The sequence below is a fragment of the Mycobacterium sp. 1465703.0 genome (genome assembly GCF_001672975.1).
GTDB lineage: Bacteria > Actinomycetota > Actinomycetes > Mycobacteriales > Mycobacteriaceae > Mycobacterium.
Map to the genome: position 1 here is coordinate 57,672 of NZ_LZKU01000238.1, position 111,843 is coordinate 169,514.

General features: G+C 66.6%; 121 protein-coding genes and 2 pseudogenes (1 of these 123 cut by a window edge). 87 read left to right on the top strand and 36 right to left on the bottom strand.

Translation table 11 applies throughout. From position 1 onward, the window contains the following. Nucleotides 1-40 precede the first annotated feature (40 nt). The 5 genes from tuf (at nucleotide 41) to A5625_RS22485 (ending at nucleotide 5,141) form a co-directional block, all read left to right on the top strand. Nucleotides 41-1,231: an elongation factor Tu gene (gene tuf / locus A5625_RS22465; protein ID WP_044483827.1), complete on the top strand. Its 1,191-nt coding sequence runs from the start codon at nucleotides 41-43 to the stop codon at nucleotides 1,229-1,231. A 135-nt stretch (nucleotides 1,232-1,366) separates the two neighbouring features. Further along, nucleotides 1,367-2,152: a PE family protein gene (locus A5625_RS22470; protein ID WP_232003785.1), complete on the top strand. Its 786-nt coding sequence runs from the start codon at nucleotides 1,367-1,369 to the stop codon at nucleotides 2,150-2,152. 10 nt (nucleotides 2,153-2,162) lie between these two features. After that, entirely contained in the window at nucleotides 2,163-3,011 is an 849-nt protein-coding gene (locus tag A5625_RS22475) for an SHOCT domain-containing protein (protein ID WP_066999233.1), read from the top strand. 89 nt (nucleotides 3,012-3,100) lie between these two features. Further along, nucleotides 3,101-3,928 (top strand): mycofactocin-coupled SDR family oxidoreductase, encoded by an 828-nt coding sequence (locus A5625_RS22480; protein WP_066999236.1) that lies wholly within the window; start codon nucleotides 3,101-3,103, stop codon nucleotides 3,926-3,928. A gap of 25 nt (nucleotides 3,929-3,953) precedes the next feature. Beyond that, complete coding sequence (locus tag A5625_RS22485; protein ID WP_066999239.1) at nucleotides 3,954-5,141, top strand: NAD(P)/FAD-dependent oxidoreductase; 1,188 nt, start codon at nucleotides 3,954-3,956, stop codon at nucleotides 5,139-5,141. A gap of 22 nt (nucleotides 5,142-5,163) precedes the next feature. Here A5625_RS22485 and A5625_RS22490 read toward each other — a convergent pair whose 3' ends face one another. Continuing rightward, on the bottom strand, nucleotides 5,164-5,991 hold the full coding sequence (locus tag A5625_RS22490; RefSeq protein WP_066999242.1) for an inositol monophosphatase family protein: 828 nt from the start codon (nucleotides 5,989-5,991) through the stop codon (nucleotides 5,164-5,166). Between the two features lie 491 nt (nucleotides 5,992-6,482). Here A5625_RS22490 and A5625_RS22495 point away from each other — a divergent pair, with 491 nt between their 5' ends. Further along, complete coding sequence (locus A5625_RS22495; RefSeq protein ID WP_082984510.1) at nucleotides 6,483-7,343, top strand: aldo/keto reductase; 861 nt, start codon at nucleotides 6,483-6,485, stop codon at nucleotides 7,341-7,343. 61 nt (nucleotides 7,344-7,404) lie between these two features. On the opposite strand, the gene A5625_RS22500 is transcribed toward A5625_RS22495, so the two are convergent. Together A5625_RS22500 and mftR are read right to left on the bottom strand one after the other, a co-directional pair. Then, on the bottom strand, nucleotides 7,405-8,451 hold the full coding sequence (locus A5625_RS22500) for a DUF2332 domain-containing protein (RefSeq protein WP_066999245.1): 1,047 nt from the start codon (nucleotides 8,449-8,451) through the stop codon (nucleotides 7,405-7,407). Then, on the bottom strand, nucleotides 8,448-9,044 hold the full coding sequence (mftR, locus tag A5625_RS22505) for a mycofactocin system transcriptional regulator (protein WP_197516192.1): 597 nt from the start codon (nucleotides 9,042-9,044) through the stop codon (nucleotides 8,448-8,450). The genes A5625_RS22500 and mftR overlap by 4 nt, the downstream gene beginning before the upstream one ends. Nucleotides 9,045-9,143: 99 nt before the next feature. On the opposite strand from mftR, the gene mftA reads away from it, so the two are divergent. The 8 genes from mftA to A5625_RS29290 all read left to right on the top strand — a co-directional run bounded on the left by mftA (nucleotide 9,144) and on the right by A5625_RS29290 (nucleotide 16,252). After that, nucleotides 9,144-9,233, top strand: a complete 90-nt coding sequence (mftA, locus tag A5625_RS22510; protein WP_066999247.1) for a mycofactocin precursor MftA — start codon at nucleotides 9,144-9,146, stop codon at nucleotides 9,231-9,233. Next, the gene (gene mftB, locus A5625_RS22515) at nucleotides 9,218-9,544 is read left to right on the top strand and encodes a mycofactocin biosynthesis chaperone MftB (protein WP_197516188.1); all 327 of its coding nucleotides are present in this window, start codon (nucleotides 9,218-9,220) and stop codon (nucleotides 9,542-9,544) included. Before mftA ends, mftB begins: the two co-directional genes overlap by 16 nt. Next, nucleotides 9,541-10,752: a mycofactocin radical SAM maturase gene (mftC, locus tag A5625_RS22520; RefSeq protein ID WP_066999253.1), complete on the top strand. Its 1,212-nt coding sequence runs from the start codon at nucleotides 9,541-9,543 to the stop codon at nucleotides 10,750-10,752. The genes mftB and mftC overlap by 4 nt, the downstream gene beginning before the upstream one ends. A 2-nt stretch (nucleotides 10,753-10,754) precedes the next feature. After that, nucleotides 10,755-11,942, top strand: coding sequence for a pre-mycofactocin synthase MftD (mftD, locus tag A5625_RS22525; RefSeq protein WP_066999256.1), 1,188 nt, complete (start codon nucleotides 10,755-10,757; stop codon nucleotides 11,940-11,942). A 163-nt stretch (nucleotides 11,943-12,105) separates the two neighbouring features. Then, on the top strand, nucleotides 12,106-12,837 hold the full coding sequence (gene mftE / locus A5625_RS22530) for a mycofactocin biosynthesis peptidyl-dipeptidase MftE (RefSeq protein WP_066999259.1): 732 nt from the start codon (nucleotides 12,106-12,108) through the stop codon (nucleotides 12,835-12,837). Then, nucleotides 12,834-14,246 (top strand): mycofactocin biosynthesis glycosyltransferase MftF, encoded by a 1,413-nt coding sequence (gene mftF, locus A5625_RS22535; RefSeq protein ID WP_066999262.1) that lies wholly within the window; start codon nucleotides 12,834-12,836, stop codon nucleotides 14,244-14,246. Before mftE ends, mftF begins: the two co-directional genes overlap by 4 nt. A gap of 8 nt (nucleotides 14,247-14,254) precedes the next feature. After that, entirely contained in the window at nucleotides 14,255-15,694 is a 1,440-nt protein-coding gene (mftG, locus tag A5625_RS22540) for a mycofactocin system GMC family oxidoreductase MftG (RefSeq protein WP_066999265.1), read from the top strand. 162 nt (nucleotides 15,695-15,856) lie between these two features. Next, nucleotides 15,857-16,252 carry a hypothetical protein gene (locus A5625_RS29290; RefSeq protein ID WP_156748464.1) on the top strand — a complete coding sequence of 132 codons (396 nt, stop codon included), beginning with the start codon at nucleotides 15,857-15,859 and terminating at the stop codon, nucleotides 16,250-16,252. An 82-nt stretch (nucleotides 16,253-16,334) separates the two neighbouring features. Here the strand turns inward: A5625_RS29290 and A5625_RS22550 are convergent, their stop codons facing one another. Beyond that, the gene (locus tag A5625_RS22550; RefSeq protein ID WP_066999271.1) at nucleotides 16,335-17,969 is read right to left on the bottom strand and encodes an MFS transporter; all 1,635 of its coding nucleotides are present in this window, start codon (nucleotides 17,967-17,969) and stop codon (nucleotides 16,335-16,337) included. A gap of 144 nt (nucleotides 17,970-18,113) precedes the next feature. On the opposite strand from A5625_RS22550, the gene A5625_RS22555 reads away from it, so the two are divergent. The 13 genes from A5625_RS22555 to A5625_RS22615 all read left to right on the top strand — a co-directional run bounded on the left by A5625_RS22555 (nucleotide 18,114) and on the right by A5625_RS22615 (nucleotide 27,090). Continuing rightward, the gene (locus A5625_RS22555) at nucleotides 18,114-18,713 is read left to right on the top strand and encodes a TetR/AcrR family transcriptional regulator (protein WP_197516193.1); all 600 of its coding nucleotides are present in this window, start codon (nucleotides 18,114-18,116) and stop codon (nucleotides 18,711-18,713) included. Between the two features lie 428 nt (nucleotides 18,714-19,141). Next, entirely contained in the window at nucleotides 19,142-19,447 is a 306-nt protein-coding gene (rpsJ, locus tag A5625_RS22560) for a 30S ribosomal protein S10 (RefSeq protein ID WP_003873519.1), read from the top strand. Nucleotides 19,448-19,460: 13 nt separating this feature from the next. Then, nucleotides 19,461-20,114 carry a 50S ribosomal protein L3 gene (rplC, locus tag A5625_RS22565; protein WP_066999277.1) on the top strand — a complete coding sequence of 218 codons (654 nt, stop codon included), beginning with the start codon at nucleotides 19,461-19,463 and terminating at the stop codon, nucleotides 20,112-20,114. Continuing rightward, entirely contained in the window at nucleotides 20,114-20,782 is a 669-nt protein-coding gene (gene rplD / locus A5625_RS22570) for a 50S ribosomal protein L4 (protein WP_066999280.1), read from the top strand. The genes rplC and rplD overlap by 1 nt, the downstream gene beginning before the upstream one ends. After that, complete coding sequence (gene rplW / locus A5625_RS22575) at nucleotides 20,783-21,085, top strand: 50S ribosomal protein L23 (RefSeq protein ID WP_066999283.1); 303 nt, start codon at nucleotides 20,783-20,785, stop codon at nucleotides 21,083-21,085. A gap of 27 nt (nucleotides 21,086-21,112) precedes the next feature. Beyond that, nucleotides 21,113-21,955: a 50S ribosomal protein L2 gene (rplB, locus tag A5625_RS22580; RefSeq protein ID WP_066999286.1), complete on the top strand. Its 843-nt coding sequence runs from the start codon at nucleotides 21,113-21,115 to the stop codon at nucleotides 21,953-21,955. Between the two features lie 17 nt (nucleotides 21,956-21,972). Then, a complete protein-coding gene (gene rpsS / locus A5625_RS22585; RefSeq protein WP_007773585.1) occupies nucleotides 21,973-22,254 on the top strand; it encodes a 30S ribosomal protein S19 in 282 nt (93 codons plus the stop codon). After that, complete coding sequence (gene rplV, locus A5625_RS22590) at nucleotides 22,251-22,805, top strand: 50S ribosomal protein L22 (protein ID WP_066999289.1); 555 nt, start codon at nucleotides 22,251-22,253, stop codon at nucleotides 22,803-22,805. Before rpsS ends, rplV begins: the two co-directional genes overlap by 4 nt. After that, on the top strand, nucleotides 22,805-23,635 hold the full coding sequence (gene rpsC / locus A5625_RS22595) for a 30S ribosomal protein S3 (protein WP_066999292.1): 831 nt from the start codon (nucleotides 22,805-22,807) through the stop codon (nucleotides 23,633-23,635). Before rplV ends, rpsC begins: the two co-directional genes overlap by 1 nt. A gap of 3 nt (nucleotides 23,636-23,638) precedes the next feature. Next, complete coding sequence (gene rplP, locus A5625_RS22600) at nucleotides 23,639-24,055, top strand: 50S ribosomal protein L16 (protein WP_007773582.1); 417 nt, start codon at nucleotides 23,639-23,641, stop codon at nucleotides 24,053-24,055. Then, a complete protein-coding gene (gene rpmC, locus A5625_RS22605; protein WP_066999296.1) occupies nucleotides 24,055-24,288 on the top strand; it encodes a 50S ribosomal protein L29 in 234 nt (77 codons plus the stop codon). Before rplP ends, rpmC begins: the two co-directional genes overlap by 1 nt. Further along, a complete protein-coding gene (rpsQ, locus tag A5625_RS22610; RefSeq protein ID WP_066999299.1) occupies nucleotides 24,288-24,635 on the top strand; it encodes a 30S ribosomal protein S17 in 348 nt (115 codons plus the stop codon). The genes rpmC and rpsQ overlap by 1 nt, the downstream gene beginning before the upstream one ends. An 88-nt stretch (nucleotides 24,636-24,723) precedes the next feature. Continuing rightward, a complete protein-coding gene (locus tag A5625_RS22615) occupies nucleotides 24,724-27,090 on the top strand; it encodes an arylsulfatase (RefSeq protein WP_066999302.1) in 2,367 nt (788 codons plus the stop codon). A 3-nt stretch (nucleotides 27,091-27,093) separates the two neighbouring features. On the opposite strand, the gene pstS is transcribed toward A5625_RS22615, so the two are convergent. Further along, entirely contained in the window at nucleotides 27,094-28,221 is a 1,128-nt protein-coding gene (gene pstS, locus A5625_RS22620) for a phosphate ABC transporter substrate-binding protein PstS (RefSeq protein WP_066999305.1), read from the bottom strand. A 258-nt stretch (nucleotides 28,222-28,479) separates the two neighbouring features. Between pstS and A5625_RS22625 the strand changes: the two genes are divergently transcribed. From A5625_RS22625 to A5625_RS22635, 3 genes are all read left to right on the top strand, one after another. Then, entirely contained in the window at nucleotides 28,480-29,424 is a 945-nt protein-coding gene (locus A5625_RS22625) for a DUF4436 domain-containing protein (protein WP_082984512.1), read from the top strand. A 25-nt stretch (nucleotides 29,425-29,449) separates the two neighbouring features. Next, nucleotides 29,450-30,340, top strand: coding sequence for a formylglycine-generating enzyme family protein (locus A5625_RS22630; protein ID WP_066999307.1), 891 nt, complete (start codon nucleotides 29,450-29,452; stop codon nucleotides 30,338-30,340). 253 nt (nucleotides 30,341-30,593) lie between these two features. Then, on the top strand, nucleotides 30,594-31,541 hold the full coding sequence (locus A5625_RS22635; protein WP_066999310.1) for a DUF4436 domain-containing protein: 948 nt from the start codon (nucleotides 30,594-30,596) through the stop codon (nucleotides 31,539-31,541). A gap of 8 nt (nucleotides 31,542-31,549) precedes the next feature. Here the strand turns inward: A5625_RS22635 and A5625_RS22640 are convergent, their stop codons facing one another. Then, nucleotides 31,550-31,906 (bottom strand): helix-turn-helix domain-containing protein, encoded by a 357-nt coding sequence (locus A5625_RS22640; protein WP_066999313.1) that lies wholly within the window; start codon nucleotides 31,904-31,906, stop codon nucleotides 31,550-31,552. Between the two features lie 105 nt (nucleotides 31,907-32,011). Here A5625_RS22640 and A5625_RS22645 point away from each other — a divergent pair, with 105 nt between their 5' ends. The 11 genes from A5625_RS22645 (at nucleotide 32,012) to rplO (ending at nucleotide 36,952) form a co-directional block, all read left to right on the top strand. After that, nucleotides 32,012-32,380: a DoxX family protein gene (locus tag A5625_RS22645; protein ID WP_066999316.1), complete on the top strand. Its 369-nt coding sequence runs from the start codon at nucleotides 32,012-32,014 to the stop codon at nucleotides 32,378-32,380. A gap of 291 nt (nucleotides 32,381-32,671) precedes the next feature. Further along, on the top strand, nucleotides 32,672-33,040 hold the full coding sequence (gene rplN, locus A5625_RS22650; protein WP_003403649.1) for a 50S ribosomal protein L14: 369 nt from the start codon (nucleotides 32,672-32,674) through the stop codon (nucleotides 33,038-33,040). Then, the gene (rplX, locus tag A5625_RS22655; protein ID WP_066999320.1) at nucleotides 33,041-33,358 is read left to right on the top strand and encodes a 50S ribosomal protein L24; all 318 of its coding nucleotides are present in this window, start codon (nucleotides 33,041-33,043) and stop codon (nucleotides 33,356-33,358) included. Then, nucleotides 33,358-33,921, top strand: coding sequence for a 50S ribosomal protein L5 (gene rplE / locus A5625_RS22660; protein ID WP_066999324.1), 564 nt, complete (start codon nucleotides 33,358-33,360; stop codon nucleotides 33,919-33,921). The genes rplX and rplE overlap by 1 nt, the downstream gene beginning before the upstream one ends. 4 nt (nucleotides 33,922-33,925) lie before the next feature. Then, nucleotides 33,926-34,111 (top strand): type Z 30S ribosomal protein S14, encoded by a 186-nt coding sequence (locus tag A5625_RS22665; RefSeq protein ID WP_066999327.1) that lies wholly within the window; start codon nucleotides 33,926-33,928, stop codon nucleotides 34,109-34,111. Between the two features lie 84 nt (nucleotides 34,112-34,195). After that, nucleotides 34,196-34,594 (top strand): 30S ribosomal protein S8, encoded by a 399-nt coding sequence (rpsH, locus tag A5625_RS22670; RefSeq protein ID WP_008260619.1) that lies wholly within the window; start codon nucleotides 34,196-34,198, stop codon nucleotides 34,592-34,594. A gap of 11 nt (nucleotides 34,595-34,605) precedes the next feature. Further along, on the top strand, nucleotides 34,606-35,145 hold the full coding sequence (gene rplF, locus A5625_RS22675; RefSeq protein ID WP_066999330.1) for a 50S ribosomal protein L6: 540 nt from the start codon (nucleotides 34,606-34,608) through the stop codon (nucleotides 35,143-35,145). 41 nt (nucleotides 35,146-35,186) lie between these two features. Continuing rightward, nucleotides 35,187-35,555, top strand: a complete 369-nt coding sequence (rplR, locus tag A5625_RS22680; protein ID WP_082984521.1) for a 50S ribosomal protein L18 — start codon at nucleotides 35,187-35,189, stop codon at nucleotides 35,553-35,555. Between the two features lie 37 nt (nucleotides 35,556-35,592). Then, on the top strand, nucleotides 35,593-36,276 hold the full coding sequence (gene rpsE / locus A5625_RS22685; RefSeq protein WP_066999338.1) for a 30S ribosomal protein S5: 684 nt from the start codon (nucleotides 35,593-35,595) through the stop codon (nucleotides 36,274-36,276). Next, complete coding sequence (gene rpmD, locus A5625_RS22690; protein ID WP_066999341.1) at nucleotides 36,273-36,491, top strand: 50S ribosomal protein L30; 219 nt, start codon at nucleotides 36,273-36,275, stop codon at nucleotides 36,489-36,491. Before rpsE ends, rpmD begins: the two co-directional genes overlap by 4 nt. Continuing rightward, nucleotides 36,488-36,952, top strand: a complete 465-nt coding sequence (rplO, locus tag A5625_RS22695) for a 50S ribosomal protein L15 (protein ID WP_066999344.1) — start codon at nucleotides 36,488-36,490, stop codon at nucleotides 36,950-36,952. Before rpmD ends, rplO begins: the two co-directional genes overlap by 4 nt. On the opposite strand, the gene A5625_RS22700 is transcribed toward rplO, so the two are convergent. Further along, nucleotides 36,933-37,859 carry an LLM class flavin-dependent oxidoreductase gene (locus A5625_RS22700; RefSeq protein WP_066999349.1) on the bottom strand — a complete coding sequence of 309 codons (927 nt, stop codon included), beginning with the start codon at nucleotides 37,857-37,859 and terminating at the stop codon, nucleotides 36,933-36,935. The two genes, rplO and A5625_RS22700, sit on opposite strands and share 20 nt — an antisense overlap. Before the next feature lie 38 nt (nucleotides 37,860-37,897). Here A5625_RS22700 and sppA point away from each other — a divergent pair, with 38 nt between their 5' ends. Further along, nucleotides 37,898-39,670 (top strand): signal peptide peptidase SppA, encoded by a 1,773-nt coding sequence (sppA, locus tag A5625_RS22705; protein WP_066999352.1) that lies wholly within the window; start codon nucleotides 37,898-37,900, stop codon nucleotides 39,668-39,670. Between the two features lie 52 nt (nucleotides 39,671-39,722). Here sppA and A5625_RS22710 read toward each other — a convergent pair whose 3' ends face one another. From A5625_RS22710 to A5625_RS22720, 3 genes are read right to left on the bottom strand one after another with little or no spacing between them, the layout of a single operon-like run. Then, a complete protein-coding gene (locus A5625_RS22710) occupies nucleotides 39,723-40,637 on the bottom strand; it encodes a class I SAM-dependent methyltransferase (protein ID WP_066999355.1) in 915 nt (304 codons plus the stop codon). 23 nt (nucleotides 40,638-40,660) lie between these two features. Beyond that, nucleotides 40,661-41,569: a class I SAM-dependent methyltransferase gene (locus tag A5625_RS22715; protein WP_066999358.1), complete on the bottom strand. Its 909-nt coding sequence runs from the start codon at nucleotides 41,567-41,569 to the stop codon at nucleotides 40,661-40,663. Further along, nucleotides 41,562-42,506, bottom strand: a complete 945-nt coding sequence (locus tag A5625_RS22720) for a class I SAM-dependent methyltransferase (RefSeq protein WP_066999558.1) — start codon at nucleotides 42,504-42,506, stop codon at nucleotides 41,562-41,564. Before A5625_RS22720 ends, A5625_RS22715 begins: the two co-directional genes overlap by 8 nt. Nucleotides 42,507-42,615: 109 nt before the next feature. On the opposite strand from A5625_RS22720, the gene A5625_RS22725 reads away from it, so the two are divergent. Continuing rightward, nucleotides 42,616-43,380 carry an SDR family oxidoreductase gene (locus A5625_RS22725; RefSeq protein ID WP_066999561.1) on the top strand — a complete coding sequence of 255 codons (765 nt, stop codon included), beginning with the start codon at nucleotides 42,616-42,618 and terminating at the stop codon, nucleotides 43,378-43,380. Then, entirely contained in the window at nucleotides 43,377-44,609 is a 1,233-nt protein-coding gene (locus A5625_RS22730) for a zinc-binding dehydrogenase (protein ID WP_066999362.1), read from the top strand. Before A5625_RS22725 ends, A5625_RS22730 begins: the two co-directional genes overlap by 4 nt. Here the strand turns inward: A5625_RS22730 and A5625_RS22735 are convergent. Genes A5625_RS22735 through A5625_RS22745 form a run of 3 tightly spaced genes read right to left on the bottom strand, consistent with a single transcriptional unit; the run spans nucleotide 44,606 to nucleotide 47,307 of the window. Further along, a complete protein-coding gene (locus tag A5625_RS22735) occupies nucleotides 44,606-45,640 on the bottom strand; it encodes a dihydrodipicolinate reductase (RefSeq protein WP_066999365.1) in 1,035 nt (344 codons plus the stop codon). The two genes, A5625_RS22730 and A5625_RS22735, sit on opposite strands and share 4 nt — an antisense overlap. 36 nt (nucleotides 45,641-45,676) lie before the next feature. Further along, entirely contained in the window at nucleotides 45,677-46,330 is a 654-nt protein-coding gene (locus tag A5625_RS22740; protein ID WP_066999368.1) for an L-fuculose-phosphate aldolase, read from the bottom strand. Then, nucleotides 46,327-47,307: an NAD(P)-dependent oxidoreductase gene (locus A5625_RS22745; protein ID WP_066999371.1), complete on the bottom strand. Its 981-nt coding sequence runs from the start codon at nucleotides 47,305-47,307 to the stop codon at nucleotides 46,327-46,329. The genes A5625_RS22740 and A5625_RS22745 overlap by 4 nt, the downstream gene beginning before the upstream one ends. 30 nt (nucleotides 47,308-47,337) lie before the next feature. Here A5625_RS22745 and A5625_RS22750 point away from each other — a divergent pair, with 30 nt between their 5' ends. Both A5625_RS22750 and A5625_RS22755 read left to right on the top strand, forming a co-directional pair. Continuing rightward, complete coding sequence (locus tag A5625_RS22750) at nucleotides 47,338-48,699, top strand: FGGY-family carbohydrate kinase (protein ID WP_066999564.1); 1,362 nt, start codon at nucleotides 47,338-47,340, stop codon at nucleotides 48,697-48,699. 9 nt (nucleotides 48,700-48,708) lie between these two features. Continuing rightward, entirely contained in the window at nucleotides 48,709-49,374 is a 666-nt protein-coding gene (locus A5625_RS22755; RefSeq protein WP_066999373.1) for a GNAT family N-acetyltransferase, read from the top strand. 3 nt (nucleotides 49,375-49,377) lie between these two features. Here A5625_RS22755 and A5625_RS22760 read toward each other — a convergent pair whose 3' ends face one another. The 3 genes from A5625_RS22760 to A5625_RS22770 form a co-directional block, all read right to left on the bottom strand. Beyond that, complete coding sequence (locus A5625_RS22760; protein ID WP_066999376.1) at nucleotides 49,378-50,307, bottom strand: class I SAM-dependent methyltransferase; 930 nt, start codon at nucleotides 50,305-50,307, stop codon at nucleotides 49,378-49,380. Beyond that, entirely contained in the window at nucleotides 50,307-51,236 is a 930-nt protein-coding gene (locus A5625_RS22765) for a class I SAM-dependent methyltransferase (protein WP_066999380.1), read from the bottom strand. Before A5625_RS22765 ends, A5625_RS22760 begins: the two co-directional genes overlap by 1 nt. A 64-nt stretch (nucleotides 51,237-51,300) precedes the next feature. Next, nucleotides 51,301-52,215: a class I SAM-dependent methyltransferase gene (locus A5625_RS22770; RefSeq protein WP_066999383.1), complete on the bottom strand. Its 915-nt coding sequence runs from the start codon at nucleotides 52,213-52,215 to the stop codon at nucleotides 51,301-51,303. A gap of 303 nt (nucleotides 52,216-52,518) precedes the next feature. Here A5625_RS22770 and secY point away from each other — a divergent pair, with 303 nt between their 5' ends. Genes secY through A5625_RS22810 form a run of 8 tightly spaced genes read left to right on the top strand, consistent with a single transcriptional unit; the run spans nucleotide 52,519 to nucleotide 58,976 of the window. Then, nucleotides 52,519-53,844: a preprotein translocase subunit SecY gene (gene secY, locus A5625_RS22775; RefSeq protein ID WP_066999386.1), complete on the top strand. Its 1,326-nt coding sequence runs from the start codon at nucleotides 52,519-52,521 to the stop codon at nucleotides 53,842-53,844. After that, nucleotides 53,841-54,386: an adenylate kinase gene (locus A5625_RS22780; RefSeq protein ID WP_066999388.1), complete on the top strand. Its 546-nt coding sequence runs from the start codon at nucleotides 53,841-53,843 to the stop codon at nucleotides 54,384-54,386. Before secY ends, A5625_RS22780 begins: the two co-directional genes overlap by 4 nt. 2 nt (nucleotides 54,387-54,388) lie before the next feature. After that, on the top strand, nucleotides 54,389-55,192 hold the full coding sequence (gene map, locus A5625_RS22785; RefSeq protein WP_066999391.1) for a type I methionyl aminopeptidase: 804 nt from the start codon (nucleotides 54,389-54,391) through the stop codon (nucleotides 55,190-55,192). Nucleotides 55,193-55,236: 44 nt separating this feature from the next. Beyond that, nucleotides 55,237-55,782 (top strand): sigma-70 family RNA polymerase sigma factor, encoded by a 546-nt coding sequence (locus A5625_RS22790; protein WP_082984513.1) that lies wholly within the window; start codon nucleotides 55,237-55,239, stop codon nucleotides 55,780-55,782. A 29-nt stretch (nucleotides 55,783-55,811) separates the two neighbouring features. Continuing rightward, nucleotides 55,812-56,531 (top strand): anti-sigma factor, encoded by a 720-nt coding sequence (locus A5625_RS22795; RefSeq protein WP_082984514.1) that lies wholly within the window; start codon nucleotides 55,812-55,814, stop codon nucleotides 56,529-56,531. Between the two features lie 14 nt (nucleotides 56,532-56,545). Next, the gene (locus tag A5625_RS22800) at nucleotides 56,546-57,763 is read left to right on the top strand and encodes an NAD(P)/FAD-dependent oxidoreductase (protein ID WP_066999394.1); all 1,218 of its coding nucleotides are present in this window, start codon (nucleotides 56,546-56,548) and stop codon (nucleotides 57,761-57,763) included. 23 nt (nucleotides 57,764-57,786) lie between these two features. Continuing rightward, nucleotides 57,787-58,353: a DUF4389 domain-containing protein gene (locus A5625_RS22805; protein ID WP_066999574.1), complete on the top strand. Its 567-nt coding sequence runs from the start codon at nucleotides 57,787-57,789 to the stop codon at nucleotides 58,351-58,353. After that, nucleotides 58,350-58,976, top strand: coding sequence for a class I SAM-dependent methyltransferase (locus tag A5625_RS22810; RefSeq protein ID WP_066999397.1), 627 nt, complete (start codon nucleotides 58,350-58,352; stop codon nucleotides 58,974-58,976). The genes A5625_RS22805 and A5625_RS22810 overlap by 4 nt, the downstream gene beginning before the upstream one ends. On the opposite strand, the gene A5625_RS22815 is transcribed toward A5625_RS22810, so the two are convergent. Together A5625_RS22815 and A5625_RS22820 are read right to left on the bottom strand one after the other, a co-directional pair. After that, on the bottom strand, nucleotides 58,963-61,467 hold the full coding sequence (locus A5625_RS22815; protein ID WP_066999400.1) for an FtsX-like permease family protein: 2,505 nt from the start codon (nucleotides 61,465-61,467) through the stop codon (nucleotides 58,963-58,965). The two genes, A5625_RS22810 and A5625_RS22815, sit on opposite strands and share 14 nt — an antisense overlap. Next, nucleotides 61,464-62,159 carry an ABC transporter ATP-binding protein gene (locus A5625_RS22820; RefSeq protein ID WP_066999402.1) on the bottom strand — a complete coding sequence of 232 codons (696 nt, stop codon included), beginning with the start codon at nucleotides 62,157-62,159 and terminating at the stop codon, nucleotides 61,464-61,466. Before A5625_RS22820 ends, A5625_RS22815 begins: the two co-directional genes overlap by 4 nt. Before the next feature lie 126 nt (nucleotides 62,160-62,285). Here A5625_RS22820 and A5625_RS22825 point away from each other — a divergent pair, with 126 nt between their 5' ends. The 5 genes from A5625_RS22825 to A5625_RS22845 are packed head-to-tail and all read left to right on the top strand — an operon-like array spanning nucleotide 62,286 to nucleotide 67,256. Then, entirely contained in the window at nucleotides 62,286-64,025 is a 1,740-nt protein-coding gene (locus tag A5625_RS22825; RefSeq protein WP_082984515.1) for a thiamine pyrophosphate-binding protein, read from the top strand. Then, a complete protein-coding gene (locus A5625_RS22830) occupies nucleotides 64,006-64,653 on the top strand; it encodes a hypothetical protein (protein WP_066999408.1) in 648 nt (215 codons plus the stop codon). The genes A5625_RS22825 and A5625_RS22830 overlap by 20 nt, the downstream gene beginning before the upstream one ends. 7 nt (nucleotides 64,654-64,660) lie before the next feature. Next, the gene (locus A5625_RS22835; RefSeq protein WP_066999411.1) at nucleotides 64,661-65,680 is read left to right on the top strand and encodes a 3-oxoacyl-ACP synthase III family protein; all 1,020 of its coding nucleotides are present in this window, start codon (nucleotides 64,661-64,663) and stop codon (nucleotides 65,678-65,680) included. Further along, a complete protein-coding gene (locus tag A5625_RS22840) occupies nucleotides 65,680-66,732 on the top strand; it encodes a histidinol-phosphate transaminase (RefSeq protein ID WP_066999577.1) in 1,053 nt (350 codons plus the stop codon). Before A5625_RS22835 ends, A5625_RS22840 begins: the two co-directional genes overlap by 1 nt. A gap of 17 nt (nucleotides 66,733-66,749) precedes the next feature. After that, nucleotides 66,750-67,256, top strand: a complete 507-nt coding sequence (locus tag A5625_RS22845; protein WP_066999414.1) for a MarR family winged helix-turn-helix transcriptional regulator — start codon at nucleotides 66,750-66,752, stop codon at nucleotides 67,254-67,256. Nucleotides 67,257-67,269: 13 nt separating this feature from the next. Here A5625_RS22845 and mmsB read toward each other — a convergent pair whose 3' ends face one another. The 3 genes from mmsB to A5625_RS22860 are packed head-to-tail and all read right to left on the bottom strand — an operon-like array spanning nucleotide 67,270 to nucleotide 70,868. Then, nucleotides 67,270-68,154: a 3-hydroxyisobutyrate dehydrogenase gene (gene mmsB / locus A5625_RS22850; protein ID WP_066999418.1), complete on the bottom strand. Its 885-nt coding sequence runs from the start codon at nucleotides 68,152-68,154 to the stop codon at nucleotides 67,270-67,272. A 13-nt stretch (nucleotides 68,155-68,167) separates the two neighbouring features. Next, nucleotides 68,168-69,334, bottom strand: coding sequence for an isobutyryl-CoA dehydrogenase (locus A5625_RS22855; protein WP_066999421.1), 1,167 nt, complete (start codon nucleotides 69,332-69,334; stop codon nucleotides 68,168-68,170). Between the two features lie 13 nt (nucleotides 69,335-69,347). Beyond that, nucleotides 69,348-70,868 (bottom strand): CoA-acylating methylmalonate-semialdehyde dehydrogenase, encoded by a 1,521-nt coding sequence (locus tag A5625_RS22860; RefSeq protein WP_066999424.1) that lies wholly within the window; start codon nucleotides 70,866-70,868, stop codon nucleotides 69,348-69,350. Nucleotides 70,869-70,971: 103 nt separating this feature from the next. Between A5625_RS22860 and A5625_RS22865 the strand changes: the two are divergent. The 6 genes and pseudogenes from A5625_RS22865 to A5625_RS22890 form a co-directional block, all read left to right on the top strand. Beyond that, nucleotides 70,972-71,115, top strand: a pseudogene (locus A5625_RS22865) (NAD(P)-binding protein); the annotation flags it as partial. Between the two features lie 111 nt (nucleotides 71,116-71,226). Next, entirely contained in the window at nucleotides 71,227-71,787 is a 561-nt protein-coding gene (locus A5625_RS22870; RefSeq protein WP_066999429.1) for an RNA polymerase sigma factor, read from the top strand. Then, nucleotides 71,784-72,491, top strand: a complete 708-nt coding sequence (locus tag A5625_RS22875) for a Rieske (2Fe-2S) protein (protein ID WP_066999432.1) — start codon at nucleotides 71,784-71,786, stop codon at nucleotides 72,489-72,491. The genes A5625_RS22870 and A5625_RS22875 overlap by 4 nt, the downstream gene beginning before the upstream one ends. Nucleotides 72,492-72,533: 42 nt before the next feature. Continuing rightward, a complete protein-coding gene (locus A5625_RS22880; protein WP_066999579.1) occupies nucleotides 72,534-72,914 on the top strand; it encodes a cupredoxin family copper-binding protein in 381 nt (126 codons plus the stop codon). Beyond that, the gene (locus tag A5625_RS22885; protein WP_066999435.1) at nucleotides 72,911-73,840 is read left to right on the top strand and encodes a metallophosphoesterase; all 930 of its coding nucleotides are present in this window, start codon (nucleotides 72,911-72,913) and stop codon (nucleotides 73,838-73,840) included. Before A5625_RS22880 ends, A5625_RS22885 begins: the two co-directional genes overlap by 4 nt. Then, entirely contained in the window at nucleotides 73,837-74,247 is a 411-nt protein-coding gene (locus A5625_RS22890) for a hypothetical protein (RefSeq protein WP_066999438.1), read from the top strand. The genes A5625_RS22885 and A5625_RS22890 overlap by 4 nt, the downstream gene beginning before the upstream one ends. A gap of 27 nt (nucleotides 74,248-74,274) precedes the next feature. Here the strand turns inward: A5625_RS22890 and A5625_RS22895 are convergent, their stop codons facing one another. From A5625_RS22895 to A5625_RS22930, 8 genes are all read right to left on the bottom strand, one after another. Further along, on the bottom strand, nucleotides 74,275-75,402 hold the full coding sequence (locus tag A5625_RS22895; protein WP_066999441.1) for an acyltransferase: 1,128 nt from the start codon (nucleotides 75,400-75,402) through the stop codon (nucleotides 74,275-74,277). Between the two features lie 140 nt (nucleotides 75,403-75,542). Next, complete coding sequence (locus A5625_RS22900) at nucleotides 75,543-76,667, bottom strand: acyltransferase (protein WP_066999443.1); 1,125 nt, start codon at nucleotides 76,665-76,667, stop codon at nucleotides 75,543-75,545. A gap of 252 nt (nucleotides 76,668-76,919) precedes the next feature. Next, on the bottom strand, nucleotides 76,920-77,525 hold the full coding sequence (gene rfbC / locus A5625_RS22905) for a dTDP-4-dehydrorhamnose 3,5-epimerase (RefSeq protein WP_066999583.1): 606 nt from the start codon (nucleotides 77,523-77,525) through the stop codon (nucleotides 76,920-76,922). A 1-nt stretch (nucleotide 77,526) separates the two neighbouring features. Further along, on the bottom strand, nucleotides 77,527-78,522 hold the full coding sequence (gene rfbB / locus A5625_RS22910) for a dTDP-glucose 4,6-dehydratase (RefSeq protein WP_066999446.1): 996 nt from the start codon (nucleotides 78,520-78,522) through the stop codon (nucleotides 77,527-77,529). Between the two features lie 26 nt (nucleotides 78,523-78,548). Next, nucleotides 78,549-79,415 (bottom strand): LLM class F420-dependent oxidoreductase, encoded by an 867-nt coding sequence (locus A5625_RS22915; protein WP_066999449.1) that lies wholly within the window; start codon nucleotides 79,413-79,415, stop codon nucleotides 78,549-78,551. 18 nt (nucleotides 79,416-79,433) lie between these two features. After that, on the bottom strand, nucleotides 79,434-80,282 hold the full coding sequence (locus A5625_RS22920) for an LLM class F420-dependent oxidoreductase (RefSeq protein ID WP_066999452.1): 849 nt from the start codon (nucleotides 80,280-80,282) through the stop codon (nucleotides 79,434-79,436). Between the two features lie 28 nt (nucleotides 80,283-80,310). Continuing rightward, complete coding sequence (locus A5625_RS22925) at nucleotides 80,311-81,855, bottom strand: ATP-binding protein (protein WP_082984516.1); 1,545 nt, start codon at nucleotides 81,853-81,855, stop codon at nucleotides 80,311-80,313. A 7-nt stretch (nucleotides 81,856-81,862) separates the two neighbouring features. After that, nucleotides 81,863-83,563 carry an FAD-dependent oxidoreductase gene (locus tag A5625_RS22930; protein WP_197516190.1) on the bottom strand — a complete coding sequence of 567 codons (1,701 nt, stop codon included), beginning with the start codon at nucleotides 83,561-83,563 and terminating at the stop codon, nucleotides 81,863-81,865. A gap of 253 nt (nucleotides 83,564-83,816) precedes the next feature. Between A5625_RS22930 and infA the strand changes: the two genes are divergently transcribed. The 8 genes from infA to truA all read left to right on the top strand — a co-directional run bounded on the left by infA (nucleotide 83,817) and on the right by truA (nucleotide 88,539). After that, a complete protein-coding gene (infA, locus tag A5625_RS22935) occupies nucleotides 83,817-84,038 on the top strand; it encodes a translation initiation factor IF-1 (protein WP_003418601.1) in 222 nt (73 codons plus the stop codon). 51 nt (nucleotides 84,039-84,089) lie between these two features. Beyond that, on the top strand, nucleotides 84,090-84,203 hold the full coding sequence (gene rpmJ, locus A5625_RS28650; RefSeq protein WP_003879483.1) for a 50S ribosomal protein L36: 114 nt from the start codon (nucleotides 84,090-84,092) through the stop codon (nucleotides 84,201-84,203). Nucleotides 84,204-84,381: 178 nt separating this feature from the next. Further along, a complete protein-coding gene (rpsM, locus tag A5625_RS22940; protein WP_066999458.1) occupies nucleotides 84,382-84,756 on the top strand; it encodes a 30S ribosomal protein S13 in 375 nt (124 codons plus the stop codon). 6 nt (nucleotides 84,757-84,762) lie between these two features. Continuing rightward, nucleotides 84,763-85,179 (top strand): 30S ribosomal protein S11, encoded by a 417-nt coding sequence (gene rpsK, locus A5625_RS22945; protein WP_066999461.1) that lies wholly within the window; start codon nucleotides 84,763-84,765, stop codon nucleotides 85,177-85,179. A 15-nt stretch (nucleotides 85,180-85,194) separates the two neighbouring features. Further along, nucleotides 85,195-85,800 carry a 30S ribosomal protein S4 gene (gene rpsD / locus A5625_RS22950; RefSeq protein WP_066999464.1) on the top strand — a complete coding sequence of 202 codons (606 nt, stop codon included), beginning with the start codon at nucleotides 85,195-85,197 and terminating at the stop codon, nucleotides 85,798-85,800. 76 nt (nucleotides 85,801-85,876) lie between these two features. Then, on the top strand, nucleotides 85,877-86,920 hold the full coding sequence (locus tag A5625_RS22955; RefSeq protein ID WP_066999467.1) for a DNA-directed RNA polymerase subunit alpha: 1,044 nt from the start codon (nucleotides 85,877-85,879) through the stop codon (nucleotides 86,918-86,920). Between the two features lie 118 nt (nucleotides 86,921-87,038). Then, entirely contained in the window at nucleotides 87,039-87,701 is a 663-nt protein-coding gene (gene rplQ, locus A5625_RS22960) for a 50S ribosomal protein L17 (RefSeq protein ID WP_066999470.1), read from the top strand. Further along, nucleotides 87,688-88,539 carry a tRNA pseudouridine(38-40) synthase TruA gene (gene truA, locus A5625_RS22965; RefSeq protein ID WP_082984517.1) on the top strand — a complete coding sequence of 284 codons (852 nt, stop codon included), beginning with the start codon at nucleotides 87,688-87,690 and terminating at the stop codon, nucleotides 88,537-88,539. The genes rplQ and truA overlap by 14 nt, the downstream gene beginning before the upstream one ends. Here truA and A5625_RS22970 read toward each other — a convergent pair. Both A5625_RS22970 and A5625_RS22975 read right to left on the bottom strand, forming a co-directional pair. Continuing rightward, nucleotides 88,536-89,171 (bottom strand): cutinase family protein, encoded by a 636-nt coding sequence (locus A5625_RS22970; protein WP_066999476.1) that lies wholly within the window; start codon nucleotides 89,169-89,171, stop codon nucleotides 88,536-88,538. The genes truA and A5625_RS22970 overlap by 4 nt on opposite strands. A 42-nt stretch (nucleotides 89,172-89,213) precedes the next feature. Beyond that, nucleotides 89,214-90,113, bottom strand: a complete 900-nt coding sequence (locus A5625_RS22975) for a cutinase family protein (protein WP_082984518.1) — start codon at nucleotides 90,111-90,113, stop codon at nucleotides 89,214-89,216. A gap of 162 nt (nucleotides 90,114-90,275) precedes the next feature. Here A5625_RS22975 and eccB point away from each other — a divergent pair, with 162 nt between their 5' ends. Next, entirely contained in the window at nucleotides 90,276-91,661 is a 1,386-nt protein-coding gene (gene eccB, locus A5625_RS22980; protein ID WP_066999479.1) for a type VII secretion protein EccB, read from the top strand. Here the strand turns inward: eccB and mycP are convergent. Both mycP and eccD read right to left on the bottom strand, forming a co-directional pair. Further along, nucleotides 91,626-92,939, bottom strand: a complete 1,314-nt coding sequence (gene mycP / locus A5625_RS22985) for a type VII secretion-associated serine protease mycosin (protein WP_066999483.1) — start codon at nucleotides 92,937-92,939, stop codon at nucleotides 91,626-91,628. The two genes, eccB and mycP, sit on opposite strands and share 36 nt — an antisense overlap. Continuing rightward, nucleotides 92,936-94,318: a type VII secretion integral membrane protein EccD gene (gene eccD / locus A5625_RS22990; RefSeq protein ID WP_066999486.1), complete on the bottom strand. Its 1,383-nt coding sequence runs from the start codon at nucleotides 94,316-94,318 to the stop codon at nucleotides 92,936-92,938. Before eccD ends, mycP begins: the two co-directional genes overlap by 4 nt. A gap of 124 nt (nucleotides 94,319-94,442) precedes the next feature. Here eccD and eccCb point away from each other — a divergent pair, with 124 nt between their 5' ends. The 9 genes and pseudogenes from eccCb to A5625_RS23035 all read left to right on the top strand — a co-directional run bounded on the left by eccCb (nucleotide 94,443) and on the right by A5625_RS23035 (nucleotide 104,561). Continuing rightward, nucleotides 94,443-98,144: a type VII secretion protein EccCb gene (eccCb, locus tag A5625_RS22995; RefSeq protein ID WP_066999488.1), complete on the top strand. Its 3,702-nt coding sequence runs from the start codon at nucleotides 94,443-94,445 to the stop codon at nucleotides 98,142-98,144. Then, nucleotides 98,141-99,393: pseudogene (locus A5625_RS23000) on the top strand (type VII secretion-associated protein). Before eccCb ends, A5625_RS23000 begins: the two are co-directional and overlap by 4 nt. Nucleotides 99,394-99,439: 46 nt before the next feature. Further along, nucleotides 99,440-99,757 carry a WXG100 family type VII secretion target gene (locus A5625_RS23005; RefSeq protein WP_066999491.1) on the top strand — a complete coding sequence of 106 codons (318 nt, stop codon included), beginning with the start codon at nucleotides 99,440-99,442 and terminating at the stop codon, nucleotides 99,755-99,757. Between the two features lie 9 nt (nucleotides 99,758-99,766). Next, the gene (locus tag A5625_RS23010; protein ID WP_156748468.1) at nucleotides 99,767-100,069 is read left to right on the top strand and encodes a WXG100 family type VII secretion target; all 303 of its coding nucleotides are present in this window, start codon (nucleotides 99,767-99,769) and stop codon (nucleotides 100,067-100,069) included. A gap of 246 nt (nucleotides 100,070-100,315) precedes the next feature. Beyond that, a complete protein-coding gene (rplM, locus tag A5625_RS23015) occupies nucleotides 100,316-100,759 on the top strand; it encodes a 50S ribosomal protein L13 (protein ID WP_065031263.1) in 444 nt (147 codons plus the stop codon). Between the two features lie 71 nt (nucleotides 100,760-100,830). Continuing rightward, a complete protein-coding gene (gene rpsI, locus A5625_RS23020) occupies nucleotides 100,831-101,280 on the top strand; it encodes a 30S ribosomal protein S9 (protein ID WP_197516196.1) in 450 nt (149 codons plus the stop codon). Between the two features lie 149 nt (nucleotides 101,281-101,429). Continuing rightward, on the top strand, nucleotides 101,430-102,767 hold the full coding sequence (gene glmM, locus A5625_RS23025; RefSeq protein ID WP_066999502.1) for a phosphoglucosamine mutase: 1,338 nt from the start codon (nucleotides 101,430-101,432) through the stop codon (nucleotides 102,765-102,767). Between the two features lie 42 nt (nucleotides 102,768-102,809). Beyond that, a complete protein-coding gene (locus A5625_RS23030; RefSeq protein ID WP_066999505.1) occupies nucleotides 102,810-103,139 on the top strand; it encodes a hypothetical protein in 330 nt (109 codons plus the stop codon). A 3-nt stretch (nucleotides 103,140-103,142) separates the two neighbouring features. After that, on the top strand, nucleotides 103,143-104,561 hold the full coding sequence (locus A5625_RS23035; RefSeq protein ID WP_066999508.1) for a hypothetical protein: 1,419 nt from the start codon (nucleotides 103,143-103,145) through the stop codon (nucleotides 104,559-104,561). A gap of 7 nt (nucleotides 104,562-104,568) precedes the next feature. On the opposite strand, the gene A5625_RS23040 is transcribed toward A5625_RS23035, so the two are convergent. The 3 genes from A5625_RS23040 to A5625_RS23050 form a co-directional block, all read right to left on the bottom strand. Then, nucleotides 104,569-104,919, bottom strand: coding sequence for an ester cyclase (locus A5625_RS23040; RefSeq protein WP_066999511.1), 351 nt, complete (start codon nucleotides 104,917-104,919; stop codon nucleotides 104,569-104,571). Between the two features lie 31 nt (nucleotides 104,920-104,950). Further along, entirely contained in the window at nucleotides 104,951-105,790 is an 840-nt protein-coding gene (locus A5625_RS23045; protein WP_066999514.1) for a dienelactone hydrolase family protein, read from the bottom strand. A gap of 71 nt (nucleotides 105,791-105,861) precedes the next feature. Then, nucleotides 105,862-106,059, bottom strand: coding sequence for an Rv1535 family protein (locus A5625_RS23050; RefSeq protein ID WP_066999515.1), 198 nt, complete (start codon nucleotides 106,057-106,059; stop codon nucleotides 105,862-105,864). A 506-nt stretch (nucleotides 106,060-106,565) separates the two neighbouring features. Here A5625_RS23050 and glmS point away from each other — a divergent pair. The 4 genes from glmS to A5625_RS23070 all read left to right on the top strand — a co-directional run. After that, nucleotides 106,566-108,440 (top strand): glutamine--fructose-6-phosphate transaminase (isomerizing), encoded by a 1,875-nt coding sequence (gene glmS / locus A5625_RS23055; protein ID WP_066999519.1) that lies wholly within the window; start codon nucleotides 106,566-106,568, stop codon nucleotides 108,438-108,440. Between the two features lie 119 nt (nucleotides 108,441-108,559). Further along, entirely contained in the window at nucleotides 108,560-109,468 is a 909-nt protein-coding gene (locus A5625_RS23060; RefSeq protein WP_066999521.1) for a DUF4436 domain-containing protein, read from the top strand. Between the two features lie 105 nt (nucleotides 109,469-109,573). Next, nucleotides 109,574-110,248, top strand: a complete 675-nt coding sequence (locus A5625_RS23065; protein ID WP_066999592.1) for a rhomboid-like protein — start codon at nucleotides 109,574-109,576, stop codon at nucleotides 110,246-110,248. A gap of 3 nt (nucleotides 110,249-110,251) precedes the next feature. Beyond that, nucleotides 110,252-111,843, top strand: the 5' portion of a protein-coding gene (locus tag A5625_RS23070; RefSeq protein WP_066999524.1) for a S9 family peptidase. The gene runs 265 nt beyond the window's last position; 1,592 of the gene's 1,857 nt are visible here — the first part of the coding sequence; its start codon is at nucleotides 110,252-110,254; the stop codon falls past the right edge of the window.

Below are 111,843 nucleotides of genomic sequence, written 5' to 3' on the forward strand. Positions count from 1 at the left end.
CTGCTTTAACAAGCACCAACTAGTCCAGGAGGACACAGAAGTGGCGAAGGCGAAGTTCGAGCGGACGAAGCCGCACGTCAACATCGGGACCATTGGTCACGTTGACCACGGCAAGACCACGCTGACCGCGGCTATCACCAAGGTTCTGCACGACAAGTACCCCAACCTGAACGAGTCGCGCGCATTCGACCAGATCGACAACGCGCCCGAGGAGCGTCAGCGCGGTATCACCATCAACATCTCCCACGTGGAGTACCAGACCGAGAAGCGTCACTACGCCCACGTCGACGCCCCGGGTCACGCCGACTACATCAAGAACATGATCACCGGTGCGGCCCAGATGGACGGCGCGATTCTGGTGGTCGCGGCCACGGACGGACCGATGCCGCAGACCCGTGAGCACGTGCTGCTGGCCCGTCAGGTCGGTGTGCCCTACATCCTGGTCGCCCTGAACAAGGCCGACATGGTCGACGACGAGGAGCTGCTCGAGCTGGTCGAGATGGAGGTCCGCGAACTGCTGGCCGCCCAGGAGTTCGACGAGGACGCCCCTGTCGTGCGGGTCTCGGCGCTCAAGGCGCTCGAGGGCGACGCCAAGTGGGTCGAGTCCGTCGAGCAGCTGATGGAGGCCGTCGACGAGTCGATCCCGGACCCGGTCCGCGAGACGGAGAAGCCGTTCCTGATGCCTGTCGAGGACGTCTTCACCATCACCGGTCGTGGCACGGTGGTCACCGGTCGTGTCGAGCGCGGCATCATCAACGTCAACGAGGAAGTCGAGATCGTCGGGATCAAGCCGACCAGCACCAAGACCACGGTCACCGGTGTGGAGATGTTCCGCAAGCTGCTCGACCAGGGGCAGGCCGGCGACAACGTCGGGCTGTTGCTGCGCGGTATCAAGCGTGAGGACGTCGAGCGCGGTCAGGTCGTGACCAAGCCCGGCACCACCACGCCGCACACCGAGTTCGAGGGCCAGGTCTACATCCTGTCCAAGGACGAGGGCGGTCGGCACACGCCGTTCTTCAACAACTACCGCCCGCAGTTCTACTTCCGCACCACCGACGTGACCGGTGTGGTGACGTTGCCGGAGGGCACCGAGATGGTGATGCCCGGTGACAACACCAACATCTCGGTGAAGCTGATCCAGCCCGTCGCCATGGACGACGGTCTGCGGTTCGCGATCCGTGAGGGTGGCCGCACCGTCGGCGCCGGCCGGGTCGTCAAGATCATCAAGTAGTTCGAACCACCGCAAAGCCCGGATCGCCGAATCGGCGATCCGGGCTTTGTGCTTGGTGCAGCATCGGCCCGGACCGATGCGCCGAGAAATCATGCGCCAGCAACGCCGCCTGGATTAGGATCTGCTCACAGTTCGGTGACCGTAGCGTCTCGGGAGGTGCCGGTGTCGTACGTTCAAGCGACGCCCGAATTCGTCGCTGCTGCCGCAGGTGATCTGGCCACGATCGGGTCGACGATCAGCTCCGCCAACACCGCCGCACTGGGACCGACATCGGGCGTGCTGGCTCCCGGCGCCGACGAGGTGTCGGCGAGCATCGCGGCGCTTTTCGATGCGCACTCCCAGGTCTATCAGGCACTCAGCGCGCAGGCGGCCGCGTTCCACAGCCAATTCGTGCAGTTGATGAACGGCGGGGCGGCGCAGTACGCCTTCGCCGAGGCCGCCAACACCACGCCCCTGCAGACCGCCGCCGGCCCGGCGTCGGTGGCCGCACAGGTGCCGGCGGTGGCCGCCGGCGCCGCGGGTACACCGGCCGCGCCGGCAGGGCCCCTGGCTGCGGCGGTGGCGCCGGCCGCGGCCGCCGCTACGCCCGCACCGGTGGGCACTCAGGTCGCGGCGGCGCCGGCCGGATCGGCGACGCTGGCCTCGGCCACGATGCCGGCCGGCGCGGCACGGGTGGTAACGCCGGCCTACGCTCCGGCGGGTTCGCCGGCCACCACCGTGCAACCGGCGGCATCGGCACCAACCCCGGCCGCCACTTCCGCCGCGGCCGTGCAGACCGAAGTGCCGCCACAGACCTCAGCGACCCCGGCGATGCCGGTGTCCGCGCGCACCGCGCCGCCGCCGGCGGCTCCGGCACACCAGGCGCAACCGGCGGGCCCGTCGGTGCGGCGGGTGCCGATCGTGCCGCCCGACCCCCGGTAGGAGGGGCCAATTGTTAGCGCGATACCTGAAGGCACAGTTGGTGGTTTTGCTGTGCGGCGGATTGGTCGGACCGATCTTCTTGGTCGTGTACTTCACTCTCGGGCTCGGCAGCCTGCTGCAGTGGATGTTCTATGTCGGCCTGCTCGTCACCGTGGCCGACGTGTTGGTCGCCCTCGCATTGGCGAACTACAGCGCCAAGTCCTCGGCCAAGGTGGCCGCCCTGGAGCAGAGCGGGGTGTTGGCGCTCGCCCAGATCACCGGCATCACCGAGACGGGGACGTGGGTCAACAACCAACAGGTCGTCAAGGTGCACTTGCACATCGCCGGTCCCGGGTTCTTGCCGTTCGACAGCGAAGACCGAGTGATAGCCAGCGTCACCCGGCTCGGCAACCTCAACGCCCGCAAGGTAGTGGTCCTGGTCAACCCCACCACCAGCGAGTACCGAATCGACTGGGAGCGTAGCGCTTTGGTCAACGGCCTGGTGCCCGCGCAGTTCACCGTGGCCGAAGACAACCGGACCTACGACTTGAGCGGGCAGGCCGGCCCGTTGATGGAGATCCTGCAGATCCTCAAGGCCAACAACGTGGCGCTCAATCAGATGGTGGACATCCGGTCGAATCCGGTGCTGCGCGCCCAGATTCAGGCGGTGGTGCGCCGGGCGGTCGAACAGCAGGCGGCCCCGGCCGCCCAACCGGCTGCGGCACCCGCCGGGGCGTCCGGGACGGCGGCAGCGGTCGTCACGCCGCCCGAACCGTCGATCGCCGCGCGGCTGCAAGAGCTGAAGGACCTGCACGCCAGTGGCGCGCTGACCGACGCCGAATACACCAGCCGGCGCGCCGCGATCATCTCCGAAATCTAGGGGTTGTCCGGCCAACGCCGGGTAAATTAGAACACGTTTCAGTTCCACTGCTAGCCTGGCTTGGTCTATCGGCGTCGAAGGGATAACACGTGGCTGGACAGGCCGGATCACTGCAGGGACGGGTGGCGTTCATCACCGGGGCCGCCCGTGGGCAGGGCCGCTCGCACGCGGTGCGGCTGGCCCGCGAGGGCGCCGACATCGTCGCGCTGGACATCTGCGCACCGGCTTCTGCCAGCGTGACCTACCCGCCGGCCAGCCGGGAGGATCTCGACGAGACCGCCCGGCTGGTGGAATGCGAGGGGCGCAAGATTCTGGCCCGCGAAGTCGACGTCCGCGACGACTCGGCGCTGCGGGACCTGGTGGCCGATACAGTCGAGCAGTTCGGCCGGCTCGACGTCGTGGTGGCCAACGCCGGAGTGCTGAGCTGGGGCCGGCTATGGGAGCTCACCGATGAGCAGTGGGATACGGTCATCGGCGTCAACCTGACCGGTACCTGGCGTACCTTGCGCGCCACCGTACCGGCGATGATCGAGGCAGGAAACGGCGGTTCCATCATCGTCGTCAGTTCGTCGGCGGGCATCAAGGCCACACCGGGCAACGGCCACTATTCGGCCAGCAAGCACGGCCTCACCGCGCTCACCAACACGCTCGCCATCGAACTCGGCGAATTCGGCATCCGGGTCAACTCCATCCACCCGTACTCGGTGGACACCCCGATGATCGAGCCCGAGGCGATGATGGAGATTTTCGCCAGGCATCCCAGCTTCGTGCACAGCTTCCCGCCAATGCCGGTGCAGCCCAATGGCTTTATGGCCGCCGACGAAGTAGCCGACGTGGTGGCCTGGCTGGCCGGCGACGGATCGGGCACCGTCACCGGCACGCAGATCCCCGTGGATAAGGGTGCCCTAAAGTACTGACCGGCCATCGTGCTAAGAACACCACGTGAGTAGTGACGCAACCGCCAGCAACGGAATCGTGATCGTCGGCGGCGGATTGGCCGCCGCCCGCACCGCCGAGCAGCTACGCCGCTCGGAGTATTCCGGACCCATCACGATCGTCAGCGACGAGGTGCACCTGCCCTATGACCGCCCGCCGCTGTCCAAAGAGGTGCTGCGCAAAGAGGTCGACGACACCGCACTGAAACCACGTGAGTGGTACGACGAGAACGACATCACGCTGCGGCTGGGGTCGGCCGCGCGGAGCCTGGACACCGCGGCACAGACCGTGACCCTCGACGACGGGACGACGCTCGGCTACGACGAACTCGTCATCGCCACCGGCCTGGTGCCCCGGCGCATCCCGGCGATCCCCGATCTGGAGGGCATTCGCGTACTGCGGTCGGTCGACGAAAGCATGGCGCTGCGCGAGCATGCGTCCTCGGCCCAGCGCGCCGTCGTCATCGGCGCCGGCTTCATCGGCTGCGAGGTGGCGGCCAGCCTACGCAGCCTGGGCGTGGACGTGGTGCTGGTGGAGCCGCAGCCGACCCCGCTGGCCGCGGTGCTCGGTCAGCAGATCGGCGAGCTGGTGGCCCGGTTGCACCGGGCCGAAGGTGTCGACGTTCGTCTCGGCGTCGGCGTGTCAGAGGTGCGCGGTGACACACAGGTCGAGGCGGTGGTGCTGAGCGACGGCACCGAACTGCCCGCCGACATCGTGGTCGTCGGCATCGGGTCGCGCCCGGCCACCGAATGGCTCGAGGGCAGCGGAGTCCAGGTCGACAACGGCGTCATCTGCGATGAGGCCGGACGCACCAGCGCGCCGAACGTGTGGGCGCTCGGTGACGTCGCGTCCTGGCGCGATGCGACGGGACATCAAGGGCGCGTGGAACATTGGAGCAACGTCGCCGATCAGGCCCGCGTCGTCGTGCCCGCGTTGCTGGGCCGGGAGGTGCCGTCGGTGGTGGTGGTGCCGTACTTCTGGAGCGACCAGTACGACGTCAAGATCCAGTGCCTCGGTGAGCCGGAGGCCGACGACGTCGTGCATGTCGTCGAAGACGACGGCCGCAAGTTCCTGGCCTACTACGAGCGGGACGGGGCCCTGGTCGGCGTGGTCGGCGGCGGGATGCCCGGCAAGGTGATGAAGGTCCGCGCCAAGATCGCCGCGGCGGTGCCGATCGCCGAAATACTGGGCTGAGGCGTCTTTTTCGGCCCGGCACTCAGGCGTTGGCGGCCGCGTACCGATCGCCGGAGAACTCGATGTTGCGGATCACCGTGGCGAGCTGATCGGCGATACCGGGCGCGGTGACGATCGTCGACGCGGATTTATAAGTGTGCGGGTTGCCCTGCGCGTCGGTGAGCTGCGCTCCTGCTTCGCGGGCGATGAGTGTCCCCGCGGCGGTGTCCCACGGCTTGTTGGACATCATCACGCAGGCGTCCAGGGCGCCTTCGGCTACGAACGCGAGGTCAAGGGTTGCTGCTCCGATCATCCGGATCCGCTCGACGCGGGGCACCAACTCGGTGGTGATCGCCAGCCGGTGCGCATTGAGGCTGCCGGCGTCGTGGCCGACGGCGTAGTCGCCGAGCGACACGATGGCACCGCTGAGGCTGTCGGTGGCGCTGGCGGCGATCCGCTGCCCGTTCATGAACGCGCCTTTGCCTTCGATGGCGTGGTAGGTCTTGGCGAGCAGGGGAGCGTGGGTGACGGCCACCACCGTGCGCCCTGCGTGCAGCAGAGCCAGTGATACCGCACACAGCGGAAGGCCGTGTACGAAGTTGGATGTCCCGTCGATGGGATCGAGTACCCACAGCCAGTCGGAAGTCTCGATGTCGGGCTGGTGCTCGGACTCTTCGGCCAGCAGCGCGATGTCGTGGGTGCTCTGAGCGAGATAGTCGGCGATGTCGCGCTGAATCGACAGATCAACGTCGGTTACCGTGTCGCGGTCACCCTTGTGCTGCACCGAGCTCGGTTGCGATTTCTTGAGCGTGGTGGCACCGATCTGCGTTGCTTGCCAAGCGATTTCGAAAAGCTCTTGTATTGTCCTCATTGGGCCTGTTTGCCTCGCTTCCGGTGTTAGCGTGCGTTCGGCGCTTTTCGAGCATAAGGGATCAGCGATTTCACGTCGCGCGCACCCCGGCGCAACGAAAACACTTAGACAATCAAGTCTTTCGTGCCAACCACCCGAGGCCCTGTAGTTTCCATTCGAATTGCCCTGGTACCACAGGCCATTTCGATCGTGATACACCTCACTCAAACACAGATGTAGCCGGGGTCACACAATTGCCAGTGTTCCCAGCGCCAAACGCATTGTGCTGGAAAAGCGTAGCGGTGAAGTGCGGTGAATTTTGCTGCCCCGACATCGATCGCCGCGTTCTGTGCAGCGCGTGCCGGGCTCCGTTACTGTCTGCAACGAACGGTGTTGGGGGACCTCATACAACGCAGTGGGTTGGCTGCACTGCCCGGCTCGACGGCCGCCGCTGAATCACCGTTCTTATCCAGAAATCCCAGTAATCCAAATTGCAGGTAGGTGATTGGCAAGTGACAGTGATTGATGAGAAGTACAGCTCGGCCAGCGCGATTCCGACCGTCGCTCTCAACGACGAGGCGAAGATGCCTGTACTTGGCCTGGGGGTAGCCAAGTTGTCCGATGAGGAGACGGAAAGCTCGGTACTCGCGGCGCTGGAGGCCGGCTGCCGCCTCATCGACACCGCTGCCTCTTACGGAAACGAAGAAGCCGTCGGGCGCGCGATCGCCGCCTCGGGCATCGCCCGTGAGGAATTGTTCGTCGCCACCAAACTGGGCACCTCGAAGCAGGGCTTCCACACCGCCCAAGAGTCGTGCAAGCAGAGCCTGGACCGCCTCGGGCTGGATTACCTCGACCTCTACCTGATCCACTGGCCGGCGCCGAAGCTGGGCAAGTACGCGGAGAGCTTCGAGGGCATGAAGGTGGTCCGCGATGAAGGGCACGTCCGCTCGATCGGCGTCTGCAACTTCACCGAGGAACTGCTGGCGAACGTCATCGAGGAAACATCCGAAGTGCCCGCCGTGAACCAGGTTGAGCTGCACCCGCGCCTCAACCAGGCCGAGCTACGCCAGGCGCACGCCCAGCACGATGTGACGACACAGTCCTACAGCCCACTGGGCGTCGGCCGGCTGATCGAGGAACCGGTTGTCACGTCGATCGCCGCCGAATACGGTCGCACACCGGCGCAGGTGCTGGTCCGGTGGAACCTGCAGTTGGACAACGTCGTCGTCTCGCGCTCGTCCAAGCCCGAGCGCGTCGCGCAGAACCTGGACGTGTTCGACTTCACCCTCGACCCCGAGCACATGGAGGCCATCGAAGGATTGCATGACGGCACCCGGGTGCTGCACGATCCGATGACCTTCATGGGGACCTAGTAAGTGCAACCTGAGCGTGGCCGAATTGCCGGAATTAGTCCGGCAATTCGGCTGCGTCACGCTATTGCCAGTCGACCGGCGGCCCGTGCGGATGGCATTCGCCGAGAGTCTGCAGGTCGCCGCCGGGCCAGCTGCGCGCCCGCACCAGGAACTTGATCGGTGCGCCCGGCCCGTCGCGTGCGGGCTCCATCGTCAGGTGGGCGAACGGTGAGCTGGCGTCGGCTCGCCTGGCCAGCGCGTCCAGCTGAGCGCGCACCGCGCTGCGTTCGTCGGCGGACAAATACTGCCAGGTGATCGAGTGCCACAGCACGGTCAGCGCGCCGCCGGCCAGGGTCAGGCCGGCGACCGCGTCGGCCGCCGACCGCCGCTCGAGTGTGGCCGGCACCCGCCGGGCAACCTCGATGGCGCCCCGCAGCCGCGCCAGCCGGGCCTCCTGGTCGGGCCAGACGTAACTCAGCACAGTCGTTTCCCCCTCGCTGCCGCCGACGTCGATGGGTGCGATGTCATAGCCCTGACGCGCCGCGATCCGCAGTTCGCGCCGGGGCGGCACCGCGCCACGCCACGCGTCGTCGATGGTCACCGGTGAGTCGGCCGCTCCCCACTCGCCGCCGGCGAAGCGGTAGCGATAGTGATCGGCCCGCAGGTTCAGTCCCGCGCTCGATCCGATCTCGAAAAGCCTTATCGGCAAGCCGAACTCGTGATTGATGTGCAGCAACCCGCCGATCAGCGCGGCCGATCGGCCGACCTCGTTGGTCTGCGGCGGATGACTCAGCGACGCGCGCAGCGCGTCAACGTGAGCGGCCGCGGTGTCCAGAATTTCCGGCCAGGCGGATCCGGCATCCCACACGCCCCCGGTGCTGGGGTAGAAGCGGCGCAGCCGTGCCGCCCGGCCGTCGAGCACCAACCGGTGCAGCCCGCCCAGCAACCGCAGCGGCACCGCGTCGCGTGAGGGGGTGTCTTCGCGCCCGGACAGCACCCTCGCAAAGACCCCGCCGGCCTCGACGTCGCCGGCGACCAACTCGAACAGCTCGCCATACATCGGCGAACCCGACGCGGCACAGAACCTGCCCTGCGACCGCAGCGTGTGCAGCAGGTGCTCGGCCGTCACCCGTCCAGCCTGTTCAGTCCGGCGCCGACCGCGTCGAAGGCATTGCCCAGGGCAACCGGCAACGGGACCGATTCATCGCTCAGCCAGTGTTCGTAGGCCGACAATGCCACCCCGAGCATCGTCCAGGCGACGGTCTGGGGCAGCAGATCGGCCGTCTTGCAGTCCAGGCGGCGTGCCACGAATCCGGCGATTACCTCGCGCCAGCCGGCATACATCGTCATCGAATAGGCTTGCAGCTCAGCGGTTTGCAGAATCACCCGCATGCGCTGGCGATGCCGGGCCGTTTCCGACTCGTCAAAGGTGTTGAACGCCAACAGTGCAGCGCGCAGCGCATCGCCCAGGCGCACATCCGGCTCGACGTTGTCCAGCAGATCGCGCAGGTGCGCAAGATGATTGTCGAAGTCGCCCCAGGGGATGGCGTTCTTTGACGCGTAGTACCGAAACAGGGTCCGGCGCGAGATGCCGGCGGCCTGGGCGACATCGTCGACGCTGACCTCGGCGAAACCACGGGCGCTGAACATGTCGATGGCGACGTCAGTGATGTGGTGCGGGGTGGTCGACCGGCGCCTACCCACCCGCGACTGCGGCATCATCTGACCCCGCCCTTCCATTTCGGCACTCGATGCCATATTCTGGCGGCGAGTGTGACTCAGATCCCATCGTTGTCAAGACCAGACGAAAGGCAAGGCCCCGTGGACCACGAGATCGAAACCGACCCCCAACTCGTCACCGAGACCCTGGTCGAAGAGGTGTCCATCGACGGCATGTGCGGGGTCTACTGACCGTGCCTGCCCCCGCGCGGGATCGGGCGGCGACCTCGTTCGATCCCGACCGCGGCTGGCGACTGCACCCGCAGGTGGCGGTTCGGCCGGAACCGTTCGGCGCGCTGCTCTACCACTTCGGCACCCGCAAGCTGTCGTTCCTGAAGAACCGCACCATCCTCACCGTCGTGCAGTCGCTGGCCGACCATCCCGACATCCGCTCCGCGTGCCGCGCGGCGGGCGTGGATGACGCCGGGCAGCCGCCGTATCTGCATGCGCTGGGTGTGCTCGTCGATTCCAACATGCTGGTACCCCGGGAGGACAACCAATGACCGCACCGTCGCAGGCGCCCGTGCCGCGGCTGATCGAGCAGTTCGAGCACGGGCTCGATGCACCCATCTGCCTCACCTGGGAGCTGACGTACGCCTGCAACCTGGCCTGTGTGCACTGCCTGTCATCGTCGGGCAAGCGGGATCCGCGCGAACTGTCCACTCGTCAATGCATGGACATCATCGATGAGCTGGAACGCATGCAGGTGTTCTACGTCAACATCGGCGGCGGGGAACCCACTGTGCGCCCGGACTTTTGGGAATTGGTCGACTACGCCACCGAACACCACGTCGGGGTGAAGTTCTCCACCAACGGCGTGCGCATCACCCCCGAGGTCGCCGCGCGACTGGCGGCCAGCGACTACGTCGATGTCCAGATCTCGCTGGACGGCGCCACCGCCGAGGTCAACGATGCCGTGCGCGGGCCCGGGTCGTTCGACATGGCGGTACGGGCGCTGGAAAATCTGGCCAACGCCGGGTTCTCCGACGCCAAGATCTCCGTGGTCGTCACCCGGCACAACGTCGACCAACTCGACGAATTCGCCGCGCTGGCAAGCCGTTACGGCGCCACCCTGCGGATCACCCGGCTGCGCCCGTCCGGACGCGGCGCCGACGTCTGGGAAGAGCTGCACCCAACCGCCGATCAACAGGTCCAGCTCTACGACTGGTTGGTCGCCAAGGGCGATCGGGTGCTCACCGGCGACTCCTTCTTCCACCTGGCCCCGCTCGGCCAGTCCGGTGCCCTGGCCGGCCTCAACATGTGCGGCGCGGGCCGCGTGGTGTGCCTGATCGACCCGGTCGGCGACGTTTACGCCTGCCCATTCGCCATCCACGATCGCTTCCTAGCCGGAAACGTGGTGTCCGACAATGGTTTTGACAACGTCTGGAAGAACGCGCCGCTGTTCCGCGAGCTGCGTGAGCCCCAGTCGGCGGGTGCCTGCGGCAGCTGCGGGCACTACGACAGCTGCCGGGGCGGATGCATGGCCGCGAAATTCTTCACCGGGCTGCCGCTGGACGGGCCGGACCCCGAATGCGTTCAGGGCCACAGTGCGACCGCCCTGGCGCACGACCGTGAGACGCCGCGCCCGCGAGCCGATCATTCCCGCGGCAAGCGCCTGCGCCAGCCGGTGCCACTGACGCTGTCGCTGCGACCGCCGACGGTCACGCCGGCGGCGCCGCCGGCCCGCATGTGTAACGAAAGCCCGGTGTGACAATGGCCGACGCATGGTTTGAAACCGTTGCCATCGCGCAACAACGCGCGAAGCGCCGGTTGCCGAAATCCGTTTACTCGGCACTGATTGCGGCGAGCGAAAAGGGAATCACCGTCTCCGACAACGTCGAAGCATTCGGTGAACTCGGTTTCGCTCCCCATGTCGTCGGTGCGCCGGAAAAGCGTGATTTATCGACGACCGTTATGGGACAAGACATTTCCATGCCGGTAGTGATTTCGCCAACCGGTGTCCAGGCAGTCGATCCAGACGGCGAGGTCGCGGTCGCCCGCGCCGCGGCGGCCCGGGGAACCGCGATGGGCCTGTCCTCTTTCGCCAGCAAGCCGATCGAGGACGTCATCGCCGTCAACCCCAAGGTGTTCTTCCAGGTGTACTGGCTGGGCGGCCGCGACGCGATCGCCGAGCGGGTCGAGCGGGCCCGTCAGGCCGGCGCGGTCGGTCTGATTGTCACCACCGACTGGTCGTTCTCGCACGGGCGGGACTGGGGCAGCCCCAAGATCCCCGAGGAGATGAACCTGCGGACCATCCTGCGGTTGTCCCCGGAGGCGGTCTTCAAGCCCCGCTGGCTGTGGAAGTTCGGCAAGACCATGCGGCCACCGGAGCTCAGGGTGCCCAATCAGGGCCGCCGCGGCGAGCCCGGGCCGCCGTTCTTCGCGGCCTACGGGGAGTGGATGGGCACGCCGCCGCCGACCTGGGAGGACATCGCCTGGCTGCGCGAACTGTGGGGCGGGCCGTTCATGCTCAAGGGCGTGATGCGCGTCGATGACGCGAAAAGGGCAGTGGATGCCGGGGTTTCGGCGATTTCGGTGTCGAACCACGGCGGCAACAATCTGGACGGCACGCCGGCTTCGATTCGCGCGCTGCCCGCGGTGGCAGCCGCCGTCGGCGATCAGATCGAGGTGCTACTCGACGGTGGCATCCGCCGCGGCAGCGACGTCGTGAAGGCCGTGGCGCTGGGAGCGCGCGCGGTGATGATCGGCCGGGCCTACCTGTGGGGGCTGGCAGCGGCCGGGCAGCCGGGCGTGGAGAACGTCCTCGACATCTTGCGCGGCGGCATCGACTCGGCACTGATGGGTCTGGGGCTGTCCTCGGTGCACGATCTCGGGCCGGGCGACATACTGGTGCCGCCGGGTTTCGTCCGGGCGCTGGGCGTGCCCTCAGCCGGTGCATAGCAAAAGCCGGACTATTCGGGGCGGATTTATCTGAATAAAGTGACGCCCGCGCAAATCGTGATACGGGCGGGGTAACCGTGACGGACGAGCCCATAATGAGAACGCCCAGTGAACGACCTAGAAAAAAAGTTTTTTTCAAGCTTCAACAATTGGTGCACGCCAGGTGAATTCGGCCTACCATCACCGAGTGCCCGTACTCGGCGAATTAGGAACCGCGACGTCGAGCCAGCTATCGAGCAAGACCGCGTCGGTAATGGTTCCGCTGGGATCGACCGAACAACACGGTCCGCACCTGCCGCTGGATACCGACACCCGGATCGCGACGGCGGTCGCCGGCCGCGTGTTGACGCGTCTCGGGCCCGAGTGGCTGGTGGCGCCGGCCATCGCCTACGGCGCCAGCGGCGAGCACCAGAGCTTCGCCGGAACGATCTCGCTGGGCACCGAGGCGTTGACGCTGCTGCTGGTCGAGTACGGCAGGTCAGCGGCCGGATGGGCGCAGCGCATCGTCTTCGTCAACGGCCACGGCGGCAATGTCGCGGCATTGACCGGCGCGGTGGCCCGGCTGCGCGCCGAGGGCCGCGACGTCGGCTGGTGCCCCTGCCTGACCGCCGGTGGTGACGCCCACGCCGGCCATACCGAAACATCGGTGTTGCTACATATCTCGCCGGGCGACGTCCGCACCGATCGGTGGGTGGCCGGGAATCGCGCGCCGCTGCCCGAGTTGCTCGGGTCGATGCGCCGTGGCGGAGTCGCGGCGGTCAGCCCGGTCGGCGTACTGGGCGACCCGACCACCGCCACCGCGGCCGAGGGCGAGCGGATCTTCACCGAGATGGTCGACGGCTGTGTCCGCCGCGTCCTGCGGTGGCGGCCCGCACCCGACGGGATGCTGACATGAACGCGCCCCGGCTGCCGAATGGGTTCGCCGTTCAGGTCGATCGCCGCGTGCGGGTGCTCGGCGATGGCTCGGCGTTGCTCGGCGGTTCGCCGACCCGACTGTTGAAGTTGGCTCCCGCCGCACAGGACATGCTCTCCGATGGCCGCCTCAAGGTGCGCGACGACATCAGTGCTCAACTCGCCCGCACCCTGCTGGACGCCACGGTGGCGCATCCGCGGCCGGCGGGTGGCCCGTCGCACCACGACGTCACGGTGGTAATTCCAGTGCGGGACAACCTTTGTGGCGTGCGACGCTTGGTCAGTTCACTGCGTGGACTACGTGTCGTCGTGGTGGACGACGGCTCGTTCCCCCCGATCGAGCCGGACGACTTCGTCGGCGCGCACTGCGACATCGAGGTGTTGCGCCACCACCGCAGCCGGGGACCGGCGGCGGCCCGCAACACCGGGCTGCGGGTTTGCCGGACGGACTTCGTCGCGTTCCTGGACTCCGACGTGGCGCCCCGCCGGGGCTGGCTGGAAGCCCTGCTCGGGCACTTCTGCGACCCCACCGTCGGGCTGGTCGCGCCCCGCATCGTCGGCCTGTCGCACAACGAGAACGTGGTGGCGCGCTATGAGGCGGTGCACTCCTCGCTCGACCTCGGTGAGCGCGAAGCGCCGGTGCTGCCACACAGCACGGTGTCCTACGTGCCCAGCGCGGCGATCATCTGCCGATGCTCGGCGATCCGGGATGTCGGCGGGTTCGACGAGACCCTGCAGTCCGGCGAGGACGTCGACCTGTGCTGGCGGCTGATCGAGGCGGGCGCCCGGCTGCGCTACGAGCCGATCGCGCTGGTCGCCCACGATCACCGCACCGAGTTGCGGGATTGGCTTGCGCGGAAAGCGTTTTACGGCGGCTCGGCGGCTCCGCTGTCGGTACGCCACCCCGACAAGACGGCACCGGTGGTGATTTCCGGCTGGGCGCTGATGACGTGGATTCTGATGGCATTCGGGTCCACCGTGTCTCGGCTGGTGTCCATCGTCATCGCCGTCCTGACCGGTCGACGGATCGCGCGGGCGATACGCAGCGCCGAGACGTCGATGAGCGATGTCGCGCTGATTGCGGGCCGCGGCCTGTGGTCGGCGGCGCTGCAGCTGGCGTCGGCGCTGTGTCGGCACTACTGGCCGCTGGCGTTGGTTGCCGCGACCATGTCGCGTCATTTCAGACGGGTGGTGTTGGTCGCGGCGGTCATGGACGGCGTGGTCGACTGGCTACGCCGCCGCGACGCCATCGGTGACGACGTCGAACCGATCGGGCTGCCGACCTACCTGTTGCTCAAGCGCGTCGACGACCTGGCGTATGGGCTCGGCTTGTGGTGGGGTGTGCTACGGGAGCGCAACGTGCGCGCCCTGAAGCCCCAGATCCGGAGTTAAACACCACCTTGACCGCAGCCGCCTCGCACAGCGATGTGCTGATCGTCGGCGCTGGCAGTGCTGGATCGGTTGTTGCGGAACGGCTTTCTGCCGACCCGCAGTGCACGGTGACCATTCTGGAGGCGGGACCGGCGCTCGACGATCCGGGACTGCTCGCCCAAACCGCCAACGGCCTGCAATTGCCGATAGGCGTGGGCAGTCCACTGGTCCGGCGTTATCAGACCCATCTCACGGATCAGCCCGCCCGCCAGCATCCCATCGTGCGGGGGGCGACGGTCGGCGGATCGGGCGCGATCAACGGCGGCTACTTCTGTCGCGGGCTGCCGCGCGATTTTGACCGCATCGCCGTACCGGGCTGGGCATGGTCCGACGTGCTGGACAGCTACCGTGATATCGAGACCGACCTGGACTTCGGCGGTCCGGCGCACGGCGACACCGGTCCCATCCTGGTGCGCCGGACTCACGAAATGACCGGAACCACTGAACGTTTCATCGGTGCCGCGGCACGTGCCGGATTCGGCTGGATCGACGATCTCAATGACGGCGCGCCAGAACAGGTTTCGGGAATCGGTGCCGTCCCACTCAACATCGTCGACGGGGTGCGGCACGGCTCCGGTGCGGGGTTTCTGATCCCGGCGCTGCACCGGCCGAACTTGACTTTGCAGGCGCGCACCCAGGCCACCGGGTTGCGCTTCTCCGGCACCGCCGCGGCGGGTGTCGACGCGATCGGCCCGGACGGTCTGACGACGTTTACCGCCGATCGAATCGTGTTGTGCTCCGGCGCGATTGAAACAGCGCACCTGCTCATGCTGTCAGGCATCGGCGAGGAGGAGATGCTGGCCGCCGCCGGCGTGCCGGTGGTGGTGCCACTGCCGGTGGGGGCGTCGTTCAGCGATCATGCCGAATGGGTGCTGCCCACCAACTGGACGGTGGCGCCCGGACGGCCGGTGCTCGAGGTGGTGCTCAGCACCGCCGACGATCTCGAGATCAGGCCGTATACGGGCGGATTCGTGGCGATGACCGGTGACGGCACCGCCGGGCACGCCGACTGGCCACACATCGGGGTGGCGCTGATGAAACCACGCGCACGCGGGCGCATGACGCTGGTCTCGGCCGACCCCGATGTGGCGCCCCGAATTGAGCACCGCTACGACAGCGAGCCCGACGACGTCGCGGCGCTGCGCCGGGGCAGTGAGTTGGCCCGCGAATTGGCCGGTGGCACAACCGATGCCACTGCAGCCGTGTGGTCCACGTCGCAACATCTTTGCGGCACAGCACCGATGGGGGTCGATGGCGACTCCCGAGCCGTCGTGGACCCGCGGTGCCGGGTCCACGGCATCGACAACCTGTGGGTGATCGACGGCTCGATTCTGCCCGCGATCACCGGCCGCGGTCCGCACGCCACCATCGTGATGATCGGTCACCGGGCCGCGCAGTTCGTTCGGTGAACGCGGACAGTGGGCGGGCCGCCACGCGGTACCCGAAAGCATCGGCCCCCGCAGCGGCCCGCCCGAAGAGACGGCGAACATCATGCGGTCCACGTAGACGGCCACGACAAGTGGCTGGGCGCGCGCAGCTGTGCGTCGCGCGAACAATGCGTCGCAATATTCGTGGGCGGCACGATCGCCATCTCATTCTTCGATAGCCCGTGCTTGTCTTCTCTGAGTTACCTCCTTTCGTCGCTCCGCGAAAGACATTGGCAATACGGAGGTGACCGCTGCCGGGCCCATACCAAGGAGACCGGCCATCGGCTGCCGGTGGCACGCGGGCGCGTCGAGTACCGGGCGCGCGCCGCAGTGGTGCAGACCAGGGTGGTCGTGCGGCGCGGGCCTGGCCGCGCCGCGGGCAACTCGCAGTCGGGGTATCGAACCGGCATGCTCGGTCGCCGCAGGCGCATCCATTCGGCCTCCACGATCGCCGCCGCCTCACTGATCGCCGCGCATGCCGGCTCGACCACGCTCGTAACGCCCATCAACACCACATCCACCTCGCGCGTACAGAGATGACTTGTATCTGTCGATATACATCCCTGATACCAGAATCGGCGGGCGGTTGCAAGACATTCGCGACGACGTCAAGCAAGTTGAATCAGCTGTCGGACAACAGCATTGGTTTTGATCGAAGTGGCGGATCAGAGCGACGTGACAGCATCCGCCGTACCGGGCCCAGCTGGCGGCCGGCGCGGCCGGGCGCCCACACTCCGATCGCCACCGCGGCGACGGCAACGATGGCGGCCATCGTGATGGTGGAAGCGTGCAGGGCCGCCAGGAAGGCGGATTTACTGATGTCGGCCAACTGCCGCCCCTGCGGGCCGAGCCGCCCGGCGATCTCGACCGCCTTGGCCAGTGAGTCGGTGGCCTGGTCGCGCACCGGAGCGGGAAAGCCGGCCAGCCTGGGCGCAAGCTCGTGGGAGTAGCGGCCGGCCAGGATCGAACCGGCGACAGCAATACCCAGCGCACCGCCCATTTCGCGCGACGTGTCGTTGACCGCCGAGGCGACACCCTGCTTTTCGTCAGGTACCGCACCCATGATCGCCGAAGTCGTAGGCGCGGTGCAGATTCCGATTCCGGTGGCCAGAATCAGGGTGGGCCAGGCGAATTCGAGGTACGACGAGTGCAGATTCAACCAGTACATGCACCCGAATCCGATGGCCATCAGCGACGTGCCGACGAACAACACCAGCCGCAGACCCAGCTTCGGCACATACCAGAACGACAGCGCCGAGAAGATGCCCAACGGCACCATGAACGGTCCGAAGGCGGTCGCCGTCGCCAGCGGTGAGTAGCCCATGATCTGCTGCACGTATTGCATGCCGATGTAGAAGAAACCGAAGGTGGCGCCGAACAGGATGACGATCGCGGCCACTCCGGTGGCGAAATTCGGGTCGGCGAACAACCGGACGTCCAGCAGGGGTTGCCTTCCCCGCAGTGCCAGGCGCAATTCGAGGACGCCGAACACCGCCGCGATGACGGTGCCGACCACCAGACCACCCCACACCAGCGGGTCACTCCATCCGCGCCCGGGTGCTTCCAGGATCGCGGCCACGGCGATGGCGACGGCCGCACCGATCAGCACCGCGCCCAGTGCATCGACCCGGGGGGCGCCCGCGTCCCGAGACGATGCGACGGTGCAGGCCAGCGTGAAAATCAGTAGCCCGGCGATACCCAATGACCAGAAGATCGCATGCCAGTCCCAAAACCGAAGCAGCAGGCCAGAACCCAACATGCCCAGCACGCCCCCGGAACCGGCCGTACCGGCCCAGATGCCAACGGCCTTGGTACGGTCGTTTTTTGGATAGGCCACCGTCAGCAGTGACAGCGTGGCGGGCATGACGAACGCGGCGCCAACGCCGGCTACCGCCCGGCCCGCGATGAGCTGAGACGGATTGTGCAACAGCGCGGGGGCCATCGAACCGATCGAAAAGACCAGCAACCCGGTTAACAGCGCACCGCGCCGGCCGTAGCGGTCACCGATCGCGCCGGCCGGTAACAGCAGACAGGCCAGGGCCACGGTGTAGCCGTCGACGATCCAGTTCAGTTGGGATGCGGTGGCCGAGGTGGCTACCGCCAGGTCGCCGAGGGCGGTGTTCAGCGCGGTCATGGACGCCACGACCAGGGCTACGCCCATGCACGCAACAGCAAGTGTCCAGTTTCGTGCCCGGAAGCTATCCCCGATGGCGATACCGTCAGTACGCTGGTCAGGCCGGACGAGGGTTTCGACCATGCGATGCGCCTCCTCGAGCGTTGCGGAGTTTCGAGACCAATAGTCTTGTAGGTAGACCAATGGTCTCGTGCTCAAACAGGGAGGTGGATCACAATCAGCACCCAGACTTCCGATCCGCGCCCCGCGAGGTCTCGCGCGAGGCTGCTGGAAGCAGCCGTAACGTTGCTGCGCTCCGGAGGGCCCAGCGCGGTGACGGTCGACGCGGTCACCCGCACCGCCAACGTCGCCAGAGCAACCCTGTATCGCCATTTCCCGAGCGGAAACGATCTCCTGGCGGCGGCTTTCAACAGCCTGATACCGGTGTCCCCGACCCCGCCGGCCGAGGGTTCGCTGCGCGACCGCCTGGTCGCGGTGGTGCTGGCCCAGGCCGAAGCCGTGGCCCAGGCCCCCACCATGATGACCGCGATGTCCTGGCTCGCGCTGGGACGCGACCTGGAAGGCCTGCCCGAGCCCCGGCACAGCCACAATGCCGACAGCGCGGCGATCACCACCCTGCGCGAGCGCATCGCCCAGCAATACGCCGAGCCCTTCGACGCAATATTCGACAGCCCGGAGGCCGCCGAGCTGGGGGAGGTGGACCGGTCCCGGGCGATCGCCCTGCTCATCGGCCCCCTGGTGCTGGGCCGCCTGTCCACCCTGCCCGATTTCGACTACCACCAGTGCGCGCTGGCGGCCGTCGACGGCTTCCTCCATGTGCAGTCCGGCCGGGCTGGCGCGGCGGGTATCGAGTCGACAGGAGCCTGAGGCTCCGGCGCTCGCTCCCTCGATAGCTCTGACCAGCGTATTTACTTCCCGGTGCTACCGTCCCTCAGACGGATGCGGTGGTTGCGGCCCGAGATCCGGGCTGAATTTTGCTCGGGCCACGATCTGAGGCATACTGTTCAGGTTGCCTTGAGCCGGGTTTGCGCCTGGTCGGGCATACGACCAGCGTCCAAACGGGCGCGTCCGGTCCCATCCTTTGAGAGCGACGAATTTCGATCGCGGATGAGGCTGCGTGAGGGTGACACGCCCGACCGCGGGGGCCGGTGGACCACGACAGGTAAACAGCGGCGCAATATCCGGCGCAACGCTCGATCGGCCAAAAGTTGGCCGGCCCGATCGGCGCGCCGGTGGCACTGAGGACTATGTGAGCCCGGATACCGGGCCCCAACAGGAGTGAGGGTAGGAGAAGCGTGGCGGGACAGAAGATCCGCATCAGGCTTAAGGCCTACGACCATGAGGCTATTGACGCGTCGGCGCGCAAGATCGTCGAGACCGTCGTCCGCACGGGTGCCAGTGTTGTAGGTCCGGTGCCGCTGCCGACTGAGAAGAACGTGTATTGCGTCATCCGCTCGCCGCACAAGTACAAGGACTCGCGGGAGCACTTCGAGATGCGTACGCACAAGCGGCTGATCGACATCCTCGACCCGACGCCGAAGACCGTCGACGCGCTGATGCGCATCGACCTTCCGGCCAGTGTCGACGTCAACATCCAGTAGGAGATCCAGACTCATGGCAAGAAAAGGCATTCTGGGTACCAAGCTGGGCATGACGCAGGTGTTCGACGAGAACAACAGGATCGTGCCGGTGACGGTCGTCAAGGCCGGCCCGAACGTGGTGACCCGGATCCGTACCCCCGAGCGCGACGGCTACAGCGCCGTGCAGTTGGCCTACGGCGAGATCAGTCCCCGCAAGGTCAACAAGCCGGTGACCGGTCAGTACACCGCCGCGGGCGTGAACCCGCGCCGGTTCCTGGCCGAGTTGCGGCTGGAGAACCCCGAGGCGGCCGCCGAATACGAAGTCGGACAGGAGCTGACGGCGGAGATCTTCGCCGATGGTGGCTACGTCGACGTCACCGGCACCTCCAAGGGCAAGGGCTTCGCCGGCACCATGAAGCGCCACGGCTTCCGCGGTCAGGGCGCCAGTCACGGTGCCCAGGCGGTGCACCGTCGCCCGGGTTCCATCGGCGGCTGCGCCACCCCCGCTCGGGTGTTCAAGGGCACCCGGATGGCGGGCCGGATGGGTAGCGATCGGGTGACCGTCCAGAACCTGTTGGTGCACAAGGTCGATACCGAGAACGGCGTGCTGCTGATCAAGGGTGCGGTCCCCGGCCGCACCGGTGGGCTCGTGGTGGTCCGCAGCGCGGTCAAACGAGGTGAGAAGTGATGGCAGAAGGCTCCAAGACGCTCAAGATTGACGTCAAGACGCCGGGCGGCAACGTCGAGGGCTCGATCGAGCTGCCGGCCGAATTGTTCGATGCTCCGGCCAATATCGCGCTGATGCACCAGGTCGTCACCGCGCAGCGGGCGGCGGCGCGTCAGGGCACGGCCTCGACCAAGACCCGAGGCGACGTCAGCGGCGGTGGCCGTAAGCCCTACCGGCAGAAGGGAACCGGCCGGGCCCGTCAGGGTTCGACGCGCGCCCCGCAGTTCACCGGCGGTGGCGTCGTGCACGGCCCCAAGCCCCGCGACTACAGCCAGCGCACACCCAAGAAGATGATCGCCGCCGCGTTGCGCGGCGCATTGTCGGACCGGGCGCGCAACGGCCGCATCCACGCGATCACCGAGCTGGTGTCGGGTCAGACGCCGTCCACCAAGAACGCCAAGGCGTTCCTGGGCACGCTGACCGACCGCAAGCAGGTGTTGGTGGTGATCGGCCGCAGCGACGAGGCCGGCGCCAAGAGCGTGCGCAACCTTCCCGGTGTGCACCTCCTCACGCCCGACCAGCTCAACACCTACGACGTGCTGCGCTCCGACGACGTGGTGTTCAGCGTGGAGGCGCTCAACGCCTACATCGGAGCCAATACGGCTAGCACCGAGGAGGTAACGGCGTAGATGGCGACCATCACTGACCCCCGCGACATCATTCTGGGACCGGTCATCTCGGAGAAGTCCTATTCGCTGCTCGACGACAACGTGTACACGTTTGTGGTGCACCCCGATTCGAACAAGACGCAGATCAAGATCGCTATCGAGAAGATCTTCTCCGTCAAGGTCGCATCGGTGAACACCGCGAACCGGCCGGGTAAGCGCAAGCGCACCAGGACCGGCTTCGGCAAGCGCAAGAGCACCAAGCGGGCCATCGTCACGCTGGCGCCGGGTAGCAAGCCGATCGATCTGTTCGGGGCACCGGCGTAGTCGCCGCGAGAGGAAACCTGATTAGACATGGCAATTCGTAAGTACAAGCCGACCAGCCCGGGCCGTCGCGGCTCGAGCGTGTCCGATTTCTCCGAGGTCACTCGTTCGACCCCGGAGAAGTCGCTGGTGCGCCCGCTGCACGGCCGCGGTGGGCGAAACGCCCACGGCCGCATCACCACCCGCCACAAGGGTGGTGGCCACAAGCGCGCCTACCGGGTGATCGACTTCCGTCGCAACGACAAAGACGGCGTGAACGCCAAGGTCGCGCACATCGAGTACGACCCCAACCGGACCGCCAACATCGCGTTGCTGCATTTCCTGGACGGCGAGAAGCGCTACATCATTGCGCCGCAGGGACTCTCGCAGGGCGACGTGGTGGAATGCGGACCCAACGCGGACATCAAGCCCGGCAACAACCTGCCGTTGCGCAACATCCCGGCCGGTACCGTGATTCACGCCGTGGAGTTGCGGCCGGGCGGTGGCGCCAAGCTGGCGCGCTCGGCCGGGTCGAGCATCCAGTTGCTCGGTAAAGAGGGCACGTACGCGTCGCTGCGTATGCCCAGCGGTGAGATCCGCCGCGTCGACGTGCGCTGCCGCGCCACGGTCGGCGAGGTCGGCAACGCCGAGCAAGCGAACATCAACTGGGGTAAGGCCGGCCGGATGCGGTGGAAGGGCAAGCGCCCTTCGGTCCGTGGTGTGGTGATGAACCCGGTGGACCACCCGCACGGTGGTGGTGAGGGTAAGACCTCCGGTGGTCGCCACCCGGTGAGCCCGTGGGGCAAGCCCGAGGGCCGCACCCGTCACCCGAATAAAGCCAGTAACAAGCTCATTGTCCGACGCCGGCGCACCGGCAAGAAGCACGGTCGCTAGGAAGTCAGGAGTAGCACATGCCACGCAGCCTGAAGAAGGGCCCGTTCGTCGATGGCCACCTGCTCAAGAAGGTGGACACGCAGAACGAGAAGAACACCAAACAGGTGATCAAGACATGGTCGCGGCGTTCGACGATCATTCCTGACTTCATCGGCCACACCTTTGCCGTCCACGACGGACGCAAGCACGTCCCGGTGTTCGTCACCGAGGCGATGGTCGGCCACAAGCTTGGTGAATTCGCGCCTACCCGCACCTTCAAGGGACACATCAAGGACGACCGGAAGGCCAAACGGCGATGACCACAACTGAATTCCCATCGGCGGTGGCCAAAGCACGGTTCGTGCGGGTGTCGCCGAGAAAGGCGCGCCGGGTGATCGACCTGGTGCGCGGCCGCTCGGTGGCCGACGCACTGGACATCTTGCGCTGGGCGCCGCAGGCCGCCAGTGAGCCGGTGGCCAAGGTGATCGCCAGTGCCGCGGCCAACGCGCAGAACAACAATGGGCTCGACCCGGCGACCCTGGTGGTCGCCACCGTCTACGCCGACGAGGGTCCGACGGCCAAGCGCATCCGTCCGCGCGCCCAGGGCCGCGCGTTCCGGATCCGCAAGCGCACCAGCCACATCACCGTTGTGGTGGAGAGCAGGCCGAGCAAGGACCAGGGGTCGGCGAAGTCGACCCGGGCCCGTCGCGCCGAGGCCAGCAAGGCCGCCGCGAAGGCGCCCGCCAAGAAAGCACCGGCCAACAAGGCACCCGCCAAGAAGGCCGCAGCCAAGGCGCCCGCGAAGAAGGCCGCAACGAAAGCCGAAGCCAAGACGTCTGAGACCTCTGACGCGAAGGGAGGCTCAGACTAGTGGGCCAGAAGATCAATCCGCACGGCTTCCGGCTGGGGATCACCACCGACTGGAAGTCACGTTGGTATGCCGACAAGCAGTATTCGGACTACGTGAAGGAAGACGTCGCGATCCGGCGGCTGCTCTCCACCGGCCTGGAGCGGGCCGGGATCGCCGACGTGGAGATCGAGCGCACCCGCGACCGCGTCCGGGTGGATATCCACACCGCGCGTCCCGGCATCGTCATCGGCCGTCGTGGTACCGAGGCCGACCGGATCCGCGCCGACCTGGAGAAGCTGACCGGCAAGCAGGTGCAGCTCAACATCCTCGAGGTGAGAAACCCGGAGTCGCAAGCACAATTGGTGGCCCAGGGCGTCGCCGAGCAGCTGAGCAACCGCGTGGCGTTCCGCCGTGCGATGCGTAAGGCCATCCAGTCGGCGATGCGTCAGCCCAACGTCAAGGGCATCCGGGTGCAGTGCTCGGGCCGTCTCGGCGGCGCCGAGATGAGCCGCTCGGAGTTCTACCGCGAGGGCCGGGTGCCGCTGCACACGCTGCGCGCCGACATCGACTACGGCCTCTACGAGGCCAAGACCACCTTCGGCCGGATCGGCGTGAAGGTGTGGATCTACAAGGGTGACGTCGTCGGTGGGAAGCGCGAATTGGCCGCTGCTGCTCCGGCGGGTGCCGAGCGTTCGCGCCGCGAGCGTCCGTCGGGTACCCGTCCGCGCCGCAGTGGCGCGTCGGGCACCACGGCCACCAGCACCGAAGCCGGCCGCGCGGCCGCAAGTGCCGAGGAAGGCGCCGCGGCCCCGGCCGCACCCGCTGCAGAACCACAAAGCACGGAGAGCTGAATCATGTTGATTCCCCGCAGAGTTAAACACCGTAAGCAACACCACCCCCGCCAGCGCGGTATCGCCAGTGGCGGCACGGCGGTGAACTTCGGCGACTACGGCATCCAGGCGTTGGAGCACGCCTATGTCACCAACCGGCAGATCGAGTCCGCTCGTATCGCCATCAATCGGCACATCAAGCGTGGCGGCAAGGTGTGGATCAACGTCTTCCCCGACCGCCCGCTGACCAAGAAGCCCGCCGAAACCCGAATGGGTTCGGGTAAGGGTTCGCCGGAGTGGTGGGTCGTCAACGTCAAGCCCGGCCGGGTGCTGTTCGAGCTCAGCTACCCCAACGAGCAGACCGCCCGGGCCGCGCTGACCCGCGCGATCCACAAGTTGCCGATCAAGGCCCGCATCGTGACTCGAGAGGATCAGTTCTGATGGCAGTGGGAACTTCGCCTGGCGAACTGCGTGAGCTCACCGAAGAGGAGCTGACCGAGCGTTTGCGCGAATCCAAGGAAGAGCTGTTCAATCTGCGTTTCCAGATGGCGACCGGGCAGCTGACCAACAACCGCCGGCTCCGCACGGTGCGTCAGGAGATCGCGCGGGTCTACACCGTGCTCCGCGAACGAGAACTGGGCTTGGCTTCCGGGCCCGACGGTAAGGAATCGTGATGGCAGAAGCCAAGAAGGCCGCACCCAAGAAGGCCGCCGCAACCGAGGCCGCGTCGAAAGACAAGGGCCCCAAGAATACTCCGGCCACCCCGAAGGTGCGCGGACGGCGCAAGATGCGCATCGGTTATGTGGTCAGTGACAAGATGCAGAAGACCATCGTGGTCGAGCTGGAAGACCGCGTGCGTCACCCGCTGTACGGCAAGATCATCCGGACCACCACCAAGGTGAAGGCGCACGACGAGAACAGCGTCGCCGGTATCGGCGACCGCGTCTCGCTGATGGAGACGCGCCCGACGTCGGCGACCAAACGTTGGCGCCTCGTCGAAATTCTGGAAAAGGCCAAGTAAGCCCCCGTAGTACCCACACCACAACGCCCGGTACCGGGTGTAGTCTTCACGCACGTTCGGCAAGTCCGCTACGAGAGTGAGGCTGACGATGGTGGCTGGGTCGGAGTCCGGGCAATTCAAGGGCAAAATCGAGCTCGACATCCGGGACTCCGAACCGGATTGGGGGCCCTACGCCGCGCCGACGGCGCCCCAGAACGCACCAAACGTCTTGTACCTGGTGTGGGATGACACCGGCATCGCAACCTGGGACTGCTTCGGCGGTTTGGTGGACATGCCCGCCATGTCGCGCATCGCCGAACGCGGCATCCGGCTCACCCAGTTCCACACCACCGCGCTGTGTTCGCCGACCCGGGCCTCATTGCTCACCGGGCGCAACGCAACGACCGTGGGAATGGCCATGATCGAGGAGTTCACCGAGGGTTTCCCCAACTCCAACGGTCGCATCCCGTTCGACACCGCGTTGCTCTCCGAAGCTCTCGCCGAACAGGGATACAACACCTACTGCGTGGGCAAGTGGCACCTGACGCCGCTCGAGGAATCGAACCTGGCCTCGACGAAGCGGCACTGGCCGACCTCACGCGGCTTCGAGCGGTTCTACGGATTCCTGGGCGGGGAGACCGACCAGTGGTATCCGGACCTGGTGTACGACAACCACCCGGTGAATCCGCCCGGTACCCCGGAAGACGGCTATCACCTGTCGAAGGACCTCGCCGACAAGACAATCGAATTCATTCGCGATGCCAAAGTGATTGCGCCCGAAAAGCCTTGGTTCTCCTACGTGTGTCCCGGCGCCGGACACGCGCCGCACCACGTCTTCAAAGAATGGGCCGACAAGTACGCCGGCCGCTTCGACATGGGCTACGAGCGCTACCGCGAGATCGTGCTGGAGCGGCAGAAGTCGCTGGGGGTCGTGCCGCCCGACACCGAATTGTCGCCGGTGAACCCGTATCTCGACGTGCAGGGGCCCGGCGGTGAACCGTGGCCGCTGCAGGACACCGTGCGGCCCTGGGATTCACTCAACGACGAAGAGAAGAAGCTGTTTTCCCGGATGGCCGAAGTGTTCGCCGGTTTCCTGAGCTACACCGACGCCCAGATCGGCCGAATCCTGGACTATCTCGAGGAATCGGGTCAGCTGGACAACACCATCATCGTGGTGATCTCCGACAACGGCGCCAGCGGCGAGGGCGGGCCGAACGGATCGGTCAACGAGGGAAAGTTCTTCAACGGTTACATCGACACCGTCGAAGAAAGCATGAAGCTGTTCGAACACCTCGGCGGCCCGGAGACCTACAACCATTACCCGATCGGTTGGGCGATGGCGTTCAACACGCCCTACAAGCTCTACAAGCGGTACGCCTCCCATGAGGGCGGCATCGCCGACACAGCAATTATCTCGTGGCCCAACGGGATTGCCGCACACGGTGGGGTGCGGGACAACTACGTCAATGTCTGCGACATCACCCCGACCATCTACGAACTGCTGGGCATGACACCGCCGGACACCGTGAAGGGCATCGCCCAGAAGCCGTTGGACGGCGTGAGTTTTAAAGCAGCTCTTGAGGATTCGGGCGCCGACACCGGCAAGGAGACCCAGTTCTACACCATGCTGGGTACCCGCGGGATCTGGCATCGGGGCTGGTTCGCCAACACCGTACACGCGGCGACCCCGGCCGGCTGGTCGCATTTCGACGCCGACCGCTGGGAACTGTTCCACATCGAGGCCGACCGCAGCCAGTGCCACGACCTGGCCGCCGAAAACCCGGACAAGCTCGAAGAACTCAAGGCGTTGTGGTTCTCGGAGGCGGCCAAATACAACGGGCTGCCGCTATCGGATTTGAACATCATGGAAACCCTGACGCGCGCCCGGCCGTACCTGGTCAGCGACCGGGCCGGTTACATCTACTATCCCGACTGCGCGGACGTCGGTATCGGCGCCGCTGCCGAAATCCGCGGCCGGTCGTTCTCGATACTGGCCGACGTGACCCTCGATACCACCGGGGCCGAGGGGGTGCTGTTCAAGCAGGGCGGCGCGCACGGCGGGCATGTGCTGTTCATCCAGGACGGCCGACTGCACTACGTGTACAACTTCCTCGGTGAGCGCCAGCAGGAGGTCTCCTCCTCGGAAGCCGTGCCGTTGGGCAGACATCTTCTCGGCGCCGGCTATGCACGCACCCGGACGGTCGAGAACAGCCACACGCCGCTTGGCGACGTCACACTGTTCATCGACGACAAGGTGGTCGGCACGCTGGGCGCGGTGACCACACATCCCGGCACCTTCGGACTGGCGGGTGCCGGTATCACGGTTGGGCGCAACGGCGGATCGCGAGTGTCGACCCGCTACAAGGCGCCGTTCACGTTCACCGGCGGCACCATCGCCCAGGTCACCGTCGACCTGTCCGGGCGGCCCTACGTGGACGTGGAAACCGAGATCGCGCTTGCCTTTTCGCGCGACTGAACCTCATTCGGGTTTAGGCGCGTCCACCGAGCTGATCGCGTCTACGGCGGCCGACACCCGGGCCTGGAAGTCGGCCGACAACGGGATGTAGCCGCTTTTGGCCAGTTCGATCTGGCCGGGACCGATGGCCGCCTGCAGAAAAGCCTTGACCGCCTTGGCCACATCGTATGTGGGGTACTTGGAGCAGACGATCTCGTAGGTTGCCAATACGATCGGGTAGACGTCGGGTTGGGCGGGGTTGTAGAACGACGACAGGTCGAGCACCAGATCGTTTCCGCCGCCGGTGATCTTGGCGCCCTTGATGGTCTTGCCGACCGTGTCGGTGCCGATCCGCACCGGGCGCAACGACCTACGGCTTGCCGGCGTCTTGATCTCGGCGGCGAACAGGCCTTGCTGCAGCGCGAACGACAATTCGTTGTAGCTGATCGCTCCCTCAGTACTCTTCACGGCGGCCGCGGTGCCGGTGTTGCCGACGGCGCCGGTACCGACATTGCCGTTGAACGTCTTGCCCGCACCCTTGCCCCAGACCCCGCCGGACGCGGACTGCAGGTATTCCTGAAAGTTGTCGGTGGTGCCTGAACCGTCGCTGCGGTAGATGACGTGAATGTCTTCAGCGGGCATGGACGCGTTGAGCGAGGTCAGGGCCGGGTCGTCCCAGCGCGTGATGGTGCCGTTGAAGATTTTGGCCAACGTAGGTGCGTCGAGCACCAACGAATCGACGGTGGCGAGGTTGTAGGTGATGGCCAGCGGGCCGAACACCACCGGCAGGTTCCAGGCGTCGGCGCCGCCGCATCGCTTCTGGGCGGCGGCGTATTGGTCACCCGACAGCGCTGTGTCGGAACCGGCGAAATCGGTTTTGCCGGCCAAGAAGTCGGCGATGCCGTTGCCGGACCCGTTGGCGGTGTAGTTCAGCGTCTGCCCGGAGCAGGCCTGGCGATAGGCATCGACGAAACGGGTCATGGCGTTGGCTTGCGCGGTCGAACCGCTGGCCGTCAGGGCCTGTTTGCCGCCGCAGTCCACTTTGGCCCCGGCGGTATACGGCAGGCTGGCGGGGGAGGAACTGCATGCCGACAGGGCCATGCCTACTGCGGCCAGAACGCTGGTCGCCAGTGCCGATCGATTGCGCTTCACTTCCCGACATTTACCGGTACCGCATGAATAGGCAAACCAACTCCGGATGAACGGGTGGGCCAATCGATGGCACCTCGAAGGTTTGCCCGACCGATGGAGGCGAGGCACCGGCCGGCCTTCGCTGGACAAACGATCAGTGCACGGCTGAGGGGCGAAAATCTCCTGAAAATGGCGAAATTTCAAAGTCGCCTCGCGGCGCCCGCGAGTTCGCTAGCATCCGTCGTCATGTGTCTGAATCCCGCACGGAGGTGTTGACCGATGACCCATCAAGCGCCACCCACACCACCGCCTCTGGCGCCGTCGGAGCAACCACCTACAACACCTCCGGCCGTGGCCGCGGCCCAACCGCGCAGGCGGCGAGCGGCCGTCGCCGTGGTCGCGGTGGCGGGTTTTATCGTCGTCTACGTCTTGTCGCTGCTCGGCGTGCATCTGCTCGCCAAAACGGCGGGACCACTGAAGCCGCCGGACCTCAACGCGACCAACGACACGGTGGTGCTGGTCCGCCTGGAAAAGGTCGACACCGTCGCCAACCGCCTCACGGTGAAGGTGCTGGTGATCCCCGAGGAGTCGATGTTCGACAAACGGCTCGAGGTGCTCAAGACCGACACCGCGGTGCGCATGGATCCCCCAAACGACCTTGGGGACTTGCAGTACCCGGCCGGAAAGTCGCCGGTGCAGGTCGCAACCACCATCGAGGCGCACGGTGATCCCAACAACTGGCCGTTCGACTCCTATCGCACGGATGCCCTTTCCGCCGACGTCCTTGTCGGACAGGGCGATGCGCGCCGCTACATCCCCGCCCGGGTGGAGGTGACCGGCGGCTTGGACGGCTGGGACGCCAGCGTCCAGCGCGTCGGCGAAGCCAGCCAGGACTCGGACCGCGCCGACAACGTCATCATCACGTTGCACCGGGCCAAGGGGCCGCTGATCTTCGACCTGGGAATTTGCCTGGTCCTGTTCGCGCTGCCTGCATTGGCCTTTGCCGTGGCCATCCAAATCGCTTTGGGGAGACGGAAATTCGTCCCGCCATTCGTGACGTGGTTCGCCGCCATGCTGTTCGCCGTCATTCCCATTCGCAACTTCTTGCCGGGGGCTCCCCCGCCGGGCGCGTGGATCGACCAAGCCCTGGTGCTCTGGGTGTTGATCGCGCTGGTCGCGGCGATGGGCCTATACATGCTCACCTGGTATCGGCAATCCGATTAGGGCGCGGACCGGCTAGCCTGACAAGGTGCTCAGCGAGCTGGTCGATCTTCCGGGTGGGTCATTCCGCATGGGCTCGACCAGCTTCTACCCCGAAGAAGCGCCGATCCACACCGTGACGGTGAGTCCCATTGCGGTGGAACGGCACCCGGTGACCAATGCGCAGTTCGCCGAGTTCGTCAGCGCGACCGGATACCTGACGGTGGCCGAACAGCCCATCGACCCGGCGCTGTATCCGGGGGCGGATCCGAACGATTTGTGCCCGGGCGCAATGGTTTTCCGGCCCACACCGGGGCCGGTCGACCTGCGCGACTGGCGACAGTGGTGGCAGTGGGTGCCCGGGGCGAGCTGGCGCCATCCGTTCGGGCCCGACAGCGACGTCGCCGATCGCGGTGATCATCCGGTGGTGCAGGTGGCGTATCCGGACGCAGCGGCCTATGCGCGGTGGGCCGGGCGACGGCTGCCGACCGAAGCTGAGTGGGAGTACGCGGCGCGAGCCGGGTCCACCACGACGTACGCGTGGGGTGAACAGGCCACTCCCGATGGCCGGCTGATGGCGAACACCTGGCAGGGCAGCTTCCCGTACCGCAATGACGGAGCGCTCGGCTGGGTGGGGACGTCACCGGTGGGCACGTTCGCTCCCAACGCATTTGGTCTGGTCGACATGATCGGCAACGTCTGGGAGTGGACGGCGACCGAGTTCTCCGCGCACCACCGGCTCGACCTGCCGCCCAAGTCCTGCTGCACTCCATTGGGGCCCGCCGATCCGTCCGTCAACCAGACCTTGAAGGGTGGCAGTTACCTCTGCGCGCCGGAGTACTGCCACCGCTACCGCCCGGCGGCCCGGTCACCGCAATCGCAGGACTCCGCGACGACGCACATCGGATTTCGCTGCGTGGCGGACTCCTCATCGAGCTAGCAAACCGGTAGCGCTGCATCGCCCGGTCTGTTGCGGGGTGTTTTCGGCCGGTGAAGTTAACGGCGGATGGCCAACAGGTGTCCGGACCTTCTTACGTTTCTGGACATGGGATTTCGCCGCGCAGGGGGCCCGGCAATTCGCTAGCATCTGACGACGTGTCACCCCGCTTGAGCCGGATTTCGTCGGCGGCGCCGATTCGGTGCCAGCAAGCTCCGCGGCGGCCCGGGTCCGTTATTGCTCGCGGCGGCGGCCAATGACCACCGAGGCCCCCACGCCGGCGCCGGTGACGGACCGGCCCCCTCCGGCGCCACCCGCAACGAAGAAGCGGGAGCCGCCGCGGATCGCGGTCGGTGTGAGCATTCTCGCGGCCGTCATCATCGCCTACGTCCTCTCACTTTTCGGCGTGCATTTTCTGCAGCGGTCGGAGGGGCCACTGCCGCCGCTGGACCTCAGCCAGGGCGGAGGTGACGCGACGATCGTGCAACTCCGCCTGGAGGAACTGAAGCCGGTCGCCAACCGCCTGTCCGTCGAGGTGCTCGCCTATCCCGGAGTTGCGCAGTACGACAACCGTTTTGATGTGCTCGCCAACGATGTCGCGGTGCGGCTATATCCCACAAGCGATCTGGGGGATCTGCAGTACCCGAAGGGCAAGGCGCCGGCACAACTCAGCACCACCATCGAGGCGCACGGCGATCCCGGCAACTGGCCGTTCGACTCCTACCAGACCGAACCGATCGCGGCCGACGCGTTCGTGGGCACCGGTGACAATCGCAAGAAGGTGCCCGCCCGCGTCGAAGTGACCGGCGCACTGGACGGCTGGCAGGTCAGCGTCAACCGGGTTCATGACCCGAGTGCACTGCCCACCTCCCGCGCGAGCGACACCGGCAATGTGGTCATTACGCTCAAGCGGGCCAAGGGTCCGCTCATCTTCGACCTCGGAATCTGCCTGGTTTTGATCAGCCTGCCCACTCTGGCCCTGCTGGTCGCCATCCCGATGGCGCTGGGCAGACGCAAGTTCCTGCCGCCGTTCGCCACCTGGTACGCCGCGAACCTGTTCGCGATCGTCCCGTTGCGCAACATCCTGCCCGGCGCGCCCCCGCCCGGTTCGTGGATCGATCAGGCGATCGTGCAGTGGGTGCTCATCGCGCTGGTGACGGCCATGAGCTTGTACATCGTCGCGTGGATCCGGCAGGGCGACTGACGCCGAGGTCAGCGTGACCTGCGGTTGGCATTGATCTCGTCGCGGTGTGCCATCGCCCACTCGGCGAGGGAGATCACCAGCGGTAGCAGTGTCCGGCCGAGTTCGGTCAATTCGTACTCCACTCGCGGTGGCACTTCGGCGTAGGCCGTGCGGTCGACCATACCGTCCTCGACGAGGTGCTTGAGCGTCAGGGTGAGCATCCGCTGCGAAATGCCCTCCACGGTTTCCGCCAACCCGCCGAACCGCATCGGCCCGCCACGCAGCGCGCCGATCACCAACAGACTCCACTTGTCGCCGATGCGATCGAGCACCTCCCGAACCGCACCGCCCTCGGGGATCCGCGTCGTCTTTGTGATGTGCGTCATATCGAAGACTTCTTCCTGGATGCATACATCGATGTGCCTTTTGTCGCCGCCCCAGCGCTGACACACGATGTGGCTACGCACAAATAGTAAGGATTGGGGAATACCGTGAACATCGCACTGTGGACGTCGCAGGGCCTCCTCGCCTTCGTCTATCTCGCCGCGGGCGGGCTCAAGGTCCTTCGGCCGCGCGAGCAGCTCGTGGCCACCGGCCGACTCGACTGGATGAAGGACAACTCGGACGCGGCCGTGAAAGCCGTCGGCGCGGTGGAGATCCTCGGCGCGCTCGGCGTGATCCTGCCCGAGGCGACCGGCATCGCCCGCATCCTGACCCCGATCGCTGCGGTCGGCCTGGTCATCGTGCAGATCGGCGCACTGCGCGTGCACCTGACCCGCAACGAGCGGCAACCCCTGCCGGTCAATGTGATCCTCTTGCTGCTCGCGGCCTTTGTCGCGATTGGGCGATTCGTGAGCTGATCGCCGTGGCCACCGAGCCGGACGCAGCCGCCCGCTTGGGGCGTTCTCAACCGCTGCCGAGTAGCAGTCCAGGCGGGCCGGCGTCGGGGTCCAACCAGAATTTGGCTCTGAGCTGGTCGTCCCCTAGACTCTAGGGGTTGCCTTGGGCAGACCTCGGCCGGTGCGAATCGGCCCCGCGTGCCCTTCGGTGACAAAGACCGCGCACGTCAGGTTTTTGGTGGGCCATGCCCGCCGAATGCTCACCCAGGTGGGTTCTCCTGCCGTGCACACGCAACCAGGTCAGGAGATCGAGTGATTCAGCAGGAATCGCGACTGAAGGTCGCCGACAACACCGGCGCCAAGGAGATCTTGTGCATCCGTGTGCTCGGCGGTTCGTCGCGACGCTACGCCGGCATCGGTGATGTCATCGTCGCCACCGTCAAGGACGCCATTCCCGGCGGCAACGTCAAGCGTGGGGATGTCGTCAAGGCCGTCGTGGTGCGCACGGTCAAGGAGCGCAGGCGTCCCGACGGCAGCTACATCAAGTTCGACGAGAACGCCGCGGTGATCATCAAGCCCGACAACGACCCGCGCGGGACGCGCATCTTCGGGCCGGTCGGCCGCGAACTGCGCGAGAAGCGGTTCATGAAGATCATCTCGCTTGCCCCGGAGGTTTTGTAAATGAAGGTCCGCAAAGGCGACACCGTCCTGGTCATCGCCGGCAAGGACAAGGGCGCCAAAGGCAAAGTGCTGCAGGCTTACCCGGAACGCGACCGAGTGCTGGTCGAGGGCGTCAACCGGATCAAGAAGCACACCGCGATTTCGACCAACCAGCGCGGAGCCCAGTCGGGTGGCATCGTCACCCAGGAAGCACCCATCCACGTCTCCAACGTGATGGTCGTCGATTCGGACGGTAAGCCCGCCCGCGTCGGTTACCGGGTCGACGAGGAGACCGGCAAGCGGGTTCGTATCTCCAAGCGCAACGGCAAGGACATCTGATGAGTACTGCAGAAAAAGTTCAGCCGCGCCTGAAAGAGCGCTACCGCAGCGAGATTCGCGATTCGCTGCAGCAGCAGTTCGGCTACGCCAACGTCATGCAGATCCCGACGGTGACCAAGGTCGTGGTCAACATGGGTGTCGGCGACGCGGCGCGGGACGCGAAGTTGATCAACGGCGCCGTAAGCGACCTGGCGCTGATCACCGGGCAACGCCCCGAAATCCGCCGCGCACGCAAATCCATCGCGCAGTTCAAGCTGCGTGAGGGCATGCCGATCGGTGCCCGGGTCACGCTGCGCGGAGACCGGATGTGGGAGTTCCTGGACCGTCTCACCTCGATCGCGCTGCCCCGTATCCGCGACTTCCGCGGGCTCTCGCCCAAGCAGTTCGACGGTGTCGGCAACTACACCTTCGGGCTGGCTGAGCAGTCGGTGTTCCACGAGATCGACGTGGACAAGATCGACCGGGTCCGCGGCATGGACATCAACGTCGTCACCTCGGCGACGACTGACGACGAAGGACGAGCGCTGTTGCGGGCCCTCGGCTTTCCGTTCAAGGAGAACTGAGTAGATGGCAAAGAAGGCACTGGTCAACAAGGCCGCACGCAAGCCGAAGTTCTCGGTGCGCGGCTACACCCGTTGCAACAAGTGCGGCCGCCCGCGCGCGGTCTACCGCAAATTCGGCCTGTGCCGGATCTGCTTGCGCGAGATGGCGCACGCGGGCGAGCTGCCCGGCGTGCAGAAGAGCAGCTGGTAACAGCCCAAACCCCAAGACCAACCCAGAAAAGGTGCGCGACAGGCCCGGACCGGGAACCATCGCGAGGAAGGTACCAACGCTGTCATGACGATGACGGACCCGATCGCAGACTTCTTGACACGTCTGCGCAACGCCAATTCGGCGTATCACGACGAGGTGACGTTGCCGCACTCCAAGTTGAAGGCAAACATCGCCCAGATCCTCAAGAGCGAGGGCTACATCAGCGACTACCGGACCGAGGATGCCCGGGTCGGCAAGTCGCTGATCGTTCAGCTCAAGTACGGGCCGAGCCGGGAGCGCAGCATCGCCGGTCTGCGCCGCGTGTCGAAGCCCGGTTTGCGGGTGTACGCGAAATCCACCAATCTGCCGCGCGTGCTCGGCGGCCTGGGCGTGGCGATCATCTCCACGTCCTCCGGCCTGCTGACCGATCGCCAGGCAGCCCGACAGGGCGTGGGCGGCGAAGTCCTCGCGTACGTGTGGTGAGGGGGTAAAAGATGTCGCGTATTGGTAAGCAGCCGGTTCCGGTTCCGTCCGGAGTCGACGTAACGATTGACGGTCAGAAGGTTTCGGTGAAGGGGCCCAAGGGCGTCCTGGATCTGACGGTGGCCGAGCCGATCACCGTATCGCGCAACGACGACGGCGCAATCGTGGTCACCCGTCCCAACGACGAGCGGCGCAACCGCTCGCTGCACGGACTGTCGCGCACCCTGGTGTCCAACCTGGTCACCGGTGTGACGCAGGGGTACACCACCAAGATGGAGATCTTCGGCGTCGGTTATCGCGTGCAGCTCAAGGGCTCCAACCTCGAGTTCGCGCTGGGCTACAGCCACCCCGTGGTGATCGAGGCTCCGGACGGTATCACCTTCGCCGTCCAGTCGCCGACGAAGTTTTCCATCACCGGGATCGACAAGCAGAAGGTCGGCCAGATCTCGGCGAACATCCGCCGTCTGCGCCGCCCCGACCCGTACAAGGGCAAGGGCGTGCGCTACGAGGGTGAACAGATCCGCCGCAAGGTCGGAAAGACAGGTAAGTAATCATGGCGCAAACACAAGCTGGCACCGCCGTGCGAAAGCCGGTGGGGCAGAGCGTATCCGCGACTCGGCGCGTCTCTCGGCTGCGCAGGCACGCACGGCTGCGCAAGAAGATCACCGGCACCCCGGAGCGTCCGCGGCTGGTGATCAACCGGTCCTCGCGGCACATCCACGTGCAACTGGTCAACGACGAGAACGGCACCACGGTGGCCGCGGCGTCGTCGATCGAGGACGATGTGCGCAGCCTGCAGGGAGACAAGAAGGCCCGCAGCGTGCGGGTCGGCCAACTGATCGCCGAGCGCGCCAAGGCAGCCGGCATCGACAGCGTGGTCTTCGACCGTGGCGGATACACCTACGGCGGACGGATCGCGGCGCTGGCCGACGCCGCCCGCGAGAACGGATTGCAATTCTGATGACTGAAAGCTTGAACACGACTGGAAGGACCGCATAATGGCGGAGCAGCCGGCCGGCGGACAAGGCGCCGGCGACAGCCGCGACTCGCGCGGTGACCGCGACAGCCGCGGTCGGCGCGGCGACGGCGGTCGTGGTGGCCGCGACCGCGACGGCGACAAGAGCAACTACCTGGAGCGGGTTGTCGCGATCAACCGTGTCTCCAAGGTGGTCAAGGGTGGTAGGCGTTTCAGCTTCACCGCGTTGGTCATCGTCGGCGACGGCAACGGCATGGTCGGTGTCGGTTACGGCAAGGCCAAGGAAGTTCCCGCGGCCATCGCCAAGGGCGTCGAGGAGGCCCGCAAGGGCTTCTTCCGAGTGCCGCTGATCCGCGGGACCATCACCCACCCGGTTCAGGGTGAGGCGGCCGCCGGTGTGGTGCTGCTGCGCCCGGCCAGCCCGGGTACTGGTGTGATCGCCGGTGGCGCCGCCCGTGCGGTGCTGGAATGCGCTGGCGTGCATGACATCCTGGCCAAGTCGCTGGGTAGCGACAACGCGATCAACGTGGTGCACGCCACCGTCGCCGCACTCAAGCTGCTGCAGCGCCCCGAGGAGGTGGCCGCTCGCCGCGGTCTGCCCATCGAGGACGTTGCGCCGGCCGGAATGCTCAAGGCGCGACGCGAAAGTGACGCGATGGCCAGTGCGGCGGCACGAGAGGCCCAGACTTCGGGGGCACAACCATGAGCAGCCAACTGAAGATCACTCAGGTGCGCAGCACCATCGGGGCGCGCTGGAAGCAGCGTGAGTCCCTGCGCACCCTGGGCCTGCGGCGGATTCGCCACTCGGTGATCCGCGAGGACAACGCGCAGACCCGCGGCCTGATCGCGGTGGTCAGCCACCTCGTCGAGGTGGAACCGGCCGAGGCGAGCGCCGCCGGTACCGGAGGTAGTAAGAAATGACGATCAAGCTGCACGATCTCAAGCCGGCGCGCGGGTCGAAGACCGCCCGCACCCGGGTCGGCCGCGGCGAGGGCTCCAAGGGCAAGACCGCCGGCCGCGGTACCAAGGGCACCAAGGCACGCAAGAACGTGCCGGCGACCTTCGAGGGTGGCCAGATGCCGATTCACATGCGGCTGCCCAAGCTCAAGGGTTTCCGCAACCGGTTCCGCACCGAGTACGAGATCGTCAACGTCGGCGACCTCAATCGGCTTTTCCCGCAGGGCGGTTCGATCGGCGTGGACGAGTTGGTGGCCAAGGGAGCGGTTCGCCGAAACTCGCTGGTCAAGGTGCTCGGCGACGGCAAGCTGACCGTCAAGGTCGAGGTGACCGCGCACAAGTTCAGCGGCAGCGCACGCGAGAAGATCACTGCCGCAGGCGGTTCGGCGACCGAATTGTCCTCGGCTAGCTCAACTGCGGAATAACTTCTGCGGCAAGGCGTTCCATCTGCTCGCGGTTCTCGCCGGCATCGGTGCCGACCGGATTCAGTAGCACCATCGACGCCCCGGCGTCGATGACCTCGCGCAGCCCGCGGATCACGTCGTCGGGTGTGCCGGACACCGGTACGTCCTGCACGCCGGGCATCCGCCCGTAGATGCGGCCCAGCCCGGCCAGCACACGCTCCCGCGCCTTTGCGGCGTCATCGTCGACCATCAGATAGACCCGCTTGCCGATGGTGAAGTTCGCGGGGTCCTTGTGCTGCTCGTCGAGCTCGCGGCGCACGACCTTGACGGCCCCGGCGAACGCCTCGGTGGTCGACGAGCCGGCGCCCATGAATGAGTCGCCGTGCCGCACCGCCCGGGCCAGTGCCTTGGGCGCGAGGCCCCCGAACCAGATCGGCGGATGTGGGCGCTGCACCGGCTTTGGCGCCATCGGCAGGTCATCGACGTCGCGGAACCGGCCATGAAACGTCACCCTCGGCTCGTCGGACCAGGCCGCCTTCATCAGCTCCAGGCCCTCGGTGAAATACGAGATGAAGGTTGTCTTGTCCACGCCGAATGCGGCGAATTTCCGGGTACCGCCGCCTGGTGCGACACCAATGTCGAGGCGGCCGTGGCTGAGTCGGTCGACGGCGGTGGCGGCCGAGGCCAATTGCAGGGGATCGTGTAACGACGTCACCAGGACGGCGACGCCCAGGCGCAGCCGCTCGGTGCAGGCGGCGCAATAGGCCAGCAGCTCCAGCGGTGCCAGCAGCGGTGTCGGGCCGATGATCTGTTCGAGCACCCAGCCGCCCTCGAACCCGAGCTCTTCGGCGCGCACCAGGAACGCGCGCAGACCCGCACCGTCGAAGCCGTCGTAGTCGAACTGCGGGATCGCGATGGAGAACCTCACCCGACCACCGTACGGCCGATCCTCGGTAGTCTGCAGACATGTTCGCTTTCCTGCCTTCGATCCCCGGCGTCGACGAGGTCCGGGCCCTGGCCGGCCGGGTCGACACCGTCCGTCATCACGGCGTGCCCAACGGCTGTGTGCTCGAATTGGACCTGCGCTCGATGCCGCCGGAGACGTCAGGCTTTGACCCGCTGGCGATCATCTCCGGCAATCGGCCGGTAGTGCAGCGCGACATGGTGGCCGCCATCTACCGGGCGGCCGAGGACCCGCGGGTCGCCGGGCTGATCGCGCGTGTGCAACTCACCGCCTCGCCGGCAGCCGCGGTGCAGGAGCTGCGCGAGGCTATCGTCGCTTTTACCGCCGTCAAGCCGTCACTGGCCTGGGCCGAGACCTACCCGGGCACGTTGTCGTACTACCTGGCTTCGGCGTTCGGTGAAGTGTGGATGCAGCCGGCTGGAAGCGTCGGGCTGATCGGGTTCGCCAACAACGCCACCTTCCTGCGCGAAGCGTTCGACAAGGCCGGGATTGAAGCGCAATTCGTCGCTCGCGGCGAATACAAGTCGGCGGCAAACCGTTTCACCGAGCACGGCTTCACCGAGGCCCACCGTGAGGCCGTCACCCGGATGTTGGAAAGCCTGCAACAGCAGGTGTGGGACGCGGTGGCGGAATCACGCAAGCTGGACGCCGGCGTGCTCGACGCGCTGGCCGATCGCGCCCCGCTGTTGCGCGAGGAGGCGGTGTCCTCGGGTCTGATCGACCGGATCGGTTTCCGTGACGAAGCCTATGAGCGCGTTGCGGAAATGGTTGGTGTGGAGGATGTTTCGGAAGATAACAGGCCACCGCAACTGTACGTGTCGCGTTATGCCGGTGCAGCCCGGTCACGGCTGACCCCGCCGGTGCCTTCGGTTCCCGGCCGCCGCCGGCCGCCGACGGTGGCCGTCATCAACGTGGACGGCACGATCGTCGACGGCCGCGGTGGACCCCAGTTCCTGCCGTTCGGTGCCTCCACCGTGGGAAGCGACACCATTGCGCCGGCGCTACGAGAAGCCGCCGCGGACGAATCGGTGTCCGCGATCGTGCTGCGGGTGAACAGCCCCGGCGGCTCGGTCACCGCATCGGAAACCCTTTGGCGCGAAGTGAAACGGGCGCGCAAACGCGGCAAGCCGGTGGTGGCGTCGATGGGTGCGGTCGCCGCATCGGGCGGCTACTACATCTCGGTGGCCGCCGATGCGATCGTGGCCAGCCCCGCAACCATCACCGGTTCGATCGGCGTGATCACCGGCAAGCTGGTGATCCGCGATCTGCTCGAGCGGCTGGGCGTCGGGTTGGATTCCGTGCGCACCAACGCCAATGCCGATGCCTGGTCCATCGAAACGCCGTTCACCGCGGAGCAGCGTGCCCATCGTGAGGCCGAGGCCGACCTGGTGTACGCCGATTTCCTGGGCCGGGTCGCCGAGGGGCGCAATATGAGCGCCGAGGCCGTCGATCAAGTCGCCCGGGGCAGGGTATGGACCGGTGCCGATGCGTGCGATCGGGGCTTGGTCGACGAACTGGGCGGCTTCCGGACCGCGCTGCGCCGAGCGAAAATCCTTGCCGGACTGGATGAGGACACCGACGTGCGCATCGTCGCCTACCCGAGCGGTTCGTTGCTGGACATGCTGCGCCCGCGGGCCTCCTCGCAACCCGCCGCGGCATCGCTGCCCGACGCGTTGGGCTCGCTGATGGGCCGCACCATCGGCGGCATCCTGGACAATGTCGAACGGTCCTGCAACGGTGCCAGCGCGCTGTGGCTGGGACCCTGGCGGCTCTAGGCCCGACGGTGGCGACCCGCTGCGCCCGGCTACGCCGCGCTTGCGATCGCCACTAGCGACTCAGCCTCGCGCTGATGAAGACGATCTCGCCGAGCGGGTCGTCGTTCTCCGGGGTGGGCACCGGGATGCCGTTGCGCTCGAACAGTTCCGTTCGGGTCACGCCCTCGGCATGCCAGCCGATGCTGGACAGATAGTCGATCACGTGGTTGCGTTCGCCGGCGTAGACCAGCGACGCCATGTCGATGTCGACGCCGTGCTCCCGAAATGAACCGGACATCTCGCGCACCCGCTCCGCATCGAAATCCACTATGCCGGGCACGAATTCGGTGGCAATGGTGCTGCCGGGCGCACTGAGCGCGGTGATGTCGTCGAACAATCGATCCTGGGCGTCCGGCGGCAGATAGATCAGCAGACCCTCGGCCAGCCAGGCGGTCGGCGCCGCGGTATCGAATCCGGCCGCCTTCAGGGCGGTGGGCCAGTCGGCACGCAGATCGATCGGAATGGTGCGCCGGGATGCGGTCGGCTGGGCGCCGACATCGGCCAAGGTGCTGCTCTTGAACTCGATCACCCGCGGCTGGTCGATCTCGTAGACCACCGTTCCGGCCGGCCAGGGCAACCGGTAGGCGCGCGAGTCCAGCCCGGAGGCCAGGATCACCACCTGACGTACTCCGCCGCCGGTGGAGGCGACGAAGTAGTCGTCAAAATACTTGGTGCGCACGGCCATTCCGTCGACCATCGACTGGATGCGCACCGGCGTGGCATTCTCGATCGCGTCCAGATCGAGGTCGCCGTCCATCATCTTGGTGAAGAAATCCACCCCGACCGCGCGCACCAGCGGCTCGGCGAACGGATCGTTGATCAGACCGCGGGGATCCTTGGTCGCCATGGCGCGCCCGGCGGCGACCATGGTCGCCGTTGCACCGACACTGGAGGCCAGATCCCACTCATCGTCATGAGTGCGTGACATAGTTCAAAACCCTAAACCTTGCCTCACTTGAGGGTTGCGGCGACGTAGCTCATCTCACCGAAGGTTGCCGCCATCTCGTCCTCGGGGAACTGAAAACCGTTGCGGGCGTACAGCTCCCGGGCTGATGATGGGGTGACCTGCCAGCCGCTACCGGTCAGGTAGTCGACCACGATGTTGCGCTCGCCCCGGTAGAACAGGTCGGCCGCGTTGAGGTTGAAACCGAAGCGCTGCCAGCGCTCGGAGATGCGCTGCATGCGCTCGTCGGAGAACGCGTTGGCATCGGGCACATGTTCGGTGGCCAGTCGGCTGCCCGGCGCGCTGAGCGCGGTGATGTTGTCGAACAGCCGGTCCTGAGCCTCGGGCGGCAGGTAGGGCAGCAGCCCTTCGGCGCTCCATGCGGTGGGCTGACTGACGTCAAACCCGCCCTCGCGCAAGGCCGCGGGCCAGTCGTCGCGCAGGTCGATGCTGATGGTGCGGCGCTCGGCGGTGGGAGCGGCGCCCAGGCCGGCCAGCGTGTCGGTCTTGAAGGCGATGACCTCTGGCTGGTCGACCTCGTAGACCACGGTGCCCACCGGCCATTGCAGGCGGTAGGCCCTGGTGTCCAGGCCGGAAGCCAGGATCACCGCCTGTCGCACACCGTCTTTGGTGGCGGCGTTGAAGAAGTCGTCGAAAAACCTGGTGCGCACCGTGATCTGCTCGGCGCGCGCCTTGCGGTTGAACAACGGGTCATCCTCGAAGTCGATCTCCCCGTCGATGATGCGGATGAACGGGTCCAGCCCGACGGCACGCACCAGCGGGTCGGCCAGCGGATCGTCAAGCAGGGCGTCGGGTCCCTTGGATGCCACGGCACGGGAAGCGGCGACCATGGTGGCCGTCGCTCCCACGCTGTGTGCCGGACCCCAGCTGTCCCCGTCGGTGCGTCCCTCACTCATAGATCCCCCAGGTGTACAGCATTTCGCCCATGCGCATGTCGTCGTCAGTGAGTGGGTCAAGTCCGTTGGCCGCGAACAGTTCCCGGATGCTGGCGCTGTTCAGACGCCAACCCCGCTCAGCCAGGTAGGGAGCCGCCTCGTTGCGGTCGCCGAAGTAGACCAGCCCCGCCATGTCCAGCTCGAAACCGTGCGCACGCCAGCGCTCGGAGATGGTCTGCATGCGCTCCTTCATCTTCTCTTCGTCGCCGGGCTCGGGGTTCGGCGCGCTTTCGGTGGCCAGCCGGCTGCCCGGCGCGCTGAGCTCGGTGATGGTGTCCAGCAGGCGATCCTGCGCGTCGGGCGGCAGATAGCCGAGCAGGCCCTCGGCGCTCCACGCGGTCGGCTGGGCCGGGTCGAAGCCGGCGTTGCGCAGCGCGGTGGGCCAGTCGTCGCGCAGATCGACGGGCACCACCCGACGTTCGGCGGTGGGGGCGGCGCCGAGATCGGCCAGCGAGCGGGTCTTGAATTCGATGACCTGCGGCTGGTCCACCTCGTAGACCACCGTGCCGACCGGCCAGGCCAGCCGGTATGGGCGCGCGTCCAGCCCGGAAGCCAGGATCACCGCCTGCTTGATGCCCGCGTTCGTCGCGTCCAAGAAGAATTCATCGAAGAACTTGGTGCGGACCGCCATGTTGTCGGCCATCCGGGACATCGCGCCGGCCGAACCCGCGGCGCCGTCGTGCACATCGTTCAACTCGGCGGGATCCAACTCGCCGCTGGCCAGCCGGGACAGCAGGTCCACGCCGACCAGCTTGACCAGTGGCTCGGCGAACGGGTCGTTGATCAGTGGGTTGTCGGCCCGGGTGGCCATGGCACGGGCCGCTGCGACCATCGTCGCGGTCACCCCGACGCTGGACGCCAGGTCCCAGGTGTCACCTTCGTACCTGGTGGAAGTCATGTTCACGCCCCTATCAGAGGTAGTTAAACTAATATTTAGCCGATATAACAAGCTTTCCCCACTGTACGCTTCCCGCGATTCGCGGCAACCTTTACAGATGGCGTACGCGGTGGCTGGTAAACGAGTGCTGATCACGGGCGCCTCGTCGGGCCTGGGTGCTGCTTTGGCCCGGCAGCTGGCCGCCCGGGGCGCGGTGGTGGGCCTGACCGCACGGCGCCGGGATCGGCTGAACGAGGTGCTGACCGACTGCCGCCGAAGCTCGCCGGGATCGGCCATGTGGGTTGCCGACCTGGCCGACACGTCGGCGCTGGGCGACCTGGCGCTGCGGGCCTGGGAAGCGCTCGGCGGCATCGACGTGCTGATCAACAACGCCGCGATGCCCAAGCGGCGCAGCGTCGTCGCACTGGATCCGGGCGAGGCCGAAGACGTCATGCGGGTCAACTTCTTCGCCCCGATGCGCCTGACGCTGGCGCTGTTGCCGCGGATGCTGGCACGCGGATCGGGCATAATCGTCAACGTATCCAGCGTCGGCGGCCGGCTCGGAATAGTCCACGAAACCGCCTACTGTGCAAGCAAATTCGCGCTGTGCGGCTGGAGCGAGGCGATGGCCGTGGATCTGCACGACACGCCGATCTCGGTGAAGCTGATCGAGCCGGGCCCGGTCGACACCGAGATCTGGGACCACCCGGGCAGCGAAGAGCCGCTCTACCAGGGTCCCAAGGTGCCCGCGGACATGGTGGCCGACGGCATCATCGCGGCCCTGGGCAGTGACCGCTTCGAGCACTACCTGCCAGACATGAAGCCCGTGATCGACGCCAAAAACGCGGACCTGGATGCGTTTATCGCCGGGGCGGCCGGGATGGCGTCACGATGAAGGCACTCGTCTACGGCGTGCCCCCGGAGCATTTCCAGGTGCCGGACGATGCCAACACGTTGACCCAGAACCTTGCGCAGACGCCGACCGCCCTGCGCGAATTGCCGGATCCAGAACTGCCGCATGAGGACTGGGTGATCACCCGGCCGCGGCTGACCGGCATCTGCGGGTCGGATTCCAAGCAGATCCTGATGGATTTCGGCGAGGGCGACATCGACAACGCCATGGCGGCGTTCTGTTCGTTCCCGCAAGTCATGGGCCATGAGGTGGTCGCCGACGTGGTGGCGCTTGGCCCCAAGGCCCGCGGGCTGCAGGTGGGGGAGCGGGTGGTGCTCAACCCGTGGTTGTCGTGCGGGCCGCGTCGCATCCAACCGCCCTGTCCCGCATGCGATGCCGGTGACTACAGCCTGTGCTGGAGCTTCACCGACGGCGACATCAAGCCGGGCATCCACACCGGGGTATCGGCAGACGTGACGGGCGGCTACGCCGAACTGATGCCCGCCCACGACAGCATGCTGTTCGCCGTGCCGGACTCGATTCCCGACGAGATGGCCGTGTTCGCCGACCCGTTCTCGGTGTCGCTGCACGCGATCACCCGCCACCCGCCGCCCCGCAGCGGTGCCGCACTGGTGTATGGGGCCGGCTCGCTGGGGTTGTGTGCGGTCGCGATCCTGCGAGCGCTGTATCCCGGCGTGGCCGTCGCGGTGGTGGCGCGCTTCGCCGCGCAGGCCGAGCTGGCCCGCCGGTTCGGTGCCGCGAAAATCCTTGCGCACGAACCGCGATCGGCTGTGATCGAAGAGATCGTCGACTGGGGCGGTGGCCGGCTGCGCCAGCCGCTGCATGGACTGCCGATGGCTCATCCGGGCGCCGTCGACGTCGTCTACGACACCGTTGGCAAGCCCGAGACTTTCGAAGTCGGTGTCCGGCTGCTGCGGTCGCGCGGGACGTTGGTGAAGGCCGGTGTTCATGCCCCCGGGCGGTGGGAGGACAGCCCGCTCTACTTCAAGGAGATCTCGTTCGTCGGCTCGAACGCCTTCGGCGTCGAAGAGGTGGACGGGCAGCGCAAGCACGCGATCGCTCATTACCTCGACCTGGCCGCAGCTCACCGGGTGGACCTGCGTCCCATGCTCACCCACACCTTCGGGCTCGAGCAGTGGCGGGACGCCTTCATGGCGATCGCCAACCAAGGCGACAGCGGCGCGGTGAAGGTGGGGATCGACCAGCGCTAGGCCAGTGCCCCTTGGGATCCGGTGATCGGCAAGTCGATCGGGGTGATGACGCCGGGTCGCGCGTCGCAAAGGAACGGTATGGCGTTGACCGCCGCCACGGCGGTGCTGTCCATCAACACGGTCATCGCATCCTGTCCCGGCAGGCCGAACCGGATCGTCGCGTCGACGTGTGGTTCACCGTCGATCACCACGCTGAAACCCTCGGGGTCGGTCCATTGCGGGTCGAGCGCATCTTTACTCATGGTCCAGCAGATGGCCAGCTCGATTACTGGGCGGCCGCCACGATAGCCGCGATAGGTGCGCCGCTGGCCCCCGGCGCTGCCGGCGGCGTAGTCCACCCAGCCCAGATCGAGATCCCTTGTCAGCACCGCGGGTTCGACGAATGCCTCCTTGAAGTCGAGCTGGGTGCCCAGCATGGCGGCGATCATGTCCAGCGTCTCGAAGTAGCCGAGGCCGTATCGTTGCGTCTCCGGGTCGAGGTGCGTCACCCGCTCACGGGGTGGTTTGCCGAATCCGAGCACCTTCCACACGTCCTGTACGGGATAGGTTGTGCAGTCCAATGTTTCGACGAGCTTGACGCTGCGGACCTGTCGGCAGGCGCCGGTGAGGAACCCGGCAACGACATTGATGAACCCCGGCTCGAATCCGGTGCCCAGGAAGGTCGCGCGCCCGTGCTGCGCCGCCTCCTCGAGGGCCGGAAGCTCGACCGGGTGATGGGTGCCGGTCAGGAAATCTCCTGTCGTCACAACGTTGATGCCGGCGCGCAGCATTCTGATCACCAGCTCGTAGTCGATGACGCGGGGCATGTAGTTCACACAGTCCGGCCGAAGCTCGATCAGCGCGTCGGCGTCGGCGGTTGCGGCCACACCGCTTGGAGGGCGGTCGGCCAGCCCACCCGCATCGCGGCCGACCTTGTCCGAACCGAAGGCGTGAACACCCACCACGTCGAAGTCGTCACGGTCCAGCAGGACGCCGAGCGCTCGACTGCCGATGTTGCCGGTTGACCACTGGACTACGCGGTATGGCGCCATGCCTCACACCGTAGATCTCGGACCGGACCGGGCGCATCACGTATTGGTGCGCAGATAGCTGTAGACGCCGGCGAAGTTGCGGTTGACGTTTTCAGGAATCGGCACTGGTCCGCCGAGAGCTCTTGCACCCCAGACGATTTGAGCCGTCCGCTCGACCAGCGCGGTGACATGCAAGACCTTGTCCGGCCGCGGACCGACGGCCACCAGGCCATGGTTGGCGATCAGCGCGGCGGCGCGGCCCTCGAGCGCCTTGACGGCGTTGGCGCCGACGTCGGGGGTACCGGACGCGGCATAGTCGGTGCACCGGACGTCGCCGCCGCAATACACCGCGAACTCGTCGATGCATGCCGGGATGGATTCGTGGGCGATGGCGAACATGGTCGCCCACACCGGATGACTGTGAATGACGCTGCCGATGTCGTCGAAGGCCCGATAGCAGGCCAGGTGCAGTTGCAACTCCGACGAGGGTGAGCGGCCCTGCGCCGCCTGCACCACCGAGCCGTCCGCGTCGATGAGCACCAGGTCCTCGAGCGTCATGTCGCGGTAGTCCACCGACGACGGTGTGATGACGATGTTGCCGTCGGCGCGGCGCGCCGAGATATTGCCGGCCGTCCCCTCCACCAGGCCGCGGCGCAGCATGTCCTTGGCGGCGTCCAGCACCGCGGTTTCGGGGTTGTCGACGAACTTCATGGCCCTAGCACCTCCGGGTTGACGATATGCGCGGGTGCGTTGCCGGCCAGCAGCGCTTCCAGGTCGTCGGCCACCATCTGCGCCTGCCGCGCCTCGGTGTTCCACGTCGCACCCCCGATGTGCGGTGTCAGCACGACGTTGGGCATCCCGACCAGCGGGTGATCGGCCGGCAGCCATTCGCCGGCGAAATGGTCGAGCCCCGCGGCGGCCACCTTGCCCGCGACCAGGGCGTCGACCAGGGCATCGGTGTCGTGTAGCTGTGCGCGGGCGGTGTTCAGGAAGATGACGCCGTCGCGCATCGCCGCGAACTCGCGGGCGCCGATCATGCCGGCCGTGTCGTCGGTGACCGGGGCGTGCATCGACACCACGTCGGCCTCGTTCAGCAGCTCGCCGAGGCTGTGCCGGGCGTCGGGGTTGTAGGGGTCGTGGGCGATCACCCGCAGACCCAGCCCGGACAACCGCCACTGCGTCGCGCGGCCGACGGCGCCCAGGCCCACCAGCCCGGCGGTCAGTCCGGCGATTTCGGCGGCTCGGAACCGCTGGTAGGGGATGCTGCCGTCGCGAAAGATGTTGCCGCTGCGCACATCCGCGTCCGCGGTCAGCACGTGACGGGTGACGGCCAGCAGCAGCGCGACCGTCATCTCGGCGACGGCATCGGCGTTGCGGGCCGGGGTGTTCAGCACCGGGATACCGGCCGCGGTGGCTCCGGCGATATCGACGTTGTTGGGGTCGCCGCGGGTGGACGCGATCACCCGCAAACCCAGGTCGAACACCGGTCCGCGCACCGAATCGCCTTCCACCACCACAATTTCGGCGGCTTCGCCGGTGATCCGCTCAGCCAGCTGTTCGGCGCTGTAGATGCGCAGCGGGGTCTGCTCGATCCAGGGGTCGTACACCACGTCGGCCAGCTCGCGCAGCTTGGCGAAGCCCGGCCCCCGCATCGGGGCGGTGACCAACGCGCGTGGTTTCGACGTCACGAGAGCCAATGCTGGCGTACGGTGACGCCCGTGTCACGCAACGACGTCACAATCGGCATCGACGTCGGCAGCACCGCGGTCAAGGCGATAGCCGCCGACGCCGACGGCAACGTCACGGCTCGGGTGCGCATCCCGCATGAGCTGCGCGTTCCGGCGCCCGACCGGCTGGAGCACGACGCTGAGGCGGCCTGGCGGCGTGGGCCGTCGGCGGCGTGCAACGAACTGATCCAGCAACCCGGCATCGCGGCGGTCGCCGTCTCGGCGATGGTGCCGTCGATGACCGCCGTCGACGACGCGGGTATGCCGATCACCCCGGGACTGCTCTACGGCGACGGCCGCGGCCGCACACCCGGCGGTGACGTGCAGCCGCTTCCGGCGCTGGGCGAGGCCGCGGAGTTCTTGCGCTGGACAGCCGAGCAGGCGCCCGCTGCCGCCGGCTACTGGCCGGCGCCGGCGGTGGCCAACCACGCGCTGGCGGGTCAGGCGGTGATCGACATCGCCACCGCCGCCACGGCGTTTCCGTTGTTCGACGGCACCGGCTGGAATTCCGACGCATGCGCCGAACGCGGTGCACGGGCCGGCCAGCTGCCCCGGGTGGAAAGCATGGGTGCCGTCGTCGGGCGGGTGCACGGCAGCGATGCCGCGCTGGCCACCGGCGCCATCGACGCCCTGTGCGAACAGATCGTCGCCGGCGCCGACCGTGACGGCGACGTGTTGGTGATGTGCGGCACCACGCTGATCGTGTGGGCGACTGTCTCTGAGGCACGGCAGATGCCCGGTCTGTGGACCATTCCGCACACCACGCCCGGTAAGAGCCAGATCGGCGGGGCCAGCAACGCCGGCGGGCTGTTCCTCGGCTGGGTGGATCGTGTTGTGGCAGCGGCAGACCCGACCGCCGTCGAGCCCGGGCGCATACCGGTGTGGGCGCCCTATCTGCGCGGTGAGCGCACGCCGTTCCACGACCCGGACCGTCGCGGTGTGCTCGAGGCCCTGGATTTGACGCATGACGCCGCCGCGCTGCGCCGGGCCGCCTACGAGGCGTCCGGCTTCGTGGTCCGCCAGCTCATCGAACTCAGCGCAGCACCGGTGTCACGCATCGTGGCCACCGGCGGCGGCACCCGCGTCGCGCCGTGGCTGCAGGCAATCGCCGACGCCACCGGGCGGCCGGTCGAGGTGTCCGGGGTGGCCGAGGGGGCCGCCCTGGGTGCGGCCTTCCTGGCCCGCATGGCGGCCGGTCTGGAAACGACGATCGCCGATGCCGCCCGATGGGCGCGCACCGGGCGCATCGTCGAGCCCGATCCCGCCTGGGCAAGTGCGGTCGAGGAGCGCTATCAGCGCTTCCTGGAGTTGGGAGACCGCAGATGTAGCGCGGTGGCACCACCGGCGTTCTAGGCTGGTGTCATGACTGACCAGGACCGCAAAGCTGCCCGCCGAGAAATCGCCGACGCCCTATTGAAGGCCCTTGAACGACGGCACGAAATCGCCGACGTGGTGGTGGAGTCGGAGAACAAAGCGGCCGCGGTGGAGGCGATCGTCCGCTTGCTCGACACTTCACACGTCGCCGCCGAGGCGGTGATGGGCATGTCGTTCGATCAGCTCACCATCGACTCGCGCCGCAAGATCCTGGCCGAACTCGAAGACCTGAACAAGCAGCTGAGCTTCACCCTGGGCGAGCGTCCGGCGAGCCTGGGCGAGACGCTGGAGCTGCGGCCCTTCTCCGCGGCCGCCGACCGCGACATCTTCGCCGTGCGTACCGAGGACATCGGCTTTGCAGGCGACGGCTCCGGTGGGCCGGCCGGCAATGTGGACGACGAGATCAGGGCCGCGCTGGCCCGTGTCGATGACGAAGAGGCCGCGTGGTTCGTTGCGATCGATTCCGGTGAGAAGGTCGGCATGGTGTTCGGCGAACTGGTCCGCGGCGAGGTCGACGTGCGGATCTGGATTCACCCCGACTATCGCAAGCGGGGTTACGGCACTGCCGCGCTGCGTAAGTCGCGCTCGGAGATGGCGTGTTGTTTCCCCGCCGCCCCGTTGGTCGTCCGAGCGCCGGCCGCCAAACCGAGCTAGGCGCTACTGCCGAACAGCGATCACCGAAATGTTGTTCTTCAGCGCATCGAGGCTGTCGCCGTCCGGCACGGACAGCCCGGCGTCGGCGAACTGATCGGCGCGGGTGCGCGCCGAGATATGCCAGCCGTGCGCGCCCAGGTACTCCGCCGCGGGCGTGCGCTCACCGTGATATACGAGCGTCGACACATCGGTGTCAAAGCCGAATTGTCCCCAGCGCTTGGCCATCGCCTTGGCGCGTTTCTCCAGCAACGGGATCCCGTTGTGGTGATATTCGGTGGCCAGCCGGCTGCCCGGGGCGCTCAGCTCGGTGATGGCGTCGAACAACCGGTCCTGAGCGTCCGGCGGCAGGTACATCAGCAGGCCTTCAGCACTCCACGCCGCCGGTTTCGTGTCGTCAAAGCCGGCTTGTCGCAGCGCGCTGCGCCAATCGTCGCGCAGATCAACCGCAACGGTCCGGCGCTCGGCGGTGGGTTCAGCACCCAGATTCGACAACGCGGTGGACTTGAATTCGATGACCGCGGGTTGGTCGACTTCATATACGACCGTGCCGGCCGGCCATGGCAGCCGGTACGGGCGCGAGTCCAGCCCGGAGGCAAGGATGACGACCTGTCGAATGCCGGAATCGGTTGCCTCGGTGAAGAACTCGTCAAAGTACCGGGTGCGCACTGCCATCGTGTTGACCATGCGGGTCAGGTTGAACTCCACGTCGGGATCGGCGTCGGGATCCAGACCGCCGGTCTCGTCGGTGATCTCGCCGTCCAGCACCCGGATGAAGAAGTCGGCTCCGACCGCACGGACCAGCGGGTCGGCATAGGGGTCGTCGATCAGTGCGTCGGGCTTCGTGCTGGCCAACGCCCGGCAGGCCGCGACCCAGGTCGCGGTTGCTCCCACGCTGGAGGCCAGGTCCCAGGTGTCTTGATCCGTGCGTGTCACTAGGCCTCCTTGGTCAATGTCGCGGTGAGGTATTTGATGTCGCCGAAGGCGACCATGGATGGTTCGGTGGGAAACTCAAAACCGTTGTGCGCGTACATCTCCGGTGTGCTACGAACCGTGGTCTGCCATCCTCGTTCGCCGAGGTAAGCCGCGACGTCATTGCGTTCGCCGGTGTAGACCAGTTCGGACCAGTTGAGATTCAGCCCCATCCGTCGCCAGCGTTCGCTCATTTCGCGACCACGCTTTTCGACCCGGTCGCGCATGTCGGGGACGTAGCCGGTCCCGATTCTGCTGCCCGGGGCCGAGAGCGCGGTGATGTTGTCGAACAGCCGGTCCTGAGCATCCGGTGGCAAGTACCCGAGCAGTCCTTCGGCGATCCACGCCGTCGGCTGGGTGGGGTCAAACCCGCTGGCCCGCAACGCACTCACCCAGTCGTCACGCAGATCGACGGCGACCGCCCGGCGATCGACGGTCGGCTCCGCACCCAGTTCGGCCAAGGTGCGCGTCTTGAACTCGATAACCTGCGGCTGATCGATCTCGTAGAGCACGGTGCCAGCCGGCCATGGCAGCCGGTAGGCGCGGGTGTCCAGGCCCGACGCCAGGATGACCGCTTGGCGCACACCGGCTTCGGCGGCGTCGGTGAAGAAGGTGTCGAAGAATCGGGTGCGGACGGCCATGCCTTCGCTGAGCCGCTGCGGGGTGAAGGCGGGATCGTCGTCTGACAGTTCGACTTCGCCGTTCATCATCCGGATGAACGCCTCGACGCCGACGGCGTTGACCAACGGCTCGGCGAACGGATCGTCGATCAACGGATTCGGGCCCTTCGATGCCATCGCTCGGCGCGCGGCCACCGCGGTCGCAGTGGCCCCGACGCTGGATGCCAGATCCCAGCTGTCGCCGTCAAATCGCTTTGTGTCGGTACCTGTCATGACGACCTCCTAAGTTGATGGTGGCGGCCCGTCCCGTCCGGCTCCGCCGCGCTTGCGACCGCCACTACCGCAGGGTTGCGGTCACGGCGACGATGTTGCGGAACTGCGCCATGGCCTCGTCGTCGTGGAATCGCAGGCCGTAATCGGCGAACAGTTCGCGGCGCGGCCGGGCGGCGATCTGCCAGCCCCGGCCGGTGAGGTAGTCGACGACGTTGTTGCGCTCGCCGTCGAAGAACAGTCCGGACAGGTCGATGTCGCAGCCGACTTTGGCCCACCTGTCATTGAACTCCTGGGCGCGTTGCGACATGGTCGTGCCGGCGGTGTCGGGGTGATATTCGGTGGCCAGCTTGCTGCCCGGGGCGCTGAGCTCGGTGATGTTGTCGAAAAGCCGGTCCTGCGCGTCGGGCGGTAAGTACATCAGCAGGCCCTCGGCGCTCCACGACGTCGGTTGCGTCACGTCAAAGCCGCTGTCGCGCAATGCGGCGGGCCAGTCGTCGCGGAGATCGATGCTCACGGTCCGCCGCTCCGCGGTCGGGGCGGCACCCAAGTTGGACATGGTGGTGCTCTTGAACTCGACGACCTGCGGCTGGTCGACCTCGTAGACCACACTGCCGGCCGGCCAGTTCAGCCGGTAGGCGCGGGCGTCGAGGCCGGCCGCCAGGATCACCGCCTGACGAATCCCGTCGCGCGCGGCGTCGAGGAAGAAGTCGTCGAAGAAGCGAGTGCGCACGGCGATGGAGTCGGTCTCCAGCGCCAGGTCCTTGCCGCTGCCCTGATAATCCTCGGATTCGGACACCTCACCGTCGACCAGGCGCCGGAAGAAATCCAGGCCCACCGCGCGCACCAGCGGCGCGGCGAAGGGGTCGTTGATGATCGGGTTGCTGCTCTCGCTGGCCAGTGCGCGGGCCGCGGCGACCATCGTGGCCGTGGCGCCGACGCTCGAGGCCAAATCCCAGCTGTCTTGGTCAGTGCGTGTCATGCTGCCCCCAAGTTTATTTAGCAAATGCAACGAGTCAGGGGAACTCTACGCCTCGCTGCTTACGGCTTGCTGTGTTTTTTCGGGTGCGTCGCGGCGGCGGGGCAAACGCCCGGTTAACGGCGTCGAGAGGGGTATTCAAAAGAGGATTTGAACGCACCGGGCAAAGGCCCTGACCAGACCTGCCCGGACCAGCTGTTAGTCTCGTACACGGTTTGACGCGCTATAGAGAAGTCGGCCGTACGTCCTGGCCTGCGGGTGTTGGGCGCGTGATGCAGGAAACCCCCGGCTGCGCAGGAGGAAGAGTTGCTTTCCGCTTTCATCTCATCGCTGCGGACAGTCGACCTGAGACGGAAGATCCTCTTCACTCTTGGCATCGTCGTCTTGTATCGGGTCGGCGCCGCACTACCGTCCCCTGGCGTCAACTATCCGAACGTCCAGCAGTGCATCAAAGAGGCCAGCGGTGGCGCGGCCGGACAGATCTACTCGCTGATCAACCTGTTCTCCGGTGGTGCGCTGCTCAAACTCACCGTGTTCGCGGTGGGGGTGATGCCCTACATCACCGCCAGCATCATCGTGCAGCTGCTCACGGTGGTCATCCCGCGGTTCGAGGAACTGCGCAAGGAAGGCCAATCCGGCCAGGCCAAGATGACGCAGTACACCCGTTATCTGGCCATCGCGCTGGCGGTCCTGCAGGCCACCAGCATCGTGGCCCTGGCGGCCAACGGGGGGCTGTTGCAGGGTTGCTCGCTGGACATCATCGCCGACCAGAGCATCTTCACGCTGGTCGTCATCGTGCTGGTGATGACCAGCGGCGCGGCGCTGGTGATGTGGATGGGTGAGCTGATCACCGAACGCGGCATCGGCAACGGCATGTCATTGCTGATCTTCGTGGGAATCGCGGCGCGCATCCCCGCCGAAGGCAAGACGATCCTGGACAGCCGCGGTGGGATGATCTTCGCCGCGGTGCTGGTCGCCGCGCTGGTCATCATCGTCGGGGTGGTGTTCGTCGAGCAGGGCCAGCGCCGGATTCCCGTGCAGTACGCCAAGCGGATGGTCGGCCGGCGCATGTACGGCGGTACTTCGACGTATCTGCCGCTCAAGGTCAACCAGGCCGGTGTTATCCCGGTGATCTTCGCGTCCTCGCTGATCTACATCCCGCACCTGATCACCCAGCTGATCCGCAGCGGCAGCGGCGGCGTGGGCAACACCTGGTGGGACAAATTCGTCGGCAGCTACCTGTCCGACCCCAGTGACCCGATTTACATCAGCATCTATTTCGGGCTGATCATCTTCTTCACGTATTTCTATGTGTCGATCACGTTCAATCCCGACGAGCGTGCCGACGAGATGAAAAAGTTCGGTGGTTTCATTCCCGGTATTCGGCCGGGCAAGCCGACCGCCGATTACCTGCGTTTCGTGCTGAGCCGGATCACCCTGCCGGGCTCGATTTACCTTGGCGCAATTTCGGTGCTGCCCAACTTGTTCTTGCAGATCGGCAACGGCGGAGCGGTTCAGAATTTGCCGTTCGGCGGTACCGCGGTTTTGATCATGATTGGCGTGGGCTTGGATACGGTCAAGCAGATCGAGAGTCAGCTCATGCAGCGCAACTATGAAGGGTTCCTCAAGTGAGAGTCGTTTTGCTCGGACCGCCGGGGGCGGGCAAGGGAACGCAGGCCCAGAAGCTCTCGGAAAAGCTCGGGATCCCGCACATCTCCACCGGTGAGCTGTTCCGCAGCAACATCGAGAACGGGACCAAACTCGGCCTGGAGGCCAAGCGCTACCTGGACGCCGGCGACCTGGTGCCCTCCGAGCTGACCAACCAGCTCGTCGACGATCGCCTCAGCGATCCCGATGCGGCCAACGGGTTCATCTTGGATGGCTTCCCGCGGTCGACCGAACAGGCCAGAGCGCTGCACGACATGCTGGGACGCCGAGGCACCGACATCGATGCGGTGCTGGAGTTCCGGGTCTCGCAGGAGGAGCTGCTGGAACGGCTGAAATCGCGCGGGCGCGCCGACGACACCGACGACATCATCCTGAACCGGATGAAGGTCTACCGCGACGAGACCGCTCCGCTGCTGGAGTACTACAGCGCCCAGCTCAAGACGGTCGACGCCGTCGGCTCCATGGACGAAGTGTTCGCCCGGGCGCTGCGGGCGCTGGGCAAGTAGGGATGAGCCCGCTGGCGCGGCTGCGGAGTCGCAAGGTGGTGCCGCAGCGCAGTGCCGGTGAGCTCGATGCCATGGCCGCGGCCGGTGCGGTGGTCGCAGCGGCGCTGCAGGCGGTGCGCGCGGCCGCGGTTTCCGGGGTATCGACGCTGAGCCTGGACGAAATAGCCGAGTCGGTGATCCGCGACGCCGGGGCGGTGCCCTCGTTCCTGGGCTATCACGGTTACCCCGCGTCGATCTGCGCCTCGGTGAACGAGCGAGTAGTGCACGGGATTCCCTCGGCCGCAGAGATTCTGGCGTCCGGTGACCTGGTGTCGATCGACTGTGGCGCAGTGCTGGACGGCTGGCACGGTGATGCCGCGATCACCTTCGGGGTCGGGACGCTGGACGCGGCCGACGAAGCGTTGTCACAGGCCACCAGGGAATCGCTGGAGGCCGGGATCGCGGCCATGGTGCCCGGCAACCGGCTGACCGACGTCTCGCACGCCATCGAGATGGGCACCCGCGACGCCGAGGCCCGCCACTCACGCGCCTTCGGGATCGTCGAGGGGTACGGCGGGCACGGCATCGGCCGGCAGATGCACATGGACCCGTTCCTGCCCAACGAGGGCTCTCCCGGACGCGGCCCGCTGCTGGCCACCGGCTCGGTGCTGGCCATCGAACCGATGCTGACGCTGGGAACCGGCAAGACCGTGGTGCTCGACGACCAGTGGACGGTCAGCACCACCGACGGGTCGCGCGCGGCGCACTGGGAGCACACCGTCGCGGTGACCGACGCGGGGCCGCGCATCCTGACCTCCCTGAACTGAACTAAACGCCTGCTCGGCTCGTTTAGTCGACAGGAGGTGATCGAGTGGCTCGGGTGGCTGGATCGTGGCGGGTCTCCGGGGCAGCCGAAGCCGCTCTGATGAAGGCGCTATACGACGAACACGCGGCGGTTCTGTGGCGATACGCGCTGCGGCTGACGGGGGACGCGAGCCAGTCCGAAGATGTGGTCCAGGAGACATTGCTGCGCGCGTGGCAACACCCGGAAGTGGTCGGCGACACCGAGCGCTCGGCGCGGGCGTGGTTGTTCACGGTGGCCCGCAACATGATCATCGATGACCGGCGCAGCGCGCGGTATCGCAACGTCGTCGGTTCCACAGACGTATCGGGGGCGCCCGAACAGTCCACGCCGGACGAGGTCAATGCGGCGCTGGATCGGTTGCTGATAGCGGACGCGATGGCCCAGTTGTCCGCCGAGCACCGAGCAGTGATCGACCGGTCCTATTACCGGGGATGGACCACCACGCAGATAGCTTCGGACCTCGGGATCGCGGAGGGAACAGTGAAGTCGCGACTACACTATGCGGTGCGGGCGTTGCGACTCACTCTGCAGGAAGTTGGAGTTACCCGGTGACGGGCTCCGAATACTTGAGGGGTGACGAAATGGATGAAATGAGGACGCCGATGCAGGATATCGGCCCTCCTGAAGACCGCTACGCGATGTGGGATGCCGCATACGTGTTGGGTTCTTTGTCGGCCGCGCAACGCCGCGAATTCGAGACGCACATGGCGCACTGCCACCCGTGCCGGGACGCCGTCGCCGATATCAGTGGCGTGCCGGCCCTGCTGTCACAGCTCGACCGTGAAGAAGTGGCCGCGATCGACCAATCCGGTCCGGCCCCGGAGATGTCTCCGGAATTGCTGCCGTCCCTGCTGGCGACGGTTCGCTGGCGTCGGCGCCGCAGCCGGGTGGTGACCTGGGTGGCGTCGGCGGCCGCGGCCGCGGTGCTGGCCATCGCGGTGTTCGTCGGTCTTGAGGGGTGGTCGTCGACTCCGTCCCAGCAGGTGACCGCGTCGTCGGAGCCGATGGCTCAGGTGGGTACCAGCCTGCTGACGTCGTCGGTCGCGGTCAGCAGCCAGCACTGGGGGACGTCGATCAACCTGCGTTGCGTGTGCCTGGCTCCCCTGAACGCGCACCATGACACGCTCGCGATGGTTGTGATCGGGCGCGACGGCAGCCACACCCGGCTGGCGACGTGGGTGGCCGTGCCCGGCCACACCGCGACACCCGCGGGCGCCATCTCGACTCCGGTCGATCAGATCGCCGCCGTGCAGGTGGTTGCCGCGGACAGCGGCCAGGTTCTGTTGCAACGTTCGCTGTAAAGGTCGGGGCCAGCGTGTACGGAGACGGGCGTCCGCTTCGGGTGCTTGTGGTGGGCGCTGGCGTCGCCGGCATCTCCGTCGCCCGGGGATTATTGCGCGACGGCCATGACGTAACGGTTTTCGAACGCCGGCCCGATGTGCAGGCGGCCGGCGGTGCGGTGACGATCTGGTCCAACGGCGAGACGGTTCTGCACCAGCTGGGTGTCGACATGGACGGTGCCGGTCAGCTGCTGGCTACCGTTCGGGCGGTGACGTCCAAAGGTCTTCCGCTCGCCACCCTCGACGTGACGGGGATGGTGGAGCGCCTGGGCGCACCCGTCCGGATGGTTCCGCGCCGGGTGCTGCTGGAACGGCTTCTGAAAGGCTTTCCGGCCGAACGCATCCGGTGCAACTCCCGGGCGATCGCGTTGACCAGCGCGGCCACCGGGGTCGGCGTCGAATTCGACGATGGCACCGTGGCCGAGGGCGACGTATTGGTCGGTGCCGATGGCCTGCACTCGATGGTGCGCGATTGCGTTGGTGCGCAAGGCCCTAAGCCGACCGGCTGGTGCAGTTGGCAGGGGCTGGTCACGCTTCCGGAGATCCCGGAAAAGGACGTCGCATACGTGATTGTCGGAGAGCGCGGAAACCTGGGCTTGTGGCCGGCGGGAGGCTGCGACCTGCAATGGTGGTTCGACCTGCCGTGGGCGCCGGGATTCGTGCGGCCGCAACGTCCGATCGAGATGATCCGGTCCCATTTCGCCGGATGGTCGCCCCTGGCCGATCGTGTGCTGGCGAACTTGACCGACGACCATCTGGCCCCCTCGCCGTTCCCGCATTTCCGGCATCCGATTCCGCCCGCGGGCCAAGGCCCGGTCACGCTACTCGGCGACGCCGCCCACACGATGCCGCCCATCCTGGCGCAAGGCACCAACCAGGCCCTGCTTGACACCATGGTGCTGTGCAAAGCTTTAGCGGATTTCCGGAGTGAAATGCACAGTGGCAAGACCGATCTCGCGAGTGCGTTGCGCTGGTATGAGAAGACCCGGCGACGCAAGGTCATGGTCGTGTCCCGGATGGCGTCGCTGCCGGTGTCACACGGTGAGCTCGTGCTGAGACCGGCCGCGCTGATTCCCGATCGGCTGCAGGCCTGGGCGCTGCTGACGTTTCTGCGCTGGACGAGTCATCGCCGGATGTCCGCTCAGATCAACCGCAACTTGGGGGAAGCGACGAAGATCACGTCCAGCCCATGACCAGCCCGGGCGATTTCGTAAGGGTGCGAGGCGATTACGACGCACCCGCACGCGCGCTCTGGCTGGTGAAGTGGTGCGTGCTGGCCGTGCCGCACTACCCGATATTGATCGGGCTCTACCTGGTATTCCCGTTCTCGACCCTCGTCGCCGGCGTCGCCATCTTGTGCACCGGACGGTATCCGCGGCGTCTCTTCGAATTCAACGTCGGGGTGCTGCGCTGGTCCTGGCGGGTGATGAACTACCGGTTTCCGATGAACAGCACCGACAAATACCCGCCCTTCACGTTTGCGTCCCGGCCCGACTACCCAGGCGACCTCGAGGTCGACTACCCCGAACAGCTGAAGAACTGGGCGGTGCTGGTGAAGTGGTTGCTGGCCATCCCTCAAGTACTGCTGTGCTGGTCGCTGGAGCCGCTGCTGCAGGTGCTCACCGTGATCGCCGCGGTGACGTTGTTATGCACCGGGACGATCCCGCCGGGCATGCGCGATCTGCTGATGGGCATTGTTCGCTGGCGATACCGGGTGGCCGTGTACGTGTCGCTGATGCGCGACGAATATCCGCCGTTCCGAATGGATTTGGGGTCCCGATGATCCTCCGCAATTTCCTGTTTCCGTACGTGTACCGATTGGGTCAGCCGGTTTTCGATCGGCTGTTCTACCACCGGTACCGGCGGGCCGCGCTGAGTAACGCCACCGGCCGGCTGTTGATGGTCGGTCTGGGGCCGGGCACCGACCTGATGTTCCTGCCCGAAACGGTGACGTCGGTCGCGGCCGTGGAACCCGGGGCGCCGTTTCGGCGAACTGCGGCAAAGCGTGCAGCGCGCCACGGCATCGCGGTCGACATCGTCGAGGGTACCGGTGAAGCAATTCCCTTTCCGGACAACGCTTTCGACTCGGTGCACATCGGGCTGGTGTTGTGTTCGGTCGATGACGTGGCCGCTACCCTCGGTGAAATCCGCCGGGTCTTGGTCCCCGGAGGCAGGCTGGTGGTCCTCGAGCACGTCCGCGGGACCGGCGCGACGGGCCGGTTGCAGGACCTGATCGCCAAGCCGTGGTCGTGGCTGGCCGGTGGTTGTGAGCCGAACCGGCGAACCCTCGACGCGATTTCCGCCGCTGGGTTCGATACCAGTGCGCTGCAGAGCATTCCGCGAACACCGGTGCCCTTCCCGTGCAAACCCCATCTGCAGGGATTCGCCACCCTTACTCGACGCTGACCGCCTCGATGATGTTGAGATCCGCCGCACGCCGCGCCGGCGGCACCGAGCCGAGCAGGCTGATCGCCAGCGCCCCAAGTGTGAAGGCAAGCGCCAGCGGGCTCAGCCGAAAGCCGACTTCGAAATTCATGATGTCTCCGCTGATACGGCTGAACAACCACTGATTGGTCAATCCGAGCGCAAGCCCCAAAATGCCACCGACGACCCCGATTCCGGCCGCTTCGGCCAGCACCGTCCGCAGTGTGAACCTGCGACTGGCTCCCATCGCCCGGAGCACACCGATTTCGCGCCGCCGTTCGGTCACCGAGAGCGTCAAGGTATTGAGCAGTGCGACCGCGGCCACCGACACGACGATGATCCACACCGCGTTGGCGATGAACATGCTCTGATGCAGCGGAGCCTGCAGCCCCGCCAGCGCGGCGGGACCGTCGTAGACATGGTTCGGCGCCGGCACCGCCTCGCGGACGGCGGCCAGTAGATGCTGCCGATTCGCGCCGGGGACCGCGGTGATCTGCAACGTCGTTGCGGCCGGGCGGTCGAACCAGGCCCGCAGGTGGTCGAGACCGATTCCGACCGTGCCGATGACGGTCGAGAAGAACGGCACCAATGCCAGCACGGTCGTCTGCCGCGGGCCGTGCGGCGTCTGCAGTCGCAGTGCGTCACCGGCCCGGACGTGCAGGATTCTGCCCAGATTCTGGGTGAGCACCACGCCTTTGCCCGCGAGCACTTCGGCGCGCACCCGTTCGTCGAGCGCGTGGAAGAGCGGATCGTGGCTGCCGTTGGCAAAGCCGTCGAGCAGAACGCGGGTACCGCCGACGACGGCGAACCCGAACGCGCCCTCGGTCACTCGTGCTACCCCGGGGACCGCGGCGACCTTCTCCGAAACACCCTGGGGCAGAACGTCAGTGGGGTAGCTGTCGGGCGGGTCCGCGCTCACCCACACGTCGGCATCGGCGACCGGCGAAAAGATGCCCCGTGCGGACCGAATCATGTCGGCGTTCGTACCGGTGATCACGACGGTGGTGAGCACCCCGATGAGCACGGTCATCACGGTCGCCCATACCCGCCGCGGCGCACGCAGGATGGTCGCCGCCGCGAGCGCCCCGAACGACCCGAACATCCGCGCCGTTGCCGCGGTGGCCCTCACGATGGGCGCGGTGAGAGCGAAGCCCAGCGCGATCTCGGCGCCCAACAGAACGGCCATCGCGACGAACGCGTAGCTGCCGCGCTGGCCGACGACGACCATCGTCGACGCCACGAAAATCACTACGGCGCCAGCCCCACTGGCGATCCGCAGCCAGCGTGGCACGACGTCGGCCGCCGAAGCCCCGACCGGCGCGAGCGCCTCAATCGGCGAAACCTTGTACACCTGCCGGGCCGCCATCGCCGAAGCGGCCACGCTGGTCAGAGCCGTGGCCGCCAGCGCCAGCGGTACCGCGTAACCGGGCAACCAGTACTCGACGCGGGCCTCGAGTCCTTGCGTCACCGCCGGAGGCAACCGGCCAATCGCGATGTGGCCGGCCACAATTCCCATGCCGGACCCGATGGCTCCGCCGATGAACCCCAGAACCGCGGCCTCGGCGAGCATGTCGCCGACAATGGTGACGCGCCGACCCCCGATCGCGCGCAGCATCGAGATGACCGGCCGGCGTGCGGTGATCGCCATCGTCATCGTGGTATAGATCAAAAACGCGCCGACCACCAACGCAACTGCAGCCCCCAGCAGGGCCATGTAGTTCATCAGCTTGACGCCGTCACCGGCCCGCGCCGCCCGGAAGCTTGGGGCGGCGACGATCGCGCGGCCGTTCACGATGTCGGTGACCTTGGTGCGAACGGCACCGGGGTCGGCGCCCGGCTTGATGGTGATCAGTATCGAGTCGAGTTGGCCGGTGCGGCCGGTGGCGTTCTGCGCCAGAGCAAGTGGCGCGAGGACGTAGTGGCCGCCGTTGAGGTCCGCATATTGCTTGCCCGCGAGCACATCGGTCACCGTCACCGAGGCCGAACCCAGTTGAAACTGCTGACCTTTCGCATAGCCGACGCGGGGTCCGACTTGAACTCCGGACGGCGACGCCGACAGCGCCTGCACCGGACGGGCGACCGCGTCTTTCAGCGCGCCGCCCAGCGCGGCGGTGCTGGCATCGGCGCCCAGCAGGAGCACCGGCCCCGACGGCGTGGACGCCGACGTTCGAATCATCGGTGCCGCGGTGGCGACGCCGGGAACGGCGGCCACTTCGGCCTGTATGGAATCGGAGAATCCGGCGTCGGTGATGCCGGACACCTCGAGGGCGGCGACCCCGGCGATCCCGTCGGCCAGCCGGCTCACCGATCCGGTGGTCGACCCGAAGATACCGAAGACCGCAACCAAATAGGTTGCCGAGACTGCCATTACGGCGATCGAGGCGAACGTGCGGCGCCGATGCACGGCAAGCTCGCGCAGGCTGAAAACGCGTAGCCTGCTCGCAGCGGCGGCGACCGCGGATCCGGGTTTCACCCCGCGACCGCCATGACATCCGAGCCGACCCGGCCGTCCTGCAGCGTGATCACCCGGTCGGTGGCCGCGGCCGCATCCGCATTGTGGGTCACCATGACCACCAGCCGGCCTCGGCCGTCCTCGTGCGCCACCTCGGCCAGCAGCGCCAAAATGGACTCACCCGTCGTGGAGTCCAGGTTTCCGGTCGGCTCGTCAGCCAGAATCAGGGCCGGGTTCATCATCAATGCGCGGGCCACCGCGACCCGCTGCATTTGGCCGCCGGACAGCTCCGCCGGGCGGTGCTCGGTCCGGTTGCCGAGCCCGACCCGATCCAGCAGCCGGACCGCCTCCGGTTTGGCCTTGCCCAGCCGAACCCCGTCGAGCAGTTTGGGAATCGCCACGTTCTCCCAGGCCGACAGCGTCGGCAACAGGTTGAAGAACTGGAAGACAAAACCCACCCGCTGGTGGCGGAACCGCGACTGTTGTTCATCGCTGAGCCGGCCGATCTCTTCGCCGTCGAATGTGATCGATCCGGAATCGGGGGAGTCCAAAGCGCCGAGCAGGTGCAGCAAGGTGCTTTTGCCTGCCCCCGACGGGCCGACGACCGACACGAACTGCCCGCCTGCGAGCCGCAGACTGACCTCATCGAGAGCCCGCACCGGTTGACCGCCGACCCGGTACTCGCGCACCACGTTGCGCAGTTCGATGGCCATAGAGACACCACGATGGGCACCGGCGAACGGTTCACCGACCGGCAATGAACCGACCGGCCGTCGACCTCGTTTCTTCGCAAAAGGGCAAATTCACCGCCCTTGATGGCGTCAGGAGAACGTCAGCACATGCTCGGAAAGTACCGGGTGGTCGACCATATCGTCGAGCACCTGACGAATCTCGGAGTCGACCACATCTTCGGTGTGGACGGCGCCAACATCGAGGACTTGTACGACGCGGCGCACTTCCGCTCCGCGATGAACGCGGTGCTGGCCAAGCACGAGTTTTCGGCGGCCACTATGGCCGATGGGTACAGCCGCAGCGGGTCGGGCCTGGGGGTGGTGGCGGCAACCTCGGGCGGCGGATCGCTGAACCTCGTCGCGGGCCTGGGCGAAGCGCTTGCGAGCCGGGTGCCGGTGCTGGCATTGGTCGGCCAGCCCGCCAGCTCGATGGATGGACAGGGCAGCTTCCAGGACACCAGCGGCGCAAACGGATCGCTGAATGCCGAAGCGTTGTTCTCGGCGGTATCGGTGTTCTGCCGACGGCTGCGCACGCCGGCCGAGATCGTCACGCTGCTGCCGCGGGCCGTCGCCGCGGCGCGCACCGGCGGGCCGGCGGTGTTGTTGCTGCCCAAGGACATTCAGCAGGCATACATCGATGTCAAGCATGACGGTTATGACGGTGGTGAGGTGCGGGCGCGGCGCGGCGACCTGCATCCGATCATCCGGGCGCTGCGTGGCGCGCAGGGCCAGATCTCCATCATCGCCGGCGAACAGGTCGCCCGTGACGACGCCCGGGACGAACTCGAAGAGCTTCGTGCGTTGCTGCACGCGCCCCTCGCCACCGTTCCGGACGCCAAGGACGTTGCCGGGCCGCCGGGCCCCGGGTCACCGTTCAGGTTGGGAGTGACCGGCGTGATGGGCCACCGCAATGTGGCCGACGTGGTGGCTGCCAGCGCGGTGTGCCTCATCGTCGGCACTCGGCTGACGGTCACCGCGCGCGGCGGTCTGGACGACGCACTGGCGGGGGTGCGGACGATCTCGATCGGGTCGGCGCCGCCTTACCTTCCCTGCACCCACGTGCATACCGAGGACTTGCGTGGCTCGCTGCACAAACTGACCCACGCGCTTCGCGGGCGTCTTCGAGCCGGTCCGCGCCTCGCTGGCGCAGGCCGGGTCAGCGAGATGACGCCGCCACCCTGCGCCGGACCTGGGGTGCGGTATCGCGACGCGATGGCGGTGCTGGACCGCGTCTTGCCCGACGGCGCCGACATCGTGGTCGACGCCGGCAACACCGGCGCTGCGGCGATCCACTATCTCCCGGTGCGCTGCGGCGGCAGGTTCGTCGTCGCGCTCGGCATGGGCGGCATGGGCTATAGCTTCGGCGCCGGTATCGGAATGTCGTTCGGGCGGGCCAACAGTGGCCGGCCGCGCGGCCGCACCGTGGTGATTGCCGGCGACGGAGCGTTCTTCATGCACGGCATGGAGGTGCACACCGCCGTGCAATACCGGCTACCGATGACGTTCGTCTTGTTCAACAACAACGCGCACGCCATGTGTGTGACCCGCGAGCAGCTGTTCTATGACGACTTGTACAGCTACAACCGGTTTCGGCCCAGCCGGCTGGGGGCCGGCCTGGCCGCAATGTTTCCGGATCTGACGTCGGTGGACGTCAGCGACGTCGATGGGTTGGCCGCGGCCATGGGCGCGGCGCTCGACATCGACGGCCCGGCGGTGGTCAGCGTCGAGTGCGCCGCAGACGAGATTCCGCCGTTCGCACCATTTCTCACTGCGGCACCCGCTAAAGGCGCTGCGGTGGAGCAGTTTTGCACTAAGGAGGACTGTACCAATGTCGCTGCCAGCGCTTGAGGACATTCCCGTTCTCATCGAAGGGGTCACCCGGATCGAAAGCAGCCCAAGGGAGAAGGCTACGCCGATCATCATGGACATGATGCGGTCGGTGTACCCACACGATCAGGTCTTCGGCCAATACTGCACCGTCAACGATTACGTCGACTGTCCCCCCGACGAGTTGTACGAGTACATGGCCGACACCCGCAGCCTGGAGGAGTGGACCTACAGCCTGCGCGGGTTCACCCCCACCGATGAGCCCGGATTGTGGCTGGCCTTCGACCGGCTCGGTTCGGAGACCAAGATCTACACCCGCACCGTCGCCAATCCGCAGGCGCGGACCGTGGACTACCACTGCGCCTGGGATCAGGGCAAACACCTGTGGATGGTCTATCTGATGCGGGTCATTGACGCCCAGACCGTCCTCGACAAGCCGGGATCGGTTGTGCTGTGGACGAATTGCCATCACCCGTTCTATGACCACAACCCGTATCCGGAGACCGCCCCTGCGCAGCGACCGGTATGGGTGGGCGACTTCTGGGACATGTTCGGCGCGGGGCATCTACTGGAGATGAAGAACCTCAAGGCGATCGCCGAGTATCGTCACCGGCACGGGCTGCCGGTAACGCCGGTCTGGATGAGGTGAGCGCAGCATGGATAAGCCCAACGTCAGCCTGATCGACGTCGCGACGTATCTGCCGGGCGAACCGATCCCCGCCGATTATTACGCGCAATTCGCCGAATCCGACGACCTGCGTGACAACGTGATGTTCCGCGCTCCGAAGTTCCGCCACCACGTCGCCGCGGACGAGAGCTCTGTCGACATGATCGAACGTGCGGCCCACGACCTGATCCGGCGGCACGGCCACGACGTCATCGAAGGCGCCGACGTGCTGATCACCCATACTCAGGTACCCGACATGGCGTTCTACGGGCAGGGCGGCGCCATCGCGCACCGGCTGGGCATGCGGCCGTCCTGGGTGCTCGACCTCAATAATGGTGGCTGTGCCGCATTTGTGTTGGCGCTCAACGTCGCCCGAAAATTGTTGTCGGCGGGCGAAGGGCACACCGCGCTCATCGCTATCGCGCAGAACGCGGCCGGCCAATTCTTCGACCAACCGACAATCCGCCGCAAGGCCCAATCGGCAGTGCCCGGCGACGGCGCCGCGGTGGGACTGGTCACGGTTGGCGACCAGTCGCCCATTCTGGATATCGAATGCCGCACCTACGGTGAGTATGCCGGTGAGATGGCGCTGTCCTACGACCCGCCGCGCAAGTGGTGGCAGGCCGGCCCCGGCGAGGGCAGCATCGGCTTCACCGAAAGCAAGCTCACCAAGGTGCTGGCCCGCGGCAACCGGCAGGTCCCCGAAGTGGCGCTCGCGGTGTGCGATCGAATCGGGTTGGACGCCAAAGACATCGACTTGCTGGTCACCAACCAGCCGAACAGGGCGTTTCTGCGCAATTGGCGTGATGCGCTCGAGGTGCCCCCGCAACGCCATCGCGACACATTCGATGAGTGCGGCAATCTGTTCGGCGCCGGGATCCCGATCAACCTGGACCGCGCGATCACCGACGGCCAGCTCAAGGGCGGGGAAGTGGTGATGATGGCGGCGTTCGCGCACGCGGGTGACTTCGCCGGCGCCGCCGCGGTGTGCTGGGGCGGGCGCGGCTGATGCAACCCGTCTTGGGCCTGATGGCCGACGAGATCCGCGATGCGTTGCCCGACACGGTCGATCCTTTTGCCCTGTCGCTCAACGAGAATCCCTTTCCGCCGCTGCCGGCGGTGCGTTCGGCGTTGATTCACTCTGTCCGTGCGGCGAACCGGTACCCGGAATTTCTGCCGCAGCGATTGCGCGACTTGATCGCCGCACATATCGGTGTGTCCGCCGACCGGGTGGTGCTGGGTGCCGGGGCGACGGGTGTGGTGTTGCAAGCCCTGCAGGCACTGACCTGCCCGGGTGACACGATGGCGATGGCATCACCGACCTTCGACGGTTATCCGATCGTCGCGCAGATGGCGCGGCTGAACTCGGCGCTCGTTCCGCTGGACGAACACGGCCACAACGACCTCGATGCGCTGGCCGATGCGGCCGCGGGCGCCCGAGTGGTGGTGCTGTGCCGGCCGCACAACCCCACCGGCACGCTGGAATCCACCGCCGACGTCATCCGGTTCCTGCGCCGGGTGCCCCGCGACACCGTGGTCCTGCTCGACGAGGCGTATATCGAGTTCACCGCACCCCAGAACCATTTCGACGTAGCGGCATTGGTCACGCACTTCCCCAACGTGGTGGTGGTGCGGACCTTCTCCAAAGCCTACGGTCTGGCGGGGCTGCGAATCGGGTATGCGGTGGCATCCGACGAGCTGGCGCAGACGCTGTGGTCCCAACAACTGCCGTTCGGCATCGCGATCACCAGTCTGCTTGCGGTGGCGGCGTCCTATGACGCGGAAGACCAACTGCTGCGCCGGATCCGGTTGATCACTGCCGAACGCCGCTATCTCCGGATGCGGCTGAATGCAATGGGGATAAAAACGACCGATACGCACGCGAATTTCATGTATCTGCCTGCCAGCGGTAGGCAGTGTCGGCCGTGGCGCGAGGTTTTCGGCGACAGCGGGCCGCGGGTGCGGTGTTACGCCGACGGTGGCGCACGGATTACCGTGGGCGGCCGTGCGTCGACGGCGGCGGTGCTGTCGACGCTGCGAAAGTCCCCGCTCGGCCGCTAAGTGCGGTAAGAAGGGGCGTGGCTGAATCACGACCGCAGAAACGTGATCCGATCGCCGCGGCGCGCGCCAACTGGGAACGCGCCGGGTGGGGTGACGTGACGCCGGGCATGGTCGCGGTGACCTCGGTGATGCGCGCGCACCAGATCCTGCTGGCCCGGGTCGAGACGGCGCTGCGGCCTTATGACCTGAGCTTCTCGCGATACGAATTGCTGCGGCTGCTGGCGTTCAGCCGGACCGGCGCGTTGCCCATCACCAAGGCCTCCGACCGGCTGCAGGTCCATGTCACCAGCGTGACCCATGCGATCCGCCGGCTGGAGGCCGACGGGCTGGTTGAGCGGGTGCCCCACCCTACCGACGGGCGCACCACGCTGGTGCAGATCACCGACCTGGGCCGGTCCACGGTCGAGGACGCCACCGTCACGCTCAACAAGCAGGTGTTCGCCGACATCGGGATGACCGACGCCGAATCGCAGGAGCTGGCGTCCTGCATCGAAACGTTGCGCCGCAACACCGGCGACTTCTGACTTTCAGGCCCGCTCAGCTGCCGCGGAGCATCTCGATGACCGCGCTGAAGTCCTTATCGGCGTGGTCGGCAGCGAATTTCGCGTAAATCTCAGCGGCATGTGTGCCCAGCGGTGCCGCCGAACCGCTGGAGGACACCGCGTCCATCGCCAGCCCCAGGTCCTTGTTCATCAACGCGGTAGCGAAACCCGGCTTGAAGTCATTGTTGGCCGGCGATGTCGGGACCGGGCCGGGGACAGGGCAATTGGTGTGGACGGCCCAACAGTTGCCGGTCGCCCCGGTGATGACGTCGAACAGGGACTGCGCGGACAAGCCGAGCTTCTCGGCCAGCAGGAACGCCTCGCCGATCGCGATCTGCTGCACCGCCAGCACCATGTTGTTGCACACCTTGGCGGCCTGGCCCGCCCCGGCCGCGCCGCAGTGAATGATCTTGCCCGCCATGGGTTCCAGCACCGGCCGGGCCCGTTGCAGCGCCGCGTCGTCACCGCCCACCATGAATGCCAACGTTCCAGCGACGGCACCCTTGACCCCGCCCGAGACGGGCGCGTCCAGCTGTGCGACGCCGCTCGACTCCGCCAGCTGATGAACCTCGCGGGCATCGTTGACCGAGATCGTGGAGCTGTCGATGAACAGCGCGCCGGCTCGCGCGGCGGGCAGAATCTCGGCGTAGCAGCGTTTCACCAACTCACCGTTGGGCAGCATGGTGATAACCACGTCCGCGCCGGCCACGGCGCCGGTGGCGCTGTCGAATCCGGTGACTCCGGCCGAGACCGCTGCGGACAGCGCCGCGGGCACCGGGTCGAATCCGCGCACCGCATGTTTGGCGGCAACAAGATTCGTCGCCATCGGCGCGCCCATGTTGCCCAGCCCCAGGAAAGCCACCGTCAGGTGCTCGGTCATCTGCAAGACCTTTCTATGCGGTTGCGCGGAACCGCGCGGCTTCGGCCCGGCCGATGACCACTCGCATGATCTCGTTGGTCCCTTCCAGGATTCGGTGCACCCGCAGGTCGCGGACGATCTTTTCCAGACCATACTCGCGCAGATAACCGTAGCCGCCGTGCAGCTGCAGGGCTTTGTCGGCGACCTCGAAGCAGGTGTCGGTGACGTACCGCTTGGCCATGGCGCACAACTCGACCTTGTCGGGGTCGTCGTCGTCCAACGCATTGGCGGCCCGCCACAACATCATTCGCGATGTCTCGAGGCCGGTAGCCATGTCGGCCAGGGTGAACCGGATGGTGGGCTCGTCGAGCAGCGAGGACCCGAACGCCTGCCGATCGCGAACGTAGGCTCCCGCCTTGTCCGAGGCGGCCTGGGCGCCGCCGAGCGAGCACGCGGCGATGTTGAGCCGACCGCCGTTGAGGCCCTTCATCGCGATGCCGAATCCGGCGCCCTCGCCGTCGGTGCCGCCCAGCATCGCGTCGGCGGGCACCCGAACCCCGTCCAGGATCACCTGCGCGGTGGGTTGGGCGTGCCAGCCCATCTTCTCTTCATGCGAGCCGAAACTTAGTCCGGGAGTGTCCTTTTCGACGACGAAGGCCGATATGCCGCGCGGGCCCTCGCTGCCGGTTCTGGCCATCACCACGTAGACGTCCGAGGCTCCCGCGCCGGAGATGAACTGCTTGACGCCGTCGAGCACATAGTCGGTGCCCTGTTTGACCGCGCGGGTGCTCAGTGCGCTGGCGTCGGAGCCGGCACCGGGCTCGGTGAGGCAGTAGCTGGCGATGACGTCCATCGCCGCCAGCCGGGGCACCCACAGCTTGCGCTGCTCGGGGGTGCCGAAGCTGTCGATCATCCACGCGCACATGTTGTGAATGGACAGGAACGCGGCGGTGGTGGGGTCGGCGATGGCCAACTGTTCGAAGATGCGGACACCGTCCAGCCGGCGCAGTCCGCTGCCGCCGACGTCCTCGCGGCAGTAGATCGCCGCCATGCCGAGTTCGGCCGATTCACGGAGCACGTCGACCGGAAAATGTTTGGCCGCATCCCATTCCAGGGCGTACGGGGCGAGGCGCTTGGCGGCGAACGCGGCAGCGGTCTCGGTGATCACCCGTTCGTCGTCGTTGAGGGTAAATGAAGCCATAACCAGTCGACCCTTAATCCATTGTGGGAATGACGAACTCGGCGCCGTCCTTGATGCCGGACGGCCAGCGCGACGTCACGGTCTTGGTCTTGGTGTAGAACATGATCGACGAGGGGCCATGCTGGTTGAGGTCGCCGAAGCCGGAACGCTTCCAGCCGCCGAAGGTGTGGTAGGCCACCGGCACCGGGATCGGCACGTTGACACCGACCATGCCGACCTGCACCCGGGAGACGAAGTCGCGGGCCGCGTCGCCGTCGCGGGTGAAAACCGCCACGCCATTGCCGTATTCGTGTTCGGACGGCAGCCGCAGCGCCTCCTCGTAGTCGTGCGCGCGCACGATGCACAGCACCGGCCCGAAGATCTCGTCGGTGTAGATCGACATGTCGGGGGTGACGTGGTCGAACAGGGTGGGCCCGATGAAGAAACCGCCTTCGAGGTTGGCGTCACCGAAAGTCAGGTCGTCACTGGTGCGTTCGCGACCGTCGATGACCAGTTCGGCACCCGCGTCGACGCCCTGGGCGATGTAGTCGCGCACCCGTGTCACGGCGGCCTCGGTCACCAGCGGGCCGTAGTCGGCCTTGGGGTCCAGGCTGTGGCCCACGCGCAGGTTGTTGATCCGCTCGATGAGCCGGCCGCGCAGCCGGTCGGCGGTCTGGTCGCCGACCGGGACAGCGACGCTGATCGCCATGCAACGTTCACCGGCGCTGCCGTACCCGGCGCCGATCAGAGCGTCGACGGCCTGATCCAGGTCGGCGTCGGGCATCACGATCATGTGGTTCTTGGCGCCGCCGAAGCACTGCGAGCGCTTGCCGGTGGCCGCGGCCCCGGCGTAGATGTACTGGGCGATGTCGGAGCTGCCGACGAAGCCGACCGCCTGGATGTCGGGGTGGTTCAGGATCGCGTCGACGGCCTCCTTGTCGCCGTGCACCACCTGGAACACGCCGGCCGGCAGGCCTGCTTCTCCGAACAGTTCGGCCAGCCGCACCGGGACCGACGGGTCACGCTCGCTGGGCTTGAGCACGAACGCGTTGCCGCAGGCCAACGCCGGGCCGGCCTTCCACAGCGGGATCATCGCCGGGAAGTTGAACGGGGTGATGCCGGCGACCACGCCCAGCGGCTGGCGCAGCGAGTAGACGTCGATGCCGGGTCCGGCGCCTTCGCTGTACTCGCCCTTGAGCAGGTGCGGGATGCCGAGGCAGAACTCGATGACCTCGATGCCGCGCTGGATGTCACCCTTGGCGTCGGCCAGCGTCTTGCCGTGCTCGCGGGACAGTAGCTCGGCCAGCTCGTCGTTGTGCTGGTTGACCAGCTCGATGAAGCGCATCATCACTCGCGCGCGACGCTGGGGATTGGTTGCAGCCCAACCTTTTTGGGCCTCGACGGCTGAGGCGACGGCGGCATCGATGTCGGCCTGGCCGGCCATCGGCACGGTCGCCTGGACACCCCCGGTGCTGGGGTCGAAGACGTCGGCGGTGCGGCCGGACTGGCCGGCGGTGCGCCGCCCATCGATGAAGTGCGGAATCTGTGTGGTCATGGGGCCCTCGAGTGTGGTTGACGCGCTTAAGCGGATACTTGCATATCCTAGTAACCCGGTTCCACCCTTGGCAAGGTGATCGCCGGTCTAGCCTGACAGCTGTATGCACACCATCGAGGCCGACTACCTGGTGGTCGGCGCGGGCGCCATGGGGATGGCGTTCATCGACACGCTGGTCTCTGAGACGCAGGCCCGCGTGGTGGTGGTGGACCGCCACCATGCCCCCGGTGGGCACTGGACCATGGCCGTGTTCTCGGCCACCGCCACCAAGCTCGACCAGTTCATGGTCGCCGAGGCCGCAGTCGCTGCGCCCTGACCCGTGTAACCCGAGCCGATATTCATCGGGTGAAGGAGGCATGTGGCGGCAAGAAACGAACCCGTCGGCCCGCGACCCCTGCGCGCGGTGCCCGACAGTGGCCATGACAGTGGCTTAACCGGCTACCCGAACTGGGAAGCCGTGTATTCCGACAACGTGACCTGGGTGTACCGCACGCTGTTCGCCCGCGTCGGGAACCGGACGGACGCCGAAGACCTCACCGCCGAAGTTTTCCTGGCCGCGCTGCGGCCGTTGCGGCTGACCGCGAGCGCCGCCGAGGTGCGCGCCTACCTGCGGGCCACGGCCAGGACGGTGCTGGCCGCGCACTGGCGCGAGACGTTAGGACGAGAGATAACCTCGATCGAGGACATCGAACAACCAGCCGACAGCCAGGACGCGATCAGCACCGCGCCACAACGCGTTGCCCGGGTGCTGGACAGCCTGCCGGATCGTTATCGACAGATCTTGGAATCACGTTTCCTGCAGGGCAATTCGATCAAGGAGTCAGCCGCGGAGCTCGGGATCAGCGTGGCCAATGCAAAAGTGCTCCAGCACCGCGCGCTGCGGCTGGCGGCGCAGGTCAATGAGGGAGACCAGGCATGAATGCGCGAGGATTGCGACGATATGTCGACGATCTGTTGCGGGGTCGCCGGCCCAGGCCGTTCGCGCCGGACGACTTCGAGGCGGCGCAGCTGCGGACCGCCATTGAACTGCGCGCGGCTCGCCCCGGCGATGACGCGCCGCGACCGGAATTCCTCACCGACTTGCACCATCGTCTCGCCGAGCAGATGTCCGGGGCGCCAACGGAAACGGCGCCGAGACGCGGCAGCACGCGTCGCCAGGTGATCGTCGGCACGTCGGCCGCGGCCACTGCGGCGGTCGCCGCGGTCTCCGTCGATCGCACCCTGATCACCGGTCAGTCCGGCAAAGAGAGTCCTCCCGACGTCGCGGCCGGACAACTGACTCCGAACGACGGCAGCTGGCAGCGGGTCGCGGCCGGCTCGGAAGTACCCGACGGGGCCATGCACGCCTTCGACCTGGGCTCGGTGGCCGGATTCGTCCGCCGCGTCGACGGCAAAGTCCAGGCGATCTCCGGGGTCTGCACCCATCAGGGCTGCAAGCTGTGGTTCGACGCACCCGACGACACCCTGCGCTGTCCGTGCCACACCACGTCGTTCTCACCCAGCGGGCGGGTACTGACCCACCAGTTACCGATCGCGCCAAAACCATTGCCCGCATTGATGGTTCGCGAAGTCAACGGCGCCATCGAGGTGTTCGCACCGCCGCGCCCAGAACGGCCGGCCTGACTCGTGTAACCCACCGCCCTATCTCAGGGCATGGATATCCCCATGCTCCGAAAACCGGTGGTGCTGGCCGTGGGTGTGTTGCTGTTGGCCGGTTGCTCGGGGGCGAAGCCCGTGGCCACCAGCGCCGCACCCACGACCGAGTCGTCGATAACCGCGCCGGCACGGCCGGCCGGACCCAACCAGGTGATCATCGACGGCTTCGCGTTCGAGCCCGCCAGCTTGACGGTCGGTGCCGGGACCACCGTCACCTGGACCAACCGCGACGAAGAACCCCACACCGTGGCCGCTAGTGACGGCTCGTTTCACTCACCCGGCATGGGAACGGGAGCGACCTTCGCCCACACCTTTTCCACCGCAGGGACTTTCGACTACGTCTGCTCGATCCACCCGATGATGCGCGGAACCGTGGTGGTGACGGGATGAATGCCGACGCGAACGCCATGACTCGCCGCCAGCTCATCCGGCATACCGCATGGTTCGGGGCGGCGGTCGGATTCGCCGTGGCCGGCGGCGAGGTTATCTCACATGTCGCCGGTGACGCGCGGGCTCAGCACACGGCGGGGCGGCCCACTCTGCGATTCGCCCAAATCAGCGACAGCCACCTCGGTTTCACCGGTGCGCCCAACCCCGACGTCGCGGCAACGTTCGGGCACGCGATCGATCAGGTCAACAACCTGGGCTACACACCGGATTTCGTCATTCACACCGGCGACCTCACCCACCTGTCCAGCCCGGAGCAGTTCGACCAGGTGAAGCAGATGATGAGTGGCCTCAAGACACCACAGGTGTTCACCGTGCCCGGAGAACACGACTCGGTCGACGACGCGGGACAGAAGTACCGAAACGTATTCGGCGCGGGATCCGTCGGGGACGGGTGGTACAGCCTGGACATCGCCGGTGTGCACCTGATCGCGCTGATCAACACGTTGAACCTTCGCAAGCTCGGACATCTTGGTGCCGACCAGCTGGACTTCGTCAAAAAGGACGTCGCTCGTCTGTCCAGCGATACGCCCATCATCGTATTCAGCCACATCCCGTTGTTCGCCATGTACCCGCAATGGGGCTGGGGCACCGACGACGCCACCCAGGCGCTGAGCTACCTGCGCCGGTTCTCGTCGGTCACCTGCCTCAACGGCCATGTCCACCAATTGTTCTCGAAAACCGAAGACAACGTCACGTTCTACAGCGGCACCACCACCGCGTACCCGCTGCCGCACCCCGGCGACGGGCCGGCGCCCAAGCCGGTCACCCTACCGGCCGGCAAGCTGCGCGACGCGCTGGGCATCCGTGAGGTCAGCTACACCAGGGGAGTGGCGGCCTTGGCATTGAAGGAGCAAACACTGCAATGACTTTGACGAGCATCCTGGTCCGGCTCGGCCTCGCCGCCTCGCTGACCATCAGCGCCGCCAGCCACGCCTACCTGTATGTGCATGGCTACCAACATGTTCCGGCCATCGGCACGGCGTTCATAATCCAGGCCAGCGTTTCGTTCGCGATCGCGCTGCTGATCCTGATCGGCGGACCCGGGTGGCTGCGTTGGGCGGCGGCCGCGCTGGCGGCAGGTTCGCTGGTCGCGTTCGCCGCGTCGAGAACGATCGGCCTGTTCGGCTTTTCCGAACGCGGCTGGGACCCAAAACCGTACGCGGCCGTCAGCGTCGGCGCTGAACTGCTCACGGTGGCGTTGTGGACGGGTGTGCTGGTGACTAGGCGCTATCCTGCTCCTCGGAAGGCGGCCCTTCAGCCCCTTCAGCAATAAGGCGGGCGCGCCGGTGGTCGTTTTCAGTTAATCGTGAGAGTCCGCGGGAGACCGGTCAGCAAGGGCGTCGGCTGTGTCGATGGGGCCGACCTCGTCGGAGCTCGAGGCGACGGGAGCGTTCCACTTGCGCCGTAGCCGGCGCTTGAGCGACATTGCGGGCTTTTCGACCAGGAACCAGCTTGCCGCGGCCAGCGGCAGGGTGGCTGCCACCGCACAGAGAAAGAACACCGCGGGAGGTAGACCAGCAAACCCACTGACGGCCAACAGTTGTTGGATTGGAAAGGCGTAGATGTAGACGCCATAGGACAGGTCGGTCCGTAGGCGCAGGCGCTTGTTCTTCAGCAGGGCACCGGACACGATGACCGCGTAAGCCAGCGGGAGGGCGCCGACCACGCGGTAATCGGGCAGTCGACCGGCCGCCAATACGATGACCAAGCAGACCGCGACGAGTGACCAGCGGGCGGGAATCACATCTTTCCACTGATAGATGACGGCTCCGGCCGCAAACATGATGGCCGCACGGACAGCCAGTTGCGGGATGGTCCATGCCCCTGGGAAAGTCAGCGGCGGTAATTGCGTTGCGAGCAGTGTCGCGGGCACCAAGATGGCGAGCGAAACCCATCGGCGATTCGCCAGCCCTGCTACACCGATACCGGCAACGGCGAGATAGCACAACAGTTCCCAGATCAACGACCACATCGAACCATTCCACGCGGGCCCGCCCGGCACACCGTGCAGTGTTCCGCCGATAGTGGGCTGCAGATAGGCCACCGCGCTGTTTTTGAAGATGTATTCGAGCGGCGCGGCGGACCCGAGCAGCTTGGCCGCCGAACCGCCCTGGATCGCCACACTGAGCGGCGCGAAGGCAAACGCGGTCACAATCAAGCAGATGTAGAAGCCGGGGAGGATACGAAGGCCACGAGCGGTCAGGTAGTCGCGCAGTCGCGGATCGGTGATCCAACTCCTGGTGATGAGGAAACCGGAGATAGCGAAAAAACCGTCCACACCCACCGAGAAAAAAAGCTGCAAGGTCGACTTCGGCGGCATGTGGCCTGTGGCAGGCCAAGAATGAAACAGCATGACCTCGGCGGCCAGCACCAATCGAAGCGCGTTGAGCGCATTTCTTCGCGGATCGAACACCTGACCTAGCTTCATCCACCCTCCGCCCCGTGTGCGCCGCGCATCATCGCCGCCATCGTATCGGCCGAAGGCGATGAATTGACGCGGGCGGTGGTTTTGGTCAGGTCGCTGCCCGACGATCGTTTGCCGGGGGTCGCGTCATGCAGTGATCGCCGCTACGCGGCACCGGAGACCTCCGGAGGCAAGACGACCGCCGCTTGCTCTCGGGAGGTGGTGGACTGCCGTTTGAAACGCGATTTCAGCGATCTCGCCGGTTTTTCGATCAGGAACCAGCTTGCCGCGGCGAGCGGCAGGGTGGCCACCGCCACGCTAAGGCAGAAGATGATCGGATTGAGGCTGAGCAGCCCGAGGACGGCCAGCAGCTGCTGCGTCGGATACGCGTAGATGTACATGCCATAGGACAGGTCCGTGCGTAACCTCAAACGCCTGTTGTGCAGCAGGGACCCGGACACGACGACGGCGTAGGCCAGCGGAACGGCGGCGACCACCCGGTAATCCGGCAGTTGGCCGGCCAACAGCACGATGACCACACTCACCGCCACCAGCGACCAGCGAGCGGGAATGACGTCCCGCCACTGATAGAGCAGCGCTCCGGCCGCAAACATGATCGCGGCCCGGCATGCCATGAAGATGATGACCAGGCCCGCGTTGCCTGTCGGCCGATTGAACACCTCGGGGAAGGTGACGGGGGGCATCATGGAAGCCCCGATGGCCGCCACCACGAGTATCGCCGGGGAAACCCACCTGCGGTTGGCCAGTCCGGCCAGGCCGATGGCGGCAACAACCAGATAGCACATCACTTCCCAGAAGAGTGACCACAGCGAAGCGTTCCAGATGCCCGCATTGGGGATGTTGTGCGGAGTTCCACCAACGTCGGGCTTGAGCCACAAGACCGCGGCGTTTTTCAGGACGTACTCGAAGGGTGCGAATGAGAACAACAGCTTGGCTGCCGAACCGCCTTGAATCGCCACACTCACCGGGGCGAATACGAAAGCTGTCACGATCATGCAGACGTAGTATCCGGGCAGGATGCGCAGGGCTCGGGCGGCGAGGTATTCACGCAGTTTCGGGTTGCTCAGCCAACTCGCGGTGATGAGGAACCCCGAGATCGCAAAGAACCCGTCAACGCCAGCAGAAAGGAGAAGCTGAAGAACGGCCCGCAGCGATGGCAGATGACCCCGAACCGGATAGGCGTGCCAAAAGATGACCTCGGCCGCAAGTGCTAACCGCCACGCATTTAGCGCGTTACTTCGCGGATCGAACACCTGCCCGAGTTTCATCGGCGCTTCTCGCCCTCCAAACAGGGCATCATCGGCATCATCGGCGCTATCTTAGCGTGACCGCAGCGAGAAAGAGAGCCCCTAAAGGTCTTTGATGAATGCGGCGACTGCAAAACGCAGACTATGTATATCCGTCAAACGAAATGGTTGGATGGCAACCGCCGCGTTTGCATTGATCGGTTGGGCTTTGCCAGTGTATCCAGCCAATTGCCGCGCCTGAGAACATCTCTGGACGAGGCGGGCGCTTCGCGCTCAACCACGCATACTCTCAACGAACGCCTGCGTCTCTTCCCAGGTCGGCAGCAGGCCGGCGGCGCGCACTTCTTCGAAGCTCGGTGCCGCGGCATCACGGTCGGATAAGTGGGGCGCGGCGCCGTCCACCAGTGGCCAGTCGATGGCCAGCGCCGGATCGGTGGCGCAAATGGTGTGCTCGCGCTGCGGGTTGTATTCCGCCGAGCACAAATACATCACCGTCGAATTGTCTTCCAGGGCCAAAAAGCCATGCCCAAGCCCTTCGGACAGATAGATCGTGCGGTGATCGGAGTCGTCGAGCAACACCGAATCCCACTGCCCGAAGGTCGGCGAACCCACCCGGATGTCGACGACTACGTCGAACACCGAACCCCTCACGCAGGTCACATATTTGGCCTGGCTCGGCGGCACCTGGGCGAAATGCAATCCGCGTAACACGCCGGCCGCCGATACCGAGCAATTGGCCTGCCGGACGTCCAACCGATGGCCGGCGAAGGAGCTGAAGCCCTTGTCGGTGAGCCATTCGAAGAAATGGCCGCGCGAATCGCCGTGAACGGTGGGGGTGACCTCCCAGGCGCCGGGGATTTTCAGCTCGCGAACCTTCACGCTACTGTCCACGCTCTTCGTAGCGGGCTTCCGAGGCGTCTTTCAACGGTCGCCACCACGACTCGTTTGCGTGATACCAGTCAATGGTTGCACGCAGTCCCTCCTCGAAGTCGGTGTGCTTTGGCGCCCAACATAATTCGTCGTACAGCGTCGACGGGTCGATGGCGTAACGCAAATCGTGGCCGACCCGGTCGGTGACGTGGTCGAAGTCGTCGGGATCGTGGCCCATCATCCGCAGCAGCGTGCGCAGCACGGTCAGGTTGTCGCGCTCGCCTTCGGAGCTGATCAGGTAGGTGCGCCCGATTTCGCCCTTGTCCAGAATGCGCCGGACCGCGCTGTTGTGGTCGTCGACATGGATCCAATCACGGACGTTGGCGCCGGTGCCGTACAGCTTGGGCCGCCGCCCGGTGAGCACATTGGTGATCTGGCGCGGGATGAACTTCTCGACGTGCTGGTACGGCCCATAATTGTTGGAGCAGTTCGAGATCGTCGCGCGCACCCCATACGAGCGCACCCAGGCTCGCACCAGCATGTCGGCGGCGGCTTTGGTCGCCGAATACGGACTCGACGGGTTGTAGGGGGTCGCCTCGGTGAATCGCTGGGGGTCGTCGAGCTCCAGGTCGCCGTACACCTCGTCGGTCGAAATATGGTGCAGCCGCACATCGTAACGGCGCACCGCTTCGAGGATGGTGTAGGTGCCGACCACGTTGGTGTGCAGGAACGGTTCGGGGCTGTCCAGCGCGTTGTCGACGTGGCTCTCGGCGGCGAAATGCACCACCGCGTCGGATTCGGCGACCAGTTGCGACACCAGCTCGGCGTCGGCGATGTCGCCGACCACCAGGCTGATGGAGTCCTCGACATCGGTCAGCGACTCGCGCCGACCCGCATAGGTCATCGCGTCGAGCACCGTCACGAAATCCTCGGGGTGCTCGCGGACCGTGCTGTGCACGAAATTGGCGCCGATGAATCCAGCGCCGCCGGTGACCAGTAACCGCATGCCCAAACCCTAACTGAGCCGATTGGTCAGTTCGCGGGAGTTACCCCTAGCGGTCCGGCCAATTCACTTAGCGCTGGTAACAGCGTTTCCTCGTCATGGCCACCGAGCACCTGGATCGCCACATGGTCGGCTCCGGCCTCCAGATGTTCACCCAGCCGCCGCGCAATGTCCTCCGGAGTGCCGTAAGCGACCACCGCGTCGATCAGCCTGTCGCTGCCGGGCTTGCGCACGTCGGCCTCGGTGAACCCCAGCCGCAGCCAATTGTTCACATAGTTGCTCAGGCCCAGGTAGAACTCGACGGTCTGACGGCCGATCGCGCGGGCCTTCTCGGCGTCGGTGGTGAGCACCACCTTGTGCTCGGGCGCCAAAAACACTGCGCCGCCCAGTAAGTCGCGGGCCTTGGCGGTGTGTTCGGGCGTGGTCAGATACGGGTGCGCGCCGGCGCTGCGCTGCGCCGCGAGTCCTAACACCCGCGGCCCGAGCGCCGCGATGACCCGGCGGCTGGTCGGCACCAGCGACGCGTCGAGTTCGTCCAGATAGGACACCAGGGCGTCGTACGGCTTGACGTATTGCTGGGTGTGCTCAGGGTGGCCCACCCCGACACCCAGCAAAAACCTTCCCGGGTGGCCGGATTCGATCCGGTGGAAGGACTCGGCGACGGCCGGGGCAGGTGCCGACCAGATGTTGACGATGCCGGTGGCCAGCTGCAACGACGTCGTCTGCGCCAGGGCCGGGTCGGCCCAGGACAGATCCGCGTCCGGTGATCCACCAATCCAAGCGGCGCCGTAGCGCAGCGATTCGATGCCCGCGGCCAATTCGGGGGAGATGGACCTGGTGGGCAGCCATACGCCGAACCGGCCGAGCTCGGGCTTGAGTGAGACTGCTCCGGTCATCTGGCTCCCCCTAGGCTCTCAGGACTGCTTCAACCCCAGCGGCCCCGCCAGTTCGGCCAGCGCCGAGACCAGGTTTTCATCCTTCGTCAGGACCTGCACGGGCACGTGATCGGCGCCGGCGTCCAGATGCTCGTTGAGTCGGGCCGCGATCTGGTCCACGGTGCCATAGGCCACCACCGCGTCCACCAGGCGGTCGCTACCAGGCCGGGTGACTTCGTCCTCGGTGAAACCCAGCCGCTTCCAATTGTTTCGGTAGTTGGCGAGATTGAAATACACGTCGAGCGCCTTGCGGCCGACCGCCCGGGCCTTCTCGGCGTCGGTGGTCAGGACCACCTTGTGTTCGGGGGCCAGGAAAGCCGACGGCCCGATCAGCTCGCGGGCCTGCGCGGTGTGTTCGGGGGTGGTCAGGTAGGGGTGCGCCCCGGCGGAGCGCTGTGCGGACAGCTTGAGCACGCGCGGCCCCAGCGCAGCCACCACGCGGCGATTGGCGGGCACGCCGTAGTCGTCGAGCTGCTGCAGGTATTCGGCCAGGGCGTCGTAGGGCTTGCGGTACTCGGTGTGCGCCTCGGGATGGCCGACGCCGATGCCCAGCAGGAACCGGCCCGGGTAGGCCTTGTCGATGCGGTGGAAGGATTCGGCCACCGGCTTGGCGGCTGCGGTCCAGATGTTGACGATGCCGGTACCCACTTGCAACGTGGTGGTCGCTTCCAGAAGGGGCTCGACCCAGGCCAGCTCGGCCGGCGGTGAACCGCCCACCCAGACTGCGCCGTAGCCCAGCGCCTCGATGTCCTTGGCTTGTTGCGGTGTGACGCCGCGTCCGAAGGATCCGAACCGGCCGAGATCGGGCTTGCTTGCTGCATCGGTCATGGCTTTCCCAACCTGCGCTCGGCAAGCTCTATTCCGGGTCGGCTACATCCTCATCGGCATCGTCGAGCTCGGTGGCGGCGATATCGGCGGCGGGCGCCGTGAGCGGCAGCAGCACGATGAACCGGGTGTCGCCCGGCACGGACTCCACTCGCAGATCTCCGCGGTGCTTCTTCACCACGATGTTGAACGCCAGGTCCAGGCCCAGACCGGTGCCTTCGCCGAATGGCTTGGTGGTGAAGAACGGCTCGAAGATGTGCTCGCGCACGTCCTCGGGTATCCCCGGCCCGGTGTCACAGATTTCGATGCGCGCCAGGTTGTCGCCTTCCCGGCAGGTGCGGATTGTCAGCGTGCCACCGGTATCGCGCATCGCCGCGATCGCATTGTCGATGATATTGGTCCATACCTGATTGAGATCACCTGGGTAGCAAGGGATTTCGGGAAGGGTTTGGTCGAAGTCCTTGGCCACCGTGATGACGGTGTCCTTGCCCGCGTCTTTGGTCAACCGGTCGGCGAACATCACCAGCGTGCTGCGCAGCAGATCGTGCACATTGGTCACCTGGAACGGGGCCCGATCCAGCTGCGAATACTGCTTGGCGTCGGCGACCAACGCCGAAATCCGTTTGCTCGCTTCCAGGATCTGGTTCATCAGCAGCTCGCTCTCGATGGTGTAGTTGATCCATCGGATCGCCTGCTCCAGCGATGTGGACGCGAGTTCGTCGGTGACCGTGGAAATCCGCTCCAGCCAGTCGGTGTCGATGCCGCCCTCGACGAACGTCGGTGCGATGTCCCATCCGCCGTCGATGCCGTGGTCCTCCAGCCAGTCGCCGATGGCGTCCTCGCGATCGGAGGTCTCCATCGCGCTCAGGTGCTGCCCCCCTCCCGGAGCAGCCGACTTGGCGACCTGCTCGGCGACCCTCTCCTGAAACCGCACCAGGGCGCTGAGCGCCTCGGCCGAGATGGTGCCGTCGGCGAGCATGGCCAGCTTGTGCCGCATATTGGCCACCCGTTCGCGCAGATCCGCCGCGGAGCGGGAGATCGCCGCCGCCGGATTGTTCAGCTGATGCGTCAGTCCGGCCGACAACCGGCCCAGGGCCAGCAGCTTCTCCCGGTTGTCGATGATCCGGCGGGTGCGGTCGGTGCCGACGGCGATGCCGTCGAGCAGATGCACCGCCATCGGAAACTGGTCCCGCATGAACTGGGCGAAGACCGGTGCGTCCATCACGAAGAACCGCGACGGCTTGGTGACGTGCACCGAGGCGTCGTAGTTCTTCTGCTTCCCGCCGGTGAACGCCCGCCAGGCCCCGCAGTACACCCCGCGCTGCGAGGTCCGGTTGGTCTCGATGTCCTGTCCGCCGGAGAGCTTGGTCATGGTCAGCTCCCCGTCGATGAGGACGTAGAAGCAAGTCGCCGGTTCGCCTTCGACGCAGATCGGACCCGGCTCGTAGTGCTGGATGTGCCCGTTGCTGCACAGCACCGCGAGCTGGTCGTCGGTCAGCGCCTCGAACAGGAACAGGCTGCGCAGCTCGTCAGGCGAGCAGGGCATTTTCTCGGCCATCGATTCGGCGGCGGTCATGCTTCTCCTAGCTCTCGGCCAGGTATCGGTGCACGAGCATCACGGCCATCGACCCTTCGCCGACCGCGGCGGCGACCCGTTTGGCGGACGTGGCGCGCACGTCGCCGGTGGCGAACACGCCGGGCACGCTGGTTTCCAGATGATGCGGCGGGCGATCCAGCGTCCAGCCGCACACGTTGCGCAGGTCCGGCCCGGTCAGGATGAAGCCGTGGTCGTCACGGGCCAGCACCCCGTCCAGCCAGTCGGTGCGCGGGGCGGCCCCGATGAAGATGAACATCCGGCCGCAGGTGACGTCCTCTGTTTTACCGGTCCTGTTGTTGACCAGCGTCAGCTGCTCCAGGTGGCCGTCGCCGCTGGCGCGCTGCACCTCGGTACAGGTCAGCACGTTGATCTTGGGGTTCGCTTCGATCTGCTGGATCAGGTAGTAGGACATCGACGCCTCCAGCGACGGGCCACGCACCACGATGTTGACCGACTTGGCCGTCCGGGACAGGTACATGGCTGCCTGGCCGGCCGAGTTGGCCCCGCCGACCACGTAGACCTCTTCGTCTTCACAATCCGAGGCCACCGAGACGGCCGCGCCGTAGTAGACGCCGCAGCCGGTCAGCTCGGTGCAGCCCTCGGCCTGCAGCTGGCGATAGGAGACTCCGGTGGCCAGGATGACCGCGTGCGCGTCGATCGAGCCGCCGTCGGCGAACCGCACGGTGCGCTTGGATCCGTTCACCTCGAGCGCGGTGGCCTTGCGGGCGGTGATCAGTTCGGCGCCGAACTTCTCCGCCTGCCGCCGTGCCCGGTCGGCCAGCTGGCCACCCGACACCCCGTCCGGGAAGCCCAGATAATTCTCGATACGCGAGCTCTGTCCGGCCTGACCGCCCGTCGCAATGTGCTCGATGAGCACCGTGCGCAGCCCTTCGGAGGCGCCGTACACGGCCGCGGCCAGGCCCGCGGGCCCGCCGCCGACGACGATCAGGTCGTAGAACTCCTGCGACGGCGTGGTGGTCAGCCCCAGCGTCTCGGCCAGCTGCGCATCGGTGGGTTCGACCAGGGTGTCGCCCCGCTGGGTGACCACCACCGGCAGCCGCAGGCCGTCCTCACCGGCCGCGGTGAGCAGCCGCTCGCCGGCGGGATCGTCGGCCATGAACCAGGTGTAGTACAGGCCGTTGCGGGCCAGGAAGTCGCGGACCTGCCAGGATCGCGCCGACCAGCGGTGCCCGATCACCTTGGTGTGCGGAATCGGGTGCTCGGGTGCGGCCCGCCAGGCGTCCAGCAGCCCGTCGATGACGGGGTAGAACTTCTCCTCCGGGGGATCCCACGGCTTGAGCAGATAGTGGTCCAGGTCGACGACGTTGATCGCGTCGATGGCGGCGTGCGTGTCGGCGTAGGCGGTCAGCAGCACCCGGCGCGCCGCCGGATACAGGTCCATCGCCTGCTCGAGGAACTCGATGCCGCTCATCTTCGGCATCCGATAGTCGGCGATCAGCACCGCAACCGTCTCGCCGCGCAGTTTGAGCTCCTTGAGCGTGCCCAGGGCGTCCGGCCCGGATTCCGCGCGCACGATCCGGTGTTCCTCGCCGTAGTGGCGGCGCAGGTCGCGGGCGACGGCCCGGGAGACCGAGGGATCGTCGTCGACGGTCAGCATGACAGGTTTGCGCTGCTGGCTTGCCAAGCCGGCGACCTCAGCAGCGGACGGGCCTGATGGGTGTGTCATCGGCGTTAAGTATGCGCTCGTCAGCGGCCCTGTGGGAGGGCGGGAAGGCGGGCCGCATTCCGCCGACAGCGATTTTGGTGATGCGGATTTACCAGGTATCGTGGAACAACGGTGCGGCATCCGCGCCGACTTTTTGTGTGCCAAGTCCCTAGGAATTTCCTGTCACCGGCTCACGTTCCAAGTCGGTGTGCAATGTCGCGTCGACTAGGCGCAGACGAGAACGAAACTATACGACGAGGATTCTTAATTAGTTATGGCCAAGAAGGACGGCGCCATCGAGGTGGAAGGCCGAGTGGTCGAGCCGCTGCCCAATGCGATGTTCCGCATTGAGCTGGAGAACGGCCACAAGGTGCTTGCCCACATCAGCGGCAAGATGCGGCAGCACTACATCCGCATCCTGCCCGAGGACCGGGTGGTGGTGGAGTTGTCTCCCTACGACCTGTCCCGTGGCCGCATCGTGTACCGGTACAAGTAAGCGCCTGATCGCCAACAACCTACGAACCAGACAGAACAGGATCGAACAGCCGTGAAGGTGAACCCGAGCGTCAAGCCAATCTGTGACAAGTGCAGGGTGATCCGTCGGCACGGGCGGGTCATGGTGATCTGCTCTGATCCGCGCCACAAGCAGCGCCAGGGCTGATCCGCCCAGGCCCCGATACAACTGAATGCAGACCTCCCAGCACCACTGAGCGGCTGGCATCTTTAGAGATGGGCCGCTCATCTACGCCCGGACGGAGGCCGGGCCCCGGTAAAACCCAGATGGGGCCGGGAACGGGCTGGGATCAGACCTCCGCCTGGAAAAAGAGGAAACGCCACCTATGGCTCGACTAGTCGGCGTCGACCTTCCGCGTGACAAGCGGATGGAGATCGCCCTGACCTACATTTTCGGCGTCGGCCGCACCCGGTCGAACGAGATCCTGGCAGCTACCGGCATCGACCGGAACGTGCGCACCCGGGATCTGACCGATGACCAGCTGACCCACCTGCGCGACTACATCGAAGCGAACCTGAAGGTCGAGGGTGACCTCCGCCGCGAGGTTCAGGCCGACATCCGTCGCAAGATCGAGATCGGCTGCTACCAGGGCCTGCGGCACCGCCGCGGCCTGCCGGTGCGCGGCCAGCGGACCAAGACCAACGCACGCACCCGCAAGGGCCCCAAGCGCACCATCGCCGGCAAGAAGAAGGCCAGGTAATCCCCCATGCCACCAGCCAAGAAGGCATCCGCTGCTCCCAAGAAGGGGCAGAAGACCCGTCGCCGGGAAAAGAAGAACGTCCCGCACGGTGCCGCCCACATCAAGAGCACCTTCAACAACACCATCGTGACCATCACCGACCCGCAGGGCAATGTCATCGCCTGGGCGTCGTCGGGTCACGTCGGGTTCAAGGGCTCGCGTAAGTCGACGCCGTTCGCCGCCCAGCTGGCCGCCGAGAACGCGGCCCGCAAGGCGCAGGAGCACGGCGTGAAGAAGGTCGACGTGTTCGTGAAGGGCCCGGGCTCGGGCCGCGAGACGGCAATCCGGTCGCTGCAGGCCGCCGGTCTGGAGGTCGGTGCGATCTCCGACGTCACCCCCCAGCCGCACAACGGCGTTCGCCCCCCGAAGCGACGCAGGGTCTAGGAGGAAAAGAACCCAATGGCTCGTTACACCGGACCCGTTACCCGCAAGTCGCGCCGGCTGCGCACCGACCTCGTCGGTGGCGACCAGGCGTTCGAGAAGCGTCCCTACCCGCCCGGCCAGCACGGCCGCGCGCGGATCAAGGAGAGCGAATACCTCCTGCAGCTGCAGGAGAAGCAGAAGGCTCGCTTCACCTACGGCGTGATGGAAAAACAGTTCCGCCGCTACTACGCAGAGGCCTCCCGGCAGTCCGGCAAGACCGGCGAGGAACTGCTGCGCATCCTGGAAAGCCGGCTGGACAACGTCGTGTACCGCGCCGGTCTGGCGCGCACCCGGCGGATGGCGCGTCAGCTGGTCAGCCACGGACACTTCAGCGTCAACGGCGTGCACGTCAACGTCCCCAGCTACCGGGTGTCGCAGTACGACATCATCGACGTGCGGGACGGCTCGCTGAACACCGTGCCGTTCCAGATCGCGCGGGAGACGGCGGGCGACCGCCCGATCCCGAGCTGGTTGCAGGTGGTGGGGGAGCGTCAGCGCATCCTCGTCCACCAACTGCCCGAGCGGGCGCAGATCGACGTGCCGCTCACCGAGCAGCTCATCGTCGAGTTCTACTCGAAGTAAAGACCCCCTGCAGCCAACCCGGTGCAGGTCTTGACGGCATCAAATAGCGGGTGCCGAGAAGGAGAAGAGAAACACCATGCTGATCTCTCAGCGACCCACATTGTCGGAGGAAGTCCTCACCGACAGCCGCTCCCAGTTCGTCATCGAGCCGCTGGAGCCGGGATTCGGTTACACCCTGGGCAATTCGCTGCGGCGCACGCTGCTGTCCTCGATTCCGGGTGCGGCCGTCACCAGCATTCGCATCGACGGCGTGCTGCACGAGTTCACCACCGTGCCGGGCGTCAAGGAAGACGTCACCGCGATCATCTTGAACCTCAAGAGCCTGGTGGTGTCCTCCGAGGAGGACGAGCCGGTCACCATGTACCTGCGCAAGCAGGGTCCGGGTGAGGTCACCGCGGGTGACATCGTGCCGCCCGCGGGTGTCACCGTGCACAACCCCGACCTGCACATCGCTACTCTGAACGACAAGGGCAAGCTCGAGGTCGAGCTGGTCGTCGAGCGTGGCCGTGGCTACGTGCCGGCCGTGCAGAACCGGGCTTCGGGCGCCGAAATCGGCCGTATCCCAGTCGATTCCATCTACTCGCCGGTGCTCAAGGTCACTTACAAGGTGGACGCCACCCGTGTCGAGCAGCGCACCGACTTCGACAAGCTGATCCTGGACGTCGAGACCAAGAGCTCGATCAACCCCCGCGACGCGCTGGCGTCGGCGGGTAAGACCCTGGTCGAATTATTCGGCCTGGCACGCGAACTCAACATCGAGGCCGAGGGCATCGAGATCGGGCCGTCGCCGGCCGAGGCCGACCACATCGCGTCGTTCGCGCTGCCGATCGATGACCTTGATCTGACGGTGCGGTCCTACAACTGCCTCAAGCGCGAGGGTGTGCACACCGTCGGCGAGCTGGTCAGCCGCACCGAGTCCGACCTGCTCGACATCCGCAACTTCGGTCAGAAGTCCATCGACGAGGTGAAGGTCAAGCTGCACCAGCTGGGCCTGTCGCTCAAGGACAGCCCGCCGAGCTTCGACCCCTCGCAGGTCGCGGGTTACGACGTCGCCACCGGCACCTGGTCCAACGAGGCGGCCTACGACGACCAGGACTACGCCGAAACCGAACAGCTGTAACGGCCGTCCGGTGACGATGCGGCCGTGCAGCGGCCGCTGAGGAACCGGACACAACCGACGAAAGTCCGTCCCGGCCCTACCTGATACGGGGGCCGGCCCCAATTAGGAGATAGTCGCAATGCCCAAGCCCACCAAGGGACCTCGCCTCGGCGGGTCGTCTTCCCACCAGAAGGCCCTGCTGGCCAACCTGGCCACGTCCCTGTTCGAGCACGGCCGGATCAAGACGACCGAGCCCAAAGCGCGGGCGCTGCGGCCGTACGCGGAGAAGCTGATCACGCACGCGAAAAAGGGTGCGCTGCACAACCGTCGCGAGGTGCTGAAGAAGATCCGCGACAAGGACGTGGTGCACGCCCTGTTCGAGGAGATCGGCCCGTTCTATGCCGACCGCAACGGCGGCTACACCCGCATCATCAAGGTCGAGCCGCGCAAGGGCGACAACGCCCCCATGGCCGTGATCGAGTTGGTGCGGGAGAAGACGGTCACCTCCGAGGCCGATCGGGCCCGTCGGGTGAAGGCTTCCAAGAAGACCGACGCTCCTGTCGCGGCAGCGGCGGCACCTCAGGCGGCGGTTGAGCCTGAGGAAGCCGTCGGCCCGACCGCCGACGAGGTGACCGAGGCCGCCGAGACTGAGGCCGCCGAGACTGAGGCCACTGAGACTGAGGCCGACTCCGGCGAGACCACCGAAGCGCAGGCCAAGGCCGAAGAGAAGGCCGACAAGGCCGTGGCCGCGAGGGCCGAAGCCGAGGCCGCCGAGGCGAACGACGAGGCTGACGAGAGTTAGCGAGGACGTCCGTCTGCGGCTTGATATCGCCTATGACGGAACAGGTTTCGCGGGCTGGGCCGCTCAGGCCGGCCAGCGGACCGTGGCTGGCATTCTCGACGAGGCGCTAACGACCGTCTTTCGCACGCCGGTGCGGCTGCGTGCGGCGGGGCGCACCGACGCGGGAGTGCATGCCACCGGACAGGTGGCTCACGTCGACGTGCCGCTGACCGCGCTGCCGAATGCCTACCCGCGTGCACCGCACGTGGGTGAACCCGAATTCCTGCCGCTGCTGCGAAGACTGGGCCGGTTTCTGCCCACCGATGTCCGGGTCGTCGATATCAGCCGTGCGCCTGCGGGTTTCGATGCCCGGTTCTCGGCGCTGCGCCGTCACTATGTGTACCGGCTCTCGACGGCGCCCTGGGGTGTGCAACCGCTGCAGGCCCGCTACGTCACCGCCTGGCCACGGCCGCTGGACGTCGAGGCGATGGCCACCGCATCGCGAGACCTGCTGGGATTACACGACTTTGCCGCGTTCTGTCGCCACCGCGAGAACGCCACCACCATTCGCGATCTGCAGCGGCTGGAGTGGACCCGCGACGGTGACCAGATCACCGCCCGGGTCAGCGCCGACGCGTTCTGCTGGTCGATGGTGCGGTCACTGGTCGGCGCGCTGCTGGCCGTCGGCGAACACCGGCGCCCGGTGTCCTATTGCCGCGAATTGCTCAGCGTCACAGAGCGATCCAGCGACTTCGCCGCCGCACCCGCGCACGGTCTGTCGCTGGTCGGCGTGGACTATCCGCCCGATGACGAGCTGGCCGCGCGCAACCTGATCACCCGGGATATCCGCTCGCACTAAACCCTGGCCGCCACGAAATTCGCCGCCTTATTGGTCAGTCCGGGCACGTAGCCAAGGTGCGAACTCCACTGCATGCCGCTCGAGCAGATCGGGTCGCCCGGGTTGCACAGGTCGATGGTCTTGCCCTCGAAATTGGGGGACAGGGCACTCATCAGTTGACCGGCCCGGCCGGACGGATTGCCGAACAGGGCGACCGCAGCGACGTGCTCGGCGGCCTGGGGCGGCAACGGCTGGCGGTAGCCGAGGCCGGGCACCGGTGCGGCCGTGACGATGTCGACGACGGCGGCGCCCTGCGAGTATCCGCCCAGCACCAGCTTGGTGTTGGGGCAGTTGGCGGCCATCTGCTGGATGTGGGCGCTGGCGTCGTTGGCGCCATTGGTGGCGGCCAGGAAGTCTTTGCTGGCAGGATAGTTAACCCCATATGCGCCAACGCTTTTGCGGGTCTGCTCGCGCAACGAGCCGACGAAGGCCCCGCCCACCTTGCCGACGCCGGGCGGCTCGTCGGTACCTCGGGCAAAGACCACTTCAACGGCGGGGCACGACGCCGACGCACGGGGAACCAGTTGCGGGGCAACCAGTAACGTGCCCACCACGCCCAGTCCGATGCCCAGCCCTAACGGGATAAGCCTCACACAGAGATGTTAAGGGGGCGTTGATAACCCGACGGTAACGATTTAGACGAGAGGTGCTTGCGGTGCTTCCGGCACCGGTCCCGGCGCGACGGGCGAAGGCAGCGACGGTACCGGAGCCGGAGCGGTGCCGGGGCCGCCGTGAATCGACGGGCCGGACCCGGGCGGGTTCTGCCCGTACACCGGGGACTGCTGCCCATAGCCGGGCTGGCCGGGCATCTGCGGTCCAGCGCCCGGGTACGACGGCCCATAGCCGGGCACCGACTGGCCGGCACCGGCCAGCTTGGATGCCACGAACGCCGCCGCCTGGGTGGTGTACACGGGGACGTAGCCCTCGGTGTGCCCACTCCACTCGTTACCGGGACCGGCGTGGCAGATCGGGTCGTTCGGGTTGCACAGGTCGATCGCCTTGGATCCCAGCAGCGCGCTCTTGCTGGGCAGAGTGCCACCGGCGCGGTCGGCCACGTCACCGAAGGTGGCGACGGCCGCGATGTTGTTGGCGTACTGGGCCGGCAGGGTGTTACCCCAGCTGATACCGCCGATCGGGACACCGGCCACGATGTCCATCACCGACGCGCCCTGCGAGTAGCCGCCCAGCACGATCTTGGTGTTGGGGCACTTCTCCACGCTCTTCTTGACGCGGTCGATGGTGTCGTTGGCGCCGTCGCCGCCGTGCAGCTGCAGCTTGCTGGCCGCGTAGTTCACCCCGTAGGGCAGGATGTTCAGGCCGTTGGTTTGCTGGCGCAGCGAGTCGACGAACGCGTCGCCGACCCGGCCCAGCCCGGGGGGCTCGTTGGTGCCGCGGGCGAAGATGACCTCGACGTCCGGGCAGTCATCGGCGGAGGCTTTTGGCGCTGCGGCGGGTGGCGCGAGCAGGCCAGCAGCGGTAACCAGGGCAAAAGCACCAAGGCCGATGAAGCGAGTTGCTGACCGCGCGGTGCCCACCCGAGGGCTACGTATGCGGCGAGTTTTCACCGGGCGATTTTACCCAATTTGTGACCTGCCGTAACACCCGCGACCTGTGGATAACCGCCGTGACGCCGTCGAATGGCCGCTTACCGTGGGCGTTAACGGATTCACACTGTTCGGAGATCCTTAGGAGCTTCATTGCCCCGTCAGCCGGCCACGTGGCTGCACGCCAGCGCTTACCGGTATTTGCTGCGCCGTGTCGAAAGCGCCTTGCTGGGCACGGGCGTCCGGGCGACCGATCATCGCTGGCACGCCCACTCAACACCACTGGCGCTCGGTTGCCTGCTCACCGCCGTCGCCGTGGCGGGCTGCGCTTTTCTCGCCTTCCTGCGACCGCATGTAGCACTGGATCGCGCGCAGATCGTGGTGAGCCGCGAATCCGGTGCGCTCTTCGTGCGAGTGGACGATGCTTGGCATCCGGTGCTCAACTTGGCCTCTGCCCGGCTCATCGCGGCGAGGCCCGCCGATCCGCAACCGGTCACCTTGTCTGACCTGGGCGCCACCAAACGCGGCCCGCTGCTGGGCATTCCGGGCGCACCCCAGTTCCTCGGCCGGACGCTGTCCGCAGGCGATATGGCTTGGTCGATATGCGCTAGCACTGGCGCTAGCAGCACGACGGTCATCATCGGGCGCCGGTCCGAGCAGTCGGCGGCGCGCCGCGTGACCGCTGGGGAGGCGCTCCTGGTGGCCGCCGACTTCGGTTCGCCGGTCTACCTGCTCTACCACGGACACCGCGCGATGGTGGACCTCGCGGATGCTGCTGTTCTGCGCGCGCTACGCCTCGAGGGCCATGCGCCACAGCTGGTCTCGCAGGCATTGCTGAACGCCGTGCCGGAGGCGCCGCCGATCGCACCGCCACGGATCCGCGGCCTGGGCGGCAAGTCGCCCGGGCTGCCCGGGTTTCCGGTAGGCAGTGTGCTTCGCGTCACACGCGCCGATGGGGAGGAGTATTACGTCGTGCTGTCCACCGGGGTGCAGCGCATCGGGCAGGTGGCCGCCGACCTGCTGCGGTTCAGCGAACCGCAGGCAACGGCCAATGCCGTGACCGTCGCGCCGGACGCTATCCGGGCCGCTCCCGTCGTCGCCGAACTGCCGGTCAGCAGCTTCCCGGACCGGTCGCCGCTCTTGTGGCAGCTCGCCGCCGTGCTGTGCGCCAGCTGGCAGGGTCCGGGTGCGGACAAGGTGGATTTCGCATTTGTCGCCGAGGACCGGATTCCAACCCCGCCTGGTCAAGCGGCGGTGGCCTTGGCGCAAGCCGACGGACATGGCCCGGCGTTGGACGCCGTCTACCTGCCGCCGGGCCGAAGCGCCTACGTGCGGGCCGGCAACAAAGACGGCACCCGGTACCTGATCACCGACACCGGTGTCCGGTTCGCCATTCATGACGACGATGCCGCACATGACCTCGGTCTTGCGGACCCGAGCCCGGCGCCGTGGCCGCTGCTGACGCTGTTGCCCGCTGGGCCGGAACTGAGCAGACAGAACGCATCAATCGCCCGTGACACGGTCGCGGGTTCGCCGTAGCCGGCCCCTGACTGCTCCGGTGCCCACAGCGACGGTCAGGGCCATAAGGCAGATCGCGGCCCCACGGAGTGCGGTGTCCCGGGCGCGCGAGTCGCGCAGTGGGATCGGCGGCGATGCGGTGATCGGCATCGGCGCCGGCGACGGGCCGGTTGTGTGGCCGGCGGAGCCCCCGTCGGCGCTGATTGCGGCGAGTGGATCGATAGTGCCGTTGCCGACGAGGGGATTCCATCCGGCGGCAGGATGATGCGCCGTCGTCTTGATCCGTTGCATCACCTGGCGGGCGGTCATCGCCGGGAAGCGGGACCGAATCAGCGCGGCCAGTCCGCTGACCACCGGGGCGGCATAACTCGTGCCCGAGACCGGTTGCGGCGCAAGTGTAGTCACCGCCTCACCCGGCGCGGCGACATCCACCCACGGCCCGGCCAGGGTGAACCCCGAGGGCGTTCCGTCGGCATTCACCGAGCCGACGGTCAGCACGTAGTCGTCGTACCAGGCGGGACTGACGGCAACCGTGATGGTTTCCCAGGTAGCGTCAGCGCGTTGCGGCGGACATTGCCCGGCGCCACCGGAGTTGCCGGCCGCGGCCACGATGACGGTGTTCTTGACGTCGACGGCGTAGGCCAGTGCGGCACCCAGTGCGCGGTCGTCGAGCGCCGAAGCCACCGGTGCGCACGCCACCGACGAAATGTTGATCACCGACGCACCCAGATCGGCAGCCGTCCGAACGGCTCTGGCAAGAGTGGCGACATCACCGACCCCAACGCGGGACCGGTCGCCAACCCGGGCGAACTTCGCGCTCGACTGACGAATGCTGATCAACGTGGCCTCCGGTGCCACACCGCTGAAGCGATCGGACTTGGAATCTGCTGTGGCCGCGATGATTCCCGCTACCAGCGTGCCGTGCGCGTCGCAATCCTGCGTACCGTCGCCGGTGGACACGTAGTCGCCGCCGGGCACGACATCGGGCAGTCGAAGGTGTCGTGAGATGCCGGTGTCAATGACAGCGACCCGTTGTCCTGCGCCGCGGCTGAGTTGCCAGACCTCCGATAGGTCGACCAGACTCGCCGGCTGGTTGCGGCCGGGTCCCGAGTCGACGGTCATCGCCGCGCAGACCTCGCGTTGCGCGGTCGGCCAGGGGGAGGCCGGTAAGGTGGGGCTGGGCAACCATCTGTCATCGATATCGGGTGGTGAAATCGCCTGTGCGGCCGGCATTCCGAACATGCCCGGTACCGTCAGTGCCGACACCGCCAGCAGGCGCCCGGCGTGCAACCGCGTCATGTCAGGCTCAATCCTCGGACCGCACCGTAGAGTCCACATATCCAGCAGGTCAGCGGGACCATCACGGCCAGCATCAACCACTCCAGCATCCCGGCGCTTCGTCGCAGTACCGGCGAGAGGGGTCTGGTCGGTGTGACAAAGCCGAGGCACATTGCCACGGCGACCGTTGTTGCCGTCGCGACCCAGGAGTTGTGCACCGGTGTTCGCACGGCGGCGACGACGAATGTCGTTGCTACAATCACGAATCCGCTGGCTGCGAACACCAGCATCCTTCGCGCTTCGGCGGATCGGGCGCGCAACAGCAGCAGCGCGCCGGTCAGGGTGCCGAAAGCGGTGCAGGCCGGCCCCGGCGCGCCGGCGAGCACGGTGATCACCGCACCGACCGCGGCGGCTCCCGACAAGCCGCCGAGCAGGCTGACCAACCACCTGTCGGCGCTGACCGCCTTGGGGGATAGCCACGCACCGCTCGGTTCGACCTCAGCCACATCCGGCGTACCCAGTCGCGGCGACAACCCCGCCAGTGCGATCGATGCGCGAGCCGCCACCCCCAACAGGCCAAGGCATACCAGCGCAGCCACCGAGGCGATGGCCCGCGGCGCTGCATCGCTGATCACCCCTGCCAACCCGGCCGCCGCGACGATCACCGCGCAGCAGGCCACGGCGGTCAATGTGACTACACCGCAACCCGATACGCGGATCGCCACAATCGCGGTGGCGCCCACCGCCGCCGCCGAGAGCAACACATTGCAGACGCCGGGTTCGCCCGGCACTGCCACAAAGCCGGCAACCGCTGCGAACACGGTAGCGATGGCGCTCAGTGTCAGCCCGGCGGTCTGGTCTCGATGACTGCGGTGTGCAAGGGCCGCGAGCCCAAGGGCAAGAATGCCGGCGGCCACCAAAACCGTCACCGTGCTGGCGACTTCCCCGGTGGCCCCAGCGCTGAACGTGTTACGCACAATTACCAGCCCTCCGATTCCGGCCGACGCAATCGCCGCCGTCGCGGCGGTGAGCCGGACCGCACGGTCATGCCGAAAGCCGTTGTGCGGCCTGGCCACTGCGCCGAGCGTGGCCGACACGGCCTGCGCTACATCGACGTAACGCGGCGCGGGCAATGGCACGCCGCACCGGGTCAGCAGCAGGATTGCGCCGTCGCCGATGCGGTGCTGCGTCAGAGCCATGGATGGATCCAACGCGGAGTGGCCGGGCACCGACAGCTGGTAGCGCTCGGCCTCGTTGTCGGGATGGCCAATCTCGAGGATGTCAACGATTGACGGAATCAGCACGGCAACAGGGATTTTGGCGGGCAGGGCAACATCGATGACGGCAGCGTCCCAATGAACTGAGACGCGTCGCAGCCCGGTATCGGTTGCAGGCAACATCGAACCCTTCGCTCGGATCACGAGTGAACATAGTCAGGTCTGCACCCTCCGGCATTCGGCTGTCCACAGGTGACTTGCCGTCGACCCCAGTGCTACTTACCGTCGTCGCACCGGGAGGGACCAGATGACCAACACTTACCCACCGGCGGGACCGCAGGTTCCGGCGGCGGATACAGACATCGTTATCGACGCTCCGCCGGACCTGCCGTCGCGGGTATCGCCGGGCATGCTGCCACGGGTGGTGCCGATCGTGATCTCCCTGATGTGCATGGGCATCATGGCGGCGGCGTACACCGCCGGGACCGGAGTGGCCCACAACCCCATGTTTCTGGTCTTCCCGGTGATGACGCTGGTTTCCACCGCGGTGGCAGGCCTGACCGGTCGTGCCCGACAGCCCGGCGGCGGCATCGATGCCGACCGCGATCGATATCTCGGATACCTGAGCCAGATGAGTCAATCCGTGTCCGAAATTGCTGTGGCACAGTACCGCTCATCGATCAGGAGCCATCCCGATCCCGACACGCTGTGGTCGTTGATCGCGGGGCCGCGGATGTGGGAGCGGCCGCCCACCGATGCCGACTTCTGCCTCATCCGGATGGGCATGGGTACTCAGCCACTGGCCCGCCGCGTAGTTGCACCGCAGCTTCCGGCCGAGGAGGCTCGCGATCCGGTCACCGCGGAGGCATTAGAGCGTTTCCTGCGCACCCATTCGACCATCCACGCACCGGTGACGATCGCCCTGCGTGACGATGCATCGGTGGCGATCGACGGTGATCCGGGTGCGGTGCGCGGCTTGCTGCGTGCGATTGTCTGCCAACTCGCCGTGCTGCATGATCCCGATCACCTGCTGATCGCCGCGGTGCTCAGCGATGCGAACCGCGGCCACTGGGAGTGGCTGAAATGGCTGCCGCACAACCAACATCCGACGGATCGCGATGAGGCGGGTCCGGTGCGGATGATCTATGCGACCCCGGCAGAAGCGCAACATGCGCTCGGCGCGGCGCAACGACGCCGCATGCTTGTGGTCATCGACCTGGTCGAGGGCGTCGACCCGATCGCCGGCGCAACCACCATCGGGGTCGGCACCGGCCGCGAGGGTACGCCACCGGTCATTCGCGGGCTCACCCCCACGGCACCGGGTTGGTGCCCCGATCAGATGACGGCGATCGACGCGCTGATATGTGCGCGCCGGTTGGCCGGGTGCCGCGCCGGTATCGGGCGCCCGGGAAGCCGCGACGCGAGTTGGCCAGATCTGATAGGGCATTCCGATGTGCACCGATTCGACCCGGTCACCTGGTGGGGTAGTGAACGACCTCTCGACCGGCTTCGCGTACCCATCGGAACCACCGTCGATGGCACCCCTCTCGAACTGGACATCAAAGAGCCGGCCGAAAACGGGATGGGCCCGCACGGGCTGTGCATCGGCGCCACCGGGTCGGGCAAGTCAGAGCTGTTGCGCACCATCGCGCTGGGCATGATGGCCCGCAACTCGCCCGAGACGCTGAATTTGTTGCTTGTCGACTTCAAAGGTGGCGCAACATTTCTTGACTATGCGCAAGCGCCGCACGTATCCGCCGTCATCACCAATCTTGCCGACGACGCGCCGCTGGTGGCCCGGATGCGCGATGCCCTGGCGGGGGAGATGAACCGTCGTCAGCAACTGCTGCGGAAAGCGGGCTGCGTCAGCGTGGCGGCATACGATCGCGCGCGCCGTTCCGCCGCCGGGCTGAGCTCACTGCCCACGCTGTTCATCATCGTCGATGAGTTCTCCGAATTGCTCAGCCAGCATCCCGATTTCGCCGACATGTTCGTCGCGATCGGCCGTCTCGGCCGATCCCTGGGCATGCACCTGCTGCTGGCCAGCCAGCGCCTCGATGAGGGCCGATTACGCGGACTGGAAGCCCACCTGTCGTACCGGATGTGCATGAAGACGCTCTCGGCCGCTGAATCCCAAACGGTGCTGGGCACCCTCGACGCATATCGGTTGCCCACCGCCCCGGGTGCCGGCTTCTTGCGCATCGGCGGAGACGAACCGATTCGCTTTCAGGCCGCGCTGGTTTCGGCGCCGTTGCAGACGGACGCGCCGGCCGGCGCGGCCACCGGGCCGGCGGGTCCGGTGCGGCTATTCGGCACCCGGCTCACCGGAGCGGTCAGCCGTGCCGTCGAGATGAGCGGGACGCCCGAACGGACCATCTCGCGAGCCGTCCTGGACCGGCTGCGTGGACAGGGGCCGCCCGCTCATCGGGTCTGGCTACCCCCGCTCGGCCCCGCACCGGCACTGCACACCGTGCTGGCCGACGTTGAATGCCACACGGGCGGCCTGACGGTCCCCGTTGGCATTGTCGACCGCCCCTTCGATCAATGCCGCACGCCGCTGATGGTCGATATGTCTGGAGCCGCAGGCAATGTGGCGGTCATCGGCGCGCCCCAATCCGGAAAGTCGACGGCGCTGCGCACGCTCATTACCTCGATGGCGGCCACTCATGATCCGAGCCAGGTGCAGTTCTACTGCCTCGATTTCGGTGGCGGGGCGCTGTCGGCGGTGCAGGCGCTGCCGCATGTCGGTGCGGTTGCCGGCCGTACCGACCCGCGCCTGGTCTCGCGGATAGTCGACGAATGTATAGCGGTCGTTCGCCGCCGTGAAGCGGTGTTCACCGAGCACCGCATCGCGTCGATCGCTCACTACCGTCAACGGCGTGCGGACCAGGCCGCGCCCCGGGATCCGTTCGGTGACGTGTTCCTGGTCATCGACGGCTGGGCGAGTGTGCGCCAAGAATTTTCAGCGCAGGAGGAGTCGATCACCGCGCTCGCGACGCAAGGGCTTTCGTTCGGCGTGCACGTGGTGTTGTCGGCATCCCGGTGGGCCGAGGTCCGGCCGTCGTTGCGGGATCAGATCGGCAGCCGTATCGAGTTGCGACTCGGCGAGCCCGCGGACTCCGAAATCGACCGCAAGGCCGCACAGCACGTGCCGCGGGACAGCCCGGGCCGGGGTCTTTCCCACGACGGGCTGCACATGACGATTGCGTTGCCCATTGCCGAGGTGCCTGCCGGCGAAACGGTTGCTCCGGCGATACCGTTACTGCCGACGCATGTGGACCGCGAGGCTATGGTGCGCGGATGCAGCGCCGAGTTGGGCACCCGAATACTGATTGGCCTTCGGGAGCGCGAACTGCAGCCGGTGGCAGTCGATTTCAAGCACCACTCGCATCTGTTGGTTCTCGGTGACAACGAATGCGGAAAGACCGCGACGCTGCGGACGTTGTGCCGCGAAATCGTCCGGACGAACACGGCCATTCAAGCCCAATTGTTAATCATCGACTTTCGGCGCGCGCTGCTTGGTGTCGTCGAATCGGAACACCTCGGCGGTTACGCCATGTCCCAGGCCGCACTGGCGGTGTTGCTACCCAGCTTGCTCGAGGTTCTGCAGGCGCGGATGCCTCCGCCGGACGCCAGTCAAGCCCAACTACGAGACGGCTCCTGGTGGTCCGGACCGGACCTGTACGTCATCGTTGACGATTACGACCTGGTTGCCACACCGGCGGGCAATGCGCTGGCGCCAATAATCGAATTCCTGCCGTACGCAGACGATCTGGGATTGCGCCTGGTCATAGCCCGCCGCAGCGGCGGTGTCGAGCGCGCCATGTTCGAACCCCTGCTGGCGAGCCTGCGCGACCTCGGTTGCATGTCACTGACGATGAGTGGCAGTTCAGCTCAAAGTGCCTCATTCGGCTGCGCCGAGCCGGTGCGATTACCGCCGGGCCGCGGCGTCCTGACAAGTCGGGTCGGCGACGAAGAGCTTATCCAGGTTGCCTGGAGCCCCCCGTGAGCGGCCACCCGGCAATCATCGAAGTGGGGCCCGCAGCGATCCGGCGGTTATGTTGCGCCACACGCATTGTCGCCGACAACGACCAGCCCGACTGCGTTCGGACGGCGCTGGAGACAATAGACGACCGGGTGGCACTGGTAGAGGAGCGGCCGATAGCCGTCGACGCGTTGTGGAAAGCGGCGCTACGGTTAGCGGCTGGCGCCCACGGCGACGAGATGATGATCGTCCATCCTTCGTGGTGGCCGGCGTCGCGAATGGAAGTGGTGAGCGCGGCCGCCGCGGCCGTGGCGGGTGAAATACACACGCGGACAAGGGCATCGCTGCTTATGCGGGCGTCACGCGGTGCACCGGATGCGACTGTAGTGGTCGAAATCGCCGAGCGGCTGGTGGCGGTCACCGCTCCCAAAGCACCGCCGTCACCGGGATACCACGCAACGCGGAACCGCAATCGGTCGCCCGCAACGTCGCGGGCGTCGTCGCCGGGATGGCCCCCGAAGCCGTGCTGATCGATACGCCGAGCACCATCGCAGGCGCGGCAGCACTGGCCCCATTGATCGCCGATGCGCTGCGCGACACCGGACAGAAAACCCCAGACATCCTCGAAATCAACGATATTCGGCTGGCACGCCTGGCACAGTCAGCCCGCCCGGCGCGAGCGGTGCCGAGGCCGAACCGCACCCCACCCGCCGGTGCCCGCGGATCGTGCGGCCGGACGCTGACCGGACTCGGGGCGGTCGCCATCGTGGTCGCCGCCGCGGCGCCGACCGCGGGGACGATGGGCCGGCCCGCTGTGGTGGCGCCGAAGCCGGTGGAGACCACGCCCACAACGTTTCTGATGGAAGGCCGGGTGGCCCTGTCGGTGCCGGCCAATTGGCCGTCGCAACGGGTGATCACCGGACCGGGCTCGGCGCGAGTACAAGTCACGTCGCCGACAGATTCCGAAGTGGCCTTGCACATCACCCAGTCACCGGTCGCCGGCGAGACGCTGAGCGGTGCGGCCGACCGGTTGAAGCACGCGATTGACGCCGAACCGATCGGGGTGTTCGTCGACTTCAACCCATCCGGAACCAGCGCCGGCCGACCGGCGGTGACCTACCGCGAAGTGCGCCCCGGTCATCACGTGCGTTGGACGGTGCTGTTGGACGGTCCGGTTCGGATCAGCATCGGGTGCCAGAGCCGGCCCGGTGACGAGGACGCCGTGCGTGATGCCTGCGAGCAGGCGGTGCATTCCGCCCACGCGATCGAATGACGGATTTTCGTGGAACCGAATGACGGCTGCGGGAGTCGTAATTGGTATGGCTGCATCGAACACACTGAGCACCGACCTCGACCAGATGCGGTCGGTGGCGAATACCACCGACGCTCGCAACGAGGAAATCAGGGCGATGCTGCAGGCATTCGTCGGGCGTATGAATGGCGTCCCGCGGTCTGCGTGGGGTGGGCTCGCGGCCGCGCGCTTCAAAGACGTGATGGATCGCTGGAATGCGGAGTCACTGCGGCTCTACCACGTCCTGAACACGATCGCCGACACCATTCGGCACAACGCAGCCACCCTGGAGGAGGCCGGTCAAAACCATGCACACCACATCGCCGCCGCCGGCGGAAGCCTGTGACGAGAGAGGATCGCCATGGACCCGGTGCTTTCCTATAACTTCGGCGAGATCGAACACTCGGTGCGCCAGGAAATCCACACCACGTCGGCGCGCTTCAACGCTGCCCTGGACGAGCTGAGATCTCAGATCGCACCGCTGCAGCAGCTGTGGACCAGCGAAGCGGCCGCCGCCTACCAGGCGGAACAATTGAAATGGCACCAGTCGGCGACCGCGCTCAACGAGATACTGGCCGAGCTGGGAAACGCCGTGCGCGACGGCGCCGAAGAGGTGGCGGGCGCCGACCGCCGGGCGGCCGGGGTCTGGATGCGGTAGCGCCGATCGGACACCGCGCGGTCCTGACCGCGCCGTGAGACCTGTGTGGTCCTGACGGGGGAGAGCCGTCGGGACCACACAGTCATTTTGACCTGCAGGGATAGCGGTCGGTAAGCTGCTCCGTTGGCGTGCGGTACGCCGGGGCCTCGGGTCAATGTCGGTCGCCGAGACCAAGCCCTCCCGTGAACGCCTGACCGGCCCCCGGGTCACACCGGGATCCACCTCGAGAAGAAGAAGGTAAGCGCTGTGCCTACGTACACGCCAAAGGCGGGTGACACCACGAGGTCGTGGCACGTCATCGACGCCACGGACGTGGTGCTTGGCCGCCTTGCCGTCGCGGCAGCCACCCTGCTGCGCGGCAAGCACAAGCCGACGTTCACCCCCAATGTCGACGGCGGTGACTTCGTCATCGTCATCAACGCCGACAAGGTCGCCTTCAGCGGCCAGAAGTTGGACAAGAAGCTGGCTTACCGCCACTCGGGGTATCCCGGCGGTCTGAGCAGCCGAACCATCCGCGAGCTGATGGACAAGCACCCCGACCGCGTCGTGGAGGACGCAATCATCGGCATGCTGCCCAAGAACAAGCTGGCCCGGCAGATCGCACGCAAGCTGCACGTCTACGCCGGCCCGACCCACCCCCACGCCGCACAACAGCCCGTTCCGTACGAGATCAAGCAGGTGGCCCAGTGACCGAAACGACCGAGGCCCTGGAAAACCCGGAAAACCCGGAGACCCCAGAAGCCGCAGAAACCGTCGAGGCCGTGGCGCCCGAAGCCCCGGTCGAGGCCGCCGAAGCCGCTGCGCCCGCCGAATCCTTCGTGTTCGACCGGCCCATCCAGACCGTCGGCCGGCGTAAGGAGGCCGTGGTGCGGGTGCGCCTGGTGCCCGGCACCGGCAAGTTCAACCTCAACGGCCGCACCCTGGAGGGCTACTTCCCCAACAAGGTGCACCAGCAGCTCATCAAGGCCCCGCTGGTCACCGTCGACCGGGTGGAGAGCTTCGACATCTACGCGCTGCTGCACGGCGGCGGCCCCTCGGGGCAGGCCGGCGCGCTGCGTCTGGGCATCGCCCGGGCGTTGATCCTGGCCCAGCCCGAGGACCGGCCCCCGTTGAAGAAGGCCGGCTTCCTCACCCGTGACCCGCGTGCCACCGAGCGCAAGAAGTACGGCCTGAAGAAGGCCCGCAAGGCGCCTCAGTACAGCAAGCGCTGATCAGCGATCGCTATCCGGCCACAACTTGGCATCCTGCTGCACAAGTTGTGGCCGGTTGCGGCGTGTCTGCGCCCGGGCGCGGCCGGTTTCGTCGACAAAGGAACGGGCACGTTAGGTGCTAGCCCGATAACTGTGAGAGGTTTTATCGCATGGGTCGACTATTCGGCACCGACGGTGTCCGTGGGGTCGCCAATCGCGAGCTGACCGCCGAATTGGCGGTGGCGCTGGGTTCCGCGGCGGCGCGGCACCTGGCCAGCGCGCAGGCACCGGGCCGGCGGGTGGCGGTGATCGGCCGCGATCCGCGGGCCAGCGGCGAAATGCTGGAGGCGGCGGTGATCGCCGGGCTGACCAGTCAAGGTGTCGACGCGCTGCGGGTCGGGGTGCTGCCCACCCCCGCGGTGGCCTACCTGACCGGCGCGTATGACGCCGACTTCGGGGTGATGATCTCCGCGTCGCACAACCCGATGCCCGACAACGGCATCAAAATCTTCGGTCCCGGCGGCCACAAGCTCGACGACAGCACCGAGGACCAGATCGAGACGCTGCTCGGGGTCGATCCCGGACCGCGTCCGGTCGGCGCCGGGATCGGCCGGGTGATCGACGCCGAGGACGCGGACGACCGCTACCTGCGCCACCTGAGCAAGGCCAGCACACTGCGCCTGGACGGGCTGACCGTGGTGGTGGACTGCGCGCACGGCGCGGCCTCCGCGGTTGCTCCGCGTGCCTACCGCGCGGCCGGTGCGCGGGTGATCGCGATCAACGCCGACCCCAACGGGCTCAACATCAACGACAACTGCGGTTCGACGCACCTGGATTCGCTGCGCGCGGCGGTCGTCGCGCACCGCGCCGATCTGGGCCTTGCCCACGACGGGGACGCCGACCGCTGCCTGGCCATCGACGCCAACGGCGAACTCGTCGACGGCGACCACATCATGGTGGTGCTCGCCCTGGCGATGCACGAGGCCGACGAGCTGGCGTCCAAGACGCTGGTGACCACCGTGATGAGCAACCTGGGTTTGCACCTGGCCATGCGCTCGGCCGGAATTACGGTGCGCACCACCGGTGTTGGCGACCGCTACGTCGTGGAGGAATTGCGGGCCGGCGAGTACAGCCTGGGCGGCGAGCAATCCGGGCACATCGTGATGCCCGCGCTGGGCTCCACCGGTGACGGCATCGTCACCGGCCTGCGGCTGATGACCCGCATGGTGCAGACCGATTCGTCGCTGGCGCAGTTGGCCTCGGCGATGCAGACGCTGCCGCAGGTGCTGATCAATGTCACCGTCGCCGACAAGGACACCGCCGCTACCGCGCCCTCGGTGCGCAGCGCCGTCGGTAAGGCCGAGGCAGAATTAGGCGACACCGGGCGAATCCTGTTGCGGCCCTCGGGAACTGAACCGATGATTCGTGTGATGGTGGAGGCACCCGACAAGGACATCGCCCAGCGGGTCGCCACCCGAGTCGCCGAAGCGGTCAGCAAAGCACTCTGATCCGAGCGGAACCCCGCCGCAGCCGCCGGCGTCGGATAAGGCATGAAATCCGTTGGGGGAACACGACCTGTAGCCGATGCCCACACGCAGATCGACGTGCCGGCGGCGCAGCGGGTAGCTAACCAATTCGCCGTGGCGGCCGAATTCGTCGACCGCGCAGTCAGCGATCACCTGGTCCGGCTGGCCTTCGGCAGCGCCAGCGCCGGGCGGGTGCACACCGCGCGCGGCGATGCGCTGCGCGCCGAACTGCAGCGGTTGGCGGCGCAGGTGGCGCAGTGGTCGCGCGCATCGGCCGAGATCGCCGCCGCATTGCGGTCCAGCACGGAGCGGTATGCCGACGCCGAACTCTATGCCGCGGCCCGGATCGCGTAGCTGATGGCCGACCGGTTGGATGTGGCCGCGCGCCTTGCCGAAGGCCGGGCGGCCGTCGAGCACACCCAGACCTACGTGCAGGCCTGCCATGCACTGGGCTACCAAAATGCGGACCTCACAACGCATCCCGCCCAGATTCGGGAGTGGTATGCCGGTCAGGACGGTCTCGACCTGCGTGCGCTTGACCGCGACTGTGCCGAACTGCGGGCGGCGGGTGTGGTGGCGGCCGAGGCGCTGCGGATCCAGCGCGCCCAGGTGGCCGAGCTGGCCGCGGCCTGGACCGGCCCGGGCGGCGACGCGGCGGTGGAATTGCTGCAACGCCACTGCGACACCGCGGACGCCGTTGCCACCGAACTGCGTGCGGCGGCCCAGCGATGCGAGTCGCTGCGTGACAACCTGTGGTATCTGGTCGATTCGGAAGTAGCGACCGCCATCGCCGTCGACGACCGCACCCGGATGGCGCGGCCGGCCTGGCTGGCCGCGACTGCCGCGGTCATGGCGGGAGACCGGGACGGCGCGGCAGACGTGGTGCACCAGCAGGTAATGCCATACGTGGACAACGACATTCGCAATGACTGGGTGGCCGCGATGCGATCCACCTCGGATGGGGTCGAGACGTCCTACGCCATGGTGATCGACAAGATGACCGCCGTGCCGACGGCGCGGTTCGAACTTCCCGGAGATCTCGGGACGGGTGTGGCCCCGGCGCTGCCCGCCCCGGGTGTGGCGCCGGTGCAGCCCTCTCCGGCGGTGGCCGCGGCGCCCGTCCCGCCGGTGGCCGCGGCGCCCGTCCCGGCGACAGCACCTGCGCCGACGTTGACGGCCGCTGCCGCACCCCCAATGGACTGGGGAACCGCGCTCGGCGATCCGGTGGGCATGCCCGCGGCCGGCCTCGGTGGTATGCCCATCGGCGACCTCGGCAGTGGACTCGGCGCGGGCGATCTGGGTGAGGGGCTCGGCGGCGGCCTTGGCGGCGGTGGTGGCGGCGGCCTGCTCGGGCTGGCGAGCAGGATCGTCGACGTGGTGGGCGGTCTGATCGGATCTGCGGGCGACGGGCTGGGCGGCACAGACCCGCTCGACAACGGAAACGCATTGGGAGAAAACCCTTTTCATGCTGACGATACCGACGACCCCGACGATGCCGACGAAGCCGACGATGCCAAGGACACCGATGACGAGGCCGCCGACGGCGCCGCCGATCCCGCGGAAACCGGCCAGGCCCTGCCCGTCGACCAACCCGACCCGAGCCAGCCCAGTGAGTCAGTCCAACCGATCGCGGCCCCACCGCCGGCCGGCGCAGCTGCACCGGGCGAGCCGCCCGCACCTGTCGCCGCTCCGGCCGCCGAACCGGCACCGGCGCCCGACCCGGGATCAACCCCGTGCGAAATCGCCGCCGACCAGCTTCCGCAGGCAGGGCAGTGACGGACTCTCAGCCCGCCGAAGTGCCGGTCCAGTACTCCGCGAAGCGTTGGCCGTCGGCGCCCAGGCGCAAGATGTCGTTGCCGGTGAACGAGACCGGACCGTCCGCTCCAAGGCCAGTGCCGACCCACCGTCCGGCAACCAGGTCGCCGTCGGACAGCGGGCCGATCTCAATGGCAAAGCTCAAGTCCGAGAACATGTTTCGCGTTTGTTCAATGACCTGAGCAAGTTCCCGCGGTCCGCGTACTTCCCGGCCGGGCCAATGACCCACGAAGTCGTCGGTGACGATCTCGGCCGCGATGGGCTGGCCGTTCCACAGCTCGATGATCCAGCGGTGGTAGAGCGCTTGCACGGTCGACATGAGTGGCAATTACCCCCTCGGCGCCGCCGTCTCACTTCAGCAGCGCGACGATTTTCTCCTCCAAGGCAATCGCTTCGGCCTCGGGGTCGATCGCATCCGTGCCCGGCAGATGCACCTGCGGATCGGCGAAGTCGCGGTACTTCTTGTCGCCGCCCAGGGTGTAGAGCAGGTATCCGGTCAACAGCGCGCGGACCGAGCGTTGGGTGCGCCGGTGTGGGCCGGCCAGCCCCAGCACCTTGGTCAGCCGCCGACCCTCCACCAGTCCGCCGGATTCGGCCTTGCCGACGATGCGCAGCGTCGCCGCGTCCCACACCTCGGCGAGCGCCAACGTGTTGGAGTTCAACGTCCTCGGTTCACCCGGCGCGCTGAAGATCACCCCGGGAACCTTCAGCGTCGCGGCCGGCTGCTGGGCCGGGGGGCTGGTGACGGTGGGGAAAATCGCTGCCACCGCCGCGGGCTTGGCAGGCATCCCGGCTGCGGCGAACACCGCCGCCGAGCCACCGAAACCGTGCCCGGCCACGCCGAGCTTGGCGGGATGCACGCTGATCTTGCCGGGGCCCAGCCGCACGCCGGACACGATGTCCAGGGCGGTGCCGAGATCGAAGGCGAAGTTCAGCACCGAGGGGGCCAGGCTGCGCTGGGTGTCCGGAGCGCCGGCCACGATGCCCCACGACGCCAGATGCTCGAGCAAGTTCGAATACCGGGCGGTACCGGCGAGCCAGTCGTGGCCGAACGCCACGCCGGGCAGATTCAGCCCTTCCTCCGGGGTGTAGACCACGCCCGGCAGACCGGCGAAGGCCAGGTCACCACGCAAAACCCGATGCGGACCACGGCGGCTGAGAGCTGCGACGAGCTTGCGGATGCGGGCCACGCGTTGACGTTAGCGCATCGCGATCGGCCGCCGAGGGAACAGCAACACCGGTCGCCGTGCGCGGCCGGTTTCTAGGCCCTGACCTCGATGACACCCGCCCGCCACAACGCCGCATAGATCTGGTGCAGCGGGACGGACAGCAACTGTGTGGCCATATCCATCAGTGGGTTTCCGGAGCCGGCCGACGCTCGCCGGAGCGGCTTGGGCGGCTGGGTGGGTGCCGGCGCCACTGAGGCGGACACCACATCGTCGTAGCGAACTGCGGTCATGATTGCCTCCTCATGGCTCCTGATGGGCGGTCGAAAAAGTTACGCATCTCAATGCGACCCGCTGCACAATTCCCGGTTAACAACCATTAACGATTGAATTCATTACTCGGCTCAAACGTGTTTCCAGGTAGCCAGATCATTTGACCGCTGTCCGATGAGAATCTGACTTATAAAGGGATGGCCGGGTCTCGTAGCTGGTACCGTGCGTAATCGCGCTCGGCGGCTTCGGGCAGCTCAACTTTTTCCGCGGGTTTCGGTTGTTGGCGATCTTTGCTGACGGTTGAAACGTTAATGGCCGGAGTCGGGGCCATGAGGAGGTGAACGAAAACGTCACAAATACATCAGGTGAAAACCAATTCCGTCGTTAATGACAATTGAGTGAATCCGACGGTCAGCGTCGCCCAGGGGTCCTTTAGGTCGGTCAAGACGGGACTTTCCTGCAGATCGGCGGGCCGGCCCAACGCGGAGTGCAGGCTTGGTGGTCCCCCTGCACTACCCTGATCAGAATGTGTGGAATCGTCGGCTACGTCGGGCAGCAGCCTGCGTGCGAGGTCGTCATGTCCGCGCTGCGCCGGATGGAGTACCGCGGTTACGACTCTTCGGGAATCGCGCTGGTGAACGACGATGGCACCTTGACGGTGAGCCGTCGCGCCGGCCGGCTGGCCAACCTGGAACAGGCGGTGGCCCAGATGCCGCCCGCGTCCCTGACCGGCACCACCGGCCTCGGCCACACCCGGTGGGCCACCCACGGACGACCCACCGATCGCAACGCCCACCCGCACCGCGACGCCAGCGGCAAGATCGCCGTGGTCCACAACGGCATCATCGAGAACTACGCCAACCTGCGTCACGAGCTGGAGGCCCAGGGCGTGGAGTTCGCCAGCGACACCGACACCGAGGTCGCGGTGCATCTGGTGGCGCAGGCCTACCGGCATGGCGCGACCGCCGGCGATTTTCCCGCCTCGGTGCTCGCGGTGCTGCGCCGGCTGGACGGCCACTTCACGCTGCTGTTCACCAACGCCGACGATCCGGGCACCATCGTCGCCGCCCGCCGCTCCACGCCGCTGGTACTCGGTATCGGCGAGGGTGAGATGTTCGTCGGCTCGGACGTGGCGGCCTTCATCACCCACACCCGCAACGCCATCGAACTCGGCCAGGACCAAGCCGTGGTGATCACCGCGAACGGCTACCGGATCACCGACTTCCACGGCAACGAGGACCTGGGACCCGGGGCATACCGCGAATTCCATATCGATTGGGATCTGGCCGCCGCCGAAAAGGGCGGCTACGAGTACTTCATGCTCAAGGAGATCGCCGAGCAGCCCGCGGCCGTGGCCGACACGCTGCTGGGCCATTTCGTAAACGGCCGGATCGTCCTCGATGAACAGCGATTGAGCGATCAGGAACTCCGTGAGGTCGACAAGGTGTTCGTGGTGGCCTGCGGCACCGCATATCACTCCGGGCTGCTGGCGAAGTACGCGATCGAGCACTGGACGCGGTTGCCGGTAGAGGTCGAGTTGGCCAGCGAATTCCGCTACCGCGACCCGGTTCTGGACCGCAGCACCCTGGTGGTCGCCATCTCGCAGTCCGGCGAAACCGCGGACACCCTCGAAGCCGTCCGGCACGCCAAGCAGCAGAAGGCCAAGGTCTTGGCGATCTGCAACACCAACGGCTCGCAGATTCCGCGCGAGTGCGACGCGGTGCTCTACACCCGCGCCGGCCCGGAGATCGGGGTGGCCTCAACCAAGACCTTCCTCGCACAAATCACCGCCAACTATCTGGTCGGGCTGGCGCTGGCGCAGGCCCGGGGCACCAAGTACCCCGACGAGGTGCACCGCGAGTACCGCGAACTGGAAGCGATGCCGGACCTCGTCGCCCGGGTGATCGCGACGATCAAGCCGGTGGCCGCCCTGGCCTATCAATTCGCCCAGTCCCCGACGGTGCTGTTCCTGGGCCGCCACGTCGGATACCCGGTGGCCCTGGAAGGCGCGCTGAAACTCAAGGAATTGGCCTACATGCACGCCGAGGGATTCGCCGCCGGCGAACTCAAGCACGGCCCCATCGCGCTGATCGAAGACGACCTGCCGGTCATCGTTGTGATGCCGTCCCCCAAGGGGTCGGCCATGCTGCACGCCAAGCTGCTGTCCAACATCCGCGAAATCCAGGCGCGCGGCGCGATCACCATCGTGATTGCCGAGGAAGGCGACGACACCGTGCGCCCCTTCGCCGACCACTTGATCGAGATTCCCTCTGTGTCAACACTTCTACAGCCGCTGTTGTCGACGATCCCGCTTCAGGTGTTCGCCGCGTCGGTGGCGCAGGCACGCGGCTACGACGTCGACAAGCCGCGAAACCTGGCCAAGTCCGTCACCGTCGAATAAGCGGTAATAGTCCAGGCCGCTTCGCCCGTATCACCGGCGGACACGTTGCCGATCCATTACATTGCCCTGGGAACGTATTTGCGGCAGTGGGGTTCGGCTACGTCCGTACGGGAGGAAGTATGCGATCGGCCGGCAAGAAGTACGGCATCGTAAGCCTTGTCGTTCTCATCCTCGCGGCATACGTGGTGGCCGTCGGCATGTATGCGCAAAGTGGTAGCGGCCGGCATCTGGATGTGGCGGCAGCGACTGCCGACGGCGACAAGCCGTCGGCGACCATCAACGTGGAAGACATCCAGTCCAACAACAGCGTGCTCGCCGTCAATCTGGCGTTCAATCCCGGATCGGCGTTGCTGGATCCGAAAACCCACCATCTCAAGGACGATCTCAGCCTGCGGGTCAGGTCGTCGGCGATGCCCGCCCGGCACACCTGGACCAAGGGCATGCTGCCCGGCCTGATGGCGGTTCCGCTGACCATCGCCGGCCAGATCGAGCGGTGGCCGTTCGATCAATACCGCTCGGGGCCGATCGAAGTCGAAATCTTCTACGGCCCTGACACCGACCGAACACCCGACCATGTGCCGGTCACCTTTGTCGACCATCTTTCGGGGTGGCGGCTGTCCGCCACCAGAGCCCAGCCCGACGGTCCCTACCGACTGAACGTGCGGCGCTCGCTCAGCACCGCGGCGTTCGCCATCGTCATCCTCGGCGTTCTCGTCACGATCGCCAGCTTGGCGCTGTTCGTCGCGGTCCAGACGGCCCGCGATCGGCGGCCGTTTCAGCCGCCGATGACCACTTGGTACGCGGCCATGCTGTTCGCGGTGGTGCCGTTGCGCAACGCGCTACCCGGCTCGCCACCTTTCGGCAGCTGGGTCGACATCACCGTCGTCATCTGGGTCCTGGTCGCGCTAGCCGTCTCGATGATCCTGTACATCAGTACCTGGTGGCGACATCTGAAACCCATGACCGTTGCCCCGCCGGCGGCTCCGGCCCCCGCCCCGGCGGACCTGGCCCCCGCACCGTCCAAGTAGCCGGGCCGCCGCGGCGTATTCGCCGCCGAAGTCGTCCAGTGTCACGCATGGCATGCGAAGGTTGATGTTGTGGCGCATCCATCGGTTCGCAGTCGAGTGCACAGCATGTCGCTGGCGGTTTGGCACTACGTCACCGGTGCGCCGCTAACCTACGGCTGGTTGCTGGTGCTGATGATCACCACGATCATCCAGACTCACCTGACCGGCCGCGAGTTGCACTCGGTGCTGCTGCACCGCTCCACCAACATTCACGGCCTGGGCAGCGATCCGCTCGCCGTACTGTTTTCCAGCCTGCTGTGGATCGACGGCAAGAACTTCGAGCCCTACCTACTGCTGTTCACCCTGTTTCTCGCGCCGGCCGAACACTGGCTCGGCCAGCTGCGCTGGCTCACTGTGGGATTGAGCTCGCATATCCTGGCCACCTACATCAGCGAAGGCATCCTCTATTTCGCGATCGAGGAACACGATGCGCCGCAACGGCTGGTGCACGCGCGCGACATCGGGGTCAGCTATTTCATGGTCGGCGTGATGGCCGTGCTGACCTACCACATCGCCCGGCCCTGGTGCTGGGGCTATCTCGGAGTGTTGTTCGTCATCTTCGGCTTCCCGCTGCTGACCATGGGCAGCGAACTGAACTTCACCGCGATCGGGCACTTCACCTCCATCCTCATCGGCTTGTGCTTCTATCCGATGACTCGCAGGCGCTCCCAAGGCAGCCGGCAGTTGAGTCCGGCGCGCCTCAGAACGGCTCTGCGGCGAACCGATTCGCGCGAGGGCTAGGCGATGGTGCAGCAGGTCCGCGCGTTCTACGGCGCCTCGCTGTCACCCGACGCGACCGCGTTCGCTCACCTCGTCGACGACGGCGGCTATCCGCATGGGGTGCAGCGCTTCCTGCACGGTCGCCGGTTCAGCTCGCCGCGCAACGTCGAACTTCCGGTCGAGGGCCCGGTCTCGCGTGTCATCCACTCCGCCGACGGTCACTGGCTGGCCTGCGAGGTGGCCCCGGAGGGTGGCACCCGCAAGCAGATCTGGGTCGTCACCACCGATCCCGATGACCGGCTGGCGTGGCGTGCCGACCGCGAGGAAGAGGGGACCGCCGAGTTGATCGGGTGGGACGGCACCCTGATCACGGCTATCTTGACGGGCGAGGACGGAGTCGGGCGGTCCTGTCTGATCGATCCGGCCGACGGCGATTGCACCGTGCTGGACCGCCGATCCGGCGCCCGGCTCGTCGACGCGTGGGCCGGGGCGTCGCTGATTCGGGTTGGGCCGCGCGGCTACCGCGAGATGGTGATGTTGCACGGGGATACCGAAATTGCACTTCTGCCTTACGATCCCGGCTCGGTGACAGCCTACGGAGCGATCCTCGACGATCACCATCCGCGCCGCCTTCGCTACGGCCCGACCGGCGAGTTGAGCAGGCTCTACAACCCGGGCGTGGGCGCCGATGGATACTTCCGGGCGCTGGTCATCAGCGACAACGGTGGTGAGCACGCCCGGCTGCTGGAGGTGATCGCCACGCTGGACGGCGTGAGCTACTTCGTGGTGGCAGAGCGTCCCGACTGTGATCTCGACGAGTTCGCCGTAAGCCATGACATGTCCACCGTGGCCTTGTTGTGGAACTTGCAGGGCCGCAGCGAGTTACAGATCCTCGATCACACCGACTACACGCTGCACGAGCCGATCCCGCTGCCCGGCGACGTCGCCGGTGAGCTGTCGATCAGTGCGGGTGGATCGATGGTGGCGCTGACCGTGCAGGGGCCGGCGATGCCGCGGACCGTCGAACTGGTCGACACCCGCACGCGGGAATGGCAACTCGTCGACCATGAAACCGGTCGCGGCCCGCTGGCCCAGGGCTTTTCCGCTCGGCCGACGCTTGAGACGATCACCGCGCGCGACGGCCTGAAGCTGCCGAGCTGGCTGTACCGGTCGGCCGTAAGTAGCTCCGGCGCAGGCGCTTTGGTGTATCTGCATGGCGGCCCGGAAGGTCAGGCGAGGCCCGACTACAGCCAAATCTTCCCGGAGGTGCTCAACGTCGGGATCAGCGTGCTGGCTCCGAACGTGCGCGGCTCCGGCGGGTTGGGCCGCACCTTCGTGCACGCCGACAATAAGGAGAAGCGGTTCGCGGCCATCGATGATGTCGCCGACTGCGTGCGCTTCCTGGTGGACAACGAGGTGGCTGAGCCCGGCCGAATCGCCTGCGCGGGCTGGTCGTACGGCGGCTACCTGACGATGGCGGCCATGACGTTTCATCCGGAGTTGTTCGCCGCGGGCGTCACGATCTGCGGGATGAGCGACCTCGCCACCTTCTACCGCAACACCGAGCCCTGGATCGCCGATGCCGCCTATCCCGAGTACGGCCACCCGGTCTACGA

What these genes read in the sequence shown, in the direction of transcription:
- A5625_RS22490 (WP_066999242.1), bottom strand. Translation starts at nt 5,991, where the DNA reads ATGAGGACAATACAAGAGCTTTTCGAAATCGCTTGGCAAGCAACGCAG.
- mftR (WP_197516192.1), bottom strand. Translation starts at nt 9,044, where the DNA reads ATGATGCCGCAGTCGCGGGTGGGTAGGCGCCGGTCGACCACCCCGCAC.
- mftC (WP_066999253.1), top strand. Translation starts at nt 9,541, where the DNA reads ATGACCGCACCGTCGCAGGCGCCCGTGCCGCGGCTGATCGAGCAGTTC.
- mftD (WP_066999256.1), top strand. Translation starts at nt 10,755, where the DNA reads ATGGCCGACGCATGGTTTGAAACCGTTGCCATCGCGCAACAACGCGCG.
- mftF (WP_066999262.1), top strand. Translation starts at nt 12,834, where the DNA reads ATGAACGCGCCCCGGCTGCCGAATGGGTTCGCCGTTCAGGTCGATCGC.
- A5625_RS22550 (WP_066999271.1), bottom strand. Translation starts at nt 17,969, where the DNA reads ATGGTCGAAACCCTCGTCCGGCCTGACCAGCGTACTGACGGTATCGCC.
- rplC (WP_066999277.1), top strand. Translation starts at nt 19,461, where the DNA reads ATGGCAAGAAAAGGCATTCTGGGTACCAAGCTGGGCATGACGCAGGTG.
- rplD (WP_066999280.1), top strand. Translation starts at nt 20,114, where the DNA reads ATGGCAGAAGGCTCCAAGACGCTCAAGATTGACGTCAAGACGCCGGGC.
- rplW (WP_066999283.1), top strand. Translation starts at nt 20,783, where the DNA reads ATGGCGACCATCACTGACCCCCGCGACATCATTCTGGGACCGGTCATC.
- rplB (WP_066999286.1), top strand. Translation starts at nt 21,113, where the DNA reads ATGGCAATTCGTAAGTACAAGCCGACCAGCCCGGGCCGTCGCGGCTCG.
- rpsS (WP_007773585.1), top strand. Translation starts at nt 21,973, where the DNA reads ATGCCACGCAGCCTGAAGAAGGGCCCGTTCGTCGATGGCCACCTGCTC.
- rplV (WP_066999289.1), top strand. Translation starts at nt 22,251, where the DNA reads ATGACCACAACTGAATTCCCATCGGCGGTGGCCAAAGCACGGTTCGTG.
- rplP (WP_007773582.1), top strand. Translation starts at nt 23,639, where the DNA reads ATGTTGATTCCCCGCAGAGTTAAACACCGTAAGCAACACCACCCCCGC.
- rpmC (WP_066999296.1), top strand. Translation starts at nt 24,055, where the DNA reads ATGGCAGTGGGAACTTCGCCTGGCGAACTGCGTGAGCTCACCGAAGAG.
- rpsQ (WP_066999299.1), top strand. Translation starts at nt 24,288, where the DNA reads ATGGCAGAAGCCAAGAAGGCCGCACCCAAGAAGGCCGCCGCAACCGAG.
- A5625_RS22615 (WP_066999302.1), top strand. Translation starts at nt 24,724, where the DNA reads ATGGTGGCTGGGTCGGAGTCCGGGCAATTCAAGGGCAAAATCGAGCTC.
- A5625_RS22625 (WP_082984512.1), top strand. Translation starts at nt 28,480, where the DNA reads ATGACCCATCAAGCGCCACCCACACCACCGCCTCTGGCGCCGTCGGAG.
- A5625_RS22635 (WP_066999310.1), top strand. Translation starts at nt 30,594, where the DNA reads ATGACCACCGAGGCCCCCACGCCGGCGCCGGTGACGGACCGGCCCCCT.
- A5625_RS22640 (WP_066999313.1), bottom strand. Translation starts at nt 31,906, where the DNA reads ATGACGCACATCACAAAGACGACGCGGATCCCCGAGGGCGGTGCGGTT.
- rplX (WP_066999320.1), top strand. Translation starts at nt 33,041, where the DNA reads ATGAAGGTCCGCAAAGGCGACACCGTCCTGGTCATCGCCGGCAAGGAC.
- rplE (WP_066999324.1), top strand. Translation starts at nt 33,358, where the DNA reads ATGAGTACTGCAGAAAAAGTTCAGCCGCGCCTGAAAGAGCGCTACCGC.
- A5625_RS22665 (WP_066999327.1), top strand. Translation starts at nt 33,926, where the DNA reads ATGGCAAAGAAGGCACTGGTCAACAAGGCCGCACGCAAGCCGAAGTTC.
- rpsH (WP_008260619.1), top strand. Translation starts at nt 34,196, where the DNA reads ATGACGATGACGGACCCGATCGCAGACTTCTTGACACGTCTGCGCAAC.
- rplF (WP_066999330.1), top strand. Translation starts at nt 34,606, where the DNA reads ATGTCGCGTATTGGTAAGCAGCCGGTTCCGGTTCCGTCCGGAGTCGAC.
- rpsE (WP_066999338.1), top strand. Translation starts at nt 35,593, where the DNA reads ATGGCGGAGCAGCCGGCCGGCGGACAAGGCGCCGGCGACAGCCGCGAC.
- rpmD (WP_066999341.1), top strand. Translation starts at nt 36,273, where the DNA reads ATGAGCAGCCAACTGAAGATCACTCAGGTGCGCAGCACCATCGGGGCG.
- rplO (WP_066999344.1), top strand. Translation starts at nt 36,488, where the DNA reads ATGACGATCAAGCTGCACGATCTCAAGCCGGCGCGCGGGTCGAAGACC.
- sppA (WP_066999352.1), top strand. Translation starts at nt 37,898, where the DNA reads ATGTTCGCTTTCCTGCCTTCGATCCCCGGCGTCGACGAGGTCCGGGCC.
- A5625_RS22710 (WP_066999355.1), bottom strand. Translation starts at nt 40,637, where the DNA reads ATGTCACGCACTCATGACGATGAGTGGGATCTGGCCTCCAGTGTCGGT.
- A5625_RS22715 (WP_066999358.1), bottom strand. Translation starts at nt 41,569, where the DNA reads ATGAGTGAGGGACGCACCGACGGGGACAGCTGGGGTCCGGCACACAGC.
- A5625_RS22720 (WP_066999558.1), bottom strand. Translation starts at nt 42,506, where the DNA reads ATGACTTCCACCAGGTACGAAGGTGACACCTGGGACCTGGCGTCCAGC.
- A5625_RS22730 (WP_066999362.1), top strand. Translation starts at nt 43,377, where the DNA reads ATGAAGGCACTCGTCTACGGCGTGCCCCCGGAGCATTTCCAGGTGCCG.
- A5625_RS22735 (WP_066999365.1), bottom strand. Translation starts at nt 45,640, where the DNA reads ATGGCGCCATACCGCGTAGTCCAGTGGTCAACCGGCAACATCGGCAGT.
- A5625_RS22740 (WP_066999368.1), bottom strand. Translation starts at nt 46,330, where the DNA reads ATGAAGTTCGTCGACAACCCCGAAACCGCGGTGCTGGACGCCGCCAAG.
- A5625_RS22755 (WP_066999373.1), top strand. Translation starts at nt 48,709, where the DNA reads ATGACTGACCAGGACCGCAAAGCTGCCCGCCGAGAAATCGCCGACGCC.
- A5625_RS22765 (WP_066999380.1), bottom strand. Translation starts at nt 51,236, where the DNA reads ATGACAGGTACCGACACAAAGCGATTTGACGGCGACAGCTGGGATCTG.
- A5625_RS22770 (WP_066999383.1), bottom strand. Translation starts at nt 52,215, where the DNA reads ATGACACGCACTGACCAAGACAGCTGGGATTTGGCCTCGAGCGTCGGC.
- map (WP_066999391.1), top strand. Translation starts at nt 54,389, where the DNA reads ATGAGCCCGCTGGCGCGGCTGCGGAGTCGCAAGGTGGTGCCGCAGCGC.
- A5625_RS22795 (WP_082984514.1), top strand. Translation starts at nt 55,812, where the DNA reads ATGGATGAAATGAGGACGCCGATGCAGGATATCGGCCCTCCTGAAGAC.
- A5625_RS22810 (WP_066999397.1), top strand. Translation starts at nt 58,350, where the DNA reads ATGATCCTCCGCAATTTCCTGTTTCCGTACGTGTACCGATTGGGTCAG.
- A5625_RS22820 (WP_066999402.1), bottom strand. Translation starts at nt 62,159, where the DNA reads ATGGCCATCGAACTGCGCAACGTGGTGCGCGAGTACCGGGTCGGCGGT.
- A5625_RS22825 (WP_082984515.1), top strand. Translation starts at nt 62,286, where the DNA reads ATGCTCGGAAAGTACCGGGTGGTCGACCATATCGTCGAGCACCTGACG.
- A5625_RS22830 (WP_066999408.1), top strand. Translation starts at nt 64,006, where the DNA reads ATGTCGCTGCCAGCGCTTGAGGACATTCCCGTTCTCATCGAAGGGGTC.
- A5625_RS22835 (WP_066999411.1), top strand. Translation starts at nt 64,661, where the DNA reads ATGGATAAGCCCAACGTCAGCCTGATCGACGTCGCGACGTATCTGCCG.
- A5625_RS22840 (WP_066999577.1), top strand. Translation starts at nt 65,680, where the DNA reads ATGCAACCCGTCTTGGGCCTGATGGCCGACGAGATCCGCGATGCGTTG.
- mmsB (WP_066999418.1), bottom strand. Translation starts at nt 68,154, where the DNA reads ATGACCGAGCACCTGACGGTGGCTTTCCTGGGGCTGGGCAACATGGGC.
- A5625_RS22855 (WP_066999421.1), bottom strand. Translation starts at nt 69,334, where the DNA reads ATGGCTTCATTTACCCTCAACGACGACGAACGGGTGATCACCGAGACC.
- A5625_RS22860 (WP_066999424.1), bottom strand. Translation starts at nt 70,868, where the DNA reads ATGACCACACAGATTCCGCACTTCATCGATGGGCGGCGCACCGCCGGC.
- A5625_RS22875 (WP_066999432.1), top strand. Translation starts at nt 71,784, where the DNA reads ATGAATGCGCGAGGATTGCGACGATATGTCGACGATCTGTTGCGGGGT.
- A5625_RS22880 (WP_066999579.1), top strand. Translation starts at nt 72,534, where the DNA reads ATGCTCCGAAAACCGGTGGTGCTGGCCGTGGGTGTGTTGCTGTTGGCC.
- A5625_RS22885 (WP_066999435.1), top strand. Translation starts at nt 72,911, where the DNA reads ATGAATGCCGACGCGAACGCCATGACTCGCCGCCAGCTCATCCGGCAT.
- A5625_RS22890 (WP_066999438.1), top strand. Translation starts at nt 73,837, where the DNA reads ATGACTTTGACGAGCATCCTGGTCCGGCTCGGCCTCGCCGCCTCGCTG.
- A5625_RS22895 (WP_066999441.1), bottom strand. Translation starts at nt 75,402, where the DNA reads ATGAAGCTAGGTCAGGTGTTCGATCCGCGAAGAAATGCGCTCAACGCG.
- A5625_RS22900 (WP_066999443.1), bottom strand. Translation starts at nt 76,667, where the DNA reads ATGAAACTCGGGCAGGTGTTCGATCCGCGAAGTAACGCGCTAAATGCG.
- rfbB (WP_066999446.1), bottom strand. Translation starts at nt 78,522, where the DNA reads ATGCGGTTACTGGTCACCGGCGGCGCTGGATTCATCGGCGCCAATTTC.
- A5625_RS22915 (WP_066999449.1), bottom strand. Translation starts at nt 79,415, where the DNA reads ATGACCGGAGCAGTCTCACTCAAGCCCGAGCTCGGCCGGTTCGGCGTA.
- A5625_RS22920 (WP_066999452.1), bottom strand. Translation starts at nt 80,282, where the DNA reads ATGACCGATGCAGCAAGCAAGCCCGATCTCGGCCGGTTCGGATCCTTC.
- A5625_RS22925 (WP_082984516.1), bottom strand. Translation starts at nt 81,855, where the DNA reads ATGACCGCCGCCGAATCGATGGCCGAGAAAATGCCCTGCTCGCCTGAC.
- A5625_RS22930 (WP_197516190.1), bottom strand. Translation starts at nt 83,563, where the DNA reads ATGACACACCCATCAGGCCCGTCCGCTGCTGAGGTCGCCGGCTTGGCA.
- infA (WP_003418601.1), top strand. Translation starts at nt 83,817, where the DNA reads ATGGCCAAGAAGGACGGCGCCATCGAGGTGGAAGGCCGAGTGGTCGAG.
- rpsM (WP_066999458.1), top strand. Translation starts at nt 84,382, where the DNA reads ATGGCTCGACTAGTCGGCGTCGACCTTCCGCGTGACAAGCGGATGGAG.
- rpsK (WP_066999461.1), top strand. Translation starts at nt 84,763, where the DNA reads ATGCCACCAGCCAAGAAGGCATCCGCTGCTCCCAAGAAGGGGCAGAAG.
- rpsD (WP_066999464.1), top strand. Translation starts at nt 85,195, where the DNA reads ATGGCTCGTTACACCGGACCCGTTACCCGCAAGTCGCGCCGGCTGCGC.
- A5625_RS22955 (WP_066999467.1), top strand. Translation starts at nt 85,877, where the DNA reads ATGCTGATCTCTCAGCGACCCACATTGTCGGAGGAAGTCCTCACCGAC.
- rplQ (WP_066999470.1), top strand. Translation starts at nt 87,039, where the DNA reads ATGCCCAAGCCCACCAAGGGACCTCGCCTCGGCGGGTCGTCTTCCCAC.
- mycP (WP_066999483.1), bottom strand. Translation starts at nt 92,939, where the DNA reads ATGACGCGGTTGCACGCCGGGCGCCTGCTGGCGGTGTCGGCACTGACG.
- eccD (WP_066999486.1), bottom strand. Translation starts at nt 94,318, where the DNA reads ATGTTGCCTGCAACCGATACCGGGCTGCGACGCGTCTCAGTTCATTGG.
- eccCb (WP_066999488.1), top strand. Translation starts at nt 94,443, where the DNA reads ATGACCAACACTTACCCACCGGCGGGACCGCAGGTTCCGGCGGCGGAT.
- A5625_RS23005 (WP_066999491.1), top strand. Translation starts at nt 99,440, where the DNA reads ATGGCTGCATCGAACACACTGAGCACCGACCTCGACCAGATGCGGTCG.
- glmM (WP_066999502.1), top strand. Translation starts at nt 101,430, where the DNA reads ATGGGTCGACTATTCGGCACCGACGGTGTCCGTGGGGTCGCCAATCGC.
- A5625_RS23030 (WP_066999505.1), top strand. Translation starts at nt 102,810, where the DNA reads ATGAAATCCGTTGGGGGAACACGACCTGTAGCCGATGCCCACACGCAG.
- A5625_RS23035 (WP_066999508.1), top strand. Translation starts at nt 103,143, where the DNA reads ATGGCCGACCGGTTGGATGTGGCCGCGCGCCTTGCCGAAGGCCGGGCG.
- A5625_RS23040 (WP_066999511.1), bottom strand. Translation starts at nt 104,919, where the DNA reads ATGTCGACCGTGCAAGCGCTCTACCACCGCTGGATCATCGAGCTGTGG.
- A5625_RS23050 (WP_066999515.1), bottom strand. Translation starts at nt 106,059, where the DNA reads ATGACCGCAGTTCGCTACGACGATGTGGTGTCCGCCTCAGTGGCGCCG.
- glmS (WP_066999519.1), top strand. Translation starts at nt 106,566, where the DNA reads ATGTGTGGAATCGTCGGCTACGTCGGGCAGCAGCCTGCGTGCGAGGTC.
- A5625_RS23060 (WP_066999521.1), top strand. Translation starts at nt 108,560, where the DNA reads ATGCGATCGGCCGGCAAGAAGTACGGCATCGTAAGCCTTGTCGTTCTC.
- A5625_RS23065 (WP_066999592.1), top strand. Translation starts at nt 109,574, where the DNA reads ATGTCGCTGGCGGTTTGGCACTACGTCACCGGTGCGCCGCTAACCTAC.